General features: G+C 53.7%; 100 protein-coding genes, 6 tRNA genes and 2 pseudogenes (2 of these 108 cut by a window edge). 52 read left to right on the plus strand and 56 right to left on the minus strand.

Going from position 1 to position 115343, the window contains the following annotated elements:
- Positions 1-161, minus strand: partial view of an IS66 family insertion sequence element accessory protein TnpB gene (gene tnpB, locus ACLHV9_RS17265; RefSeq protein ID WP_003843771.1) — the 5' portion only. It extends 187 nt beyond the left edge of the window; the window shows 161 of its 348 coding nt (coding positions 1-161); it begins with the start codon at positions 159-161; the stop codon falls past the left edge of the window.
- The gene (gene tnpA / locus ACLHV9_RS17270) at positions 158-538 is read right to left on the minus strand and encodes an IS66-like element accessory protein TnpA (protein ID WP_032939119.1); all 381 of its coding nucleotides are present in this window, start codon (positions 536-538) and stop codon (positions 158-160) included. The genes tnpB and tnpA overlap by 4 nt, the downstream gene beginning before the upstream one ends.
- 87 nt (positions 539-625) lie before the next feature.
- On the opposite strand from tnpA, the pseudogene ACLHV9_RS17275 reads away from it, so the two are divergent.
- Positions 626-1560: pseudogene (locus ACLHV9_RS17275) on the plus strand (tyrosine-type recombinase/integrase); the annotation flags it as partial.
- A 15-nt stretch (positions 1561-1575) separates the two neighbouring features.
- Here ACLHV9_RS17275 and ACLHV9_RS17280 read toward each other — a convergent pair.
- A complete protein-coding gene (locus ACLHV9_RS17280; RefSeq protein ID WP_108090847.1) occupies positions 1576-3534 on the minus strand; it encodes an AAA family ATPase in 1959 nt (652 codons plus the stop codon).
- 416 nt (positions 3535-3950) lie between these two features.
- Positions 3951-4222 (minus strand): annotated as a pseudogene (locus ACLHV9_RS17285) (ogr/Delta-like zinc finger family protein).
- Positions 4223-4790: 568 nt separating this feature from the next.
- On the opposite strand from ACLHV9_RS17285, the gene ACLHV9_RS17290 reads away from it, so the two are divergent.
- Positions 4791-5288: an RNA 2'-phosphotransferase gene (locus tag ACLHV9_RS17290; protein WP_256125031.1), complete on the plus strand. Its 498-nt coding sequence runs from the start codon at positions 4791-4793 to the stop codon at positions 5286-5288.
- Between the two features lie 269 nt (positions 5289-5557).
- Here the strand turns inward: ACLHV9_RS17290 and ACLHV9_RS17295 are convergent, their stop codons facing one another.
- Positions 5558-6187: a helix-turn-helix domain-containing protein gene (locus ACLHV9_RS17295; protein ID WP_028016192.1), complete on the minus strand. Its 630-nt coding sequence runs from the start codon at positions 6185-6187 to the stop codon at positions 5558-5560.
- 331 nt (positions 6188-6518) lie between these two features.
- On the opposite strand from ACLHV9_RS17295, the gene lpxP reads away from it, so the two are divergent.
- Both lpxP and ypdK read left to right on the plus strand, forming a co-directional pair.
- Positions 6519-7439 carry a kdo(2)-lipid IV(A) palmitoleoyltransferase gene (lpxP, locus tag ACLHV9_RS17300; protein ID WP_028016191.1) on the plus strand — a complete coding sequence of 307 codons (921 nt, stop codon included), beginning with the start codon at positions 6519-6521 and terminating at the stop codon, positions 7437-7439.
- Positions 7440-7795: 356 nt separating this feature from the next.
- Entirely contained in the window at positions 7796-7867 is a 72-nt protein-coding gene (gene ypdK / locus ACLHV9_RS17305) for a membrane protein YpdK (RefSeq protein ID WP_099458937.1), read from the plus strand.
- Between the two features lie 52 nt (positions 7868-7919).
- Here the strand turns inward: ypdK and alaC are convergent, their stop codons facing one another.
- Positions 7920-9158 carry an alanine transaminase gene (gene alaC / locus ACLHV9_RS17310; RefSeq protein ID WP_049007114.1) on the minus strand — a complete coding sequence of 413 codons (1239 nt, stop codon included), beginning with the start codon at positions 9156-9158 and terminating at the stop codon, positions 7920-7922.
- Between the two features lie 386 nt (positions 9159-9544).
- On the opposite strand from alaC, the gene ACLHV9_RS17315 reads away from it, so the two are divergent.
- Positions 9545-11251 (plus strand): sensor histidine kinase, encoded by a 1707-nt coding sequence (locus ACLHV9_RS17315; RefSeq protein WP_108090849.1) that lies wholly within the window; start codon positions 9545-9547, stop codon positions 11249-11251.
- 3 nt (positions 11252-11254) lie between these two features.
- On the plus strand, positions 11255-11986 hold the full coding sequence (locus ACLHV9_RS17320; protein ID WP_028016188.1) for a LytR/AlgR family response regulator transcription factor: 732 nt from the start codon (positions 11255-11257) through the stop codon (positions 11984-11986).
- A gap of 32 nt (positions 11987-12018) precedes the next feature.
- Here ACLHV9_RS17320 and glk read toward each other — a convergent pair whose 3' ends face one another.
- Positions 12019-12984 carry a glucokinase gene (glk, locus tag ACLHV9_RS17325; RefSeq protein WP_028016187.1) on the minus strand — a complete coding sequence of 322 codons (966 nt, stop codon included), beginning with the start codon at positions 12982-12984 and terminating at the stop codon, positions 12019-12021.
- Between the two features lie 205 nt (positions 12985-13189).
- Here glk and ACLHV9_RS17330 point away from each other — a divergent pair, with 205 nt between their 5' ends.
- Positions 13190-14425 carry an ion channel protein gene (locus ACLHV9_RS17330; RefSeq protein WP_028016186.1) on the plus strand — a complete coding sequence of 412 codons (1236 nt, stop codon included), beginning with the start codon at positions 13190-13192 and terminating at the stop codon, positions 14423-14425.
- On the opposite strand, the gene ipdC is transcribed toward ACLHV9_RS17330, so the two are convergent.
- Positions 14426-16084 carry an indolepyruvate decarboxylase gene (gene ipdC / locus ACLHV9_RS17335; protein ID WP_028016185.1) on the minus strand — a complete coding sequence of 553 codons (1659 nt, stop codon included), beginning with the start codon at positions 16082-16084 and terminating at the stop codon, positions 14426-14428.
- 184 nt (positions 16085-16268) lie between these two features.
- Here ipdC and mgrA point away from each other — a divergent pair, with 184 nt between their 5' ends.
- On the plus strand, positions 16269-17267 hold the full coding sequence (mgrA, locus tag ACLHV9_RS17340) for an L-glyceraldehyde 3-phosphate reductase (protein WP_049007108.1): 999 nt from the start codon (positions 16269-16271) through the stop codon (positions 17265-17267).
- A gap of 127 nt (positions 17268-17394) precedes the next feature.
- Complete coding sequence (locus ACLHV9_RS17345; RefSeq protein WP_028016183.1) at positions 17395-17733, plus strand: DUF2502 domain-containing protein; 339 nt, start codon at positions 17395-17397, stop codon at positions 17731-17733.
- Between the two features lie 41 nt (positions 17734-17774).
- Here the strand turns inward: ACLHV9_RS17345 and ACLHV9_RS17350 are convergent, their stop codons facing one another.
- Complete coding sequence (locus ACLHV9_RS17350) at positions 17775-19013, minus strand: Nramp family divalent metal transporter (protein ID WP_028016182.1); 1239 nt, start codon at positions 19011-19013, stop codon at positions 17775-17777.
- A 351-nt stretch (positions 19014-19364) separates the two neighbouring features.
- On the opposite strand from ACLHV9_RS17350, the gene nupC reads away from it, so the two are divergent.
- Positions 19365-20552: a nucleoside permease NupC gene (nupC, locus tag ACLHV9_RS17355; RefSeq protein WP_028016181.1), complete on the plus strand. Its 1188-nt coding sequence runs from the start codon at positions 19365-19367 to the stop codon at positions 20550-20552.
- Positions 20553-20597: 45 nt separating this feature from the next.
- On the opposite strand, the gene ACLHV9_RS17360 is transcribed toward nupC, so the two are convergent.
- The 3 genes from ACLHV9_RS17360 to ACLHV9_RS17370 form a co-directional block, all read right to left on the minus strand.
- Positions 20598-22787 (minus strand): EAL domain-containing protein, encoded by a 2190-nt coding sequence (locus tag ACLHV9_RS17360; RefSeq protein WP_028016180.1) that lies wholly within the window; start codon positions 22785-22787, stop codon positions 20598-20600.
- Positions 22788-23002: 215 nt separating this feature from the next.
- Positions 23003-23078, minus strand: a tRNA-Ala gene (locus ACLHV9_RS17365).
- A 41-nt stretch (positions 23079-23119) separates the two neighbouring features.
- A tRNA-Ala gene (locus ACLHV9_RS17370) sits at positions 23120-23195 on the minus strand.
- Between the two features lie 217 nt (positions 23196-23412).
- Here ACLHV9_RS17370 and ACLHV9_RS17375 point away from each other — a divergent pair.
- Positions 23413-23775: a YfeC-like transcriptional regulator gene (locus ACLHV9_RS17375; RefSeq protein ID WP_028016179.1), complete on the plus strand. Its 363-nt coding sequence runs from the start codon at positions 23413-23415 to the stop codon at positions 23773-23775.
- 1 nt (position 23776) lies between these two features.
- Positions 23777-24169 (plus strand): YfeC-like transcriptional regulator, encoded by a 393-nt coding sequence (locus ACLHV9_RS17380; protein ID WP_032666662.1) that lies wholly within the window; start codon positions 23777-23779, stop codon positions 24167-24169.
- 45 nt (positions 24170-24214) lie between these two features.
- Here ACLHV9_RS17380 and gltX read toward each other — a convergent pair whose 3' ends face one another.
- Positions 24215-25630, minus strand: a complete 1416-nt coding sequence (gene gltX, locus ACLHV9_RS17385; protein WP_108090852.1) for a glutamate--tRNA ligase — start codon at positions 25628-25630, stop codon at positions 24215-24217.
- Positions 25631-25888: 258 nt separating this feature from the next.
- Between gltX and ACLHV9_RS17390 the strand changes: the two genes are divergently transcribed.
- The 4 genes from ACLHV9_RS17390 to ACLHV9_RS17405 all read left to right on the plus strand — a co-directional run bounded on the left by ACLHV9_RS17390 (position 25889) and on the right by ACLHV9_RS17405 (position 26267).
- Positions 25889-25964, plus strand: a tRNA-Val gene (locus ACLHV9_RS17390).
- A 42-nt stretch (positions 25965-26006) separates the two neighbouring features.
- Positions 26007-26082, plus strand: a tRNA-Val gene (locus tag ACLHV9_RS17395).
- A 29-nt stretch (positions 26083-26111) separates the two neighbouring features.
- Positions 26112-26187, plus strand: a tRNA-Val gene (locus tag ACLHV9_RS17400).
- A 4-nt stretch (positions 26188-26191) separates the two neighbouring features.
- Positions 26192-26267: transfer RNA gene (locus ACLHV9_RS17405), tRNA-Lys, on the plus strand.
- A gap of 43 nt (positions 26268-26310) precedes the next feature.
- Here ACLHV9_RS17405 and ACLHV9_RS17410 read toward each other — a convergent pair.
- From ACLHV9_RS17410 to xapA, 3 genes are all read right to left on the minus strand, one after another.
- Positions 26311-27198 (minus strand): LysR family transcriptional regulator, encoded by an 888-nt coding sequence (locus tag ACLHV9_RS17410; protein WP_028016176.1) that lies wholly within the window; start codon positions 27196-27198, stop codon positions 26311-26313.
- Between the two features lie 67 nt (positions 27199-27265).
- Positions 27266-28522, minus strand: a complete 1257-nt coding sequence (locus ACLHV9_RS17415) for a nucleoside permease (RefSeq protein ID WP_028016175.1) — start codon at positions 28520-28522, stop codon at positions 27266-27268.
- Positions 28523-28573: 51 nt separating this feature from the next.
- Positions 28574-29398, minus strand: coding sequence for a xanthosine phosphorylase (gene xapA / locus ACLHV9_RS17420; RefSeq protein WP_028016174.1), 825 nt, complete (start codon positions 29396-29398; stop codon positions 28574-28576).
- Between the two features lie 207 nt (positions 29399-29605).
- Here xapA and ACLHV9_RS17425 point away from each other — a divergent pair, with 207 nt between their 5' ends.
- Positions 29606-29947 carry a FlxA-like family protein gene (locus ACLHV9_RS17425; protein WP_028016173.1) on the plus strand — a complete coding sequence of 114 codons (342 nt, stop codon included), beginning with the start codon at positions 29606-29608 and terminating at the stop codon, positions 29945-29947.
- Here the strand turns inward: ACLHV9_RS17425 and ACLHV9_RS17430 are convergent.
- Positions 29944-30879 (minus strand): LysR family transcriptional regulator, encoded by a 936-nt coding sequence (locus ACLHV9_RS17430; protein WP_028016172.1) that lies wholly within the window; start codon positions 30877-30879, stop codon positions 29944-29946. The two genes, ACLHV9_RS17425 and ACLHV9_RS17430, sit on opposite strands and share 4 nt — an antisense overlap.
- 89 nt (positions 30880-30968) lie before the next feature.
- On the opposite strand from ACLHV9_RS17430, the gene ACLHV9_RS17435 reads away from it, so the two are divergent.
- On the plus strand, positions 30969-31964 hold the full coding sequence (locus ACLHV9_RS17435; protein ID WP_028016171.1) for a bile acid:sodium symporter family protein: 996 nt from the start codon (positions 30969-30971) through the stop codon (positions 31962-31964).
- On the opposite strand, the gene ACLHV9_RS17440 is transcribed toward ACLHV9_RS17435, so the two are convergent.
- The 3 genes from ACLHV9_RS17440 to zipA all read right to left on the minus strand — a co-directional run bounded on the left by ACLHV9_RS17440 (position 31961) and on the right by zipA (position 35231).
- Positions 31961-32176, minus strand: a complete 216-nt coding sequence (locus ACLHV9_RS17440) for a DUF3820 family protein (RefSeq protein ID WP_003861328.1) — start codon at positions 32174-32176, stop codon at positions 31961-31963. The two genes, ACLHV9_RS17435 and ACLHV9_RS17440, sit on opposite strands and share 4 nt — an antisense overlap.
- A 1-nt stretch (position 32177) precedes the next feature.
- A complete protein-coding gene (gene ligA, locus ACLHV9_RS17445) occupies positions 32178-34193 on the minus strand; it encodes an NAD-dependent DNA ligase LigA (protein WP_108090853.1) in 2016 nt (671 codons plus the stop codon).
- 69 nt (positions 34194-34262) lie between these two features.
- The gene (gene zipA, locus ACLHV9_RS17450) at positions 34263-35231 is read right to left on the minus strand and encodes a cell division protein ZipA (protein WP_028016169.1); all 969 of its coding nucleotides are present in this window, start codon (positions 35229-35231) and stop codon (positions 34263-34265) included.
- Between the two features lie 230 nt (positions 35232-35461).
- Between zipA and cysZ the strand changes: the two genes are divergently transcribed.
- The 5 genes from cysZ to crr all read left to right on the plus strand — a co-directional run bounded on the left by cysZ (position 35462) and on the right by crr (position 40255).
- Positions 35462-36223 carry a sulfate transporter CysZ gene (gene cysZ, locus ACLHV9_RS17455; RefSeq protein ID WP_028016168.1) on the plus strand — a complete coding sequence of 254 codons (762 nt, stop codon included), beginning with the start codon at positions 35462-35464 and terminating at the stop codon, positions 36221-36223.
- A 163-nt stretch (positions 36224-36386) separates the two neighbouring features.
- On the plus strand, positions 36387-37358 hold the full coding sequence (gene cysK, locus ACLHV9_RS17460; RefSeq protein ID WP_014884739.1) for a cysteine synthase A: 972 nt from the start codon (positions 36387-36389) through the stop codon (positions 37356-37358).
- A gap of 317 nt (positions 37359-37675) precedes the next feature.
- Positions 37676-37933, plus strand: a complete 258-nt coding sequence (ptsH, locus tag ACLHV9_RS17465; protein ID WP_000487600.1) for a phosphocarrier protein Hpr — start codon at positions 37676-37678, stop codon at positions 37931-37933.
- Between the two features lie 44 nt (positions 37934-37977).
- Complete coding sequence (ptsI, locus tag ACLHV9_RS17470; protein ID WP_028016167.1) at positions 37978-39705, plus strand: phosphoenolpyruvate-protein phosphotransferase PtsI; 1728 nt, start codon at positions 37978-37980, stop codon at positions 39703-39705.
- A 40-nt stretch (positions 39706-39745) separates the two neighbouring features.
- Positions 39746-40255 carry a PTS glucose transporter subunit IIA gene (gene crr / locus ACLHV9_RS17475; protein WP_003861316.1) on the plus strand — a complete coding sequence of 170 codons (510 nt, stop codon included), beginning with the start codon at positions 39746-39748 and terminating at the stop codon, positions 40253-40255.
- 44 nt (positions 40256-40299) lie between these two features.
- Here crr and pdxK read toward each other — a convergent pair whose 3' ends face one another.
- The 10 genes from pdxK to ACLHV9_RS17525 all read right to left on the minus strand — a co-directional run bounded on the left by pdxK (position 40300) and on the right by ACLHV9_RS17525 (position 48645).
- A complete protein-coding gene (gene pdxK, locus ACLHV9_RS17480; protein WP_108090854.1) occupies positions 40300-41136 on the minus strand; it encodes a pyridoxine/pyridoxal/pyridoxamine kinase in 837 nt (278 codons plus the stop codon).
- 5 nt (positions 41137-41141) lie between these two features.
- Complete coding sequence (cysM, locus tag ACLHV9_RS17485; protein WP_108090855.1) at positions 41142-42053, minus strand: cysteine synthase CysM; 912 nt, start codon at positions 42051-42053, stop codon at positions 41142-41144.
- 117 nt (positions 42054-42170) lie between these two features.
- A complete protein-coding gene (gene cysA, locus ACLHV9_RS17490) occupies positions 42171-43265 on the minus strand; it encodes a sulfate/thiosulfate ABC transporter ATP-binding protein CysA (RefSeq protein WP_028016164.1) in 1095 nt (364 codons plus the stop codon).
- A complete protein-coding gene (gene cysW / locus ACLHV9_RS17495) occupies positions 43255-44130 on the minus strand; it encodes a sulfate/thiosulfate ABC transporter permease CysW (RefSeq protein WP_028016163.1) in 876 nt (291 codons plus the stop codon). The genes cysA and cysW overlap by 11 nt, the downstream gene beginning before the upstream one ends.
- On the minus strand, positions 44130-44963 hold the full coding sequence (gene cysT / locus ACLHV9_RS17500) for a sulfate/thiosulfate ABC transporter permease CysT (RefSeq protein ID WP_028016162.1): 834 nt from the start codon (positions 44961-44963) through the stop codon (positions 44130-44132). Before cysT ends, cysW begins: the two co-directional genes overlap by 1 nt.
- Positions 44963-45976 carry a sulfate ABC transporter substrate-binding protein gene (locus ACLHV9_RS17505; RefSeq protein ID WP_108090856.1) on the minus strand — a complete coding sequence of 338 codons (1014 nt, stop codon included), beginning with the start codon at positions 45974-45976 and terminating at the stop codon, positions 44963-44965. Before ACLHV9_RS17505 ends, cysT begins: the two co-directional genes overlap by 1 nt.
- 176 nt (positions 45977-46152) lie before the next feature.
- Entirely contained in the window at positions 46153-47052 is a 900-nt protein-coding gene (locus tag ACLHV9_RS17510; protein ID WP_028016160.1) for a Dyp-type peroxidase, read from the minus strand.
- A gap of 92 nt (positions 47053-47144) precedes the next feature.
- The gene (locus ACLHV9_RS17515; RefSeq protein ID WP_108090857.1) at positions 47145-47720 is read right to left on the minus strand and encodes an RpoE-regulated lipoprotein; all 576 of its coding nucleotides are present in this window, start codon (positions 47718-47720) and stop codon (positions 47145-47147) included.
- Between the two features lie 63 nt (positions 47721-47783).
- The gene (locus ACLHV9_RS17520; RefSeq protein ID WP_028016158.1) at positions 47784-48233 is read right to left on the minus strand and encodes a DUF2919 domain-containing protein; all 450 of its coding nucleotides are present in this window, start codon (positions 48231-48233) and stop codon (positions 47784-47786) included.
- Positions 48220-48645, minus strand: a complete 426-nt coding sequence (locus tag ACLHV9_RS17525; protein WP_023308738.1) for a GNAT family acetyltransferase — start codon at positions 48643-48645, stop codon at positions 48220-48222. Before ACLHV9_RS17525 ends, ACLHV9_RS17520 begins: the two co-directional genes overlap by 14 nt.
- 212 nt (positions 48646-48857) lie before the next feature.
- On the opposite strand from ACLHV9_RS17525, the gene amiA reads away from it, so the two are divergent.
- Both amiA and hemF read left to right on the plus strand, forming a co-directional pair.
- Positions 48858-49733 carry an N-acetylmuramoyl-L-alanine amidase AmiA gene (gene amiA, locus ACLHV9_RS17530; RefSeq protein ID WP_023308739.1) on the plus strand — a complete coding sequence of 292 codons (876 nt, stop codon included), beginning with the start codon at positions 48858-48860 and terminating at the stop codon, positions 49731-49733.
- Positions 49733-50632 carry an oxygen-dependent coproporphyrinogen oxidase gene (gene hemF / locus ACLHV9_RS17535; RefSeq protein ID WP_049018208.1) on the plus strand — a complete coding sequence of 300 codons (900 nt, stop codon included), beginning with the start codon at positions 49733-49735 and terminating at the stop codon, positions 50630-50632. Before amiA ends, hemF begins: the two co-directional genes overlap by 1 nt.
- A 19-nt stretch (positions 50633-50651) precedes the next feature.
- On the opposite strand, the gene maeB is transcribed toward hemF, so the two are convergent.
- The gene (maeB, locus tag ACLHV9_RS17540; protein ID WP_407220879.1) at positions 50652-52931 is read right to left on the minus strand and encodes an NADP-dependent oxaloacetate-decarboxylating malate dehydrogenase; all 2280 of its coding nucleotides are present in this window, start codon (positions 52929-52931) and stop codon (positions 50652-50654) included.
- 289 nt (positions 52932-53220) lie between these two features.
- Between maeB and tal the strand changes: the two genes are divergently transcribed.
- Positions 53221-54171 (plus strand): transaldolase, encoded by a 951-nt coding sequence (tal, locus tag ACLHV9_RS17545; protein WP_028016155.1) that lies wholly within the window; start codon positions 53221-53223, stop codon positions 54169-54171.
- 19 nt (positions 54172-54190) lie between these two features.
- Positions 54191-56179, plus strand: coding sequence for a transketolase (tkt, locus tag ACLHV9_RS17550; protein ID WP_407220880.1), 1989 nt, complete (start codon positions 54191-54193; stop codon positions 56177-56179).
- 90 nt (positions 56180-56269) lie between these two features.
- Here the strand turns inward: tkt and ACLHV9_RS17555 are convergent, their stop codons facing one another.
- The gene (locus tag ACLHV9_RS17555) at positions 56270-56602 is read right to left on the minus strand and encodes a tRNA-binding protein (RefSeq protein ID WP_108090861.1); all 333 of its coding nucleotides are present in this window, start codon (positions 56600-56602) and stop codon (positions 56270-56272) included.
- Between the two features lie 137 nt (positions 56603-56739).
- Here ACLHV9_RS17555 and ebgR point away from each other — a divergent pair, with 137 nt between their 5' ends.
- The 6 genes from ebgR to ygjK all read left to right on the plus strand — a co-directional run bounded on the left by ebgR (position 56740) and on the right by ygjK (position 66348).
- Positions 56740-57723, plus strand: a complete 984-nt coding sequence (gene ebgR, locus ACLHV9_RS17560; RefSeq protein WP_108090862.1) for a transcriptional regulator EbgR — start codon at positions 56740-56742, stop codon at positions 57721-57723.
- 146 nt (positions 57724-57869) lie between these two features.
- Entirely contained in the window at positions 57870-60953 is a 3084-nt protein-coding gene (ebgA, locus tag ACLHV9_RS17565) for a beta-galactosidase subunit alpha (protein WP_108090863.1), read from the plus strand.
- Positions 60950-61399 (plus strand): beta-galactosidase subunit beta, encoded by a 450-nt coding sequence (locus tag ACLHV9_RS17570; protein ID WP_108090864.1) that lies wholly within the window; start codon positions 60950-60952, stop codon positions 61397-61399. The genes ebgA and ACLHV9_RS17570 overlap by 4 nt, the downstream gene beginning before the upstream one ends.
- A gap of 56 nt (positions 61400-61455) precedes the next feature.
- Complete coding sequence (locus ACLHV9_RS17575; RefSeq protein ID WP_028016149.1) at positions 61456-62892, plus strand: amino acid permease; 1437 nt, start codon at positions 61456-61458, stop codon at positions 62890-62892.
- A 38-nt stretch (positions 62893-62930) separates the two neighbouring features.
- Entirely contained in the window at positions 62931-63989 is a 1059-nt protein-coding gene (gene ygjJ, locus ACLHV9_RS17580) for a protein YgjJ (RefSeq protein WP_108090865.1), read from the plus strand.
- A 13-nt stretch (positions 63990-64002) separates the two neighbouring features.
- The gene (gene ygjK / locus ACLHV9_RS17585; RefSeq protein ID WP_108090866.1) at positions 64003-66348 is read left to right on the plus strand and encodes an alpha-glucosidase; all 2346 of its coding nucleotides are present in this window, start codon (positions 64003-64005) and stop codon (positions 66346-66348) included.
- Here ygjK and ACLHV9_RS17590 read toward each other — a convergent pair.
- From ACLHV9_RS17590 to aegA, 3 genes are all read right to left on the minus strand, one after another.
- On the minus strand, positions 66345-67388 hold the full coding sequence (locus ACLHV9_RS17590) for a DUF1176 domain-containing protein (protein ID WP_108090867.1): 1044 nt from the start codon (positions 67386-67388) through the stop codon (positions 66345-66347). The genes ygjK and ACLHV9_RS17590 overlap by 4 nt on opposite strands.
- A 101-nt stretch (positions 67389-67489) precedes the next feature.
- Positions 67490-68083, minus strand: coding sequence for a GDP-mannose pyrophosphatase NudK (gene nudK, locus ACLHV9_RS17595; RefSeq protein WP_028016145.1), 594 nt, complete (start codon positions 68081-68083; stop codon positions 67490-67492).
- A gap of 65 nt (positions 68084-68148) precedes the next feature.
- On the minus strand, positions 68149-70125 hold the full coding sequence (gene aegA / locus ACLHV9_RS17600; protein ID WP_108090868.1) for a formate-dependent uric acid utilization protein AegA: 1977 nt from the start codon (positions 70123-70125) through the stop codon (positions 68149-68151).
- Positions 70126-70277: 152 nt separating this feature from the next.
- Here aegA and narQ point away from each other — a divergent pair, with 152 nt between their 5' ends.
- Positions 70278-71972, plus strand: a complete 1695-nt coding sequence (gene narQ / locus ACLHV9_RS17605) for a nitrate/nitrite two-component system sensor histidine kinase NarQ (protein WP_108090869.1) — start codon at positions 70278-70280, stop codon at positions 71970-71972.
- Between the two features lie 142 nt (positions 71973-72114).
- A complete protein-coding gene (acrD, locus tag ACLHV9_RS17610) occupies positions 72115-75228 on the plus strand; it encodes a multidrug efflux RND transporter permease AcrD (RefSeq protein ID WP_407220881.1) in 3114 nt (1037 codons plus the stop codon).
- A gap of 109 nt (positions 75229-75337) precedes the next feature.
- Here the strand turns inward: acrD and ypfM are convergent, their stop codons facing one another.
- A complete protein-coding gene (ypfM, locus tag ACLHV9_RS17615; RefSeq protein ID WP_015572204.1) occupies positions 75338-75397 on the minus strand; it encodes a protein YpfM in 60 nt (19 codons plus the stop codon).
- A gap of 387 nt (positions 75398-75784) precedes the next feature.
- On the opposite strand from ypfM, the gene ACLHV9_RS17620 reads away from it, so the two are divergent.
- From ACLHV9_RS17620 to ACLHV9_RS17630, 3 genes are read left to right on the plus strand one after another with little or no spacing between them, the layout of a single operon-like run.
- Positions 75785-76135 (plus strand): ArsC family reductase, encoded by a 351-nt coding sequence (locus ACLHV9_RS17620; protein WP_049007813.1) that lies wholly within the window; start codon positions 75785-75787, stop codon positions 76133-76135.
- Positions 76136-76145: 10 nt separating this feature from the next.
- Complete coding sequence (gene dapE, locus ACLHV9_RS17625) at positions 76146-77273, plus strand: succinyl-diaminopimelate desuccinylase (RefSeq protein ID WP_407220882.1); 1128 nt, start codon at positions 76146-76148, stop codon at positions 77271-77273.
- A 24-nt stretch (positions 77274-77297) separates the two neighbouring features.
- Complete coding sequence (locus ACLHV9_RS17630) at positions 77298-77495, plus strand: YpfN family protein (RefSeq protein WP_014171111.1); 198 nt, start codon at positions 77298-77300, stop codon at positions 77493-77495.
- A gap of 38 nt (positions 77496-77533) precedes the next feature.
- Here the strand turns inward: ACLHV9_RS17630 and ypfH are convergent, their stop codons facing one another.
- The 6 genes from ypfH to dapA all read right to left on the minus strand — a co-directional run bounded on the left by ypfH (position 77534) and on the right by dapA (position 83991).
- Complete coding sequence (gene ypfH, locus ACLHV9_RS17635) at positions 77534-78229, minus strand: esterase (protein WP_028016139.1); 696 nt, start codon at positions 78227-78229, stop codon at positions 77534-77536.
- A 73-nt stretch (positions 78230-78302) separates the two neighbouring features.
- Positions 78303-80249, minus strand: coding sequence for a tRNA(Met) cytidine acetyltransferase TmcA (locus tag ACLHV9_RS17640; RefSeq protein WP_108090871.1), 1947 nt, complete (start codon positions 80247-80249; stop codon positions 78303-78305).
- Positions 80249-81118, minus strand: coding sequence for a neutral zinc metallopeptidase (locus ACLHV9_RS17645; RefSeq protein WP_049007811.1), 870 nt, complete (start codon positions 81116-81118; stop codon positions 80249-80251). Before ACLHV9_RS17645 ends, ACLHV9_RS17640 begins: the two co-directional genes overlap by 1 nt.
- Before the next feature lie 120 nt (positions 81119-81238).
- Positions 81239-81952, minus strand: coding sequence for a phosphoribosylaminoimidazolesuccinocarboxamide synthase (gene purC / locus ACLHV9_RS17650; protein WP_014071282.1), 714 nt, complete (start codon positions 81950-81952; stop codon positions 81239-81241).
- A gap of 109 nt (positions 81953-82061) precedes the next feature.
- Positions 82062-83096 (minus strand): outer membrane protein assembly factor BamC, encoded by a 1035-nt coding sequence (gene bamC / locus ACLHV9_RS17655; protein WP_028016136.1) that lies wholly within the window; start codon positions 83094-83096, stop codon positions 82062-82064.
- A gap of 16 nt (positions 83097-83112) precedes the next feature.
- Positions 83113-83991 (minus strand): 4-hydroxy-tetrahydrodipicolinate synthase, encoded by an 879-nt coding sequence (gene dapA / locus ACLHV9_RS17660; protein WP_049007810.1) that lies wholly within the window; start codon positions 83989-83991, stop codon positions 83113-83115.
- A gap of 145 nt (positions 83992-84136) precedes the next feature.
- On the opposite strand from dapA, the gene ACLHV9_RS17665 reads away from it, so the two are divergent.
- A complete protein-coding gene (locus ACLHV9_RS17665) occupies positions 84137-84706 on the plus strand; it encodes a glycine cleavage system transcriptional repressor (protein WP_028016134.1) in 570 nt (189 codons plus the stop codon).
- Positions 84706-85176 (plus strand): thioredoxin-dependent thiol peroxidase, encoded by a 471-nt coding sequence (gene bcp, locus ACLHV9_RS17670; RefSeq protein ID WP_407220883.1) that lies wholly within the window; start codon positions 84706-84708, stop codon positions 85174-85176. Before ACLHV9_RS17665 ends, bcp begins: the two co-directional genes overlap by 1 nt.
- Before the next feature lie 95 nt (positions 85177-85271).
- Here bcp and ACLHV9_RS17675 read toward each other — a convergent pair whose 3' ends face one another.
- Positions 85272-86336 (minus strand): AI-2E family transporter, encoded by a 1065-nt coding sequence (locus ACLHV9_RS17675; protein ID WP_108090872.1) that lies wholly within the window; start codon positions 86334-86336, stop codon positions 85272-85274.
- A gap of 220 nt (positions 86337-86556) precedes the next feature.
- Between ACLHV9_RS17675 and bepA the strand changes: the two genes are divergently transcribed.
- Both bepA and arsC read left to right on the plus strand, forming a co-directional pair.
- Positions 86557-88020 (plus strand): beta-barrel assembly-enhancing protease, encoded by a 1464-nt coding sequence (gene bepA / locus ACLHV9_RS17680; protein WP_028016132.1) that lies wholly within the window; start codon positions 86557-86559, stop codon positions 88018-88020.
- Positions 88021-88038: 18 nt separating this feature from the next.
- Positions 88039-88395, plus strand: a complete 357-nt coding sequence (gene arsC / locus ACLHV9_RS17685) for an arsenate reductase (glutaredoxin) (protein WP_108090874.1) — start codon at positions 88039-88041, stop codon at positions 88393-88395.
- Here arsC and ACLHV9_RS17690 read toward each other — a convergent pair.
- Complete coding sequence (locus ACLHV9_RS17690) at positions 88392-89216, minus strand: hypothetical protein (RefSeq protein WP_108090875.1); 825 nt, start codon at positions 89214-89216, stop codon at positions 88392-88394. The genes arsC and ACLHV9_RS17690 overlap by 4 nt on opposite strands.
- A gap of 147 nt (positions 89217-89363) precedes the next feature.
- Here ACLHV9_RS17690 and celB point away from each other — a divergent pair, with 147 nt between their 5' ends.
- From celB to ACLHV9_RS17705, 3 genes are read left to right on the plus strand one after another with little or no spacing between them, the layout of a single operon-like run.
- Positions 89364-90683, plus strand: a complete 1320-nt coding sequence (gene celB, locus ACLHV9_RS17695) for a PTS cellobiose transporter subunit IIC (protein WP_108090876.1) — start codon at positions 89364-89366, stop codon at positions 90681-90683.
- Between the two features lie 3 nt (positions 90684-90686).
- Positions 90687-91643, plus strand: a complete 957-nt coding sequence (locus ACLHV9_RS17700; RefSeq protein WP_108090877.1) for a N(4)-(beta-N-acetylglucosaminyl)-L-asparaginase — start codon at positions 90687-90689, stop codon at positions 91641-91643.
- The gene (locus tag ACLHV9_RS17705; protein ID WP_108090878.1) at positions 91643-93067 is read left to right on the plus strand and encodes a leucyl aminopeptidase family protein; all 1425 of its coding nucleotides are present in this window, start codon (positions 91643-91645) and stop codon (positions 93065-93067) included. Before ACLHV9_RS17700 ends, ACLHV9_RS17705 begins: the two co-directional genes overlap by 1 nt.
- A gap of 42 nt (positions 93068-93109) precedes the next feature.
- Here the strand turns inward: ACLHV9_RS17705 and ACLHV9_RS17710 are convergent, their stop codons facing one another.
- The 4 genes from ACLHV9_RS17710 to ACLHV9_RS17725 all read right to left on the minus strand — a co-directional run bounded on the left by ACLHV9_RS17710 (position 93110) and on the right by ACLHV9_RS17725 (position 97554).
- Positions 93110-93811 (minus strand): DnaA inactivator Hda, encoded by a 702-nt coding sequence (locus ACLHV9_RS17710; RefSeq protein ID WP_218064865.1) that lies wholly within the window; start codon positions 93809-93811, stop codon positions 93110-93112.
- Between the two features lie 95 nt (positions 93812-93906).
- Complete coding sequence (uraA, locus tag ACLHV9_RS17715) at positions 93907-95196, minus strand: uracil permease (protein WP_049007806.1); 1290 nt, start codon at positions 95194-95196, stop codon at positions 93907-93909.
- Positions 95197-95279: 83 nt separating this feature from the next.
- The gene (upp, locus tag ACLHV9_RS17720; RefSeq protein WP_008501641.1) at positions 95280-95906 is read right to left on the minus strand and encodes a uracil phosphoribosyltransferase; all 627 of its coding nucleotides are present in this window, start codon (positions 95904-95906) and stop codon (positions 95280-95282) included.
- Positions 95907-96123: 217 nt separating this feature from the next.
- The gene (locus tag ACLHV9_RS17725; RefSeq protein ID WP_108090879.1) at positions 96124-97554 is read right to left on the minus strand and encodes a 6-phospho-beta-glucosidase; all 1431 of its coding nucleotides are present in this window, start codon (positions 97552-97554) and stop codon (positions 96124-96126) included.
- A 266-nt stretch (positions 97555-97820) separates the two neighbouring features.
- Here ACLHV9_RS17725 and purM point away from each other — a divergent pair, with 266 nt between their 5' ends.
- The 4 genes from purM (at position 97821) to ppx (ending at position 103303) form a co-directional block, all read left to right on the plus strand.
- Positions 97821-98858, plus strand: coding sequence for a phosphoribosylformylglycinamidine cyclo-ligase (purM, locus tag ACLHV9_RS17730; RefSeq protein WP_028016123.1), 1038 nt, complete (start codon positions 97821-97823; stop codon positions 98856-98858).
- Positions 98855-99496, plus strand: coding sequence for a phosphoribosylglycinamide formyltransferase (gene purN, locus ACLHV9_RS17735; protein WP_108090880.1), 642 nt, complete (start codon positions 98855-98857; stop codon positions 99494-99496). Before purM ends, purN begins: the two co-directional genes overlap by 4 nt.
- A gap of 204 nt (positions 99497-99700) precedes the next feature.
- Complete coding sequence (ppk1, locus tag ACLHV9_RS17740; RefSeq protein ID WP_028016121.1) at positions 99701-101761, plus strand: polyphosphate kinase 1; 2061 nt, start codon at positions 99701-99703, stop codon at positions 101759-101761.
- Between the two features lie 3 nt (positions 101762-101764).
- Positions 101765-103303 carry an exopolyphosphatase gene (gene ppx / locus ACLHV9_RS17745; RefSeq protein WP_028016120.1) on the plus strand — a complete coding sequence of 513 codons (1539 nt, stop codon included), beginning with the start codon at positions 101765-101767 and terminating at the stop codon, positions 103301-103303.
- 4 nt (positions 103304-103307) lie between these two features.
- On the opposite strand, the gene ACLHV9_RS17750 is transcribed toward ppx, so the two are convergent.
- Positions 103308-105548, minus strand: coding sequence for an EAL domain-containing protein (locus ACLHV9_RS17750; RefSeq protein WP_108090881.1), 2241 nt, complete (start codon positions 105546-105548; stop codon positions 103308-103310).
- A 354-nt stretch (positions 105549-105902) separates the two neighbouring features.
- On the opposite strand from ACLHV9_RS17750, the gene ACLHV9_RS17755 reads away from it, so the two are divergent.
- From ACLHV9_RS17755 to ACLHV9_RS17765, 3 genes are all read left to right on the plus strand, one after another.
- Entirely contained in the window at positions 105903-106091 is a 189-nt protein-coding gene (locus tag ACLHV9_RS17755) for a YfgG family protein (RefSeq protein WP_028016118.1), read from the plus strand.
- 208 nt (positions 106092-106299) lie between these two features.
- Positions 106300-106551, plus strand: coding sequence for a DUF6130 family protein (locus ACLHV9_RS17760; protein WP_108090882.1), 252 nt, complete (start codon positions 106300-106302; stop codon positions 106549-106551).
- Positions 106552-106562: 11 nt separating this feature from the next.
- Positions 106563-107306, plus strand: coding sequence for an alpha/beta fold hydrolase (locus ACLHV9_RS17765; RefSeq protein WP_108090883.1), 744 nt, complete (start codon positions 106563-106565; stop codon positions 107304-107306).
- Between the two features lie 89 nt (positions 107307-107395).
- Here ACLHV9_RS17765 and iolB read toward each other — a convergent pair whose 3' ends face one another.
- The 7 genes in view from iolB to ACLHV9_RS17800 are tightly spaced (at most 51 nt apart) and all read right to left on the minus strand, a layout consistent with a single transcriptional unit that may run on beyond the window.
- Entirely contained in the window at positions 107396-108220 is an 825-nt protein-coding gene (gene iolB / locus ACLHV9_RS17770) for a 5-deoxy-glucuronate isomerase (RefSeq protein WP_108090884.1), read from the minus strand.
- A 9-nt stretch (positions 108221-108229) separates the two neighbouring features.
- Positions 108230-109120 carry a myo-inosose-2 dehydratase gene (iolE, locus tag ACLHV9_RS17775; RefSeq protein ID WP_108090885.1) on the minus strand — a complete coding sequence of 297 codons (891 nt, stop codon included), beginning with the start codon at positions 109118-109120 and terminating at the stop codon, positions 108230-108232.
- An 11-nt stretch (positions 109121-109131) separates the two neighbouring features.
- A complete protein-coding gene (locus tag ACLHV9_RS17780) occupies positions 109132-111036 on the minus strand; it encodes a bifunctional 5-dehydro-2-deoxygluconokinase/5-dehydro-2-deoxyphosphogluconate aldolase (protein WP_108090886.1) in 1905 nt (634 codons plus the stop codon).
- Positions 111037-111048: 12 nt separating this feature from the next.
- The gene (locus tag ACLHV9_RS17785) at positions 111049-112182 is read right to left on the minus strand and encodes a Gfo/Idh/MocA family protein (protein WP_028016113.1); all 1134 of its coding nucleotides are present in this window, start codon (positions 112180-112182) and stop codon (positions 111049-111051) included.
- Between the two features lie 8 nt (positions 112183-112190).
- Complete coding sequence (locus ACLHV9_RS17790) at positions 112191-113219, minus strand: ABC transporter permease (RefSeq protein WP_049005552.1); 1029 nt, start codon at positions 113217-113219, stop codon at positions 112191-112193.
- Positions 113220-113230: 11 nt separating this feature from the next.
- Complete coding sequence (locus ACLHV9_RS17795) at positions 113231-114778, minus strand: sugar ABC transporter ATP-binding protein (RefSeq protein WP_407220884.1); 1548 nt, start codon at positions 114776-114778, stop codon at positions 113231-113233.
- Between the two features lie 51 nt (positions 114779-114829).
- Positions 114830-115343, minus strand: the 3' portion of a protein-coding gene (locus tag ACLHV9_RS17800) for a substrate-binding domain-containing protein (protein ID WP_407220885.1). 416 nt of this gene lie beyond the right edge of the window; the window shows 514 of its 930 coding nt (coding positions 417-930); its start codon lies beyond the right edge, outside the window; its stop codon occupies positions 114830-114832.

The raw sequence follows: 115343 nt of genomic DNA on the forward strand, positions 1-115343 counted from the left end.
ACCTGGTTGCCGCTGCGACCCCGGAAGATGAAGACGTGGCCGGACATCGGATCGTCTTTCAGCGCCGTCTGTACTTTTGCGGCAAGACCGTTGAAGCCATTTCTCATATCAGTGGTACCGGCAACCAGCCAGATTTTGGTACCTGTTGGTAACGGGATCATCGCTTCAGCTCCTGTATCAGCAGAGCCAGGAACTTTTCGCTGACAGTGCCGTTGAGGCGGAGCGTCCCGTGCCGGAACGTTATCTCACAGCTGATACTGAGGGCTTCCGGGCTCTCAGTGGGCGGCTCTGGCTGTACGTCAGCGGCATCGAGAGTCACAGGAAGTAGCTGCGGGTTCTCTGAAGAAGGTAATAGCAGCTTTCCCTCGCGCCATTGTTGGCGCCATTTGAACAGCAGATTGGCGTTAATGCCATTTTCAAGCGCCAGTTTTGAGATGGATGTTCCTGGTTCGCAGGAGGCAGCAACGAGTTGTTGCTTAAACTCAGGAGAATAATTAGGGCAGCCTTTTCGCCTGCCGGGAGTCACATTTTTCTGCATATCTGACACTTTGGTTCCCACTACTTATTTGGTGGACACCACTTTGTCGGATGCTTCGGATTATGACCAGACGGTTCACGCTGTACGCTTACCCCTAGCGAGGCTAGAAAGGCAGAGAAAATCGCTTTGCAGTTTGCGCACGAGAATAGCTTTGAATCTGTAGCAAGAGAATGGCATGGCTCCAAAAAAGCCACCTGGTCTGAAGGGTACGCTAAAGAGGTTCTCAACTGCATGGAAAAGGATATTTTCCCTTTCATCGGCCAACGCCCAATCGAACAAATTGAACCGCTGGAGCTGCTCACCGTTCTGCAAAAAATAGAGAAAAGAGGTGCTTTGGAGCAAACCAGTAAGATCAGCCGCCGTTGCGGCGAAGTTTTACGTTATGCCGTCACCACCGGGCGAGCTAAATATAACTTTGCTCCTGACTTAGCTATTGCGCTCAACAAGCCTAAAACTCAACACTTCCTGTTCCTGACTGAAAGTGAATTACCTGCTTTTGTCAGCGCTCTGGAGAACTATCAAGGTAGTTTAGTCACAAAGTACGCCACACAGCTGTTGATGCTAACAGGTGTGCGTACAATCGAACTGCGAGCAGCAGAATGGGCTGAATTTGATTTAGAAAATGCAGTATAGGAAATCCCAAAGAGCGTATGAAGAAACGCCGCCCCCACCTGGTTCCGTTATCTACTCAGACGATCACCATCCTGAAAAAGCTTCAAGTCATTACCGGGAATTACAGCCTCGTGTTCCCTGGCCGCAATGACGTCAGAAAGCCAATGAGCGAAGCCAGTATCAATAAAGTGATAAAGCTACTGGGTTATCACGGTCGGTTAACTGGCCACGGCTTCAGGCATACCATGAGTACTATTTTGCATGAACATGGTTTTGAAAGCACTTGGATAGAAATGCAACTTGCGCATGTTGATAAGAATTCAATTCGTGGAACCTACAATCATGCGCAATATTTTGAAGGTAGAAAAAAAATGCTTGAATGGTATGCATTAAAAATAACAGGGCAATGAATTGCCCTGTTAAATTTAGCTCAACGCATTAAACGCATTAGTAATACATACTGGTATATGCTCTACACTTATTTGATTAGAAATAATAGCCCCCCACTCATGACTCTTATTAGGCCATAATGTAATGTCATCCACTCGGTCTAAAGCAAGTAATTTTAATCGTAACTGCGCCTTTAATCGTGAAGCGAACTTCTGGCTCTCTTGACAATCTACACCAGGTGCAACATTAGGGATAGCATCTATGACCCCTTGAACTTCATCCTCTGTAATAGATATGGAACCATCAAAAACGTCTCTCACTATTACAGGCCAAATATGAATAGGTAAGCAATCTTCTAAGTCTTGTTTACCTACTAAGAAAATCGTAGGACTTGGAACCTTCCTGGTATCAGAATCGAATATATATACAGCAAGGTCATCCATTTTAGAAAAACCATTAATTAATTGTTCTAATACATCGCTAGCCACCTCTGCATTAGTACATCCCTTTAAATTAATTAACTGTACATTGTCCTCTTTTAACGTCCTACCTTTATATTTATAATAAAGGCTAGGGATTAAAGTTTCCTCTGTATGACCCTCCACAATCAAGAATTTATTATAGAATAAAAAATCACTATTTTTTAGACCTAACGTTGCGTATATGTCTTCAACATTAGTGACTGTACCAACGTTAGTATAGTGATTGTCTATTTTGAATGTTTTAATATCCTCAACCTTGCTCGAATCTACAAATATTGTACTATGTGTACTAACTAATATTTGAAAATTCTGTCGTGATAACGTTTGTATGGCTGAGAAAAAATCTCGTTGCGCTTTCGGATGCAAATGAGTTTCGGGTTCATCAAAACACCAAAAATATCTTTTGTTACTAGCATTCTTCTCAGCAATGTTTGCTTGAAGCTTCAATAAAGCAAACCATATTTGACGCTTAATGCCTTCACCTTGATTATCGATGTGAACATCATCCTGCGCCCCAACTTTTTGTACAAAAAGATCTGTTATCTTCCTTTGAAGTTCAAATGAAACTTTTGCACTAATACCTGTGATACTAGGAACTTCATTTTGAATGCCAACACCATTCAATTGCGCATCAATTTTCCTCTGTGCTTTTTCTTTCAGAAGCCTTGAAACTCTTTCAGCACGATTTATCTCAACACCTAAGGCTTCATCTAAAATCGTTGCAGCAACTTTATTTATAGACTCTAAAGACTCTGCCCAACTCAAGTATTGATATTCTGGGAAAAATTTAAGATCTGCTTTCCATTTGGATTTTTTTGCATCATCCTTAAATTTAACTGTAGCATAGACGGTAGGGTTAGAATGAAGAATAGATCTAACCTTTTCATATATTGAGTGTTGACCTTGCCCGTTGTCGTTAACCAAATTGTTACTATCAGGATTTTTTTCTCGCAATGCTGTATTGGTTTGAGCCTGATTCAAATTAAATAGTTCATTACTCACATCACTACTAAGATACAACCCTGTGTAATAAACGTCTGAATCACCAGATTGAGCATCGAAAACTCTAACCTTCCAAAACTCATTCCCAACCCCAGTTGACTCCAAAATCCATTTAAGATGCACTGAGGACTCTCGTTCATTATCTATATCAATTTCTTCAACCTTAAACCTTGCAGCAAAGACAATATAATCCTTATCATTCTCCTCAAGAAAAGAAGGTATTTCCAAATGAGTCAGCGCCTCATTAATAAATGAAATATCCAAAGGGCTATGAGAAAGATCGCTTTTCTCCGACTTTTGATTTGGTAAATTTACTGAAGCAGAAGAATCTAATAAAAATCTAATACTGCTTAGAGTAGATGTTTTTCCACAATCATTTTCACCAATTAAAACATTGGCTTTAGCGTCATTAAATTCAACAAAAATATCTCTACAACTTTTATAGTTAAATACCCGGAGTGAGCTAAGCAGCATTTTTATCTCCTTTGCTGTGCGTGCTAATGCTGCCATCCAATGTAGCGTCCAATAAACTGAAAACACAGAATTTTTTTTAAATTGACCAAAATCGCACTACACCGCACCCGCCTGCGGTTTTCAGATCGCAAAAATTTTTCAGTTGGGATTTTTTACAAATGATAGCGCCAGACCGCGCCACAACTGGGGATTTACAGCGAGCAGGGAACTGAAAAGAATGAAAAGAATGAAAAGAATTTCAGCTTTTTTCAGTTTAACTTTACTCCATCATCGTTACCACTTGAATTAAACTATTGATAGTAAAGAGATATAAAATTTTAGGTGAGATTTTTCATGATAACTGACGGCACACTTAAAATTTAATAAACTGATTTTTATAGACATTTTCTCTTAAGCAGCTGAAATTTAGTGAACCGAAGCCGGGAAAATTTTAGTTACTCCCGGCGTGCCGTTCACTGGTTCTCTTTGGCTGCCAACAGGAGTTCTAACGCATTTTGTCGCTCCTCCGGTGGCAAGGCATCCATTAGCTCTTTAATCCGTCCCTGGCCGCTCAAAGCGCTGGGACTAATCGTGTGTGAGAAGGAAACGTTCATCACAAACGTATGCCCACATTCTACATTTGAGCAATAACAGTACACATCTGATAATTTGGGTGCTTTCGGTTTGTTTTCCTCACCGTTGCCGCAGACATACACTCCGGGCAGTAAATTTTCATCACTCGCATAACTAAACCTCTGTTGCCTGCCAGAAGAAGGGATTTTGGTTCCCTTCCTCTTGTTCTGAACGTGCAACACTGGCAACACGTATTATACCATTGATTTAATTGGATTAAACTTGTAATCTGTAGACTTAATCAAGAGATAACGAGTGGTAACATCCTGATTTTTGTTACCTCTGTTACCCGTGTTACCTCAATAAAATAAGACTCACGCGATGACTATTCAGGGTCGGCACTATCCAGCACCTGCGTATTAAGCTGGAACGTGCGTTTAAGCCCTATTTCTGGCAGGGACAATATGATTCTCCCTCAGTATGTTCAGTATTTCTCGTAACTAACTGATTTAAATTAAGAAAATTCACAACACCCACCCAACCAAGAACCATTTTTTCTAATGGGAGCTATGCATCTTTGCGTATATGCCGACATCTCTGACCTGCTCGCCAGATGCTTACGCTCTCTCAAAACGCACTGTCAGTGAAAATGTAAAAAATGTTATAGTGGACAACACCCCCCTCAAATATAGAGCCTTATGAAAAACAAGAACAAAGAGACCAGCCAGTTTTAAAGTTTTATTTTACGTCATTCTCCTGAATTCATTGGCCTGCAACTTGATTCTGAAGGGTGGGCAGTCATTGATGATTTTCTTCAGCTTGCCGCACAAAATGGAAGGCTTATTGAAAAGTCAGAACTTAGTGAAATTGTTGACACTAATGACAAAAAAAGATTTTCAATTTCTGACGACGGTTTAAAGATCAGAGCGTTACAAGGCCATTCGACTAAATCAGTCAATGTAACTTTTTCAGAAAAGACCCCTCCTGATTATTTGTATCATGGTACAGCAATTAAATTTCTTGAGTCTATTCAGCAAAAGGGCTTAATCCCTGGTTCTCGTCATTACGTCCATTTATCAGAAAATCAAAGTACAGCTGTAAAAGTTGGCTCACGCCATGGTAAACCTGTTGTGTTAAAGATAAATGCCCTGCAAATGTACGAACAGGGCTATAAATTTTATCTTTCTGAAAACAGTGTGTGGTTGGTGAATTTAGTGCCAGCTAAATTCATCGAGTGACTCTAAGTTCACTGCTCTGTTTTATACAGGGCAGAGTCCTTTTTTGCAGTACTAAATCATGTGTTAAATATACGTGGAGATTCATTTACTTCATAAGGATTATCTTTACTGCTCCCCTGACTGTTTATTAATTCGACCAATAATTGCCTCGCTTCATGTTGTTGGGATTCAACTAAAAAAGATAAGTCAGATATCAGACAAATAAGCGCTGACTTTAGTCATATTTTCAAAAATCGTTTCTCACGTATAAATATTAACTAAAGATAACTTTATGAGACGTAACGATAAACCGGTACTCGACGGGTCGTTCCCGTCAGATTTTCAAATACCCATGTTTCATCCGTTGCGATCCTCATCCCCGCTTTTCTCAGACGCGACACCTCGGCTGCAATTCGTTGGATGCCAAACCAAAAAAGCGCATCAAGCGCAGTCACGTCCAGCCCACTCAGCAACGCCCGCTTCAGACGTTCAGCTGGCAGCTTAATTTCTTTGGCAATTTGCAAAAAGGGTTCGGCCGTGTGTGTGGTCGGGCTAATCCGCCGTATGCGGGTAGACAGACGGTATTGATAATTATCAGGGACGTCATTGAGATCCGTTTTAACACTCCAGACACAACCGAAGCGTTTACCGTTAAAAATGACATTTTTCTGGCTGAGTTCCAGCTCGTTACGTATCCCGGCTATAAGCTGGGGTGTACGCACTAGCAGCAGACGAAAAGGGAGCTCGAAACTGGTCACGTAATCGACATTGAGCAAGGCAATACGTAAACGCTCTTCGGCACCGGCTTTGCTCTCCCTGCATTCGCTCAAAACATCATCCCACTGCTTTGTCAGTCGGGAAGGTTCATTCGCTTCTGTAAACCTGTACTTTTCAATCTGGTAATCGATTTGTTCAGTCACCCGGTTCTTCCTGTCAGTCACGTTTTAGCCGTTAAAACAGACTTTATCAGCACCCATAATTATGCTCCAGAAATGAAGTGATACATCTTTAATCTGTCGATAAAAACTACAAAATCAACCACCTTTCTCATTGCCGCTTTTTTAATCAAAAACGAGTAATAGCACATATCGTATAACGGTGCTACATTACGCAGCCCACCCAAATCAGCAGTGGCCAGGTAACGCCGTAAAGTTCGGTAAAGCCTGCAACCATCACCTTGAAGAACGGTCTTATCGGCACGTCGTATCGCACACTCTGCGCTACCTTTACAGGCTTCACATAGGTTTTACTATTTTGTCTCAATCCCAATTTCAACGTGCGTTTTTACACCCGCGTTACTGGTTTACATGGTTTGGTCTTGGCGTTCTTTGGCTGATGGTTCAGCTTCCCTACCCCGTACTGCGTTTGCTGGGGTCTAAACTGGGGAGTGCATCCCGCTATTTCCTGAAACGACGTGAATCCATCGCGCGTAAAAATATCGAGCTTTGCTTCCCACAGTACAATGCCGAAGAGCGCGAGAAACTCATCGCTGAAAACTTCAAATCTATCGGCATGGCACTGCTTGAAACCGGCATGGCCTGGTTCTGGCCGGATGAACGCGTCCGTAAGTGGTTTGATGTGGAAGGTCTGGATAACCTTAAACGCGCCCAGATGCAAAATCGTGGGGTGATGGTTGTCGGGGTTCACTTTATGTCGCTGGAGTTGGGTGGTCGTGTGATGGGGCTTTGCCAGCCAATGATGGCAACCTATCGTCCTCACAACAGCCCGCTGATGGAATGGGTACAGACGCGGGGTCGTATGCGTTCCAATAAGGCGATGATCAGCCGTAATAACCTGCGCGGTATGGTCGGTGCCCTGAAGAAAGGTGAAGCCGTCTGGTTTGCACCCGATCAGGATTACGGTCGTAAGGGCAGCAGCTTTGCCCCCTTCTTTGCGGTTAAAGACGTTGCGACGACCAACGGTACATTTGTCATTTCGCGTCTGTCTGGTGCAGCCATGTTGACCGTGACGATGGTAAGGAAAGCAGATAAATCAGGCTATCGTCTGCATATCTCCCCTGAAATGGCTAACTATCCGGAAAACGAATGCGAAGCGGCTGCGTTCATCAATAAAATTATCGAAACCGAAATCATGCGTGCGCCAGAGCAGTACCTCTGGATGCATCGCCGTTTCAAAACGCGTCCCCTTGGCGAAGCCTCGCTCTATATTTAAGCCCTTCATGAAGGTTAGTTTCGCCAGGAAACTAACCTTTTCAATCACCTGTAATCACTCTGGACAATTGTTTTTCTGCGCGTCGCTAAAAGTGAATTTATTGCACTCTGAAATCAAACTGTCGCCGTTCCACGACACTCGTAAGTGACGGAAATTATTTAAGAAAATCCCTCTTGCCACCCCTCATTTTTAAGCGTACATTAGCGCCGTCTGGCAACAGGAAAGCACAGAATTCTGAGCTGGAGTTGACGGCGTAACGGGAAAATCTCTTTTCCGTTTTGACCGGATTTCAGCTCTCTATAATCAGGTGGACTCTGTTTTTAATGCGTACCACAAGATACGCGGAGCGATGAAACGTGAAATATTTCTTTATGGGCATTTCGGTGATTGTTTTAGTCTGGGCCGGAACCTTTGCCCTGATGATCTAGTGAAGAACATGCAGTCAAAAAAACAGGAGCCATCGGCTCCTGTTTTTTTATGTCATGACGACGCGGGATTTTCAGCAATACTTTTTGATGAAAGCAGCCCGTCAGCACGGAACATACTCTTAATGCCCCTCACTGCCTGACGAATACGGTCGCTGTTTTCAATCAGGGCGAATCGCACATGGGTGTCGCCATAGTCGCCAAAGCCAATGCCAGGTGACACACACACCTTTGCATCCTGCAGAAGCTTTTTGGCAAACTCCAGGGAACCCATCGCCGCATACGGTTCAGGAATTTTCGCCCAGACGTACATGGACGCTTTCGGCATTTCTACCATCCAGCCCGCTTCATGTAACCCTTTCACCAGCACATCGCGACGACGTTTATATTGGGCCGCAATCTCATGAACACACTGCTGATCGCCCTCAAGAGCCGCAATAGCCGCGACCTGTAGCGGCGTAAACGTGCCGTAGTCGTGGTAACTCTTGATTCGCGCCAGTGCACTCACCAGCGTTTTGTTACCCACCATAAAGCCAATTCGCCAGCCTGCCATGTTGTAGCTTTTAGACAGGGTAAAGAACTCTACTGCCACATCGCGCGCGCCCGGAACCTGCATAATAGACGGGGCTTTCCAGCCGTCGTAGACGATGTCTGCATAGGCTAAATCATGAACCACCAGTACGTCATAACGCTTAGCCAGGGCTACAACTTTCTCGAAGAAATCAAGCTCCACGCACTGCGCCGTTGGGTTCGACGGGAAACCAAGGATCATCATCTTCGGTTTCGGGTAACTTTCGCGAATCGCACGTTCCAGTTCGTTGAAGAAATCGACACCTTCCACCAGCGGCACAGAACGTACCTGCGCCCCGGCAATCACCGCACCATAGATATGGATCGGGTAGCTTGGATTCGGAACCAGGACCGTATCACCGTGATCCAGCGTCGCCAGCATCAGGTGTGCCAGGCCCTCTTTCGAGCCAATGGTCACAATGGCTTCACTTTCAGGATCGATATCAACCTGGTAGCGATCCTGATACCAGCGCGAGATCGCGCGACGTAACCGAGGAATACCGCGAGACGTTGAGTAGCCGTGCGTATCAGGACGCTGGGCAACCGTGCAGAGTTTCTCAACAATATGCGGTGGAGTTGGGCCGTCAGGGTTCCCCATACTGAAATCAATGATGTCTTCGCCACGACGACGTGCAGCCATCTTCAGTTCAGCGGTGATATTGAAAACATAAGGGGGGAGACGATCGATGCGCGTAAAACGGCGTTCAGGACTGAATTCAGCCATAGATTCCTCAGATTAACGTTAGCGCCCGGACCGTCCGAGCGACGCTGCCACGCATGTGGCGTGCTTAGAAAATAACCTGAAAAAAATCATGCTGTCGAGAGGGAAATGAAAAAAAAGCGATCGCGCTAAAACCGGAACCCTGCTGTGTTAAAAAGCGGAAGCACCAAAGGGGAATTCGGCTGTCTGATAGCTGTTTTTTAACACAATGATATCAAAGCAGTTACCTGTCGATACGTCGATAATAAAAAATCGGGACATGTCAGCACACACCGGATAATCCCCTTTGTAAACTATGGTTTTTCCTCATTTGATAAACCTGACGGATAGCTGGTCAATACGCGCCAGGTTTTTTATCATGGTTCTTTCCCGTTACCCCAGGTCTACTCGTGCACGAAATATTCACTATGCTGTTGGCGGTTTTTGACCGGGCGGCATTAATGCTGATTTGCCTGTTCTTCCTTATTCGCATTCGCTTGTTTCGCGAGCTTTTGCATAAGTCTGCACACTCCCCCAAAGAGCTACTGGCTGTTACCGCCATCTTTTCACTGTTTGCGCTGTTCAGCACCTGGTCCGGCGTGCCGGTTGAGGGGTCGCTGGTTAACGTGCGGATTATTGCCGTCATGTCCGGCGGAATTTTGTTTGGCCCGTGGGTGGGCGTCATCACCGGCATGATTGCCGGCACCCATCGCTACCTGATTGATATTGGTGGCGTGACGGCTGTGCCGTGCTTTATCACCAGCATTATTGCCGGGGTACTTTCCGGGTGGATTAACCGCAAGATCCCGAAAAAGCAACGCTGGCGCGCCGGGATCATTGCGGGCATGGTGTGCGAAACGCTGACCATGATCCTGGTCGTGGTGTGGGCTCCCACCACCGCACTGGGGCTGGATATCGTCTCGAAAATTGGTATTCCAATGATCCTGGGCAGCGTCTGTATCGGTTTTATCGTGCTGCTGGTGCAAAGTGTCGAAGGGGAAAAGGAGGCAAGTGCTGCCCGTCAGGCCAAGCTGGCGCTCGATATTGCCAACAAAACCCTGCCGCTATTCCGCCACGTTAACGCGGAATCACTGCGTCAGGTCTGCGAGATTATCCGCCACGATATTCACGCTGATGCCGTCGCCATCACCAACATCGACCACGTGCTAGCCTACGTCGGTGTTGGGGAGCACAACTATCACGACAACGATGACACCATCAGCCCGACCACCAGACAGGCGATTAACTACGGCAAAATCATTATCAAAAACAATGATGAAGCCCACCGGACGCCGGAAATCCACTCCATGCTGGTGATCCCGTTATGGGAAAAAGGTGTCGTGACGGGCACGCTGAAAATTTATTACTGCCACGCGCATCAGATCACCTCCTCACTTCAGGAGATGGCCATCGGTCTGTCGCAAATTATCTCCACACAACTGGAAGTTTCCCGGGCGGAGCAACTGCGTGAAATGGCAAATAAGGCAGAGTTACGCGCACTGCAGAGCAAAATCAATCCCCATTTCCTGTTTAACGCGCTGAACGCGATTTCCTCGTCCATTCGTCTTAATCCGGACACCGCGCGCCAGCTGATTTTTAACCTGTCCCGCTATCTGCGCTACAACATCGAGCTGAAAGATGACGAGCAGATCGACATCAAAAAAGAGCTGTACCAGATTAAAGACTACATCGCGATTGAGCAGGCACGCTTTGGCGACAAGCTCACGGTCATTTACGATATTGATGAAGAGGTCAACTGCGTGATCCCGAGCCTGCTAATCCAGCCGCTGGTCGAAAACGCGATTGTTCACGGTATTCAGCCCTGTAAAGGCAAAGGTGTCGTCACTATCAGCGTCACCGAAAGCGGCAACCGGGTGCGCATTGCCGTACGCGATACCGGCCACGGTATTGATCCCAAAGTTATTGAGCGCGTGGAATCTAACGAGATGCCCGGGAATAAAATCGGGCTGCTGAACGTGCACCATCGGGTCAAACTGCTCTACGGCGACGGGCTGCATATTCATCGCCTTGAACCGGGTACCGAAATCGCTTTTTACGTTCCGAATGAACGTTCATCCGTTCATGCGGCAACATCCCTGTTACCCCTGGTGGAGTGACCTATGAAAGTCATCATCGTAGAAGATGAAATTCTGGCTCAACAGGAGCTAACCTGGCTTATCAAAACCCACAGCCAGATGGAGATTGTGGGTACCTTTGACGATGGTCTGGATGTGCTGAAGTTTCTGCAGCACAACCGGGTCGACGCTATTTTTCTGGATATTAATATTCCGTCGCTGGATGGCGTATTGCTGGCGCAAAACATCAATCAGTTTGCCCATAAGCCGTTCATTGTTTTCGTCACCGCCTGGAAAGAGCACGCCGTGGAGGCCTTCGAGCTGGAGGCATTTGACTATATTCTTAAGCCTTACCAGGAGTCGCGTATTATCAGCATGCTGCAAAAGCTGGAAGCCGCATGGCAGCAGCAGACTGCTCCCGCTAGCGCCACCCCCACGGTACGTGAAAATGACACCATTAATCTGGTCAAAGATGAACGTATCATTGTGACGCCAGTCAACGATATTTACTACGCCGAAGCGCATGAGAAGATGACGTTTGTTTATACACGTCGAGAATCTTATGTGATGGCGATGAACATCACCGAGTTCTGCAGCAAGCTGCCTGCGGCACACTTCTTCCGCTGCCACCGTTCGTTTTGCGTGAATTTAAATAAGATCCGCGAGATCGAACCCTGGTTTAACAACACCTACATTTTGCGTCTGAAGGATCTGGATTTTCAGGTGCCGGTGAGCCGCAGCAAGGTGAAAGAGTTTCGTCAGTTGATGCATCTGTAAAGCGCCCCCTCACGCAGGAGAGGGCAATGTCGTCAAAGGATTTGACCGAGAACCTGACGCAGATGGGCTCCCGAGCCAAGAAGACCAGGGTTATCGTGCACGATGAGGTAGACAGGGATGTCCTGCACGTAGCTTCTGAAACGCCCTTTATCTTCAAACCCACCGCGGAAACCAGAGGCTTTAAAGAAATCGAGGAAACGCGGCACGATCCCGCCCGCAATATAAACACCACCGAATGTGCCCAACGTCAGTGCCAGGTTGCCGCCGAAACGACCCATGATCACGCAGAACAGCGACAATGCACGGCGGCAGTCAATGCAGCTGTCCGCCAGCGCGCGTTCGGTGACGTCTTTCGGCTGCAGGTTTTCCGGCAGTCGACCGTCCGATTTCACAATCGCACGGTACAGGTTGACCAGCCCGGGGCCGGAAAGGACGCGCTCAGCGGAGACGTGTCCAATCTCTGCGCGCAACTCTTCAAGGATAATGCCCTCTTCTTCGCTGTTTGGCGCAAAGTCAACATGCCCCCCCTCGCCCGGCAGGCTTACCCAGCGCTGAGCAACGTGCACCAGATGCGATACCCCCAGACCGGTTCCTGCGCCATAGACGGCTATCGGTTTGCCTTCGACTGGCTCCGCACCGCCAAACTGAATCAGATGCTCGGGCTTCAGCATAGGGATTGCCATCGAAACCGCAGTGAAATCATTGATGATTTCAAGATGCGCAAAACGGAGATTTTTTTTCATCTCCGCGATGGAAAATGCCCAGGTATGGTTTGTCATCGCAACCCAGTCACCCGTTATCGGGCAGGCAATGGCAATGCAGCCATCTTCGACGCTCACCTGATGCTCTTCCAGATAGACGCGGACAACGGCCTCAAGGCTTGGGTAATCCAGCCCTGAGTAGGTTTTCGCTTGAGAAATCTCCCCCGTGTTTACATCGCAGAGAGCAAGACGTGCGTTAGTCCCACCCACATCACCTACTAAAGCATACTTTGTCATTCTTCTACTGCTCCGCTAAAGTCAGAATAAATCTTTGGGACACTGTAAATTCAAGGCTGGATAACAACAACGACCTGAAGGCAGCTACCCCAGGATTGTCGATCTTCGTCACAGAATAACTTTACCGTTTCAGCACCTTTTGCACTATTGCCATAAAGCTGATTGTGCAAAGTAACGTAATACCGTTTTGTACAAGGAAATCATCATGCTCCACCCGCGAGCCAGAACCATGCTCCTGCTGGCAATTCCGGCGTTAATTATTGGCGTTGCCTCAAGTCTGGTGCTCATTGTCGTGATGAAAGTCGCGTCGGTGCTGCAAACGATGTTATGGGCAGCGCTTCCTGCAAAGCTGGGGGTCAACGTTGATTCTCCTGCATGGGTTATTTTGATGCTGACGTTAACCGGTATTGCGGTGGGGCTGGTGATCCGTTTCAGTCCCGGACATGCCGGGCCCGACCCGGCGCAGGAACCCTTGATCGGTGCTCCGGTTCCCCCTTCGGCGCTGCCGGGGTTGATCATCGCGTTGATTCTGGGTCTGGCGGGCGGTGTCAGTCTTGGGCCGGAACATCCGATCATGGCGGTTAACATCGGACTGGCGGTTTTCCTCGGTGCACGCATTTTGCCCCGTGTTGGCGCACTGGACTGGACTATCCTTGCCTCCGCAGGCACCATCGGAGCGCTTTTTGGCACGCCCGTTGCCGCCGCACTGATCTTTTCGCAGACGCTCAGCAGCAACAACGATGTCCCGCTGTGGGATAAACTCTTTGCGCCGCTGATGGCCGCTGCTGCCGGCGCATTGACGACCAGCCTGTTTTTCCATCCCCATTTTTCACTCACCCTTCCCCACTATGGCCAGATGCAGATAGCCGATATCTTCAGCGGTGCCATCGTCGCCGCCATCGCCATTGCGCTGGGAATGGTGGCGGTATGGTGTCTTCCGCGTCTTCACCGGCTGATGCATAAGCTTAAGCACCCGGTATTCATTCTGGGAGTGGGTGGTTTCATCCTTGGTATTTTAGGGGCCATCGGCGGGGCGGTGACGTTGTTCAAAGGTCTGGATGAGATGCAGCAACTGGCCTTCAGCCAGGTGTTTAGCGTTTCAGATTATCTGCTGTTTGCGGTGATCAAACTGGCGGCGCTGGTAGTGGCTTCAGCCTGTGGTTTTCGCGGTGGGCGTATTTTCCCGGCGGTGTTTGTCGGTGTGGCGCTGGGGCTGATGCTGCACGGGCATGTGGATGCCGTCCCGGCGGCCATTACCGTATCCTGTTCGATTCTGGGGCTGGTTCTGGTGGTCACGCGCGATGCGTGGTTAAGTTTATTTATGGCGGCAGTCGTCGTGCCGGATTCGACGCTTTTCCCTCTGCTCTGCATCGTGATGTTGCCCGCCTGGCTCCTGCTGGCGGGCAAACCCATGATGATGGCATGGCGTAACGATAAGTAATCAGGCGCTATTACGCGCTTCCAGCGCTTTAGTAATGGCCCCCAGCAGCGGCGGGATGTCTGCTTTCGGCAGCATCACCTCAATCAGCGAGAGCCGCTCATGGTGGGCCACTTTTTCAAGCACGTCCACCAGCTGTTCCGCTTCACTGACCCGCCAGCACTGAGCCTGAGGATCAAGGCTCAGTGCCTGTGGTATTTGCGTCCAGTTCCACAACGCAATGTCGTTGTACCGCTGTTCCGGCCCGTGGATCGCTCGTTCAACCGTGTACCCTTCGTTGTTAAGCACAAGGATGATGGGGTGCTGTTTATCACGCAACATCGATCCAAGCTCCTGAATAGTCAGCTGAGCCGCACCATCCCCTGTCAGGACAATTACGCGCCGATTCGGACATGCCGTTTGCGCACCGAATGCTGCCGCCAGCGTATAACCAATCGACCCCCACAGCGGCTGGACGATAAAATTCACGTCTGCCGGTAGACGAAGGTCAATCGCGCCGAAGGCCGAGGTGCCCTGATCCGCAAGAATGATATCTCCCGGGCGAATGAACGTTTGCAACGTTCGCCAGAAATTATCCTGGGTAAGTGAGCCATCTGGCTGCGGGTAGGCCATTGCACCATGAGAAGACGGTACAGGCTTATCGTGCACGTGCTGTTTGCACAGCTCCACCAGCGTCTCAATCGCCTGAAGCATCGGAATACCGGTAAACCAGATATCGCCGACGCGAGCGGCATGAGGCTGGACTTCTATCGTTTGCGCCGGGGTTAACTGATGGGTGAACCCCGCCGTCAGGGTATCGGTAAAACGCGTGCCGATGCACAACACCGTGTCCGCCCCTTCAATCGCCTCTTTTACCGCGCCGGCGCTGGCTGAACCACTGTACGTGCCGTAAAAACCAGTGTGACGTTCATCGAATATGCCTTTGCCCATCAGCATGGTGGCATGCGCCATCGGTACGTCCTTCACCCATTTTTGTAATGCATGTTTAAGGCCATGACGCAGGACCAGGAAATCCGCCAGGAGTGCAGTACGCTTGCTTCTGGCCAGCTTGCTCTCTGCAGCATCGCGAAACGCCTTCAGGCACGCACTATCGGCATGAGCATGCTTTAGGGTGAGAGCGTTTACAGGGGGTGTAGCCGCTTTTTTTGCCACATCGGCAGGCAACATCAGGTAGCCGGGACGGCGTTCACGGAGCATCGTGGTCAGCACCCGGTCTATCTCATAACAGGCATTTTGTTCGGTCAGGATCGCCTGTGCGACAGTGATCGGTTCGCTCATATGGTAAAAATGACGAAACTCGCCATCACCCAATGTATGATGCAGCAACTCCCCTCTTTGCTGCGACGCCGTACCCGGCGCCCCCACAATATGTAGTACCGGCACGTGCTCAGCATAGCTGCCAGCGATACCGTTCATGGCACTTAATTCTCCAACGCCGAATGTCGTCAGCAGCGCGGCAAAACCCTTACATCGGGCGTATCCGTCAGCGGCATAAGATGCATTTAACTCGTTGGCACAGCCCACCCAACAGATATCCGGGCTGTCTATCACATGGTCGAGAAACTGCAGGTTATAGTCGCCCGGCACGCCAAACAGATGATCGGCTCCACAATCTGTAAGACGGTCCAGCAGGTAATCGGCGACGCAGTATGGGGTACGCATGACAGGTATCCTTCTTATGTTGACCTCACTTTGAGTATTAAAGAAGCGTGATGGCTGTCCAGAATTAGCAGCAAGAAGAGCATGGAAAGAATGCTTTACAAAAATGGCTGCGTTATTCTCCTTTTCTTCACGGTAGTGTAAACGCATACACTGATTTTTCTTTTCAGCGCCAGAGGTCATGAGAATGGGTTATCAGCCGGACAAAAATCGTTATCAGACAATGCAGTACCGTCGCTGTGGACAGAGCGGCCTGAAATTGCCAGCCATCTCCCTTGGGCTTTGGCATAACTTCGGTGACGCCACGCTTATCGAAAACAGCCGTCAACTTTTACAGCGTGCCTTCGATCTGGGCATCACACATTTCGACCTTGCTAATAACTATGGCCCGCCCCCGGGATCGGCTGAACGTAATTTCGGACGTATTTTGCAGGAGGAATTCCTGCCATGGCGCGACGAATTGATCATCTCAACCAAAGCGGGCTATACCATGTGGGAAGGCCCTTACGGTGACTGGGGGTCACGCAAATATCTGCTGGCAAGCCTGGATCAAAGCCTGAAACGCATGGGACTGGAGTATGTTGATATCTTCTACCATCATCGTCCTGACCCACACACGCCGCTGCAGGAAACAATGAAAGCGCTTGACCATGTCGTGCGTCAGGGAAAAGCGCTGTATGTCGGGTTATCCAACTATCCCGCTGAACTAGCTCGTAAAGCAATAGATATCCTTGAAGACCTTGGTACGCCCTGCCTGATCCACCAGCCGAAATACTCTATGTTTGAACGCGCGCCGGAAGAGGGTTTGCTGGATGTACTGCTGGAAAAAGGGGTCGGGTGTATTCCCTTCTCGCCACTGGCAGGAGGTCAACTGACCAACCGCTATCTGAATGGTATACCTGCAGACTCACGTGCGGCGAGTGGCAGTCAGTTCCTTAACCCTGACCAGATCACTGAAGAGAAGCTGGTTAAGGTCAGAAAACTGAACGCCCTGGCGGAAAGCCGCAGCCAGAAGCTGTCCCAGATGGCGCTGGCATGGATCTTACGCCATGAATCGGTGACATCTGTACTTATTGGGGCAAGCAAGGCCGCCCAGATTGATGACGCCGTGGGCATGCTGGAAAACCGCCATTTTTCAGATGAAGAACTGAACATAATTGAAGGGATCCTTGGCAGTTCAAATTAATAGCGCTTTTAGCAAAAAGTGCTCTCATTCATGAATTCGGAGTTCAGGCGATGAAACGAGGCTTTACCAACTCGTAATATTGAGTTAACAGGCCCAACGAAGGCCCCGATCGTGAAGGAGAAAGAGTATGTTCAGGTCACTGATTCTTGCAGCGGTATTACTGGCTTCGGCCCCGCTGATCGCCACTGCGGGCGAAATCACCCTGTTGCCATCCGTAAAATTACAAATTGGCGATCGTGACGATTACGGCAGATACTGGGACGGTGGCTATTGGCGCGACCGTGACTACTGGCATCGTCATTATGAGTGGCGTGGAGATCGCTGGTGGAAACATGATAACGGCAGACACCGTGGCTGGTATAAAGATAATGCCTATGAGCGCGGTTACCGTGAAGGCTGGAACGATCGTGACGACCACCGTGGCGGCTGGGGTCGCGGTAAAGGTCACGGCCATGGCCATCATTAATGCAAAAAGGAGCCTCACGGCTCCTTTTTCTTAATTAAACCTTACAGACCTAACACTGTTCCCATCAACAACCACAGGTTCAGCGCCACCACCACCACGACTATGGCCCAGCCGGTTCTTTTCACCAGCGTTGTGTTGACCAGGTCGCCCATCAGGGTTTTATTGCTGGTAAAGATCAGTAGCGGCACCAGCGCCAGCGCGATACCAAAACTCAACAAAACCTGGCTCATGACCAGGATCCTCGTTGGATCGAGCCCCATCAGAATCACGATAAATGACGGCAGCATCGTGACAGAGCGGCGCACCCACAGTGGAATATGGAAACGAACAAACCCCTGCATGACCACCTGCCCTGCCAGCGTCCCCACAACCGTAGATGAGAGACCAGCGGCCACCAGACTCAGACCAAATATCGTGGCAGCAGCATGGCTCAGTAACGGCTCCAGTGTGAGATAAGCCTGATCGAGATCGGCAATACCGGTGTGGCCGTTAAAGTGGAAAGCGGCCGCGGCAGTCGCCATCATCGCCAGATTCACAAAACCAGCAATTGTCATGGCGATAGCCACATCCCATTTGGTCGCGGAGTAACGTTCTTTACGCGTGCCGCCGTGGAGGTGCTGAGTCAGCGAAGAGTGCAGATAAATGACATGCGGCATGATGGTCGCCCCCAGCACACCGGCGGCCAGAAATACGGCTTCAGAGGTTGGCAGACTTGGGATCACCATCCCTTTACCGAGCTGAGCCAGATTGGGTTGTGAGAAAATCAGCTCGACAATATAGGCCGCAGCGACAAACAACAGCAGACCGCCAATAACTTTCTCCAGCGGTTTTTGCCCCCGACGCTGTAACATCAAAATCAGGAAGGTGGCAATCCCGGTCAGTACCGCCCCCTGCAACAGCGACACACCCAGAATCAATTTAAAGCCGATCGCCGCACCGATAAATTCAGCGAGATCGGTCGCCATGGCGATGATTTCGGCCTGAACCCAGTAGAGCCAGACCGCCGGGCGCGGGTAATGGTCACGAATTTGCTCAGCCAGGTTTTTACCCGTGGCAATCCCAAGCTTTGCGGAGAGCATCTGAATCAGCATCGCCATCAGGTTAGCCCAGACGACCACCCACAGCAGTTTATAGCCGAAGCTCGCCCCGGCCTGAATATTGGTCGCAAAATTACCCGGATCGATATAGCCAATGGCAGCAATGAACGCAGGTCCCATTAATGCGAACCGCAACTTGCGCGCTGCTCTGCCACTGCTACCCTCTACGCGACTGTTTGTCATTTCTGCCTCTGAAAATATAGCCTTTGCTATGTTTAATGCTATCAAAATGAGAATGATTATCAAGATCATTTGTGAAGTTTACAGTGATTTCTCTGATAGCTTTGGACGATAGACAGGCGGGTAAGCTGAGGGCGACCTGACAAAAACTGAAATCGCGCGCTCTTTTGTGAAGACTAGCACACAAACTTAACTTTTCACTCATTTACCTAACATAACAAAAATGTATTGTGGATCACTAATTTTGAGACTCGTCACAGGATGTAACTATAGTGTGCCCTTGATCTCGTTTTCTTTTCCTTCGTTACATAGAATGTGCAAGAAAATTAAACCTGCCTCAAATTTGGAGCAAATATGGACCGCGTCCTTCATTTTGTCCTGGCACTTGTTGTCGTTACTGCACTTGCATTGCTGGTCAGCACAGACCGCAAAAAAATTCGTATTCGTTATGTTGTCCAACTGCTGGTCATTGAAGTTTTACTCGCCTGGTTCTTCCTGAACTCCAACGTGGGGCTTGGCTTCGTAAAAGGCTTCTCCGAAATGTTCGAAAAACTGCTCGGGTTTGCCAACGAAGGGACAAACTTCGTCTTCGGTAAAATGAACGACGAAGGTCTGGCGTTCTTCTTCCTGAAGGTTCTCTGCCCTATCGTCTTCATCTCTGCGCTGATCGGTATTCTGCAGCACATCCGTGTTCTGCCGTTTATTATTCGTGGAATTGGTTTCCTGTTATCCAAAGTAAACGGTATGGGTAAGCTGGAATCATTCAACGCCGTCAGTTCCCTGATCCTTGGTCAGTCTGAGAACTTCATCGCGTATAAAGATATTCTCGGTAAGATGTCCCGCAACCGCATGTACACCATGGCGGCAACCGCAATGTCTACCGTTTCCATGTCTATCGTGGGCGCGTATATGACCATGCTGGAGCCGAAATACGTGGTTGCTGCACTGGTTCTGAACATGTTCAGCACCTTTATCGTTCTGTCACTGATCAACCCGTACCGCGTTGATGCCAGCGAAGAGAACATCCAGATGTCAAACCTGCACGAAGGTCAGAGCTTCTTCGAAATGCTGGGTGAGTACATTCTGGCAGGTTTCAAAGTGGCGATTATCGTTGCCGCCATGCTGATCGGCTTCATTGCCCTGATTTCTGGCCTGAACGCCCTGTTCGCTGCGGTTCTGGGCATCTCCTTCCAGGGTATTCTGGGCTACATCTTCTACCCTATTGCATGGGTGATGGGTGTTCCGGCTCACGAAGCACTGCAGGTGGGCAGTATTATGGCGACTAAACTGGTGTCTAACGAATTCGTTGCGATGATGGATCTGCAGAAGATTGCCAGCACCCTTTCTCCACGCGCGGAAGGCATTCTGTCCGTGTTCCTGGTTTCCTTCGCTAACTTCTCATCCATCGGTATTATCGCCGGTGCGATTAAAGGTCTGAACGAAGAACAGGGTAACGTGGTTTCTCGCTTTGGCCTGAAACTGGTTTACGGCTCTACGCTGGTAAGCGTCCTGTCTGCTTCTATCGCAGCACTGGTACTGTAAGGTTTACTGTTAAAACACAAACCGGGAGCCTGGCTCCCGGTTTTTTTATTCCCGCAATTCTTCCAGCGGTGTAGGTTTGCCTATCAGATAGCCCTGCAGGTAATCCACGCCGAAGCTTAGCAGCATCTCGCGCTGAGCTGGTGTTTCCACATATTCAGCCACCACACACAGAGATTTTGTCTTCGCCAGATTACACATCGACTGGACGATCATCGCATCCATGTCGTCAGTACAAATATCTTTTACAAAGCAGCCATCAATCTTAATGATGTCTGCCTGCAGACGTCTGAGACGCTCATAGTTCGCGTAACCCGTACCAAAGTCATCAATGGCAATCCGGAAACCGTAATCCCGCAACTGTTGGATATTGTTGATACTGCTTCCTGAATTCGAAAAGGCCTGCTCCTCAGTGATTTCGATAATGACGGCCTGAGGGGCTATACCATACCGTTCGAAGAGGGCGCAAATCTCACTGGCCACCTCTTTTTGCATCAGCGTCAACGGCATCAGATTGACAGAAAAACGGGCACCGGCATGCGTCGCAGGGTGATCGCGCAGCCACACCAGTAACTTTTCCATTACACACATATCAAACCGATGACTGAGGTTGAATTGGGCAATCAACGGAATAAAGCGATCGGGAGTAATGATCTCCCCTTCGCTTTCCATCCGCGCCAGAATTTCGTAGTACCCACTCCCGTCAGCCTTCTGGATAGGCTGCGCGTATAAATGAAACTGGCCCGCGTCCAGGGCGTGTTTAATGCGCGCTAACATCAGAACACGTTCTGTCGTTTGTCCGGATGCCGCTTCAAGACTATTCGTGAGCGCAAGAACGTTATGCGCGCCGCAGGATTGCTCTGCCAGCCAGCTCAGTTGCCCCAACGTGTGGTGTAACTTTTCGCCGTTTTCGACCATCCCCCAGGACGCGCCAAATTCAATATCCAGCCCGGTGTTGTTCCAGTAAATCTTACGACTGTTCAGCCGATCAACCATATGCTGAAGGCGCTCAGCGGTTCCCGGGCCCAGCAATACCAGTACCAGCTCGCTGCCAGGTAACTGGAAGAGGGACTCATCTTTCTGCAGAAGTGGCTGAAGCGACGTGGCGATCGTTCGTTTGCAATGGACCCGCATGAGCATCCCGTAGTGGCGGCTCAAAAATTCCAGGTTATCCATACGCAGAATGCTAACTTTTGCATCAGGATGATTCTCAAGATAATCCTCCAGCGCACGAATATTGGGCAAACCCGTCAGCGGATCGGTCAGCGCCCGGCCCTGCCAGCCCCGTTTTAACCACTCGCTGCGCTGATAAATGCGCGACATGTAAAGCAAACAGATGGCGAAAGAGATAAGCACGGAGAGGATAAAGGAGAGCGAATGGCCCGATTCAACCCCATTAAGGAAGTTATAGTTGTAGGTCAACAGCAGGAGTGCAGATACGGCCCAGAGCAAAGAGATAAGCGCATAGGTCAGGCGACTTATCGCTAACGTAAAAAGAATAAAAATCAGCGGCATCAAATAGCCCGCAATGACGGGAGATTCAAAAGGTCCACATAAAATGACGAGAATGAAACTTAAAAACATCAGCCAGACAAAAATATATAATGAATTTTTGTGAAGAAACACAGGCTTCACGCTTCGCCGCCAGAACGTGATGGCATAGCGAGGATTAATTATCATTCTTAATGGGTAATAGAACATCATGGTAAAAATCAACGCCGCGCAGATCAGACTTTGAATATCCACCACATTGTAAATTACCGTTCCTTCGCCGAAGAAGGTTGAAATTGTCACCGGGAAATCAAACAAATAGCCTGCCATATACATCGACAGCTTAATACCTATTGGCACGATAAAACCGAGCCAGAATATACGTAAACCGATGTGCTTGTTAGGGATACTGTAACGCCAACGCTTGCCCAGCATGAGGCGTAGCAGACCGCACGCCGCGAACAACGCGAAGGTCTGACAAAACAGTAAAACTGAATATTGTAGTGGCGCTAAATTAACATAAAATAAATTAGTGACAGTAAAACCTAACAAAACAGGAAGAATTGCCCTGCGTCCAAATAACAGAATTACCGCCAGCATAACGCTTAGCGGTAACCATGCTAAATAAACGTCATGACCATTAACAATTGCGCGCGGAGAGAGGAAACGGGAGAAAGGTACCGCAATCAGGCAAAGCGCCAGGGCAATCATAAATATCTTTACGTTATTGTAAGTTTTTCTATTCATTAAGCTGATGAGTATATTATCCGTTCGTATCATTGACCGGATGGATAATATGTTTATTAATTGCGCGAAGCAAGTTCAAGTCTAATTATGGACGGGTTTATTGCTTTCGATTGAGGTGAGGTACAGGAATATATCTATTTTTATAACAAAATTTAGTAGCGAGTGTTACAAGCGCATAAAAAAAGCCCTCGTCTTTTGACGAGGGCTTAATATTTTGGTGGAGCTAAGCGGGATCGAACCGCTGACCTCTTGCATGCCATGCAAGCGCTCTCCCAGCTGAGCTATAGCCCCACATGTTACTTTACTGACCGCACTCTGTTGGGTTCAGAGTTTGGTGGAGCTAAGCGGGATCGAACCGCTGACCTCTTGCATGCCATGCAAGCGCTCTCCCAGCTGAGCTATAGCCCCATCGTAAAGCTGTCATGTTGACGGGCGGCATAATATGAATTCCGCTGCGGAGTGTCAACGGCAAAATCAATGACCGCCGCTCAATCGCCGAAAAATCATGCAAATGAATCACTTTGCGAGCTTGCTCGCAGTCATGAGTTAAGCCTGTCACGTTTTCACGTAAAACGGTGCTATAAAATGAACCGTTAATTATCCCTACAAATATTCAGGAAATTGCATGATCAAGGAACGAATGACGCCAGAAGAGTTAGCCTTGCTCACTGGCTATAGCCGCCAGACCATCAATAAATGGGTACGTAAAGAGGGTTGGATTACATCACCAAAACCGGGAGTCCAGGGTGGGAAAGCGCGTCTGGTACATGTGAACGAAAAAGTACGTGACTTTATCCGCAGCGCACGCCGGGCAACTGAAACGTCTGATATACCAGAAGGTGCCAACCAGGATGGTTCGCTTCACAACCTACTCCTGACGCTGGCCAATGAAATGACACCGGAAGAGCAGAAGCAAATGACATCGCTGTTACTGCGGGAAGGGATAACCGGATTGTTGCAACGTTTAGGGATTCGCGACCAGAACTAATATGAAAAGATTACGTAGTAAAATGACCACGGAAGAGCTGGCGGAGAGTTTGGGTGTTGCCCGACAGACCATTAATCGTTGGATACGTCAACAGGGTTGGAAAACCGAAGGGCTCAATGGCGTAAAAGGCGGTCGGGCGCGGCTAATCCATATTGATGCGCGCGTGAAGGAACATATTATGAGCCTCCCGGCAATCCGTACTCGTCAGGCGGTTTACCATCTGGCAGAAGTCCCCTCATCATACAGTGCCCCCTCTTCAAACCTGCGTTCGGGCATTATCGAAACGCTGGAGAGTATGACCCAGCTAGAGCAGAAGCGTCTGGACACATTATTGAAACGTGAAGGTATTCTCGGCTTTCTTACACGCCTGGGTATTGCTGAATCAAATACATAAAAAAAACGGCAGGTTACCCTGCCGTTTCTCGTCCTGAAGACTTAATTACTGCTGATTTTCGCGTTCAGAGATAAAGTCCAGCGCCTTGTTAATACGCGCCACACTGCGCGACTTGCCGATGGCATGGACAGTCACATCCAGCGCCGGGGACTGGCCCGCACCGGTGACCGCAACGCGCAATGGCATGCCTACTTTCCCCATGCCGACTTCCAGCTCATCAGCAGTTGCCTGAATGGCGTGATGCACATTTTCCGCAGTCCATTCGGTAAGAGCCGCCAGCTTGTCACGCACCACTTCCAGCGGCTGACGAGCAACCGGGCGCAGGTGTTTCTTCGCGGCGTCCGCATCGAACTCATCAAACTCTTCATAGAAGTAACGGCAGCTTTCAGCGATCTCTTTCAGCGTTTTGCAACGCTCGCCGAGCAGTTTCACCAGGTCCACCAGCTCTGGGCCAGTGCGGGTATCAATATTTGCCTGCTCAATGTGCCACTGCAGATATGTCGCGACATATTCAGGCGGCATGGTATTGATGTAATGGTGGTTCAGCCACAGCAGCTTGTCGGTATTAAATGCACTCGCCGATTTGCTCACAGAGCTCAGAGAGAACAGATTGATCATCTCTTCGCGACTGAAGATCTCCTGGTCACCGTGAGCCCAGCCCAGACGCACCAGGTAGTTCAGCAGCGCTTCCGGCAGATAACCATCGTCACGGTACTGCATGACACTGACCGCGCCATGGCGTTTAGACAGCTTTTTACCGTCGTCGCCATTGATCATGGAGACGTGCGCATAAACAGGTACTGGTGCGTTCAGTGCCTTCAGGATGTTGATCTGACGCGGGGTGTTGTTGATATGGTCTTCACCACGAACAACGTGCGTAATTTCCATATCCCAGTCATCAACCACTACGCAGAAGTTATAGGTTGGAGAACCGTCGGTACGGCGGATGATCAGGTCGTCCAGCTCCTGATTGCTGAATTCGATCGGGCCACGGATCTGGTCGTCGAAGATCACTGAACCCTCTTGCGGGTTAGCAAAACGCACCACGCATGGCTCATCAGCAGCATGTTCGCTATGGTCATGGCGGCAACGACCGTCATAACGTGGCTTCTCACCGTTCGCCATCTGCTCTTCACGCAGCGCGTCCAGACGTTCTTTGGAGCAGTAGCACTTATACGCCGTGCCCGCGACCAGCATCTCATCAATCACAGCGTTATAGCGGTCGAAACGTTTGGTCTGGAAATACGGGCCTTCATCCCATTCCAGATTCAACCAGTTCATACCATCCATGATGGCTTCAATTGCTTCCGGCGTAGAGCGCTCAAGATCGGTATCTTCAATACGCAGGACGAACTCACCTTTGTTGTGACGAGCAAAAAGCCAGGAATAGAGAGCAGTACGAGCACCACCGACGTGCAGATAGCCTGTCGGGCTCGGCGCGAAGCGAGTTTTGATTTTCATGAAATGGCCTTACGTTATAAAGATGCCGGTATTCGGCAAATCCTGGGGAAAAAACGATGGGCAATATTCTATCACTGTGGGGGGATTCCTCAATGTTGATCCCTTTATCGTGACCGAGTTTGCTATTTTTGTTTAGAAATCATGCTCCACCGCCCATTTCGCGATCGTTTTGTTTAATTTTACGACGAACGAATAAAAACTTTAGAAAATGCGTTGACTCATTTTCAACTCTCCCTATAATGCGACTCCACACAGCGGGGGTGATTAGCTCAGTTGGTAGAGCATCTCCTTTACACGGAGGGGGTCGGCGGTTCGAGCCCGTCATCACCCACCATCTACTTCACGTAGACTCGCAGTGTAGATAAGAATTGAGATTGGGCGATTAGCTCAGTTGGTAGAGCATCTCCTTTACACGGAGGGGGTCGGCGGTTCGAGCCCGTCATCGCCCACCATTCTCACCTTATCAAAGCAGTTCCGAAATGGGCGATTAGCTCAGTTGGTAGAGCATCTCCTTTACACGGAGGGGGTCGGCGGTTCGAGCCCGTCATCGCCCACCATTTCGGGTCGTTAGCTCAGTTGGTAGAGCAGTTGACTTTTAATCAATTGGTCGCAGGTTCGAATCCTGCACGACCCACCAATGTAAAAAAGCGCCCTAAAGGCGCTTTTTTGCTATCTGCGATTTACATCATCGTTAAAGTTGCAATCAACCTTTCTATTGCGGGTGTTGCCTGCTTCGCGTCATATACCACATACAGATCAGCCGGTATGCGCTCGCGCAAAGGGCGGAAGACCACGCCTGGCCACTGCATTTGCGCGTAACTGTCAGCGGCAAGCGTAATCCCCATCCCCATACTAATCATCGCCAGTACCGTCTGTGGTTCAACAGCTTCGCGTACAATCATCGGCGAGAACCCGGCCTGCTGACATACGCGATGTAAAAATGCCCAGTCAGAATGTGCTGAAGGCATGGTGACAAAATACTCATCCTGTAACTCTGAGAGCGTAATAGATGATTCGCTGACCAGTCGGTGATCTTCCGGCATTGCAACAAGAAAAGCGGCATCACGCAATCGCACGCTGGTAAACCCGGCGGTGGGTTCAGTTGCCATTCGCCAGATCCCGACATCCAGCTCACGACGTTCAAGCAAAGCCATCTGCATGACCGGCGATTTTTCGCGAAAAACAACATCAACATTCGGATGCTCTTTCAGGAAAGCGCGCATGACCGTGCGCACCTCGCTCCACATGGCGGTACCGACAATCCCCAGCTCAATGCGCCCCGCCTCACCCCGGCCAATTTGCTCGACGCGAGCCAGCGCCTGGTTTGCACTGGCGAGCAGCCGACGGGACTCTTCCATCAGCACTTTACCGGCATGCGTCAACGCGACACTCCGCGAGTGGCGAATAAACAGTAACGTCCCCAGTTGGCTTTCCAGCTCTTTAATATGCAGGCTTAACGGCGGCTGGGACATATTAAGACGGGCCGCAGCCCGCCCAAAATGCAATTCTTCCGCCACGGCAAGAAAATAACGCAGCAGCTTGAGATCGGTCCGATAGACGCGTTCCATCAAAACATATCCTGGCGATAACGTTTAAGCGTCTACCTTAAAGCCTTTCATCGTCCACAGGAAAAATTTAGTGCGCAACTGTGCGCATCTCGCTGTTTTTACTGATGTGGTGATAGTGAAAGCTGAAATAAAACACCACCGCAAGCACCAGCGCATAGGCCGCAAACACCAGCCAGATGGTCTGCCAGTCCTTAACCCCATCCACCGAGAAGTAATCGACTGCCATACCGCTTAACACGGACCCGAAATAAGCACCAATACCGTTAACGGTGGTCATAAACAGCCCTTGCGCGCTGGCACGGATATCAGAGCTCACCTCCTGCTCAACAAACACCGAGCCGGAAATATTGAAGAAGTCGAACGCGCAGCCGTAGACAATCATTGACAGCATGAGCAACGCAAAGCCTGTTGCGGACGGATCGCCAAAGGCAAACAGCCCAAACCGCAACATCCAGGCCACCATGCTCATCAGCATGACGGTTTTAATACCAAATCGTCTGAGGAAATATGGGATAGTCAGAATGAAGAACACTTCTGACATCTGCGAGACGGAGAGCAAAATGGACGGGTATTTGACGATAAAGCTCTCCGCATACGCCGGATTCCGTGCAAAATCATGCAGAAAAGGGCTGCCAAACGTATTGGTTATCTGCAGCACGGCGCCCAGCAGCATTGCGAATAAAAAGAACACCGCCATGCGGGGTTGTTTAAACAGGATAAATGCATTGAGGCCCAGTTTACTTGCCAGAGACGGAGACGTTTTTGTCGTCGCAACCGGAGTGGCCGGTAGCGTCAGAGAGTAGATTGCCAACAGCAGGGATGCAGCAGCTGCTATATAGAGCTGCACGTTGCTGAGCTCCGCCCCCATCAGGCTGATGGCCCACATCGCGGCAATAAATCCCACGGTGCCATACACCCTCACTTGCGGAAAATGGCTTACCGTATCCAGCCCTGACTGTTCAAGGCAGGAGTAAGAAATCGTGTTCGACAACGCAATCGTGGGCATAAAGGCCATCGCATTCACCAGCATGACCCAGAACATTAACCCGGGTTCATTGACCTGCGCGGCATAACAGAGGGCAACGGCACAGACGAGGTGGCAAATCACGTATGCACGGTCTGCTCGCAGCCATTTGTCGGCAATAATCCCCACCAGAGATGGCATAACAATTGCGGCCAGCCCCTTGGAACTGTAAACCATCCCCACGTCGGAGCCGGTAAAATGTAGAGTGTTAATCATGTAAGCGCCGAGGGTAACCAGCCAACTCCCCCAGATAAAATATTGCATAAAGGACATCATCTTTAAGCGAGTCGTGATGTTCATATTCCATTCCTTATAGCAGTGTGGCCCTCACGGGCCACTTTATTGTTTTAATCAGGCAATATGGCGAAGAAAACCGCAGATAAGGTTGATGAAGTTCTGGCGGGAAAGCTCAGCAGCAGCCAGTGTTTGTTCGTGTGAGAGTTTTACCTCGCCCAGACCTTCAGCAAGATTCGTAATTGCAGAAACGGCCACCACTTTCAGGTTACAGTGACGCGCAGAGATCACTTCCGGCACTACGGACATGCCCACCACGTCGCCACCAATAATTTGCATCATGCGGATCTCCGCCGCAGTCTCGAAGTTGGGGCCAGGATAAGAGACAAACACGCCTTCATGCAGAGGGAAGCCCTCTTTCGCGGCCACAGTTTGCAAAACGGCACGATAGTTTGCGTCGTAAGCATTAGCCAGCGAGAAGAAGCGGTCACCAAAACGTTCATCGTTTAGTCCCACCATCGGCGTTCCCGGCATGGTATTGATATGGTCCCTCAACGCAACCAAGCTTCCGGGCTTAACGTCTTTACGCAATGAGCCCGCAGCATTGGTGCTAAACAGCAGCTCGCAACCCAGCAGTTTGAACGTGCGGATCGCATCGGTCATGACGGTCATCCCGCGGCCTTCATAGAAGTGACCCCGCCCTTTCATACAGGCAACAGGTACACCGGCAAGATGTCCCAGGACCAGCTCACCGGCATGACCGTGAACCGTACTCACAGGGAAACCCGGCAGCTTTTCGTAGCTCAGAGAAACGGCGTCTTCAATCTGGTCGGCTAGTGCGCCAAGGCCAGAACCGAGAATGAACGCAACGCGCGGCGTGAAATTCGGTTTAGCGGTGCGGATGATGTCAGCGCAGTACCATGGGTTATTTGAGAGGGTCATAAAGGCTCCTTGAGAATTAAGATCGCGATATCACGGATCGCATGACCTTAGTCTTATATCTGGAGCCTGCGGTTTACCTCCAATACACTTTCACAGCACCATCAATACTGATTGTGTATCAATGCAAATCCCTGCCAGATATGGCAGTTTTGCTCAAGCTAATCCCGTCGGTGCCGATACCTCTGTTTTATAGCGAGATGAAATACTATGTCGACGATTCAGGTGACTACACCCTCAGTACAAACCAGCAATAGTGGAAGTAATCATTCTGGTAACAATGATATTGCTGCGCAAATAAACCACATTAAAGAGCAGATCACCAAGCTTACTCAGCAGCTAAAAGAGCTACCAGAGAGTACTGGCAGCACGGAAGAAAAGAAAAAACAGCAGGAACTCATTCAGGCGCAGCTTAAAGTGCTGCAGGCCCAGCTTGCCGCGCTGCAGCGCCAGCAGACCGAAGAAGCCCAGAAGAAACAAGATCAAAAGCTGGGTAAAGTGGAAGGTGTGAATAGCCCGTCAGATAATCATCAGATTGATATCTACATCTAATCTTCTGATGCGTTAAACAGTGGGTCGCGTATGCGGGCCTCGGTTAATCGTTGCGCCTGGATACGCACCACTTCCCAGATGGCCTGTGCCGCCCCCGAGAGTGAACGATTTTTTCGCCGTACCAGCATCAGCTTTCGCTCGACAACAGGCACCAATCGCTTTACGGACAGCCGACTTCCCTGTGGCAGGGGAAGTGCCAGGGCGGGCAACACGCTGATACCAATGCCAGCTTCCACCATAGGAAACAGCGTTGCCGGGTGACCAATCTCCTGCACGATCGTTGCCTTTACTCCCTGAGTCACCAGCGCAGAATCAATCAGCGGACGGCTGCCCGAGGCATAATCCTGCAATACCAGGTTCGCTCCCTGAAGAGACTGCCAGCTGACTACCGGTAATACTGCCAGCGGATCGTCGTCCCGGCAGAGCAGCAAAAAGGGCTCAGAAAGTACGCTTTCGCACGCCAGATCGCTCACCTGACCGGGATCGATCACAATCCCAAAATCCACATCCCCCTGTCGGATGCTTTCCAGCACCCACTGTTGCGGTCTGTCATGTAAAACAAAATCAATATCCGGGTAGCGGTGGTTTCCCTCGGCAATGCACTGCGGGATAAGGTGGGCAGAGATCGTCTGGCTGGCAGCAACCCGCACCGTACCCGAAAGTTGCTGTCCCAATCGCCCAACATCCCTGAGCGTACTGTTCAATTCATCAAGTAACCGCTCGAGGCGCAAGGCCAGCTGCTGCCCGGCTTCAGTCAACACAACTTCGCGCGTGGTGCGGTCAAGTAACCGCACACCCGTTTGACTCTCCAGCTCTTTCACACTGTGACTCACCGCCGACTGGCTCAGGCCAATCATCTCCCCTGCCCGGCTGAAGCTACGGGCGTTTGCCACGGTGACGAATATGCGAAGCTGACGTAAGGAATAATTCATCTTTTTAATTCATAAATGGATGCAATAAATCAATTTTATTTCTCAAATGGAAAAAAGCACAATAGCGACATCTGTTTTCAGGAGTCATTATGAAACTATTTCGTATTGTTGATCCGTTTACGCTTACCCTGGTTGCTACCGTTTTACTGGCCTCGTTCTTCCCCGCTCGCGGGGGATTTGTTCCGTTTTTTGAGGGGCTAACGACGGCCGCCATCGCACTGCTGTTCTTTATGCACGGCGCAAAACTCTCCCGCGAAGCCATTATCGCTGGCGGTAGCCACTGGCGATTGCACCTCTGGGTGATGTGCAGCACGTTCATTCTGTTCCCCATTCTCGGCGTGCTGTTTGCGTGGTGGGCTCCGGTTAACGTCGACCCGGCGCTCTACACCGGTTTCCTGTATCTGTGCATTCTGCCAGCCACCGTGCAGTCCGCCATTGCCTTCACCTCGCTGGCAGGCGGTAACGTCGCGGCCGCAGTCTGTTCGGCGTCGGCATCCAGCCTGTTAGGGATTTTCGTCTCCCCATTGCTGGTGGGTTTGCTGATGAACATGCACGGCGCGGAAGGTAACCTTGAGCAGGTGGGTAAAATCTGTCTGCAGCTGCTGCTGCCGTTTGTCCTGGGGCATCTCTCGCGTCCGTGGACGGGCGCGTTTGTGGCAAAGCACAAAAAATGGATCTCAAAAACCGATCAGTCGTCAATTCTGCTGGTGGTCTATTCCGCTTTCAGTGAAGCGGTGGTAAATGGGATCTGGCATAAGGTCGGCGCAGGCTCACTGCTGTTTATCGTGGTGGTCAGCCTCGTCCTGCTGGCGATTGTAATTGCGGTTAACGTCTTTGTGGCACGCAAGTGCGGCTTCAATAAAGCGGATGAAATTACGATTGTGTTCTGCGGTTCGAAAAAGAGCCTGGCGAACGGTATCCCGATGGCCAACATTCTGTTCCCGACCTCGGTGATTGGGATGATGGTGCTGCCGCTGATGATTTTCCATCAGATCCAGCTTATGGTCTGCGCGGTGCTGGCGCGTCGTTACAAGCGCCAGACTGAAAAACTGGCGCAGGAAGAGACCCGCGCCGCAAAAGCTTAAGGGCGTTTCAGGGGCTGAACCAGCTGGGTCAGCCCCTCAGTTTTGATCAGTAACGTGATAGCCATCAACTCACCCAGCCGCCCTGCCGGGAATTCATCCTTACGGGCAAACCACAGCAGATACTCTTCCGGCAAATCGATCAGCCTGCGGCCTTTATATTTACCGAACGGCATCTCGGTGTTGGCGATCTCAACGAGTTGCTCTTTCTCCACGTTATTCTCCTAACAGACGCATCATTTCCGCTTCGTCGATCACCGCAATGCCGAGCTCCTGGGCTTTCGCCAGCTTCGAACCCGCCGCCTCTCCGGCAATCACCAAATCGGTTTTCTTCGACACGCTGCCCGCCACTTTGGCCCCCAGCGCCACCAGACGCGCTTTCGCATCATCACGTGAAAGCTGACTCAGGCTGCCGGTCAGCACCACCGTTTTACCGGCGAACGGACTGTCGATCTCTTCGGCATTAACCACCACCGGTGCGGGCCATTTGATACCCTCTTCCAGCAGCTTGCCGATGACTTCACGGTTGCTCTCTTCAGCAAAGAAGTTAAAGACGTGAGTGGCGACAACAATCCCGACATCCGGGACTTTCTGCAACTCGTCGATGCTCGCTTTTTCCAGTGCATCCAGCGTACCAAAGTACGCCGCTAGCCCCGCTGCAGTCGCTTCGCCGACTTCACGAATACCCAGCGCGTAGAGGAAGCGTGCGAAGGTCGTCTCTTTAGCGGCTTCCAGAGCATTGACGACATTCTGCGCTGACTTAGGCCCCATGCGATCAAGCCCCGTCAGTTTACCCGCAGTCAGTTTGAAAAGATCTGCTGGCGTATGGACGTACTCTTTCTCAACCAGCTGATCGATAATCTTGTCGCCCATGCCGTCAACGTCCATCGCCCTACGGGACACAAAGTGTTTCAGAGATTCTTTACGCTGCGCACCACAGATTAAGCCCCCCGTACAGCGCGCCACCGCTTCACCTTCAACACGTTCAACGTCCGAGCCGCATACCGGGCAATGGGTCGGGAAAATAATCTCGCGCGTATCATCAGGACGTTCTGACTCAACAACGTTAACCACCTGTGGAATAACATCGCCCGCGCGGCGAATGACCACTTTGTCGCCAATACGCAGACCAAGACGCTCAATTTCATCGGCGTTATGCAGCGTGGCGTTACTCACCAGCACGCCCGCCACCTGCACCGGCTCCAGACGGGCGACCGGGGTAATGGCTCCCGTACGTCCCACCTGGAACTCCACGTCGCGGACAAAGGTCATCTGCTCCTGAGCAGGAAACTTAAACGCCACCGCCCAGCGCGGAGCACGCGCAACAAAGCCCAACTGCTCCTGAAGCGCTAATGAGTTAACCTTAATGACAACGCCATCAATATCAAAGCCGAGCGTTGGACGGTCCTCTTCCACCTTGTGGTAGAAGGCCAGTACTGCTTCCGGGGAGTCGCAAAGCTGAACACGGTTGCTCACCGGCAGGCCCCACGCTTTAAACTGCAGCAGACGTCCGAGGTGCGTATCCGGTAGCTCGCCCCCCTCCAGAATCCCTACGCCGTAGCAGAAGAAAGTAAGCGGTCGCTTCGCGGTGATGCGTGGATCAAGCTGGCGCAGAGAGCCTGCCGCCGCATTACGCGGGTTAGCAAACACTTTCCCACCAGTGCGGCGCGCTTCGTCATTGATTTTCTCGAAGCCCGCCTGGGGCAGGAACACTTCACCGCGCACTTCCAGTCGCGCAGGAATGTTCTCACCCTGCAGTTTCAGCGGGATCGCGCGGATAGTGCGCACGTTGGTGGTGATGTCTTCCCCGGTGGTACCATCACCACGAGTTGCCGCACGCACCAGCACGCCGTTTTCGTAAAGAAGGCTGACCGCAAGGCCGTCCAGCTTCAGCTCACAGCACCAGGTAAGGGTATCGCTACTTTTAAGACGATCCTGCACACGCTTATTAAACGCGAGAAAACTCTCTTCATCGAAGACGTTGTCCAGCGACAGCATCGGCACTTCATGACGCACCTGGCTGAAAGCCCCCAGCGGCTCAGCGCCGACGCGTTGGGTGGGTGAATCGGGTGTGATGAGTTCCGGATGCTGCGCCTCTAATTCGCGGAGTTCGCGCATTAGACGGTCATACTCCGCATCCGGTAATTCCGGCGCGTCCATAACATGATAGAGATATTCATGATGGCGAAGCGTGGTTCGCAGTTCAGTGAGTTGTTGTTCGATTGAGTCCATATCGCACCATCAATGAGAAAAAACCCCCGACATGCGGGGGTTGAGGAGGAGTCGAAGTAAACGCGACGATTACGCGTTGGCTTCCTTAACTTCGCGGATGCGGTCCTGATACTCGCGCAGCTTCTGCGGGGTCATCATTCGACGCTGATCGTCGAGCACCACACCACCCACTTCATCAGCGATGTGCTGAGCGGATTGCAGCATCAGCTTAAAGTTCTGCAGTTCGTCACCATAGGACGGCACCTGCATAAAGATTGTGACACCCGGCGTCACGAAATCACCGGTCATTTCCGGGTCAAAGGTGCCAGGATTGACCATATTGGCCAGGCTGAACAGCGCCGGGCCGCTACCGTCTGGGCTCAGGTGGCGATGGAAAATATTCATGTCGCCAAACTTGAAGCCTGCCTGCTGAATACTGTTAAGCAGCACGTCACCGTTGAGATGGCTGCCGTGATGTGCGGCAACGTTCATGATGATCACCGCTTCTTTGCGCTGCGGTTTTTCAACAACCGGTTCTGGCTCGACGACGGGCTCTGGCTCAACATGCGGGGCCGGAGCGGGCTGCGGCGCAGGCTGCACATGCACAGGCTGCTGCGGTTGTTGTACCGGTTGCACTGGCTGTTGCACAGGTTGCTGTTGAACCGGCTGAGGTGCAGCAGGCTGCTGATGGACAGGCTGTTGCGGCGGCTGGCGCACCGGCTCTTCCACAGGCTGCGGCGCTGGCTGGCGCGGCTGTGCGGAAGCATACGGCGGTTGATACTGGTGCTGCGCAGTACGGGTCGCTTCATGCTCCCCATGAGCCGCGCCGGGGGCAGTATTGACCCGATGAACACGAACTTCACCCACGCCGTCGTCGTCGCTGCCGTCGATGTCATCTTCACTGTCATCGTCGTCACGACTGGACTTCATGCGCTTCAGTGGGCGATCGCGAAACATCGAGGAACGCTCTTTACGGCTGGTCCAGAAACCATGTACCAGTAAAGCGATTATGGCGATCGCGCCAACAATGATTAATATCAGACGCAAATCCTGCATCATTATATTCTCTGTTGTTCTAACACCTTGCCACCACGGCAAACATTTACTCACTAAGAGTATTTGCCGTTTACGTCAAGTGCAAGTGTGTGCAGAGCATTCACAGCATAAAGATGAAGGAAATCGTGCTTTTTGCTGGTTTTTCGAACATTTCCTAACTGGTCATTGGTCCGTAAGTGGATAATATAGGCGGGCAATTCCACTGGTTGTGAAAAAAGGAGTACAGCCTGGTTATGGTTTCAACATCTTCTTCCCCCCCTCGCAGCGGCGTCTGGTATTTTTCTCAGGGCTGGAAACTGGTCTCATTGCCGGGTATTCGACGCTTCGTCATCCTGCCTCTGTTGATCAACATTATTCTGATGGGCGGTGCGTTCTGGTGGCTGTTCACAAAGCTGGAAAGCTGGATCCCCTCGCTGATGAGCCATGTTCCTGAGTGGCTGCAGTGGCTGAACTACCTGCTCTGGCCGGTTGTGGTCATCTCGGTGCTGCTGGTATTCGGTTACTTCTTTTCAACGATCGCGAACTGGATAGCCGCGCCCTTTAACGGCCTGCTGGCGGAACAGCTGGAGGCACGGCTTACCGGCGCAACGCCACCGGACACGGGCGTGCTGGGGATCATGAAAGACATTCCACGCATCATGAAGCGCGAGTGGCAGAAATTTGCCTGGTACCTGCCCCGTGCGGTTGTGCTGCTTATCCTCTATTTCGTGCCCGGTATCGGTCAAACGGTGGCTCCGGTGCTGTGGTTCCTGTTCAGCGCATGGATGCTGGCGATCCAGTACTGCGACTATCCGTTCGATAACCACAAGGTGCCGTTTAAAGCGATGCGCACGGCCCTGCGCACCCAGAAGGTTGCCAATATGCAATTTGGCGCACTGACCAGCCTGTTCACGATGATCCCGTTCCTCAATCTGTTCATCATGCCCGTTGCGGTGTGTGGCGCGACGGCAATGTGGGTCGACTGCTACCGTGCTAAGCACGCGTTATGGAAGTAATGCAAAAATGTGTAAACAAGGGGTGGCTTATGCCGCCCCTTATTCCATACTGATCCCCATTATTTCCTTGCAGTATATAGATATGCGAATTCCTTACTTCCCCCTACCTGCTCAACAGGTATGCTGGGACGGTATCCCAATTTCATACAGTTAAGGACAGGCCATGAGTAAGATTTATGAAGACAACTCGCTGACTATCGGTCATACGCCCCTGGTTCGACTGAACCGTATCGGTAATGGACGCATTCTGGCGAAGGTCGAATCACGTAACCCGAGTTTCAGCGTAAAATGCCGTATTGGTGCAAACATGATTTGGGATGCTGAAAAACGTGGCGTACTGAAACCAGGCGTTGAGCTGGTGGAACCAACCAGCGGCAACACCGGTATTGCCCTGGCCTATGTTGCTGCCGCGCGTGGCTACAAACTGACGCTGACCATGCCAGAAACCATGAGTATCGAACGTCGCAAGCTGCTCAAAGCGCTGGGGGCAAACCTGGTACTGACCGAAGGCGCGAAAGGCATGAAAGGTGCCATTCAGAAAGCCGAAGAGATTGTTGCCAGCGATCCGGCGAAATATCTGCTGCTGCAGCAGTTCAGCAACCCGGCAAACCCGGAAATTCATGAAAAAACCACCGGCCCGGAAATCTGGGAAGATACCGACGGTCAGGTTGACGTGTTTATCTCCGGCGTGGGTACCGGCGGTACGCTGACTGGTGTGTCACGCTATATTAAAGGCACGAAAGGTAAAAAAGATCTGATTACTGTTGCCGTTGAACCGACCGACTCACCGGTTATCACTCAGGCACTGGCGGGTGAAGAGCTCAAGCCAGGTCCACACAAAATTCAGGGCATTGGTGCCGGCTTCATTCCGGGTAACCTGGACCTGAAGCTGATCGATAAAGTGGTCACCATCACTAACGAAGAAGCCATCTCTACCGCGCGTCGTTTGATGGATGAAGAAGGCATTCTGGCGGGTATATCTTCCGGTGCGGCTGTTGCGGCAGCGCTCAAACTTCAGGAAGACGAAGCCTTTACCAATAAGAATATTGTGGTTATCCTTCCATCCTCGGGTGAGCGTTACTTAAGCACTGCACTGTTTGCCGATCTCTTCACTGAGAAAGAACTGCAACAGTGATGCCAGCATGTTAAAAACGCGTAAAAAAGCACCTTTTCGGGTGCTTTTTTGTGGCCTGCTTCAAAGTTTTACCCCTCCTGGCATTGATTCACCCCGTTGGGTCTGGTATTTAAACCAGCAATTATTTTGATGCGTGAAATTAATCAGTGAATGAAATAGCCTTGCTGAATCGATTTTATGATTTGGTTCAAGTCTTGCTTTCGCTGCATAATGTTTAATGACGATCGAAACGTCAGCGCTAACAATACAGGCTAAAGTTCAGTCGCCAGGCTAGACTTTAGTTCCACAACACTAAACCTATAAGTTGGGGAAATACAATGTTCCAGCAAGAAGTTACCATTACCGCTCCGAACGGTCTGCACACCCGCCCTGCTGCTCAGTTTGTTAAAGAAGCGAAAGGCTTCACTTCTGAAATCACTGTGACTTCCAACGGCAAAAGCGCTAGCGCAAAAAGCCTGTTCAAACTGCAGACTCTGGGCCTGACTCAGGGCACTGTTGTCACCATCTCTGCAGAAGGTGAAGACGAGCAGAAAGCAGTTGAGCATCTGGTAAAACTGATGGCTGAGCTCGAGTAAGTTTCCGGGTTCTTTTAAATATCAGTCACAAGTAAGGTAGGGTTATGATTTCAGGCATTTTAGCATCCCCGGGTATCGCTTTCGGCAAAGCACTGCTGCTGAAAGAAGACGAGATCGTCATTGACCGGAAAAAAATTTCTGCCGACAAGGTTGATCAGGAAGTTGAACGTTTTCTGAGCGGTCGTGCCAAGGCATCTGCGCAACTGGAAGCAATCAAAACTAAAGCTGGCGAAACTTTCGGTGAAGAAAAAGAAGCCATCTTCGAAGGGCACATCATGCTGCTCGAAGATGAGGAGCTGGAGCAGGAAATCATAGCCCTGATTAAAGATAAAGGCATGACAGCCGACGCGGCTGCACATGAAGTTATCGAAGGTCAGGCGACTGCCCTGGAAGAACTGGATGACGAATACCTGAAAGAGCGTGCGGCTGACGTACGTGACATCGGTAAGCGCCTGCTGCGCAACATCCTGGGTCTGGCCATCATCGATCTGAGCGCAATTCAGGATGAAGTTATTCTGGTTGCTGCCGACCTGACCCCGTCAGAAACCGCTCAGTTGAACCTGAAAAAGGTTCTCGGTTTCATCACCGACGCAGGCGGCCGTACTTCCCACACCTCAATCATGGCGCGTTCTCTGGAACTGCCAGCCATCGTGGGCACCGGTAGCGTCACCTCTCAGGTGAAAAACGGCGACTATCTGATTCTGGATGCCGTAAACAATCTGGTTTACGTCAACCCAACGAATGAAGAGATCGAAAAACTGCGCGCGGTTCAGGAGCAAGTTGCGACTGAAAAAGCGGAACTCGCTAAGCTGAAAGACCTGCCAGCAATCACCCTGGACGGTCATCAGGTAGAAGTGTGTGCAAACATCGGTACCGTACGTGACGTTGATGGCGCTGAGCGCAACGGTGCGGAAGGTGTCGGTCTCTATCGTACAGAATTCCTGTTCATGGACCGTGACGCGCTGCCTACTGAAGAAGAGCAGTTTGCTGCATACAAAGCAGTGGCTGAAGCCTGTGGCTCTCAGGCGGTTATCGTCCGTACCATGGACATCGGTGGCGACAAAGAGCTGCCGTACATGAACTTCCCGAAAGAAGAGAACCCGTTCCTGGGCTGGCGTGCAGTACGTATCGCGATGGATCGTAAAGAGATCCTGCGCGATCAGGTTCGTGCCATCCTGCGTGCGTCTGCTTTCGGTAAACTGCGCATCATGTTCCCGATGATCATCTCTGTTGAAGAAGTGCGTGCACTGAAGAAAGAGATCGAAATCTACAAACAGGAACTGCGTGACGAAGGTAAAGCATTTGACGAGTCAATCGAGATCGGCGTGATGGTGGAAACACCGGCTGCGGCGACAATTGCGCGTCATTTAGCCAAAGAAGTTGATTTCTTTAGTATCGGTACCAATGATTTAACGCAGTACACCCTGGCAGTTGACCGTGGTAATGATATGATTTCACATCTCTACCAGCCAATGTCACCGTCCGTACTGACGCTTATTAAGCAAGTTATTGATGCTTCTCATGCAGAAGGTAAATGGACTGGCATGTGTGGTGAGCTTGCAGGCGACGAACGTGCTACACTTCTGTTGCTGGGTATGGGTCTGGACGAATTCTCTATGAGCGCCATTTCCATCCCGCGCATTAAGAAGATTATCCGTAACACGAACTTCGAAGATGCGAAGGTGTTAGCAGAGCAGGCTCTTGCTCAACCGACAACGGACGAGTTAATGACGCTGGTTAACAAGTTCATTGAAGAAAAAACAATCTGCTAATCCACGAGATGCGGCCCAATTTACTGCTTAGGAGAAGATCATGGGTTTGTTCGATAAACTGAAATCTCTGGTTTCTGATGATAAGAAAGACTCCGGAACTATTGAGATTGTTGCTCCGCTCTCCGGCGAGATCGTCAACATCGAAGACGTGCCGGATGTAGTGTTTGCTGAGAAAATCGTTGGTGATGGCATTGCTATCAAACCAACTGGCAACAAAATGGTTGCTCCAGTTGACGGCACCATCGGTAAAATTTTTGAAACCAACCATGCGTTCTCTATCGAATCTGATAGCGGTATCGAACTGTTCGTTCACTTCGGTATCGACACCGTTGAACTGAAAGGCGAAGGCTTCAAACGTATCGCGGAAGAAGGCCAGCGTGTTAAAGTTGGCGACCCAGTGATTGAATTCGATCTGCCACTGCTGGAAGAAAAAGCCAAGTCTACCCTGACTCCGGTTGTTATCTCCAACATGGACGAAATCAAAGAACTGATCAAACTGTCTGGCAGCGTCACCGTGGGTGAAACCCCGGTTATCCGCATCAAGAAGTAATTTTTGCCGCACAGAAAAATGGCGCCTTCGGGCGCCATTTTTGTTTATGCGGGCAGAATAAGCTCGTCGTAACCTTTCGACTGCGTGTAAATCATCACATCTGTCACCCGATCGCCGGCCATGCGAATGGCATCGGCAACGGTTTTGCCCTCAACAATCCCGCTTACCAGCTCTGAACAAAACAGATCGCCCGTCCCTTTCAGGTCCGTTTCAACACGCGGGTGTGCGCTGACGGTCACGCCTTCATTCGTCACCAGCACCACGTGAATGTTTTGCGGGTCGTCAGCGACCGGCGCACTGGTGATCGCCACCCATTTCAGGCTGTCGGAGAGCAATCCCTGTGCCGCCGCGATGGCGCTTTCTGGCGTACGGCACGGCTTGCCGCTTAACACTTCCAGCTCATAGACGTTTGGTGTGATCCCCTGCGCCAGCGGCAGCAGGTGCTCCCGATACGCTTGCGGGATCTCGGGCTTCACGTACATCCCGCTGTCGATATCGCCGATGACCGGGTCGACCAGCACCAGCAGGTCCGGGTGCCGTACTTTGATGACCCTGAGCCATTGTGCGAGCAATTTAATCTGGCTGGCGCTACCCATATAGCCAGTAGTCACCGCCTTCAGCTCACGAAGGATGTCGCGCTCTTCCAGCGCTTTCAGATAACCGCTGAACCACTCATCCGGGATCACGCCGCCGTAGAAGGTGTCATAGTGCGGCGTGTTGCTAAACAACACCGTCGGTACGGCGGTGACGCTCAGCTGATGGGTACGAATATTCGGTACCGCAATGCTGTTCCCCACGCTGCCGTACACCACCTGCGACTGCACCGCGACAATATCGGTTTGTTGCGCCCGGGTGTTATCCCGGAAAAGAATCATCTCCATGATGCTTAAATCCCTGCCCCCTGCGAATAACTCTCTTCACCAAAGACGCCGGTAGACAGATAACGATCGCCGCGATCGCAGATTATTGCCACGACCACTGCACCCGGATTTTCCTTTGCAACCCGAATCGCACCCGCTACCGCGCCGCCCGAACTGACGCCACAGAAGATACCTTCACGGACGGCCAGCTCGCGCATGGTATTTTCCGCCTCGCGCTGATGAATATCCAGCACCTGGTCCACAAGCTGCGCATTAAAGATCCCGGGCATGTATTCCGCAGGCCAGCGGCGAATGCCCGGAATGCTGCTCCCCTCTTCCGGCTGCAGACCAACGATAGTGACGGTTTTTTCCTGCTCTCGCAGAAAACGCGATACACCGGTAATGGTGCCCGTGGTGCCCATGCTGGAGACAAAATGGGTGATCCGTCCTTCAGTTTGCTGCCAGATTTCCGGGCCGGTGGTGGTGTAGTGCGCGTACGGGTTATCCGGGTTGTTGAACTGATCGAGCAACTTGCCTTCACCGCGTTCAGCCATCTCCAGCGCTAAGTCACGCGCCCCTTCCATCCCCTGCTCTTTGGTCACCAGAATCAGCTCCGCACCGTAAGCTCGCATGGCGGCGCGGCGTTCCTGACTCATATTGTCCGGCATCAGCAGCTTCATGCGGTAGCCTTTCAGCGCCGCAATCATTGCCAGCGCGATACCGGTGTTGCCGCTGGTCGCCTCAATCAGCACGTCACCTGGCTTAATTTCTCCGCGTTTTTCGGCCTGGACAATCATCGACAGCGCCGCGCGGTCTTTCACCGATCCCGCCGGGTTATTGCCTTCGAGTTTGACCCAGATTTCGCTGCCGTTGGCACACCCCATACGCTGAAGCTTGACCAGAGGGGTGTTGCCGATGGTGTGTTCGAGTGTATTCACGATTTTTACTCAATAAAAAAGCCGGGGGCGCGCAGCGATCCCGGCCTACAAGACACAGTGATAACTGTAGGCCCGGTCAGCACAGCGCCACCGGGCGATAAACATCCTACTAACCTATCAGGCTGACTCCGCCAGAGCAATATCCTCGCGCGTCTCAATACGTTCCTTCCCGTGATAAATACGCGCATGCTGCAGACCGACAAACAGGCGTTCTCCCCGGTGCGGTGGCTCCTCATCGCGCATGACCACGGTCAGCGGCTCGGTATACCAGCCCAGCGGTTGTACCACCAGTTGGGTGTAGTGCCCTTTAGGGCTCGCTTCCAGCACCTGCACCGGCAGCGGTGAGTCAAGGCTGGTGCGACGGCTCACATCCACTTCCCACGGACGCAGGAACAGGTCGACCGGCCCCTGATGCGCAGAGGTATATCCCAGCGGCCAGCGGTGCGCGCCCACGTGGAACTGACCGCCGCGAATGGTGCCCTGAAGACGGTTTACCTCGCCCATAAACTCCAGCACGAAGCGGGTCGCCGGTTCACGCCAGAGCTGCTCCGGCTCGTCAACCTGCTCAATATTACCCTGGCTCATGACCACCACACGGTCCGCGACTTCCATCGCCTCTTCCTGATCGTGGGTCACGAAGACGCTGGTAAATTTAAGCTCTTCATGAAGCTGACGCAGCCAGCGACGCAGCTCTTTTCGCACCTGCGCATCCAGCGCACCGAACGGCTCATCCAACAGAAGAATTTGCGGCTCAACGGCCAGCGCACGTGCCAGTGCAACGCGCTGCTTCTGACCACCGGACAGCTGGGCCGGGAAACGGTCCGCAAGATGGGCCAACTGCACCATCTCCAGCAGTTTGGTCACTTTCGCTTTAATGGTTGCCGCATCCGGGCGCTCGCGACGCGGCAGCACGGTCAGGCCAAATGCGATGTTATCGAATACGGTCATGTGGCGGAACAACGCGTAGTGCTGGAACACAAAACCTACCTTACGGTCGCGGGCGTGCAGGCGGCTCACGTCGGTACCGTGGAAGCGGATATGCCCGCTGGTCTGATGCTCAAGCCCGGCGATAATACGCAGCAGCGTGGTTTTACCCGAACCAGACGGCCCCAGCAGCGCCACCATTTGTCCGGAAGGGATATCCAGCGAGATATCATTCAGCACCTGGGTGCGACCAAAAGACTTCTTAATATTGGCAATCTCAATGCTCATGATTTCCCTCCTGATGCTGACGTTTTTCCTGATTTTCTAAACGCCACTGCACCACACTCTTCAAAAACAGGGTCAAAATAGCCATCAGCGTCAGCAACGCTGCGGCAGTAAACGAACCGATGGTGTTGTAGTCCTGCTGCAGCAGCTCAATCTGTAGCGGCAGCGACAGCGTTTCACCGCGAATAGAACCGGAGACGACGGAAACGGCGCCGAACTCACCAATCGCGCGGGCGTTGGTCAGCACCACGCCGTAAAGCAGCGCCCAGCGGATATTCGGTAGCGTCACGCGACGGAACATCTGCCAGCCTGACGCGCCCAGCAGCACCGCCGCTTCGTCTTCGTTGCTCCCCTGGCTCAACATCACCGGCACCAGTTCACGCACCACAAACGGACAGGTCACGAAGATGGTGACCAGCACCATGCCCGGCCAGGCGAACATGATCTGCAGGTTATGCTCATCCAGCCAGCCGCCCAACGGGCCGTTGGAGCCGTAAAAGAGCAGGTACACCAGACCCGCCACCACCGGCGACACGGCGAAAGGAATGTCCAGCAGGGTCAACAGCAGCTGACGTCCCGGGAAGTTAAAGCGCGTCACCAGCCACGCCAGCAGGGTACCGAACACGAGGTTCACCGGCACGGTGATCAGGGCAATCAGCACGGTCAGCCAGATGGCGTGCAGCATATCCGGGTTCGCCAGGTTTTCCAGTGCGGGCATCAGGCCCTTACTGAACGCCTGAACGAAAATATAAATCGTCGGCACGACGAGAATGAGGGCGGAAACCAGCACCCCCGCCCCAATCAGAAACCATTTACCCCAGTTGATGCGGGGTGCATCGTATCGCTTCAATTGCGTAACTTCCGCCATCAGTGACCTACCACACGTCGACCAAAGCGACTTTGCAGAGTGTTAATCGAGTACAGCAGCAGCAGCGAGGCCGCCAGGATAACCGAGGCAATAGCGCTCGCCGCCGGATAATCAAACTCCTGCAAACGGATGAAAATCATCAGCGAGGTGACTTCTGTTTTCCAGGCAATGTTCCCGGCGATAAAAATCACCGCGCCGAACTCACCGAGGCTGCGGGTAAACGACAGCGCGACACCCGCCATCAGCGCCGGAGACAGCTCCGGCAGAACCACCTTGCGGAAGCTCTGCCAGCGCGTGGCGCCCAGCGTTTCCGCCGCTTCTTCGTATTCCGGACCTAACTCTTCCAGTACCGGCTGCACGGTACGCACCACAAACGGGATGCTGGTAAAGGCCATCGCCACTGCGATACCGAGCCAGGTGTAGGTCACTTTGATGTCAAATTTCGCCAGCCACTCGCCGTACAGCCCGTTCACGGAGAAGAGCGACGCAAGGGTTAAGCCCGCCACCGCCGTCGGCAGCGCAAACGGTAAATCCATTAACGCGTCGAGCAACGTACGGCCCGGAAAACGGTAGCGGGTTAAGATCCACGCCATCAGCAGGCCAAACACGCCGTTAAAAATGGAGGCGACAAATGCCGACAGCAACGTCACTTTATAGGCCGCTACCACTTGCGGGTTGGTGACCACGTCCCAGTACTGCGCCCAGCTCATCTGAGCAAGCTGCATTACCAGCGCGCTGAGCGGTAACAGCAAAATCAGACAGACGAACAGCAGGCTGGTCCCGAGGCTTAAGGTAAAGCCAGGCAGCACACGTCTGGAGGAAACTGCAAACATTACTTACGCCCCGCCGCCAGCAATTTATCTAACTCACCGCCGCTGGCAAAATGCGTTTTCATCACATCAGGCCAGGAGCCAAAATGGTCTTCCACGCGGAACAGCTCGGTCTGCGGGAATTTGTCCTTCAGTTTGTTCATCACTTCCGGGTTATTCACACGGTAGTAATAATCAGTGATAACGGTCTGCGCCTGCGGGCTGTACAGATAGTTGAGGTAGGCTTTCGCCGCTTTCTCTGTACCGTTGGCTGCAACGTTTTTATCCACCCATGCCACCGGGAACTCGGCCAGGATGTTGGTTTTCGGGATAACAACTTCAAAGCCCTGCGCTTCGTACTGCTTACGGATGTTGTTCACTTCCGATTCAAAGCTAATCAGCACATCGCCCAGACCGCGTTCCGCGAAGGTGGTGGTCGCGCCACGACCGCCGGTATCAAACACTTCGACGTTTTTCAGGAACTGGGTCATGAACTGCTCGGTTTTGGCTTTATCGTTACCGTCAGCTTTGTCCGCTGCGCCCCACGCCGCCAGATAGGTGTAACGCGCATTGCCGGAGGTTTTCGGGTTTGGGAAAATCAGCTTCACGTCAGAACGCACCAGGTCGCTCCAGTCGTGAATATTTTTCGGGTTGCCCTTGCGCACCAGGAAGCCCATGGTGGAGTAGAACGGCGAGCTGTTGTTCGGCAAACGGCTCTGCCAGTCCGCCGGGATCAGCTTGCCCTTGTCGTGCAGGATCTGCACGTCAGTGACCTGGTTGTAGGTCACCACATCCGCTTTCAGCCCCTGGAGGATCGCCAGCGCCTGCTTGGACGAACCGGCGTGAGACTGCTTGATGGTCAGCTTATCGCCATTGTTTTCTTTCGCCCACTGCTGTTCAAACGGTGGATTAAGGGCGGCAAACAGCTCGCGGGAGACGTCATACGAACTGTTTAACAGTTCAGTCGCCTGCGCCTGTGCCACCAGCAGTAAACCTGCCAGCGCCAGAGTTCCTTTTTTCAGTACAGTAACGGCCATTGCGCACCCTTATAAATGTGATGACTATCTTATAGTCATAATATTTATAACGAGGACGAAAGGAGTAACGGTTTTATATACCGTTTGGTGATTTGGAAGCAGAAAAGGGAATAAGGGTGCGGGAGAAATTGCCGGGTGGCGCTAACGCTTACCCGGCCTACGCGTGGAGAGCGGTTTTACAGCGCCAGCAGACGCTCAACGGACGGCGCGAAGTAGTAGCCGCCGGTCACCGGTTTGGTGAAACGCAGCATGGCGTCACGCTTGCCGTCGGTATCGCCGAACATGCTCAGCAGCTGCTGTTCAATATTATGCAGGCGCGCGCAGTACGCGCAGAAGTAAAGGCCGTGTGTGCCGCTTGCCGTGCCATACGGCAGGCTCTGGCGAACAATTTTCAGACCTTTGCCATCTTCTTTGAGGTCAACGCGGGTCAGGTGAGAGGTAGCAGGACGCTCGTCGCCGTCAATCTCTTCGTTGGCTTCTTTGGTACGGCCGATCATCATCTCCTGGTCGTGCACGCTCATGCGGTTAAGCTGCTTGAGGTTGTGCTCCCAGCGCTGGACGAACACATAGCTGCCACCCGCGTCCACACCGTCTTTGATCACCGCAACGTCACGACGCGTCTCTTCACCTGCCGGATTTTCAGTACCGTCGACAAAACCGCTCAGATCGCGCTCTTCCACCCAACGGAAGCCATGAACTTCTTCCTGTACCTCAATGCTGTCGCCAAACGCCGCGACCGCCGCCTGGGCAACCGAGAAATTCACATCATGACGTAAAGAGAGAATGTGGATCAGCACGTCGTATTGTGTCGCTGGCGCAAGACCTTTGCCGTAAGGGATAAAGTCCTTCAGCTCCTCAGCCCCTTCGCCACCGCTCAACTGACGCCAGACGTTGTTGCCAAAGGCGACAACGGCACCGAGGTGGGCATCCGGGAATTTGGCCTGGAAGGTAGTCAGTTTATCGACGAATACTTTACTGGCCGCACGCAGGGCATCCACGTCCCCTTTAACATTGGCTTCAATCCAAATCGCCGCGCGGCAGTGTTCTGGCAAAATGCCACTCTGAACCTGAGACATCGCTCCTCCTGAAATAAAGATGCCACGTCAGCGTGGCATTGATGGCGGCTATTATACCCTGATTTCAGCGAGGCGGTTTGTTCCGGCGCAAATTACTGCTTCCAGAGTATTTTGCTCACTTTCCAGCTCTTCAGCGTGTCGTCAGACGGCATCAATCCTTCCGGACCGCTCCAGGTACCAGTGAAGACGTAACTGATGTGCTGGCTACCCTCAGCTTTACATTCCACAGCCACGCCATCGTCAGAAGAGGCGTTTGCACAGTTGCCGAAGGCCTGTTTATAGAGATCGCTAAACGGTGTACCGACCTTCACCCCACTTGCCGTGGGAATAGCGTCATCCAGCACCGCAATGCGGTTCACTGTGCCTTTATCACCGTTAATCACCAGCGCCAGCTTGTCACCCTTCAGCGCTTCGTAATAGCGAACAATATTGCCATTCTCCGTTTTCATGCCGCTGCGCAGGCGGTAATCGCTGCTGAGCGCATCCTGAATAGCATTCTGGTCCAGCGCCGTTGCGGCGGTAATTTTTCCTACGCCCTGCTCGGTCACTTCCGTTGATGAGCCAAACCAGTTCCACGGATACGCAGCGGACCAGTTAATGGATGAGAGCGTTGAACACCCGGTTAACGCCAGCGGTAGAGCGCATAAAAGTAAACGCAGCGATTTCATTGAAACGTCCTTACTTGTTAAATCAACGCTTGTTGGAGTGCGACATCGGCAAAAAGTGCCGTATTAATCATCCTGATGCGTAAAACAGGCGCGAAGACGCGGGTTGGTCAGCAGCCACAGCAGCGCCACAATATCGGCAACTACCAGCGCAACGCCGATACCCGTAAGCGGTTCACCGTACCACCAGAGTACCGGTTGCCAGCAGAGCAGCACGATCTGGGCAAAGATCAATAGCCAGCGAAGCGCGCGCCACAAACGAGGGAGCGTATGCCGTCGTCCGCTGCACAAAAAAGCCACTACCGCTGGTACGCCCGGCAGTAAGCCAAGCCAGAACGCATCGTGATCGGGGTAAAAAAGGTTTAGCAGCGTGTCGCCCTGCCCGCGCGACGCGCCGGCCATCACAAACAGCACCCAGGTGCGGGCCTGGAGCAGCAGAACGCACCAGAATAAAAAGGGCAACCTGACGCGACCCTGCGCGTCATAATCTGCCGGATGGATCTCAGTACTCTTCATCTTCGATCAGACGTTTTCCTAAACTCAAGACGTCAGAATGCTCATAGCCCAGACGCTCATACATGCCCAGTACGACGTCGTTATCTTCCCGCACCATGATCTGAATTTTCGGGCAACCGCGGGCAATGAGCTTTTTCTCAAGACGATTAAGCAATGCATTGGCGATGCCACGACCACGGTACTCAGGGTGCACGCCCAGATAATAGGCCGACCCGCGATGACCGTCGTAACCGCCCATTACCGTCCCCACCACCTCGCCGTTCACTTCCGCGACCAGAAACAGACTGACATCGTGATTCACCTTCCGCTCGATATCCATTTCCGGATCGTTCCACGGACGCAGCAGATCGCAGCGCTCCCAAAGGGTGATCACCTCTTCGAAATCTTCCTGGCGAAAAACGCGTATCTCCATGGTATTAACCGCCTTTTCGGGTTTAAAAACAGTGATTATGGCGTGAACCTCTCGTTTAGCCAATAACCGGGGAAAATCTCACCAAAATTTGGCATAATGTCACTTTGTCACGTATTGAAATGAAAAGTAAAACAATTGCCAATAAGGACTGTCGTAACGCTAATCACGATACGATATAACACCAGGACTCCAATTTTTACAATTCAGGCCGCATGAGCACATTCAAACCATTAAAAGCACTCACATCGCGTCGTCAGGTTCTCAAAGCGGGGCTGGCGGCCTTAACGTTAACGGGCATCGCAAAGCAGGCTCAGGCAAAAGACGAGAGCACGCTCAAAACCAGTAACGGACACAGTAAACCGAAGACCAAAAAGCCGGGCGCGAAGCGTCTGGTGATGCTTGACCCGGGCCATGGCGGGATTGATACCGGCGCCATCGGCAAAAACGGTTCGAAAGAAAAACACGTCGTGCTCGCGATTGCAAAAAATGTGCGCGCGATTTTACGCAGTAACGGCATTGACGCACGCCTGACGCGTTCCGGTGACACCTTCATTCCTCTGTATGACCGCGTGGAGATCGCCCATCAGCACGGTGCGGATCTGTTTATGTCGATTCACGCCGACGGCTTTACCAACCCTTCTGCGGCAGGCGCCTCGGTGTTTGCGCTTTCTAACCGTGGCGCCAGTAGCGCCATGGCGAAATATCTCTCCGATCGCGAAAACCGGGCAGATGAAGTCGCAGGGAAGAAAGCCACCGATAAAGACCACCTGCTACAGCAGGTGCTGTTCGACCTCGTGCAGACGGATACGATCAAAAACAGCCTGACGCTCGGCTCGCATATTCTGAAGAAGATTAAGCCGGTGCATCGTCTGCACAGTAAAGGCACCGAGCAGGCGGCGTTCGTGGTGCTGAAATCACCGTCCATCCCGTCCGTGCTGGTGGAAACCTCCTTCATTACCAACCCGGAAGAAGAGCGACTCCTCGGCACCACGGCGTTTCGTCAGAAGATCGCCAACGCCATCGCCTCCGGCATTATTAGCTACTTCAACTGGTTCGATAACCAAAAAGCGCACTCCAGGAAACGTTGATGAAACCCGATGCTCAACTGGTCAAAACCTTCCTGCTACAGCTGCAGGATGAGATTTGCCAGAAACTGGCCGCCGCAGACGGCGGTGAATTTCAGGAAGATAACTGGCAGCGCGAGGCCGGTGGCGGTGGGCGCAGTCGGGTGCTGCGTAACGGCGGCATCTTTGAACAGGCGGGCGTCAATTTCTCCCACGTTCACGGCGACGCGATGCCCGCATCTGCGACCGCACATCGTCCTGAACTGGCAGGCCGCAGTTTTGAAGCGATGGGCGTCTCACTGGTGGTGCATCCGCACAACCCGTTTGTGCCCACCAGCCACGCCAATGTGCGCTTTTTCATTGCGGAAAAACCAGGGGCCGATCCGGTCTGGTGGTTTGGCGGCGGTTTCGACCTCACGCCCTACTACGGCTTCGAAGAGGACGCCGTGCACTGGCACACCACCGCGCGAGACCTTTGTCTGCCGTTTGGCGAAGAGATCTACCCGAAATTTAAAAAGTGGTGCGATGACTACTTTTATCTGAAGCACCGCGACGAGCAGCGCGGCATTGGCGGGCTGTTCTTTGACGATCTCAATACCCCTGATTTTGATACCGCGTTCAGCTTTATGCGCGCCGTGGGCGAAGGTTATACCGACGCCTATCTGCCGATTGTCGAGCGCCGTAAAAATACCGACTATGGCGTGCGCGAACGCGAGTTCCAGCTCTATCGCCGCGGGCGCTATGTGGAATTCAACCTGGTGTGGGATCGCGGGACGCTGTTCGGCCTGCAGACCGGCGGGCGCACGGAGTCGATTCTGATGTCGATGCCGCCGCTGGTGCGCTGGGAGTACTGCTACGAACCAAAAGAAGGCAGCCCGGAGGCTGCCTTGCGTGAGTTTATTCAGGTTCGGGACTGGGTGTAACTGCCGGATGGCGCTGCGATTAAAGAGGCTGCGTCTGCGCCTCAACCACCGCCAGCGCCACCATATTCACGATACGACGCACGGAGGCAATCGGTGTTAACACATGCACCGGTTTCGCCACCCCCATCAGTACTGGCCCTACGGTCACCCCTTCAGAGCTGGAGACGCGTAGCAGGTTGTAGCTGATACGCGCCGCTTCCACGTTCGGCATAATCAATATGTTCGCCGATCCTTTCAGCGGACTGTCCGGCATACGTTCGTTACGGATGCTCTCCACCAGCGCGGCATCGCCGTGCATTTCCCCGTCAATCATCAGCTCCGGTGCACGCTCGCGCACCAGCTCCAGCGTCTGACGCATTTTGCAGGCCGCCGCAGATTTGGACGAACCAAAGTTAGAGTGCGACAGCAGTGCCACCTTCGGCTCAATACCAAAGCGACGCACGGTTTCCGCCGCCATCACGGTGATTTCCGCCAGTTCATCCGGGGTTGGGTCATCGTTAACGTAGGTGTCGGCAATAAAGGTGTTGCCGCTTGGCAGCAGCAGCGCATTCATCGCCCCGGCGGTATGAACGCCATCGCGATAGCCGAAGATCTCCTGCACCACGCTGAAGTGTTCGTGGTAGTCACCAATGGTACCGCAGATCAACGCATCGGCTTCACCACGATGGACCATGATCGCGCCGATCACCGTCGTGTTGCTGATCACCGCTTTCTGCGCCTGTTCCTGGGTGATCCCGCGACGTTTCATGATCGCGTAGTATTCGCTCCAGTACTCTTTGAAACGCGGATCGGATTCGTTGTTGACGATCTCGAAGTCGATGCCCGGCTTAATCTGCAGGCCCAGTTTCTGGATACGCATCTCGATAACGCTCGGACGACCAATCAGGATCGGCTTCGCCAGACCTAAGGTGATCAGCTCCTGGGTGGCGTGCAGCACGCGCGCCTCTTCCCCTTCCGCCAGCACCACGCGCTTCGCGTCGGCGCGCGCCTGAGAGAAGATCGGCTTCATGAACAGGTTGGTTTTGTAGACAAACTCGGTGAGTTTATCGACGTAGGCATCGAAATCCTGAATCGGGCGTGTCGCCACGCCAGAATCCATCGCCGCTTTGGCTACCGCTGGGGCAATTTTAACAATCAGACGCGGGTCAAATGGTTTTGGAATGATGTAATCCGGGCCAAAGCTCAGATCCTGGTCGCCATAGGCGGAGGCAACCACTTCACTTTGCTCGGCGTGCGCCAGCTCCGCGATAGCGTGAACGGCAGCAAGCTTCATCTCTTCGTTAATCGCCGTCGCGCCGACGTCCAGCGCCCCACGGAAGATGAACGGGAAGCAGAGCACGTTGTTCACCTGGTTAGGGTAGTCGGAACGGCCGGTACAGATAATGGCGTCTTCACGCACCGCTTTTGCCAGCGGCGGCAAAATTTCCGGTTCCGGGTTAGCCAGGGCCAGGATCATTGGCGCGCGCGCCATCTTCTTCACCATATCCTGGGTCAGCACTTTCGGGCCTGAACAGCCAAGGAAGATATCCGCACCATCAATGACATCCTCCAGAGTGCGTTTACCGTCGTCTTCAACCGCATACGCCGCTTTGGTTTCCGCCATGTTTGGCTCGCGGCCTTTGTAGATAACGCCTTTGGAATCACAGACCACAATGTTGTGCTTCTGCATACCCAGCGCCACCAGCAGGTTCATACAGGCGATGGCCGCAGCTCCCGCACCGGAAACTACCATGCGCACGTCAGAGAGATTTTTCTCCACCACGCGCAAACCGTTCAGAATCGCAGCGGTACTGATAATCGCAGTGCCGTGCTGGTCATCATGGAACACGGGAATGTTCATACGCTCGCGCAGTTTCTGCTCGATATAGAAACATTCCGGCGCTTTGATGTCTTCCAGGTTGATACCGCCGAAGGTCGGCTCCAGCGCAGCCACCACGTTGATGAATTTATCGGGATCGAGTTCATCCACCTCGATATCAAATACGTCGATACCGGCGAATTTCTTGAAAAGAACACCCTTCCCTTCCATCACGGGTTTACCCGCCAGCGCACCAATGTTGCCAAGACCTAATACCGCCGTGCCGTTAGAGATAACGGCAACAAGGTTGCCACGCGCGGTATATTTGTAGGCAGCCAGCGGATCTTTTTCGATTTCCAGACACGGTGCAGCAACGCCTGGCGAATAGGCCAGCGCCAGATCGCGCTGCGTTGCCAGTGGCTTCGTGGGGGAAACCTGGATTTTACCCGGGACAGGGAACTCGTGAAAATCGAGGGCACTCTGTTTTAACTGCTCATCCATCTTCTTTTTCCTTTCACGTATCGGTCAAAAGGGTGACGTAAGCGATCCTGTTGCACACCCTGGTGTGCCGCCTAGTATCGCCGCAGGCCGCCACATAAACTTTGAAGGCTGCCAAACTCTCACCATCACACATTAAAAATTGTTATCAATTTATAACAGCCATGTTACCCGTCTCAAAAGCAATGCCGCCCCCGTCTGCTATGCTTTTTTGTTAAGTCCATCATGATTTTTCCAGAAGTGTGAACTAACGCACTCATCTAACTCTTTTATTTTCAAGGAGTAATTATTTATGAATCAGTTAGACGGCATCAAACAATTCACCACCGTGGTTGCAGACAGCGGCGATATCGAGTCGATTCGCCACTATCAGCCGGAGGATGCGACCACTAACCCGTCGCTACTGCTTAAAGCCGCCGGGCTTGCGCATTTTAGTCATCTGATTGATGACGCCATTGCCTACGGTAAACAGCGCGGGAAAACCCAGGAGCAGCAGGTCACCGAAGCCAGCGACAAGCTGGCCGTTAATTTTGGTGCAGAAATTCTGAAAAGCATCCCCGGACGCGTCTCGACCGAAGTCGACGCCCGCCTCTCTTTCGATAAAGAAAAGAGTATTCACAAGGCTCGCCGTCTGGTTGAACTCTACCAGGAACAGGGGATCGATAAATCTCGCATCCTGATCAAACTGGCGTCGACGTGGGAAGGCATTCGTGCGGCGGAAGTGCTGGAAAAAGAGGGTATCCACTGCAACCTGACGCTGCTGTTCTCGTTTGCTCAGGCACGCGCCTGTGCCGAAGCGGGGGTGTTCCTCGTCTCGCCATTTGTCGGACGCATCTACGACTGGTATCAGGCAAAACAGCCGATGGATCCGTACGTGGTCGATGAGGATCCGGGCGTGAAATCGGTTCGTAATATCTATGATTACTTTAAACAGCACCGCTACGACACTATCGTGATGGGTGCCAGCTTCCGCCGTACCGAGCAGATCCTCGCCCTGGCAGGCTGCGACCGCCTGACCATTTCCCCTAATCTGCTCAAAGAGCTGCAGGACAAAGATGAGACGGTTATCCGCAAGCTGGTGCCCACCTCTACCGTCCTGCCAAAACCGAAAGCCATGACCGAAGCCGAGTTCCGCTGGGAACATAATCAGGACGCCATGGCCGTAGAAAAACTGGCGGAAGGTATCCGCCTGTTCGCCGTCGATCAGCGCAAACTTGAAGACCTTCTCGCCGCCAAACTTTAACCTTGCCACGGAGTGAACTATGTCCCGTAAAGAGCTAGCCAATGCCATTCGCGCCCTCAGCATGGATGCCGTGCAGAAAGCCAATTCCGGCCACCCTGGCGCGCCTATGGGCATGGCTGATATTGCCGAAGTATTGTGGAACGACTTCCTGAAGCACAACCCCAACGACCCCACCTGGTACGATCGTGACCGCTTTATTCTCTCTAACGGCCACGCCTCAATGCTGCTCTACAGCCTGCTGCATCTTTCCGGTTACGACCTGCCGATTTCCGAGCTGAAAAACTTCCGCCAGTTGCACTCCAAAACACCGGGTCACCCGGAGATTGGCTATACGCCAGGGGTGGAGACCACCACCGGACCGCTCGGTCAGGGGCTGGCGAATGCAGTCGGGCTGGCGATTGCCGAGCGTACGCTGGCCGCGCAGTTTAATCAGCCGGGGCATGACATCGTTGACCATTACACCTACGTGTTTATGGGTGACGGCTGCCTGATGGAGGGGATTTCCCACGAGGTCTGCTCCCTGGCGGGCACGCTGGGGCTCGGCAAGCTGATTGGCTTCTACGATCACAACGGCATCTCCATCGACGGGGAAACCAAAGGCTGGTTCACCGACGACACGGCGAAACGCTTCGAAGCCTACCACTGGCACGTGGTACATGAGATCGACGGGCACGATCCTGAGGCAGTGAAAAAAGCGATTCAGGAAGCGCAGAGCGTGAAGGACAAACCGTCGCTGATTATCTGCCGCACGGTTATCGGCTTCGGCTCGCCAAACAAAGCAGGTAAAGAGGAGGCGCACGGCGCGGCGCTGGGTGAAGAGGAAGTGGCGTTAACCCGACAAAACCTGGGCTGGAAATACCCGCCGTTTGAAATCCCAAAAGAGATCTACAAAGCATGGGATGCCCGAGAAACCGGTGAAAAGGCACAGCAGTCCTGGAACGAGAAGTTCTCCGCTTACAAAAAAGCGCACCCGGATCTGGCCGCCGAGTTTTCCCGCCGCATGAGCGGCGGTCTGCCGGAAGACTGGGACGATAAAACCCAGGCGCTGACTGAAAACCTGCAGGCTAACCCGGCGAAAATCGCCACCCGTAAGGCGTCTCAAAATACGCTCAATGCCATTGGGCCTATCCTGCCCGAACTGCTCGGTGGTTCAGCGGACCTGGCACCCAGTAACCTGACGATCTGGTCGGGCTCAAAATCGCTGAAAGAGGACATCGCCGGGAACTACATTCACTACGGCGTGCGCGAATTCGGAATGACCGCCATTGCCAACGGCATCGCCCATCACGGCGGCTTCGTGCCCTACACCGCCACCTTCCTGATGTTTGTCGAGTATGCCCGTAACGCGGCGCGCATGGCGGCCCTCATGAAGGCGCGACAGATTATGGTCTATACCCATGACTCAATTGGTCTGGGAGAAGACGGACCAACGCACCAGGCGGTGGAACAGCTGGCAAGCCTGCGCTTAACGCCGAACTTCAGCACCTGGCGTCCGTGCGATCAGGTGGAAGCGGCGGTCGGCTGGAAGCTGGCAGTGGAACGTCATACTGGCCCGACAGCGCTGATCCTGTCACGCCAGAACCTGGCGCAAATTGAGCGTACTCCGGAGCAGGTGAAAAACATCGCCCGCGGCGGCTACATCCTGAAAGACAGCGGCGGTAAACCGGACGTGATCCTGATTGCGACCGGTTCAGAGGTGGAAATCACGGTGAAAGCCGCCGAGAAGCTGACCGCTGAAGGTCATGCGGTGCGCGTGGTTTCATTGCCATCAACGGATATCTTTGACGCCCAGGATGAAGCGTACCGGGAATCGGTTCTGCCATCAAACGTTGCGGCTCGCGTAGCGGTAGAGGCGGGTATTGCCGACTACTGGTACAAGTACGTAGGGCTGAAAGGGGCTATTGTCGGGATGCACGGATACGGTGAATCGGCGCCTGCCGATAAGCTGTTCCCGTATTTCGGCTTTACCGTTGAGAACGTGGTTGAGAAGGCGTTGAGCGTGATCTAGTGCGGCCTGCGTGCCCGGTGGCGCTACGCTTACCGGGCCTACATGGTCCGAAACATAGGCCGGGTAAAACATAGCCGCCACCCGGCTTTTTCACACCACTCTTACCCCTGCCGCCATCGCCCGCTCCGGTGTTAGCAGCACGCTTTCGCTGGCATCGTCAGTCTCCGCACAGAGCAACATGCATTCAGACGTCTCGCCGCGCATTTTGGCTTTTGCCAGATTACACAGCACCACCACCACTTTCCCCATCAACTCCTCTTCCCGGTAATAGGGCACCAGGCTGGTGACGGTTTGCAGCGTTCTGTCGCCCACATGAATCTGCGCGATATAGAGTTTGTCTGCGTTAGCGTGGCGTTTAACGTCCACGATCGTCCCCACGCGGATCTCCAGCTTTGCAAAGTCATCGTAAGTTATCGTGTCCATGCTCTCTCCTTAGTAAAATTTTACTAAATATTAGCACGATATTTATGGGAGGCAACACGCAGGATATTTAGTAAAAACTGATGCATGTCCGAACGCATCCTTTACAATGGGTCATCACGTGGGGAATAAGGACAACTATGGCAACGCTCAAAGACATCGCGACGGAGGCTGGCGTCTCGCTGGCGACGGTATCCCGGGTTTTAAACGATGACCCAACGTTGAACGTAAAAGAAGAGACCAAACACCGCATTCTGGAGATTGCTGAAAAGCTGGAATATAAGAGCACCACGTCCCGTAAAATGCAGTCTGTCGCAGTGGGTCAGCAACATATTCTGGCACTCTACAGCTATCAGCAAGAGCTGGAGATTAATGACCCTTACTACCTTGCGATTCGCCACGGCATTGAGACACAGTGTGAAAAACTGGGTGTCGAACTGAGTAACTGTTACGCCAATACAACCCTGCCTGACATTAAAAAACTCACCGGGGTACTGATTGTCGGCAAACCTTCCACAACCATTCGCCGCACTGCGATGGCGTTGACCGACAACGTCTGTTTTATTGATTTCCATGAGCCTGGCAGCGAATTTGACTCCGTCGATATCGACCTCTCCCGCATCAGCAAACAGATCATAGACTTCTTTATTAAGCAGGATGTTAAACGCATCGGTTTTATCGGCGGAGAAGATGAACCCGGTAAAGCCGATATCCGTGAAGCGGCATTTGTGGAATATGGGCGCCTGAAAGGCGTTGTGTCAGAGCAGGATATCTGGCGAGGTGGATTTTCCAGCTCATCCGGGTATGAACTGGCGAAAAAAATGCTGGCTGAGAAGAGCTGGCCTGGCGCGCTGTTTGTGGCGTCAGACTCCATCGCCATCGGAGTATTACGCGCTATCCACGAAAAGGGGCTGGCGATCCCTGAGGATATCTCGCTCATTAGCGTGAACGATATCCCAACCGCCCGCTTCACCTTCCCGCCGCTTTCCACCGTGCGCATTCATTCCGAAATGATGGGCAGTCAGGGCGTTAACCTGCTGCTGGAAAAATCCCGTGATGGCCGGGCACTCCCCCTTCAGGTTTTCGTGCCAAGCGTCCTGAAACTGCGCGGCACGACACGCTGATTTCACCTCTTCAAACACACAGCCGGGCATGCCCGGCTTTTTTTATTTCGTGATCGAGTTAAAGCAAATCAGTTTTACTGATTTTATTTAGTAAAATTTTTACTAAAATCCTCAGCAATGATGTTTTACCCCTACAGGGAGATCACATGAATCGCTGGGAAAATATTCAACTCACGCATGAAAACCGGCTTCCGCCGCGTGCGTACTTCTTCTCTTATGACACTGTCGCCCAGGCTCTCACCTTTGCCCGCGAGGCCAGCAGCCATTTTCTGTCGCTAAGCGGCCAGTGGAACTTTCATTTTTTCCCGAACCCTCTGCTGGTACCGGAAAACTTCACCATACAGTACATGGCTGACTGGGGCCAGATTACCGTACCGGGCATGTGGCAGATGGAAGGTCACGGTCAACTGCAATACACCGATGAGGGTTTCCCCTTCCCGGTAGACGTGCCGTGGGTGCCCACCGATAACCCCACCGGGGCATATCAGCGCTGGTTCACTCTGTCAGACAACTGGCAGGGTAAACAGACAATCATCAAGTTTGACGGCGTCGAAACCTACTTCGAAGTCTACGTGAATGGCCGCTACATCGGTTTCAGTAAGGGAAGTCGACTGACTGCCGAATTTGATATCAGCAACGCGGTACATAGCGGACAAAACCTGCTGTGCGTGCGTGTGATGCAGTGGGCAGACTCCACCTACATTGAAGATCAGGACATGTGGTGGACCGCAGGGATTTTCCGCGACGTTTATCTGATCGGTAAAACGCCGACACACGTCCGCGACGTCACGATCAAAACCACGTTTGACGAGTCATACAAGGATGCGACCCTTTTCTGTCAGCTGGAACTGGAAAACCTGGCCCCTCACGCCTCTACCGTGTCGCTGGAGTACGCCCTGTTTGATGGCGAGGTCATACTTCATCAGGGCACGACCGACAGCCTGACCGTGTCCCGCAGCACTGAAACCGCCTTTAGCATTGAGGTCAAACAGCCTCAGCAGTGGTCCTCAGAATCGCCCTGTCTCTATCATCTGGTGTTGACGCTTAAAGATGAGAACGGGCAAACGCTGGAGGTTATCCCACAGCGCGTTGGTTTCCGCGACATCAAAGTGCGCGACGGTTTGTTCTACGTTAACAACCACTATCTGAAACTCCACGGTGTAAACCGTCACGACAACGATCACCTGAAAGGCCGTGCGGTAGGCATGGATCGCGTTGAGCGCGATCTGATCCTGATGAAGCAACACAACATCAACTCGGTTCGCACCGCCCACTACCCCAACGATCCGCGCTTCTATGAGTTGTGCGATATCTATGGCCTGTTCGTGATGGCGGAAACGGATGTGGAATCCCACGGTTTTGCCAACGTTGGCGACCTGAGTCGAATTACCGACGATCCGGCATGGGAGCACGTCTATGTTGAGCGCATTGAGCGCCACATTCACGCGCAAAAAAACCACCCGTCCATCATCATCTGGTCGCTCGGAAACGAATCCGGCTATGGCTGCAACATCCGCGCCATGGCACGTGCGGCAAAAGCGCTGGATGACACGCGACTGCTGCACTATGAAGAAGATCGCGATGCCGAGGTAGTGGATATCATCTCCACCATGTATACCCGCGTACCGCTGATGAATTTGTTCGGTGAGTACCCGCACGCCAAACCACGCATTATCTGTGAATACGCTCATGCGATGGGCAACGGTCCCGGCGGGTTAACCGAGTACCAGAACGTGTTCGATCGTCACGACTGCATTCAGGGCCACTACGTCTGGGAATGGTGCGACCACGGTATTCAGGCGGTTGATGCCAGCGGCAATACGTATTACGCCTACGGCGGTGATTTTGGTGACTACCCGAATAACTATAACTTCTGCCTCGACGGGCTGATTTACTCCGATCAAACCCCAGGCCCGGGGTTGCGTGAGTACAAGCAGGTAATTGCTCCGGTGAAACTACGCTGGCAGGACGGCAAACTCTGCGTAGAAAACCGATTCTGGTTCACAAACCTGGATGATTACACCCTGCACGTCGAGGTACGGGCGGAAGGTGAAACCCTGCACAGCCAGCTACTGACGATGACAGGAGTAGCCCCCAACAGCGAAAGCAGCATAAGCCTGAATTTACCTGAACTGGATGAGCGGGAAGCGTTCCTGACCGTGCGCATCAGCAAAAATAGCCGTACGCGCTACAGCGAAGCCGGGCACGGTATCGCTGTGTACCAGTTCCCGTTAAAAGCACGCACAAACCACGCCACACCGCTTATCAATACCAACGCGACGCCACTTCATCTGGAAGAGGATCGCCTGAGCTGCACCGTGACCGGACACAACTTCCGCGCGAGCTTCTCTAAAGTGACGGGAAAACTCAGCGCCTGGCAGGTAAACGGCGAAGAGAACATCACTCGTGAGCCGAAGATTAACTTCTTCAAGCCGATGATTGATAACCACAAGCAAGAGTATGAAGGGCTGTGGCAACCCAACCACCTGCAGATCATGCAGGAGCACCTGCGCGGTTTCGAGGTTGAGCAACGTGACGACGCGATCATTATCACAACCCGTACGCTGATTGCCCCGCCGGTGTTTGATTTTGGCATGCGCTGCACCTACCGCTGGCGCATCGCCGCCGATGGGCAAATCAACGTTGAACTGAGCGGTGAGCGCTACGGCGAGTATCCACACATCATTCCGTGCATCGGCTTTACGCTCGGCATCAACGGCGAATTTGACCAGGTGAGCTATTACGGACGCGGACCGGGGGAAAACTATCCGGACAGCCAACAGGCCAGCACCATCGATCTGTGGCACACCACGGTAGATGAGATGTTTGAAAACTATCCGTTCCCGCAGAACAACGGCAACCGCCAGCAGGTACGTTGGGCCACGCTTGCCAACCGTCACGGCAGCGGCCTGCTGGTGGTGCCTGAGCAACCCATCCATTTCAGCGCATGGCACTACACGGCAGAAAACATCCACGCAGCACAACACTGCAACGAACTGCGTCGCTGCGATGACATCACCCTCAACCTTGACCATCAGGTACTGGGTTTAGGCTCTAACTCCTGGGGAAGCGAAGTGCTGGACTCCTGGCGCGTCCGGTTCAGACCGTTCCGCTACGGCTTCACGCTGCTCCCGCTTGAAGGTGGGCAAACTGCCGCGCAGGCGCTGGCGAACCATCAGTTTGGCACCGGTTTCTTCTCCATGAATTCACACAGCGAGGCAGACCAATGATCGTTATCGACAGTCTGGAACAGTTCCAGAAACTTTACCGTGCGGGGCGTAAATGGCAGCGCTGTTCTGAAGCGATTAACAATATCGACAACATCCAACCCGGTGTAGCCCACTCGATCGGTGATTCGCTGGCCTACCGCGTCTCCTGCGATGCCAGTACCGACGCGCTATTTGTCGGTCATCGGCGCTATTTCGAAGTGCATTACTACCTGCAGGGCACGCAGAAAATTGAATACGCCGCGAAAGCATCCCTGCAGGCTGTGGAGTGCTATCGCGATGAAACCGACCGCGAATACCTGAAAGGTGTGGGTCACACCGCTCAGGTCCACGAGGGACAAGTTGTGATTTGTGAGAATCACGAGGCGTATCGCTTCATCAGCGACATGCCGACAAAAAAAGTCGTCCTCTATGTCACCATCGAAGACGGTTATTTCCATAACAAATAAAAATGTGAGCGGTGCCAATGAAGCACCGCTATCCTCCCTGTACCCGGAGAAACGTTATGTCTGAAACCATCAAACGCAATACCATCGGCAAATTCGGCCTGCTGTCGCTGACATTTGCCGCCGTGTTTAGTTTTAACAACGTTATCAATAACAATATTGAGCTGGGGCTCGCCTCCGCGCCCATGTTCTTTTTAGCCACCCTGTTCTATTTCATTCCGTTCTGCTTAATTATCGCTGAATTTGTCTCACTGAATAAAAACTCCGAAGCCGGGGTTTACGCCTGGGTGAAAAGTTCGCTGGGCGGACGCTGGGCATTTATTACCGCCTATACCTACTGGTTCGTGAATCTGTTCTTCTTCACCTCGCTATTACCGCGCGTCATCGCCTACGCTTCATATGCTTTTTTAGGCTATGAGTACATTCTTACGCCGTTTGCTACCACGGTACTGAGTATGGTGCTGTTCGCGTTCTCAACCTGGGTCTCCACCAACGGGGCGAAAATGCTGGGGCCGATCACCTCAGTGACCTCCACACTGATGCTGCTGCTCACTCTCTCCTATATCCTGCTGGCCGGCGCTGCGCTGGTGGGTGGCGTGCAGCCAGCCGACCCGATAACCGTTGACGCAATGATCCCGAACTTCAACTGGGCCTTCCTCGGCATCACCACCTGGATATTTATGGCTGCCGGTGGCGCGGAATCCGTTGCGGTCTATGTCAACGACGTTAAAGGTGGCTCTAAATCCTTCGTGAAGGTCATTATTCTGGCGGGGATTTTCATCGGCGTGCTGTACTCCATCTCCTCGGTGTTGATTAACGTCTTTATCAGCAGTAAAGAACTGAAATTTACCGGCGGTTCGGTTCAGGTGTTCCACGGTCTGGCGGTGTGGTTTGGGCTGCCGGAAGTCCTGATGAACCGCTTTGTCGGCCTGGTTTCCTTTACTGCGATGTTCGGTTCTCTGCTGATGTGGACCGCAACTCCGGTAAAAATCTTCTTCTCTGAGATCCCAACCGGAATTTTTGGCCCAAAAACCGTGGCGCTGAACGAAAATGGCGTACCGGCCCGTGCGGCGTGGATCCAGTATCTCATTGTGATCCCGTTGATGATTATTCCCACAATGGGTTCAAATACCGCTCAGGAGCTGATGAACACCGTCATCAATATGACCGCCGCCGCCTCCATGCTGCCGCCGCTGTTCATTATGCTGGCCTACCTGAACCTGCGTCGTAAGCTCGACCACCTGCCGCGCGATTTCAAAATGGGCTCACGCACCATGGGTATGGTGGTGGTGTCAATGCTGATTGTGATTTTTGCTATCGGCTTTGTGGCCTCAACCTTCCCCACCGGTGGCAATATTCTGACGATTATTTTCTATAACGTCGGAGGGATCGTTTTATTCCTCGGATTTGCCTGGTGGAAATACAGCAAATACGTCAAAGGATTATCAAAAGAACAACAACAAATTGAAGCCTCACCTGCCTCAAATATTCATTAACACCGAAAGCATGGATATTCTTTCTTTGGGATGAGTGCATGAAAATTAAAGAGAAAACAATTGGAGCACTCGCTGCCCTCTCTTTCTGCTGCCCCACATTTGCCGCAGAAGAAGCCCGACCCGCTGAACACGACGATACCAAAACACCGGAACTCACCACCTCTTCATTTCGCTTTTATGGTGAACTGGGTATCGGCGGATATATGGATCTGGAGGGTAAGAATAAACATAAATACAGTGACGGCACCTATATTGAGGGTGGTCTGGAGATGAAGCACGGGAACTGGTTCGGCCTGATTTATGGCGAAGGCTGGACCGTTCAGGCCGATAGTCAAGGTAAAGCCTGGGTACCAGACCACAGCTGGGGTGGTTTCGAAGGGGGGCTTAACCGTGTTTACGGCGGCTACAAAACCGCTAACAGCACCGAAATTATGCTGAGCCTGCGCCAGGACTCTTCTCTGGATGACCTGCAGTGGTGGGGAGATTTCACCCCGGATCTGGGCTACGTGATCCCTAACACCCGCGACATAATGTATGCCCTTAAGGTGCAGAATCTCTCCGGCGATCTGCGCTATAGCATCACCGCAACGCCTGCGGGGCATCATGATGAGAGCAAGGCCTGGCTGCATTTCGGCAAATACGATCGCTACGACGACAAGTATACCTATCCGGCGATGGTGAACGGCTATCTCCAGTATGACATCGCGAAAGATGTCACCTGGATGAACGGTCTGGAAATCACCGACGGTACCGGACAACTCTTTTTAACCGGGATGTTGTCGCCGAACCTGGCCGCACGCGCCTGGCACCACACGGGACGCGCCAGGGGTAAAGATGTACCAGGGACAGAAACGGGCTATATGGTCAGCGCCATGGTGGAAGCGCTAAAAGGCGTCTACCTTTCTACCGCCTACAGCTATGCCAAACACCGTCCGGACAATGGCGGGGACGAAACGACGTCCTTTATGCAGTTCGGTATCTGGTACGAGTACGGCGGAGGGCGCTTTGCCACCGCAGCGGACAGCCGCTTCTATATGAAAAATGCCTCAGGCGACCCAAGCGATCGGGTCTTCCTGATGCAATACTTCTACTGGTAAAAGGATCTTCCCCATGAAATTCTGTCTTACGCCGCTGGCCTGCGCGCTGGTATTGAGTTTTTCAGCCCACGCCACCACGGCAAATGACTTTAAAAACGTGATTAACCGCACCGGTGCGCCGCAGTATATGCAAGATTTCGACGCTGACGACCACCAGCGTTTTAACCCTTTTTTCGATTTGGGTGCCTGGCATGGGCATCTGCTGCCTGACGGACCGCAAACCCAGGGAGGATTTCCTGGCGTAGCGCTGCTCACCGAAGAGTACATCAACTTTATGGCGACGAATTTTGATCGCCTGAGCGTGTACCAAAACGGTAAAAAAGTGGATTTCACCCTTGAGGCTTTCAGTCTTCCCGGCGCGTTGGTGCAAAAGCTGAGCGCGAAAGATGTGCAAATCGAAATGACGCTACGTTTCGCAACCGCGCGCACCTCATTGCTAGAAACGCAGATTACGAGCAAGACGCCACTGGACCTGGTATGGGATGGCGAGCTGCTGGAAAAACTTGAGGCCAAAGAGGGCAAACCGCTTTCGGATAAGACCGTAGACGGCGCGTATCCCGATTATCAGCGCAAAATGGTTCCCACCCGTGACGGCCTGAAGGTGACGTTTGGTAAAGTGCGATCCACTTGGGATCTCCTCACCTCCGGCAGTTCCGAATATCAGGTGCATAAATCAATCCCGATCGATACCACCGTCGACGGTCATCGCTTTATCAGTCGGGCACACATTTCCGGCAGCACCACGCTGTACACCACCTACTCCCATCTGTTGAATGCTGACGACGTTGCGCACGAGCAGCCGAAAATTCGCGATATTCTGGCGCGGCCCGCCTGGTTCATGAGCGCCTCGCAAACACGCTGGGAGGGATATTTACAAAAGGGACTCACCAACCCGAATGCGACACCAGAGCAAACTCGTGTCGCGGTGAAGGCCATCGAGACGCTGAACGGTAACTGGCGTTCACCGGGTGGTGCAGTACGTTTTAACACGGTGACGCCCTCCGTGACCGGACGCTGGTTCTCTGGCAACCAGACCTGGCCATGGGACACCTGGAAACAGGCATTTGCCATGTCGCATTTCAACCCGGACATCGCCAAAGAGAACATTCGCGCGGTGTTCTCCTGGCAGATTAAACCCGACGATCCGGTGCGCCCTCAGGATGCCGGATTTGTGCCTGATCTTATCGCCTGGAACCTGAGCCCGGAACGCGGCGGTGACGGAGGCAACTGGAACGAACGAAACACCAAACCGAGCCTGGCGGCATGGTCGGTGATGGAGGTATACAACACCACACATGACAAGGCCTGGCTGGCAGAGATGTACCCTAAACTGGTGGCCTACCATGACTGGTGGCTCCGTAACCGTGACCATAATGGTAACGGTGTGCCGGAGTACGGTGCGACGCGTGACAAAGCCCATAACACCGCCAGCGGTGACATGCTGTTTACGGTGAAAAAAGGCGATAAGGAGGAACCGCTTTCCGGACTGAATAACTACGCCCGGGTAATCGAAAAAGGGCATTACGACAGTCTGGAGATCCCGGCGCAGGTTGCCGCCTCGTGGGAGTCCGGACGTGATGACGCCGCCGTGTTCGGATTTATAGATAAAACGCAGCTGGATAACTATGTCGCAAAAGGCGGAAAACGCAGCGACTGGATAGTAAAGTTTGCCGAAAACCGAAGTAAAGAAGGCGATCTGCTGGGTTACTCATTACTCCAGGAGTCCGTCGACCAGGCGAGTTATATGTACAGCGATAATCACTATCTGGCACAAATGGCGAGCCTGCTGGGTAAAGAGCAGGATGCCAGCCACTATCGTCAGTTGGCGGATAAACTCGCGACCTACATCAATACCTGTATGTTCGATACGAACAGCGGTTTTTACTATGACATTCGCATTGAGGATAAACCGCTTGAGAATGGCTGTGCGGGCAAACCTATCACCGAGCGCGGTAAAGGGCCGGAAGGCTGGTCACCTCTGTTTAATGGTGCAGCAACCCAGGAACATGCTGATGCCGTGGTGAAGGTGATGCTGGATCCGAAAGAGTTCAACACGTATGTGCCGCTCGGGACTGCCGCACTAACCAACCCGGCATTTGGTCCGGATATCTACTGGCGCGGTCGCGTCTGGGTCGACCAGTTCTGGTTTGGACTCAAAGGGATGGAACGCTACGGCTATCGGGAACAGGCACGAACGCTGGCAGATAACTTCTTTAAACACGCGAAGGGGTTAACGTCTGATGGTCCAATTCAGGAAAACTACAACCCGCTGACCGGGGCACAGCAAGGCGCACCCAACTTCTCGTGGAGCGCGGCACATCTGTACATGCTGTATAACGACTTTTTCCGGAGAAACTAACGGGTGATCCACAACGTGGGCCAGGCGTCGGGTCGATTCCAGTTATCGCAACTGGGCTCCTCGGCATAGCGCACCAGGCGAAAACGCTGGCCGTCAAAACGCCAGCGCGTCTGGACACCACAATCTCCCAAACCACGACCCAGCGCGAGCGTTGTCAGCTCGCGCGTCTTCTCATCGAAGCTGGCATTCATCAATTCCATTTCGCTGTCGTCACTTGATGGCGTAAAGGGCAGACGCAGCCTGACGCTGCGGGCGGTGAACGGTTTTTTACGTGAGACCAGCCACGCCAGATCGACGGTATTATAAGCCCCCGCCTCGCAGCTGACGATCAGCAGCGCTTTGTCATCGGTTAACGCGGTGACGCGCACTTCCCGGCGGTTAGGATCCAGCGAACACTGGTTGCTGTTCATCCGTCCGGTACCATAGTCCAGCAGGTCGTTCAGTTCGGCGTGGGAGAGCGGCGTCGGCGTCGGGTTGACGACCGACACCTTTTTTAAAGCTGGAGCGGGTGGAACGCTTAACGGCGGGTCGTCACCTTTCTTGATCCACGCGGTTTCGCTCCCGACGCGCTTTTGCTGCGCATCAATGAACAGCAACGCCGCTTTCAGACCGCTCAGGGAAATCACCTGCTTGCCGTCGCGCAGGGTCAGGGATTTCCCTTCCTGGATGTTTTTCAAAAAGGAGGTAACGGTGGCGGCATCGTCCGTTTTCAGATGCCATGGCGTGAGCTGCCAGTGCTGTTTGTCCAGCTTAAGGGGAACGTTATCCAGCAGTAACCGGGGAGCAATATCTGGCTCTTTAAAAGAGGGGGCGTCAAGACCGCCGAGATCGATGCGCAGCGTTGCATCCGTTTTCGCCCCGGCGCTTCGGGTGAGCGTCATAACCAGACCACGGTGTTCACCCGTATTGCGTGCCAGACAGAAATTCTGGTTATTGCAGGTCACCTGCCAGTCAGAAAATGCCTGCTGAGCAGGCGCAGCCCGCACCAGCGGAGCGAAGAGCACGCAGAAGAGGGAGAATAAAAAAACACTGTAGCGCATGAATGACACAATCCCGGAACGAAAACGCTTAACTGGGCAGTATCTTCGTGTTACCACCGGGGTTGCTCAATCGGATTTATCAGATATACCCGAAAAATCATCTACATCCGTTCGAAAGCAGTGTCCATCAGCCCGGTTGTTTGTAAATACTGCAGTAATATCACAGCCTTGCCATCCCTGATTTCGCCTGAACGCATCATCTCCAGCGCACGGGAAAAGGGGAGCTCCAGCACTTCGATATCTTCATCTTCGACACCACCGCCCCGGTGAGTCCGCTGCGCATCGCTGTATTCCGCAATGAAGAAATGCACAATTTCCGTTACGCCGCCTGGGGACATAAACAGCTCGAAGACCTTTTTGACCTCACCCACTTCAAAACCGGTCTCTTCTACGGCCTCTTTGCGGATACACACTTCCGGCTCGTCATCATCAAGCAGGCCGGCACAGGTTTCAATCAAACGACCATCAGGGTTGCCATTAACCCATGTTGCAACCCGGAACTGACGGATCAGCACCACGCTCTGCTTTTCACGGTTATAGAGCAAAATGGTTGCCCCATTACCGCGGTCATAGACCTCGCGTTTGTGGCGGATCACTTCACCGTTGTTACGTGTAAGATCATAGGTGATGTTACGCAGGACAAAGTAGTTTTCAGAGAGAATTTTGTCTTTGATAACGTCAATTTTCAGGGTCATACGGGCTCCACGGCACAATGAGTCGTCCTATACTACGCCGTGGCTCCCGCTTTGTCGCCCGCCGGTTAATGATGTTTCGACGCCCCAACCCCAAGCCAGTCGAGTATTCCTTGGGCCGCATGACGCCCTTCCGCCATCGCGGTCACCACCAGATCCGCCCCACGCACCGCATCGCCACCCGCGAAGATTTTCGGGTTGGTCGTCTGGTAACGATAATGACTCTCTACCGAGGCCACAATTCGCCCCCAGTCATCCATTTCGACACCCTGCGCCTGCAGCCACGGCATCGCGTGTGGGTTAAAACCAAACGCCATGATCGCTGCATCAGCAGGCATCACAAACTCGCTGCCCGCCACCGGAACAGGTCGACGCCGTCCCTGCGCATCCGGTTCGCCGAGTTCGGTACGCAGCATCCGGATGCCATTGACCTTGCCGCATGGATCACGCGTCAACTCAACCGGCTGGACGTTAAATTCAAACGCCGCGCCCTCTTCTTTGGCATTCTTCACCTCCTTCTTCGAGCCCGGCATATTGGCCTCATCCCGACGATAGGCGCAGGTGACTTTCGCCGCGCCGTGGCGTAACGCAGTACGGACGCAGTCCATCGCCGTGTCTCCTCCCCCAAGCACCACGACGTTTAACCCGTGAGTATCAATAAACGGTTCACTGGCCGTCGCCTCCAGCCCCATAACATGGCGCGTGTTGCCCACAAGGAAAGGCAATGCGTCATAGACGCCTGGCGCGTCTTCATGCGGGATCCCCGCTTTCATGGAGCGATAGGTTCCCACGCCAATAAACAGCGCATCAAAGTCGTCCTGCAACTGAGACATCGACACATCCTGACCCACCTCGCAGTTCAGCTCGAAGCGGATCCCCATCGCGGTAAATATCTCTCTGCGTCGCGCGAGCAGTGATTTGTCGAGCTTGAATGCCGGGATACCAAAGGTCAGCAAACCGCCAATTTCCGGATGCCTGTCATAAACCGTCACGCTGACACCATTACGCACCAGCACATCGGCGCAGGCCAGCCCGGCAGGCCCTGCCCCGATAATCGCAACCCGCTTGTCCACCGGAGTAACGCCGCTCATATCCGGTCTCCAGCCCATCGCCAGCGCCTGGTCAGAAATATAGCGCTCAATATTCCCTATGGTGACTGAACCCGCGCTATCGTGCAGCGTGCAGGCCCCTTCACATAATCGGTCCTGCGGACAGACGCGACCGGTAATTTCGGGTAAACAGTTGGTCTGATGAGAAAGCTCAACGGCACCCGCAATATCCCCCGCATTGACGCGCTCAATCCACTGCGGGATGTGGTTGTGCAGCGGACAGGTCCACTCGCAGATGCTGTGCTCTCCGCACTTCAGGCATCGCGATGCCTCGCGACTGGCCTGTGCAGCCCGGAACGGCAGGTAAATTTCGTTAAAATGGTTAACGCGTTCTGCGGCAGTAAGCTTGTCAGGTTCACCGCGTGGCGGGGTCGTTTGCATCCGCTGCAGTTTGGTTTGCGAAATAACCTCTCTGACAGCCTCCGCATGCCAGGGCTGCGCCTCCAGACTGGCAGTGCGCTGTCGGCGCGATTTGGCCAGATTATCCAGCACGGCAGACGTCGCCAGCGAAAGGACATCTGCCGGGCAATTTTCAATACAGGCCGGGCCTTGCGAGCGCGTCAGGCAGAGATCGCACTTATTCGCCGATGCCTTCACGCTGCCGTTTTCAAGCGGGGTGACGATAATGTCCATCGTGCCAAACGGGCAAGCCACCACGCAGGCTTTACAACCAATGCATTTTTGTTGATTCACCTGTACGCTGTCATCGCATTTGCTGATGGCGCCGTTCGGGCAACTTTGCGCGCAAGGTGCAGCTTCACAGTGATGGCAGGTAACGGGGCTTCTCGTCTCGCCAGATTTCAGGACCGTGATACGAGGATGAAAATGGCGCTCGCTCAGGACATGCTGCTCGCCGTTGTGCGCCATCACGCAGGCCACTTCGCAGGCCCGACACCCAATGCATTGCTGGCCGTTAGCCATAATAAAACGATTCATAACCACACCTGTTTTTGGTTCAATAACCTTATTCTTTGTATGAATAGGGTATTTACGCATTACGGCGCGATCGGGCAATGTTCAAATGCCCAGGACGCCAAACTATTTCAAGTGAACCTGTGGCAGATCAATTTTATTCAGAGGGCCGTTCTGTGACCGTTAAACGACCTGTTTCCGGCAGCCTTGCCTGGGCTTTCGTTTCGATTATTGCGTTATCCATTCTGACAAGCAGCGCTGCGCTGCTGACGCTGGCCAGTAGCCAGCGAGATGCCGAAGCCATCAACATCGCAGGTTCACTGCGCATGCAGAGCTACCGCCTGGGCTATGAGATGCAGGGAAACAGCCCGTCTCTGGCGGCGCACCGCGAGAACTGGCAGAAGACATTAAGCGCCCCGGCATTAGAAAAGTTGAACCGCTGGTATGTACCGGACAACGTCAAACAGCGCTATCAGCAACTGCATGTCGCCTGGCTGGAGATGGATACGCGCATCGCGCGCGGCGACATCGCGTGGTATCAAAGCCACATTGAAGTTTTTGTCGGCCGTATTGATGCCTTTGTGCTCGCCCTCCAGCACTACACCGAACATAAAATCCAGACGGTGACCCTGCTCTCTCTGGCTGGCGCGCTTGGGATCCTGCTCCTGACGCTGTTTACCCTGCGACGCATCCGTCGTCAGGTAGTGCTGCCGCTTAACAATCTTGTCGCGGCAAGCGAGCGGATTGAGCGAGGGGAATTTGAGACCCCTGCCCCGGATACCGCACTGCCGAATGAACTGGGCCAACTCTCCCGCGCCTTCAACCATATGTCAGCCGAGTTACATACTCTCTATCGTTCGCTTGAAGCCTCGGTGGCGGAAAAGACGCGACATTTGCATGAAGCCCATCAGCAGCTCGAAATGCTGTTCAAATGCTCTCAGGCGCTGAACACCGGCCAGATTGACAGCCTGTGTTTCCGGCATATCCTGCAGATCGTCCATGACTATACGCAGATGAATTATCTGGAACTACGCACCAGCGATGACTGGCGGCTGTGTGAAGGAACAGAAACGAGCGGTATTCCACTGCAAAACCTGCCGGTGCTGATGCAGGATACGCTGTATGGTGAGCTGCGCTGGCAAAGTAAGACGGACTGCGTTCCTCTCCCGCTGATGAGAAGTGTGGCGACGATGCTCGGACGCGGGCTGTACTTTAACGAGGCGCAAAAACATTACCAGCAGCTGCTGCTGATGGAAGAGCGCGCAACCATCGCCCGTGAACTCCATGATTCGCTGGCGCAGGTGCTGTCGTATCTGCGGATCCAGCTTACGCTGCTTAAACATGCGGTGCCGCAGGACAATGCCCCGGCACAGACCATCATCACCGACTTTTCCCGCGAGCTGAACAACGCCTGGCATCAACTGCGCGAGCTGCTCACCACCTTCCGCCTGACGCTCAACCACGCAAATTTACCTGCGGCACTCCAGGAGTCTCTCGACGTTCTGCAGAGCCAGACGCAGGCAAAGCTGCATCTTGACTGTCGTCTCTCCTCGCTGGCGCTTGATGCGCAAAAGCAGGTGCATCTGTTACAGATCGTGCGTGAGGCGGTGCTGAATGCGATTAAACATGCACAAGCCAGTGAAATTACCGTCAGTTGCGTGACCTCCGTGGATGGCACGCACAGCGTCAGCATTCGTGACAACGGCATCGGGATTGGCGAAGCCAGCGAACCAGCTGGACACTACGGGTTGAATATTATGCGTGAACGCGCGCAACGGCTCGGAGGAATGCTGCACTTTTCGCAGCCGCAAAACGGCGGCACGCTGGTCAGCGTGACGTTCCCGGTTCCCACGCCGTTAACAGGTAAATAACGGTAAAGGGGGAAGCGCAGGAAAAAGCGCATGATAATTTACATTATCTCCTTTATTTCTCCACGTTTGGTCTTCGTCTTGCCGCTAAAGTGATGCAGGCAATAAACAATAATGACGTGCAGCAAAACGAGGTTACTTTTTCATGGCGAATTTTTTCATCGATCGCCCCATTTTTGCCTGGGTACTGGCCATTCTGTTATGTCTGACAGGTGTCCTGGCGATTACGTCACTTCCTGTCGAGCAATACCCCGATCTGGCACCACCTAACGTACGCGTCACCGCCAACTATCCAGGAGCATCCGCACAGACGCTGGAAAATACCGTGACACAGGTTATCGAACAGAACATGACGGGTCTGGATAACCTGATGTACATGTCCTCGCAAAGCAGCGCGACAGGTCAGGCGACGGTCACGCTGAGCTTCACTGCCGGCACCAATCCTGATGAAGCCGTCCAGCAGGTGCAAAACCAGCTGCAGTCGGCCATGCGTAAGCTGCCTCAGGCGGTGCAGAACCAGGGTGTGACCGTGCGTAAAACCGGTGATACCAACATTTTGACCATCGCGTTTGTCTCCACTGATGGTTCCATGGATAAGCAGGATATTGCGGACTACGTCGCCAGTAATATCCAGGACCCCATCAGCCGAATTAACGGCGTAGGCGATATCGACGCTTACGGTTCACAATACTCAATGCGCATCTGGCTCGATCCCAACAAGCTCAACAGCTACCAGATGACCGCAACCGACGTAACGAATGCCATCAAAGCCCAGAACGCGCAGATTGCCGTGGGGCAGCTAGGGGGGACGCCATCCGTCGATAAACAAGCCCTGAATGCCACCATTAATTCGCAGTCACTTCTTCAAACCCCGGAGCAGTTCCGCGACATTACCCTGCGCGTGAATCAGGATGGTTCGGAGGTGCGTCTGGGTGATGTCGCCACGGTGGAAATGGGTGCAGAGAAGTATGACTACCTGAGCCGCTTTAACGGCAATCAGGCCTCTGGCCTTGGGATTAAACTGGCCTCCGGCGCCAATGAAATGGCCACAGCGAAACTGGTTTTAGATCGGCTGGATGAGCTTTCACAGTATTTCCCGCACGGGCTGGAATATAAAGTTGCCTATGAAACCACCTCCTTCGTCAAAGCCTCCATTGAAGATGTGGTGAAGACCCTGCTGGAAGCGATCGCGCTGGTGTTCCTGGTCATGTACCTGTTCCTGCAAAACTTCCGCGCAACGCTAATCCCAACCATCGCCGTCCCTGTTGTCCTGCTGGGAACCTTTGCGGTGCTTTACGCGTTTGGGTACAGCATTAACACCCTGACGATGTTTGCAATGGTGCTGGCGATTGGCCTTCTGGTGGATGATGCCATTGTGGTGGTCGAAAACGTCGAGCGAATTATGAGCGAGGAAGGACTCTCCCCGCGCCAGGCCACGCGCAAATCCATGGGTCAAATTCAGGGGGCGTTAGTCGGTATTGCGATGGTGCTGTCGGCGGTCTTTATCCCGATGGCCTTCTTTGGCGGCACCACCGGTGCGATCTACCGCCAGTTCTCGATAACCATCGTCTCGGCAATGGTGCTCTCCGTGCTGGTCGCATTGATCCTCACCCCCGCGCTCTGCGCCACAATCCTGAAGCCGCTGCACAAAGGGGAGCATCACGGCCAAAAAGGGTTCTTCGGCTGGTTTAACCGGATGTTCAACCACAATGCCGCGCGATATGAATCTGCCGTCGGGCGAGTGCTTCACCGCAGCCTGCGCTGGATGATGATTTATGTGGTGTTGCTGGGCGGCATGGTCTGGCTGTTCCTCCATCTGCCGACCTCATTCCTGCCGATGGAAGACCGGGGTATGTTCACCACCTCGGTGCAGCTCCCGAGTGGCGCAACACAGCAGCAGACGCTAAAAGTGGTTCAGAAAGTGGAGCAGTATTTCTTCACGAAAGAGAAGGATAACGTTGTATCGGTCTTCTCCACCGTCGGTTCCGGCCCTGGCGGAAACGGGCAGAACGTCGCCCGTATGTTTGTTCGCCTGAAAGACTGGGACGAGCGCGACACGAAAACGGGAACCTCCTTTGCCATTATTGAGCGCGCGACGAAAGCCTTTGCACATATCAAAGAAGCGCGCGTCTTTGCCAGCAGTCCACCGGCGATTAGCGGTCTGGGCAGCTCCGCCGGGTTTGATATGGAGTTGCAGGATCACGCCGGAGCGGGTCACACAGCGCTGATGGCGGCACGCGATAAGCTCTTAGAGCTGGCGGGGAAGGATGCCGGTCTGACACGCGTTCGTCACAACGGTCTTGATGACAGCCCGCAGCTCCAGGTGGATATCGACCAGCGTAAAGCGCAGGCGCTGGGCGTCTCAATCAACGACATCAACGACACCCTGCAAACGGCGTGGGGCTCAAGCTATGTGAATGACTTTATGGATCGCGGCCGCGTGAAAAAAGTGTATGTCCAGTCCGCCGCGCCGTTCCGCATGTTGCCGGATGACATTAATCGCTGGTTTGTGCGAAATAATACCGGCGGCATGGTGCCGTTCTCCGCCTTTGCCACCTCGCACTGGGAGAGTGGTTCACCACGTCTGGAACGCTATAACGGCTATTCTGCGGTTGAGATCGTCGGGGAAGCCGCGCCGGGCGTCAGTACCGGTACCGCCATGGATACCATGGAAAAACTGGTGCAACAGCTACCTGCAGGTTTTGGTCTGGAGTGGACGGCCATGTCATACCAGGAGCGGCTCTCCGGGGCGCAGGCTCCCGCGCTTTATGCGCTTTCGCTGCTAGTGGTTTTCCTCTGTCTTGCCGCACTGTATGAAAGCTGGTCAGTTCCGTTCTCCGTCATGCTGGTGGTTCCCCTTGGGGTCATCGGCGCGCTGCTGGCAACCTGGATGCGCGGCCTGGAGAACGATGTTTACTTCCAGGTGGGGCTACTCACCGTTATCGGTTTGTCGGCGAAAAACGCCATTCTGATCGTTGAGTTCGCTAACGAGATGAATGCTAAAGGCCACGAACTGATGGCTGCCACGCTGCACGCCTGTCGCCAACGCTTACGCCCGATCCTGATGACGTCACTGGCTTTTGTTTTCGGCGTACTGCCGATGGCAACCAGCACCGGCGCAGGCTCCAGCAGCCAGCATGCGGTAGGGACCGGGGTTATGGGCGGCATGATTTCAGCCACTATCCTGGCCATTTATTTCGTTCCGCTGTTCTTTGTGCTGGTGCGTCGCCGCTTCCCGCTAAAGGAACGCCCGGAGTAAGTGATTGAAATAAAAAAAGGCGGCTTTATCGGCCGCCTTTTTATTGTGTGATTAATTCACACTATGATTATTTTACTTATTTAAGTGCTCTTGCAATTCTTACTGAATGTCATTTACGAAGCATGCCTTCGATAAAATCTTTCCAGTTCCCCAGTTCACGTTCAATCATAACAACCTCTCTTATTATTATGCGCATTCTACGAAAACGTATCATCATTGTGAAGACTATTTAACCAATTGCTGTGATTATACCCCGCCACTGTCAGAGAATTATGATAAATATGAACGGAGAACCTTAAATTTTTTGTGACGGCAAGCAATATTTAGAAATAACCATACGAGCAGGTGAGTTTTATTTTACTTACTGAGTTTATTGGCAATTTAAACCTTATGGACATCTATGCTTAAATGTTGAAAGAATATTCAGCGTACAAGTGTGAGTTGAATTTAGATGATGAGTAAATTAAGACAATTCTTGAATGTGTTATATTCTGCTTAAGGATATATCTTCGAATTTATTGAACATTTTATCACCACAGGAACAAAAGGATTCACCATGGTTGTGATGTACGGCATTAAAAACTGTGACACCATCAAAAAAGCCCGCCGCTGGCTGGACGCGAACAACGTGGAGTACCGCTTCCATGATTACCGCGCCGATGGGCTTGATGCAGAATTTCTGCATAACGCCATCAAAGAACTGGGATGGGAAGCCCTGCTGAATACACGCGGCACCACCTGGCGTAAACTGGATGAATCTCTGCGCGCCAGCATCAATAACGCCGACAGCGCGGCAAAACTGATGCTCGAGATGCCGGCAATTATCAAACGCCCATTGCTCTGCGCGCCCGGGCAGCCTATGCTGCTGGGTTTCAGTGAAACCCTTTATTCCGACTTTTTTCGTTGAGGTGTAGTTTATGTCATGCCCGGTCATTGAGCTGACTCAGCAGCTTATTCGCCGTCCTTCCCTTAGCCCGGACGACGCAGGTTGTCAGGCATTAATGATTGAGCGCCTGCGTGCCATCGGTTTTACCGTCGAACGCATGGATTTTGGCGATACCCAGAACTTCTGGGCGTGGCGTGGTCAGGGCGAAACTCTGGCCTTTGCCGGGCATACTGATGTCGTTCCCGCAGGTGATGCGGATCGCTGGATTAACCCGCCGTTTGAACCGACCATCCGCGATGGCATGCTGTTTGGTCGCGGTGCGGCAGACATGAAAGGCTCTCTGGCGGCGATGGTCGTGGCAGCAGAGCGTTTTGTTGCCCAGCATCCGAACCATAAAAACCGTCTCGCATTTTTAATCACCTCAGATGAAGAGGCCAGTGCCCATAACGGTACCGTGAAGGTTGTTGAAGCACTGATGGCGCGAAACGAGCGTCTCGACTACTGTCTGGTCGGAGAGCCGTCCAGTACTGAAGTGGTGGGTGATGTCGTCAAAAATGGTCGCCGTGGCTCGCTGACCTGTAACCTGACCATTCACGGGGTTCAGGGGCATGTTGCATATCCGCATCTGGCCGATAACCCGGTCCATCGCGCTGCGCCGATGCTGAACGAACTGGTGGCGATTGAGTGGGACAAAGGCAATGAGTTCTTCCCACCGACCAGTATGCAGATTGCAAATGTCAAAGCCGGGACCGGCAGCAACAACGTGATCCCGGGTGATTTCTTCGTCCAGTTTAACTTCCGCTTCAGCACTGAACTGACCGATGAGATGATCAAAGCGCGTGTTGTCGCCCTGCTTGAGAAATATAACCTGCGCTACACCGTGGACTGGTGGCTTTCCGGTCAGCCGTTCCTGACGCAGCGTGGCAAACTGGTGGATGCGGTAGTGAACGCCATCGAGCACTATAATGAAATTAAGCCACAGCTGCTGACGACGGGTGGCACCTCTGACGGACGCTTTATCGCCCGCATGGGCGCCCAGGTTGTCGAACTGGGGCCAGTGAACACGACCATTCATAAAATCAATGAGTGTGTGAATGCCGCAGATTTGCAACTGCTGGCCCGTATGTATCAACGCATTATGGAGCAACTCGTCGCCTGACGAACGCTCTGAGAGGAATAGCGAATGGATTGGCTTTCAAAATACTGGTGGATTCTGGTGTTAGTTTTTCTGGTTGGCGTGTTGCTTAACGTGATTAAAGATCTTAAGCGCGTTGACCATAAAAAATTTCTCGCTAACAAGCCGGATCTGCCACCACACCGTGATTTTAACGACAAGTGGGACGATGACGACGACTGGCCGAAGAAGGACCAGAAGAAGTAATCAGTCTGGCTCCCCTCTCCTGAGGAGAGGGGATAACCTCACATAAACTCTACAATATCATTGTCATCCGGCTTACCGCCGCTGAGCGCTTCATCAAAATAGTGCTTCGGTACGGTATAGCGCAGATGGTCGAGCGCAAACTGTATACTGCGATCGTCAATGGCATGCCCCAAATCGTCAACGATATCCAGCGTCACATCCCCACCTTCGCGAATCAACGCTTCCTGGGCGGCAACTGCATGCGAGAGCTCAATCACGCGGTCTTCACCACCGTGGATCAGGTGGATCGTCGTCTGCGTGGTGGCGATCGTCGGTAACGTCGCAAAACGACCGTTAAATGCAATGACGCGTGACACCAGACCCGGTTGTGCTTTTACGCTTTCCAGCGACATGATTGATCCCTGCGAGAAGCCAATCAACGCGGTGGCGTCAGCCCCCACGCCGCTCTGCTGCTGCCAGTAGCGCACGATATCAATAAACGCTGGCATGACGGCGTCAATACGAGCCTGACGATTCTCTTCCGTCACGCCCTGCACAGAGAACCACTGCCGACCGTTCGGGCCACATGGCTCTATGCCACCGATGCTGATAATCAAGGCATCCGGAAAAACAGGCGCAAACCAGCTGCCAATCTGGCCCATGTTGACGGCATTATCACCAACACCATGAAACAGCAGCAGTAACTGTTTAGCCGGTTTGTCAGGGCTTTGAACAACAAAATGGTCGTGTTTCATGGTGATCTCCTTAATAGATGACCTGGATTCTACGCCTCCCGGCGGGAATGACCATGCCACTTTACTGAAGAAGTCATTGAAAAAATTGCCATTGCAAAATAGCGTTTTTCAGCTGCTGACAGCGCGCTTTATCCAGACTTTCAAGCGCTTGCGCTGTTTCGCTGCGGAGCTTTGCCAGCAACGCTTTTCGCCCGAGGTCATCCGCTTTCCCTGCCATCTTATCGCGCAGTGCCGGGAGAGGCGTGTCCACACTCAGCAGCAGACGCGTTAGCGCAGCGACGGAGGTTGAAAATGCCCGGTGCGCAAAGGCAAACCCGGCCAGCTCCAGCCAGTCGTCATTATTAAGGGTAGCTTCCCAGCCATCGTCCACCGGGATCTTTTCACCGTTCCAGGCCGATAACACCCGCGCATCGCGCTTCAGACGCAGTTGCGCCTGCTCACACAACTGATGCCCCGCCTTGCTCACCGGCAGCAACGCCATTGCGGTAAAACAGCCACTGCTGGCTTCACGATGGCTACCCATCCGCACCAGCACAAAACCGCATTGCTGCCAGAAATGCCAAAGCTCATCGGTATAGCCAAAACTCACCGACAGATAATCCTCACCGCTGGCGTTGCGAATCAGCGCCTGACCGATACCCTCCCGCTGACGATAAGGGTGTACAGCAATACGAGTCACCCGTCTGCCTTTGAGCATCGCCGCCAGTGGCGATCCGCCATGGGCTGCCAGAGACTGTGCCACCAGGTTCCCACGAGGACGCCGATACCCCGCCCAGACGGCGCGGCTAAGCTCGGGTGATAACCCGCCCTCATCCACCAGCCAGAGCGCTCCGGCGATATCTGAGTCTGTCTGGGCGACGGCAAAATGCTGCCCGGGAGCGTCCATCATGCGGCGTAAATCAAGCGGTGAGGTGCGATAGTGAGCCGCACAGAGTAGCTCGTAAACGCCTGTCGTAAGTGCCGGTTGGCGTTCCCACGCCTCCGGTTCCAGAGAGGTCAAACACACCTCGCCTTCCGGGCGGCGATCGAGAAGCGTATCGTCAAAAAGCAGTGCGCTGGCGACGACCCGCTCAAGCGGGCAGCCCGCAGCCCAGCGAATCGGTACCGATAAGCTGAAGCGCTGCAATCCGGTAAACCGGGCACAGAATTTTAATAAGAACCCTCTCCCCGTCCCCTCATAACCCTGAACCGTCGTGGTCAACAACACGCGAGGAAAACGCAGAACCAACTTTTCAAGTAGCGGGCCGGGGATCGCGGCGGCTTCATCGACAATTAGCCAGTCAGCCTGCAACGAAGAGGCCAGCAGCGCATCCGGGGCCATAAAATTGAAATGCTCTCCTGCAAAACGGGCGATAACATCCGTCGCCCCCTTCGCTGGGGCGGTGACCACTGCGCTGCCCGCAATGCGATTCAGCAACATTCCCGCCAGGGCTGACTTTCCGCGCCCGCGCGCGGCGGTGACGGCCACGATGCCAGGCGACATCCCCTCAAGCACATTGAGGATCTCAGCCTGCTCGCGTTGCGGTCCCCCGCTGGCAGGCAGCCAGTCGGGGGCATCGGGAAAAGAAGGAAGCGATAAAGGATGCCCCTGAAGCCACACAATCGCATCGGGATCGGCGGCAACGGTCCGGCAAAAATGGCGGACAAAATGCGGAGTGGCTATCGCTTCGGCGCTATCGCTCCAGCGCAGGGAATCCTGATCGGGATGTTCAGCCCAGTGCGCGAGCGGCGGAACACGCAGCACCAGAAGACTTCCGGCGCTCAGCGTTCCGCTCAGGGCGGCAAACGCGGCGACATCAAACCCGGCGCTGGCGTCAAAGACAGCGTGCCGGAACTCGCGTCCCAGCAGGCTACTGATGGCTTTTGATGGCTGTTCGTCCAGCCACACCCAGTCTCCTGGTAACGTCTCTCGCAGAGCCGCAGCCTGCGATAACGTCCATTGCTCATCACCGCTCAGCACCACCAGCCGACGTTGACCAGTGCGCTCAAGCTCGCCGATCAGCTGTTCAAACGACGCCATTACATCGCTTTGCCGAAGGTATTACATTGCGCCGGATCGCCGCTGTCGAAACCGCGTTTAAACCAGCTGTAACGTTGTTGCGATGTACCGTGAGTGAAACTGTCCGGCACCACGCGCCCCTGGCTCTGTTGCTGAAGACGGTCATCGCCGATAGCCTGCGCGGCGTTCAGCGCCTCTTCAAGATCGCCGGACTCCAGAACACCCTGCTGCTGCATGCTGTGGCCCCAGACGCCGGCAAAGCAGTCCGCCTGAAGCTCCATTTTTACCGAAAGGCGGTTAACTTCAGCCTGCGAAGCATTTTGCTGAAGCTGACGCACTTTTGGCTCAATCCCCAGCAGCTTTTGCACATGATGGCCGACTTCATGCGCAATCACGTAGCCCTGGGCAAAATCACCGTCAGCGCCAAGCTTGCGTTTCATGTCATCGTAAAAAGAGAGATCGATATAAACTGTGCCATCTGCCGGGCAGTAGAACGGCCCCATCACAGATTGACCGGTACCGCATCCGGTGCGGGTTGCACCGCGGTACATCACCAGCTTCGGCTGCTGGTAGGAACGCCCCATCTTCTCGAACAACTGACCCCAGGTGTCTTCTGTTGTGGCGAGGATAACGGAGGTAAATTTGGCCGCTTCATCTTCATTTGGGCTGATGGAGCGCTGGGAATGTTGCTGCTGTTGCAACGGCTGACCGGTCATCAAACCGGTGAGATCGACCCCGTAATACCCCGCGACCAGCACCACAATCAGCAGAATGATCCCACCCTTCCCGCTGGGTAACCGGAAGCCGGGCCCGCCCATGGAAGGACCGCCACCGCCATCACTGCGTCTGTCTTCTACATTGTCACTTTCACGACGCCCTTGCCAGCGCATAACCACCTCGAACTATTCCATTAATAATAGCTATGATCGTAGGCGGTTAACGGCAAGATTACCATAGGAAACAAAGGTAAGACGCCAAAGGATGCGAACATCCTTTGGCAACTGAGGGAGTTAGTCGAGCTTAACGCCTAAACGGTGAGCAACGGCTTCGTACGCTTCAATCAGGCCACCCAGGCTCTGACGGAAACGGTCTTTGTCCATTTTATCCAGGGTTTCTTTATCCCACAGGCGGCTGCCGTCTGGTGAGAATTCGTCTCCCAGCACCACTTCACCTTTGAACAGGCCAAACTCCAGCTTGAAGTCGACGAGGATCAGGCCCGCGTCATCAAACAGTTTTTTCAGCACGTCGTTGGCTTTATAGGTCAGCTCTTTCATACGCGCCAGGTTCTCTTTATTCACCCAGCCGAAGGTTTCGCAGTAGGAATCATTGACCATCGGATCGTGCATGGCATCGTTTTTCAGGAACAGGTCGAACAGCGGTGGATTCAGCTCGATACCTTCTTCAATGCCCAGACGCTTCACCAGGGAGCCCGCGGCACGGTTACGAACGACGCACTCAACCGGAACCATATCCAGCTTTTTCACCAGACATTCCGTATCGGACAGCAACGCTTCCATCTGAGTCGGGATACCCGCTTCGGCCAGCTTAGTCATAATGAAGTGGTTGAACTTGTTGTTCACCATGCCTTTACGATCGAACTGCTCAATGCGTGCGCCATCCCCTGCTGACGTATCATTGCGGAACTCGAGCACCAACAGATCCGGGTTTTCCGTGCTGTATACGGTCTTCGCTTTGCCACGATACAACTCAGCTTGCTTCTGCATCTTCATTACTCCTGGTGTGATGATTTGTGTTCAAAACTGGGGATATTATGCCACGCACACGTTTGCGTAGCACTAAAATAAAAAGGGCTGGATTAACCAGCCCTCATATTTATTTGCTGAATGCCGCCTGGAAGACAGCGACCAGCGCATCGTTCTGCGACTGGGTCAGCGTGTGACCTTTCGGATCGATAAACTGCAGACTACTGCGGTTATCAAGGTCGCCTACCTGAATCTTGTAGTCACCGGAGGCAAGCTGAGGATCTTTAGCGCCCAGTTCCTGCCACGCGCTGTCAGACAGCGGCTTATACGTTGCCGTGATGCTGCCGGTTGAACGCGTGCTGTCGGTCACTTTCATGCCCACTTTTTCCAGCGTCGCTGGCAGGCGCTGCCAGGTCTGGTTAAACGGTGCACGAACGACCAGCATTGGCAGACCGGTATCATCCGCACCGCTCTGAACGTCGAACGTCACGCCGTTGCGGCTCTGCGCTGCGTTGGCGGCATCAGTCGCGGTCTTATCCAGACCCGCAGCAATCACGTTCAGCATTTCGGTGCTGTAACGCTGCAGGGAGGATGCATCTGCAACCGGTTTGCCCGCCTGTTCCAGGTTCAACAGCTTAACGTTAACCGCCTGCTGATAACCTTGTGGTTTAACGGAGACTTGATAGCGACCACGGTACTGCTGATCTTCATCCAGACGGTTCCATTCGATCCAGTCGGTGGTTAACGTCTGGCTGGCGTCATCACGTTTATCAATGGTGTAGTTCTTCGACTGAATGACGCTCACCACCTGCGGCCACAGGGTGCTACCGCGCGCGCTCTCAACCATCAGAGACGCCGTATCACCCGTGAACTGAGTACGCGCCCCGTTTACCAGCGCCAGAGGCTGTGCTGGTGGACGAATATCAAGCGCTTTACCGACCAGTCCGCTGCCGTTGGTCACGGGGATATTATAATCGCCGTTTTGAATCGGCAGGATCATACCAGCCGGTGCGTGAAGTTCAGCAAGCGGGGTCGCATCCAGATAGGATTCATCACCGCTCACCTGGCGCTTGTAGCGCGAGTCTGAACTACAGGCAGCGAGCAGCATAACAAGCGAAACACTCGCAACCTTCGCCAGGCGCGACTTCTGTACTGAATAAGCCATCAAATCTCCCTAAACTTTACAGCAAACCGGCATGCTTCAGCGCTGCCTTAACGATTTCACGACCGTGGTCGGTAATCGGTGTCATTGGCAGACGCAGCGTATCGGTTGCTACAAGTCCCAACTCCTTACATGCCCATTTCACAGGGATCGGATTGGGTTCGACAAATAATTTATTGTGCAACGGCATCAGACGCTGATTAATGACACGCGCTTCATCAAAGTGACCCGCTGCTGCCAGTTTGCACATTTCAGCCATATCGCGCGCCGCAACGTTTGCCGTTACGGAGATCACGCCATGACCACCGAGCTGCATAAAGTCCAGCGCGGTCGCATCATCACCACTCAACAGGATAAAGTCGTCTGAAACCAGCTCTTTGATCTGATGAACGCGGCTTAAGTTCCCTGTCGCCTCTTTAATACCGATAATATTTTTTACTTCCGCGAGACGACCGACGGTTTCCGGCAGCATATCGCAGCCAGTACGGGACGGCACATTATACAGAATTTGTGGCAAGTCAGTATGTTCAGCGATGGCTTTGAAGTGCTGGAACAAACCTTCCTGAGTAGGACGGTTGTAGTAAGGGGTTACCGTCAGACAGCCCACAATGCCGCTGTCATTAAAACGTTTGGTCAGACTGATAGCTTCTGCGGTTGCATTAGCTCCTGTCCCCGCGATGACAGGAATACGTCCGTCAGCCAGCTCCAGTGTCAGCATGACCACATCGCCGTGCTCTTCGTGGCTCAGCGTTGCAGATTCACCGGTAGTCCCTACCGAAACGATCGCCGAGGTTCCATTGGCGACATGGTAATCAATCAGCTTCTTCATGCTTGACCGGCAGACATTACCTTTTTCATCCATCGGTGTTACAAGCGCGACAATACTTCCCGTGAACATGAGCCATCCTCTGTGCGAACAAGAGTCTCAATGGTACGTTTGGAACTGTAATAAAAGCAAGCGACCTGAGGCCCTCAGGCGGTTGTATGCATGTTTTTTTTATGCTTTCCTTAGGAAGACTTAACCATGCAAAGGAAGAACAGGTTTGACAACCTCATCACAACATTACCTGGTTATCACTGCGCTGGGTGCCGACAGGCCGGGTATCGTGAACACCATCACCCGTCACGTGAGCAGTTGCGGCTGTAATATCGAAGACAGCCGCCTGGCGATGCTGGGCGAAGAGTTCACGTTTATTATGCTGCTGTCCGGAACATGGAATGCGATTACGCTTATCGAATCTACCCTGCCACTGAAAGGTGCGGAGCTGGATTTGCTGATCGTGATGAAACGTACCACCGCGCGCCCGCGTCCGGCCATGCCGGCGACCGTATGGGTGCAGGTTGAAGTCCCTGATTCCCCCCATCTGATTGAGCGCTTTACCGCGCTGTTTGACAGCCATCAGATGAACATCGCTGAGCTCGTTTCCCGTACACAACCGGGCGACGAGAGCGCCGTTCCCACGCTCTTTATTCAAATTACCGCACACAGCCCTGCCTCACAGGATGCGTCAAATATCGAGCAAGCGTTCAAAGCCCTCTGTACAGAATTAAACGCGCAGGGCAGTATAAGCGTCGTCAATTATTCGCAGCACGAACAGGATGGAGTTGAGTAATGAATCCACTGAAAGCCGGTGATATCGCACCGAAATTTAGCTTACCGGATCAAGACGGCGAGCAAGTAAATTTGACCGACTTCCAGGGACAGCGTGTTCTGGTCTATTTCTACCCGAAAGCCATGACCCCCGGCTGCACCGTACAGGCCTGCGGCTTACGCGACAACATGGACGAGTTGAAAAAAGTCGGCGTGGAAGTGCTGGGCATCAGCACCGATAAACCAGAAAAACTGTCACGATTTGCCGAGAAAGAGCTGCTGAACTTCACGCTGCTTTCTGACGAAGACCATCAGGTGTGCGAGCAGTTCGGCGTCTGGGGCGAGAAGACATTTATGGGTAAAACCTACGACGGCATTCACCGCATCAGCTTCCTGATTGACGCTGACGGTAAAGTTGAACATGTGTTTGATGACTTCAAAACCAGCAATCACCACGATGCGGTATTGAACTGGCTGAAACAAAGTGCCTGATAAACAGCAAAACGGCAACCCAGGTTGCCGTTTTTAGTGTTTACGCCCTCTCCCGTGGGAGAGGGTCGGGGTGAGGCCATCAGGCCGCACAAAAACTACTTGTCTTCTACCGCCGGCACATCCGGCCAGGCGTGAACCACGGCCTTAATCAGTGTTGCCAGCGGAATGGCAAAGAACACGCCCCAGAATCCCCACAACCCACCAAAAATCACCACGGATAAGATAATCACCAGCGGATGCAGGTTCACCGCCTCTGAGAACAGTACCGGCACCAGCAGATTACCGTCCAGCCCCTGAATAATCAGATACACCGCGAAGCAGCTCCAGAACTCAGTTCCGAGGCCAAACTGGAACAGCGCGACGCCCACAACCGGAATGGTCACCACAAACGCACCGATATACGGAATAAGGACTGAGAAGCCCACCAGCACCGCCAGCAGCAGCGAGTAGTTCAGGCCGAAGATCAGGAAACCAATCCACGTCGCGACCCCGACCACAATCATCTCCAGCACTTTGCCGCGAATGTAGTTGGTGATCTGCTGGTTCATCTCTTCCCAGACCTGCCCTGCCAGCCCGCGATTACGCGGCAAAATGCGCCTGACGGCGTTCAGCATCTGCTCTTTATCTTTGACCAGGAAGAACACCATTAGCGGGACGAGCACGAGGTAAACCGCCAGCGTCAGCAGCCCGACCAGGGAGGCCAGCGAGTATTTCACCACCGAATCGCCCATGGTCATGATGCGGGCGCGCATATTTTCGGCCATCGCGTCGATAATCCCGGCATCCATCAGGGCTGGATAGCGACGCGGCAGCGTGGCGGCAAAATCAGAGAGTTTATTCAACATTCCCGGCATATCGCGGATCAGGTTAATTCCCTGCTGCCAGGCAACCGGCATGACAACAAACGCCATCAGCAGCAGAATGCCGACAAACAACACCAGTACGATACTGGTCGCCCAGCGACGGGAACAGCCGATATGTTCCAGCCGTGCCGTTGGCCATTCCAGCAGATACGCCAGCACAATCGCCACCAGCAGGGGGGCGAGAAGACCGCTGAAGAAGAACAGAATGCCAAATCCGGCGACCAGAATAACCAACAAAGCAATGGCTTCCGGGTCGCTGAACCGACGCCGATACCACTGCATTAACATTTCGAGCATACAACCCTTACCTGAATCGAATGGCGGGAGTGAGATGTGAATTGTATCTAACTGTCACAAAAAAGACTTTCGCTTTTTGTCTCTCTGTCACGAATCGCAAAAGCCTGATGAATGGGATTTTCTTCATGCTGCAACACGGCTACACTCGCAAGGCAACAGAGATGAACGATATGCCGGTTCATCGGTCAAATTAGCACAACCAACATACAGGACCGTGGTTATGTTCAGGCAGTTGAAAAAAACACTGGTTGCGACACTGATTGCCGCACTGACGGTCGGTCAGGTGTTGCCCGCTTTTGCCGACTCGTCCGATTCATTGCCGGACATGGGCACCACAGCAGGAAGCACGCTCTCCATTGGGCAAGAGATGCAAATGGGCGATTACTACGTTCGCCAGTTGCGCGGTAGCGCCCCCCTCATCAATGACCCGTTACTTGTTCAGTACATCAACGGTCTGGGGATGCGTCTGGTTGCGCATGCCGACTCGGTAAAAACGCCCTTTCACTTCTACTTAATCAATAATGACGAAATCAACGCCTTCGCCTTCTTTGGCGGCAACGTGGTGCTGCATTCGGCATTATTCCGTTACTCTGATAACGAAAGCCAACTGGCTTCCGTTATGGCGCACGAAATTTCGCACGTCACCCAGCGCCACCTGGCGCGAGCGATGGAAGACCAGAAACGTAACGCCCCGCTGACCTGGGTTGGAGCGCTGGGTTCTATTTTGCTGGCAATGGCCAGCCCGCAGGCCGGGATGGCGGCATTAACCGGTACTCTGGCGGGAACGCGGCAGGGGATGATCAGCTTTACGCAACAAAACGAACAGGAAGCGGACCGCATCGGGATTCAGGTGCTGCAACGTTCTGGCTTTGACCCTCAGGCCATGCCGAGCTTCCTGGAAAAACTGCTCGATCAGGCGCGTTATTCTTCCCGTCCACCAGAAATTCTGCTCACCCACCCCTTACCGGAAAGTCGCCTGTCGGATGCGCGTAACCGTGCCAACCAGATGCGCCCGGTCGTGGTCCAGTCGTCGCAAGATTTCTACATGGCGAAAGTGAGAACGCTGGGGATGTACAATTCCGGGCGCAACCAGCTCACCAGCGATCTGCTGGACTCCCTGGCGAAAGGCAACGTGCGAGAAAAGAATGCCGCGCAGTATGGTCAGGCGTTACAAGCGATGGAAGCCAGCAAATACGACGAGGCGCGTAAAGCGCTGCAACCCCTTCTGGCCGCCGACCCGAATAATCCGTGGTATCTCGATCTCTCGACGGATATCGATCTGGGGCAGAAGAAAACCACCGATGCCATTAATCGCCTGAAAGGGGCGAAGGACGTCCGTACCAACCCGGTGCTGCAGCTTAACCTGGCGAACGCTTACTTACAGGGTGGTCAACCTGCTGAAGCGGCGACCATTCTGAACCGCTACACCTTTAATAATAAAGACGACCAAAACGGCTGGGATCTGCTCGCTCAGGCGGAAGCCCAACTGGGCAACCGCGATCAGGAGCTGGCGGCGCGTGCCGAAGGCTTTGCCCTGGTGGGGCGCCTCGACCAGGCTATTTCCGCGCTCAGCAGCGCCAGCGCGCAGGTCAAACTCGGCAGCCTCCAGCAGGCCCGTTACGACGCGCGTATCGATCAGCTTCGCGGCCTGCAACAGCGCTTCAAGCCGTACGAGAAGATGTAATAAAGGAGAATTCACGTCATGACAGACGCCGTAAAAATTTACCACAATCCGCGCTGCTCCAAGAGCCGCGATACCCTGAGCCTGCTGAAGTCTAACGGTATTGACCCGGAAGTGGTGCTCTATCTCGAGACACCACCGGACGCACAGACGATCCGCCAGCTGTTGCACATGCTGGGCATGGGAAGTGCAAGAGAGCTGATGCGCCAGAAAGAAGACCTCTATAAGTCGCTCAATCTGGATGACACCCGTCTCACTGAGGCCGAGCTTGTGCAGGCTATGGTTGAAAATCCTAAGCTGATCGAGCGCCCGATAGTCGTGGCAAACGGCCACGCACGCATTGGACGCCCGCCGGAAGACGTACTCGATATCCTCTAATCCCCCCGCCGCAGCGCGTTCAAAAACGCCTGCGGCGTGCTGTCTCCCAGCTTTTTCTGCGCTTTACCCTGGTTATAAAATTCGCACAGCTGAATAAGCAACTCTCCGGCAGGTTCACTTTTCACGCGCGGGATAATGTCCTGTAAAGGTGCTGCAACCTGTACGGCGCTGTATTTTTGCGCATGCACTTTTACGGCGATATCTTGCCCCGGCAGCGTTATGTCAAAACCAAAAGTCTCAATAGATTGTATAAGCGCCGGACACGCTTCAAGTAACGCCTGAACCCAGCGGGTCAGGAGCTGAGGTGATACGCCCGCGTAAAGCCGGGCAAAACACCAGCCGCTCACCGGCTCACGTGCCCACAGCAGGTGTTGCTCCCCACCATCGTCCATATGCAGCGACAAAGGCAGATGATGTAACTCCAGCTGATGCGGCACGATGCCTGCTTTCAGCGCCTTTTTACCCTGCAACGGTGCCCCCTTCTGTGTTGCCGAGGCGGGCTTCAGATAACGGTTCAGGGTCGCTCTGGAAACGGGGATCCCCAGAACGTCATTCACCAGAAGCAGCAACTCATCCAGCGGTGCGCCCAGTATGTCACGCAGCGTATTGACCAGAGCCATCTGCTCTTGTCTCATCGCTTTGTGTATCACTTTTGGCGTCGTATGGTTATCTGAAACCTGTTCGCGATTGCGCCAGCGCCTGACGGTTGTCACCGAGATCCCAAGCTCAACCGCAAGCTCTCTGTCGCTTTTATCAGACTGCTGGAGGTAGCGACGAATGCGTGGTGTCGTCGTGGCATTGGCGTGCAGTTTAATTTCCATCACAAAGCTCCATAAAACCAATCTCATAAGACTTATATAACATCAACGAATGCTTTGTGACCGATTTCACCTTTCGTTCGCCACGCTTCACTGATAATCCACACACATAACATAAACAACACCACTCAATCTTGTACGGAGTTCACAATGAACAATGTTCTGGGATTTCTTGAAGCAAAACTGATGCCGCTGGCAGCCAAAACGGCTCAGCAGCGTCATCTGGGTGCGATTCGCGGTGCCTACGTTTCATTCATGCCATTTATCATCGTCGGCTCTATTCTGCTGGTGATCTCGTCGTTCCCGAATCAAACCTACCAGCAGTTTATGTCTCAGGCCTTTGGTGAAAGCTGGAGTGCCATTATCGAGATCCCGTTTAATGCGGTGTTCTCGACCATGTCGCTGTTCATCAGCTTCCTGGTGGCGTTTCGCCTGGCCGAGCACTACGGTGAAGATCGCATCTCCTGCGGTATTCTGTCGCTGGTCGCTTTCCTGATCCTGACGCCCTTTATCAAAGTGGCTGAAAACGGCGGCATCACCGTGATACCCGTTGAGTGGATTGGCAGTAAAGGGCTGTTTGTTGCGATGATTGGTTCGCTGCTGTGGACGGAGCTGTTCTGCTGGCTGAAGCGCAAAAATCTGGTCATCAAAATGCCAGATGGCGTACCGCCAGCGGTGCAGGAGTCGTTCGCAGCGCTGATCCCGGCGCTGCTGGTGATGATTCTGGTGCTGATTATTCGCATCGTCTTTGAAAATACCCACTACAACACCATTCACCAGTTCATTTATGAAGTCGTTGCTACACCGGTGCGTCACTACGGCACCTCTTACTTTGGCGCGCTGATGACCGTCTTCAGCATCACTATTCTGTGGTCAGTGGGCATTAACTCAGGCTCGATGATCAACGGCATTATTCGCCCGCTGTGGATGGAGAACCAGACCGACAACATCGCTGCTATCCAGGCCGGCACAACCCCGCCGCACATCATCACTGAGCAATTTTTTGACATGATCTGGATGGGCGGCGCAGGGGCAACGCTGTCGCTGGTGATTGCGATGCTCATTTTTGCCCGCAGTAAAAATATGCGCGAAGTCGCACGACTGGGCGCGGGAGCATCGGTGTTCAACATCAACGAGCCAATATTGTTTGGCCTGCCGGTGATCATGAACCCCATAATGCTCATTCCCTTCAATCTTGTCCCACTGGTGCTGGTCACCGTGCAGTATGTGGCAATGAAAATTGGCGCGGTTGCCGTCACTACCGGGGTGTTTATCCCCTGGACGCTGCCTCCCGTCATCAGCGGTTTTATCGTCACCGGACACCTCAGCGGTAGCGTCATGCAGCTTATCAACCTACTGATTGGCGCCATGCTGTATCTACCTTTCATGCGTATCGTGGACAAACAGTACCGCGCGGCGGAAATTGCCACCGTTACGCAATCCGACACCACCCTTGCAAAACAGGAGTAAAGCATGTGGGGAATTATCGCAACCTGGCGAATGGCGCTTGAAGGAGTAACAGAGTCTGCGTCGGCGCTGGCTGCGGGGAAACCGGTCGCTGCGGCGGTGGTGGATGCCGTAGCGACCGTCGAAGACTTTCCGCTTTATAAATCTGTCGGTTACGGCGGGCTGCCAACGGAGAACGGTGAAGTTGAGCTGGATGCTGCTTATATGGATGGCGACACGCTGGCCTTTGGCGCAGTCGGTAACCTGGTGGATATCGCCAACCCGGTACGCGTGGCCCACGCGCTGAGTCGCCAGCGCTATAACAGCCTTCTGGTTGGCCAGGGTGCTCGGGAATGGGCGCTAAGCCAGGGTTTTGCCAACAAAACCATGCTCACCGACCGGGCAATGCAGCATTACCGCAAACGCTGCCGGGAGACGCTGGACAAGGGCCTGAGTCCCTATGATGGCCACGATACCGTCGGCATTATCGGCCTCGATAAACAAGGTTCGATGAGCGTCGCGACCTCCACCAGCGGGCTGTTTATGAAAAAGCGGGGGCGGATTGGTGATTCACCAATAATTGGCTCCGGGTTTTACTGCGACAGTGAAACCGGTGCAGCCACCGCCACGGGCGTCGGTGAAGATCTGATGAAAGGCTGTACCAGCTATGAAATCGTTCGTCGTATGGCGCAGGGAATGTCGCCGCAGCTGGCTGCCGACTCGGTCGTCTTTGAGCTGGAGGACAGACTTATGTCGCGCTTCGGTCGTGTGGGCGATCTTTCCGTCGTTTGCATGAACAACAAGGGCGAATTTGGCGCTGCGACCAACATCAAAACGTTCTCGTTCGTGGTTGCTACCGCTCGCCAGCCTCTTACTGTGTTTCGCACCGAGCGTCTGCATGAGAAGACACATTATCAGGCCGTGGATGAGGAATGGATGCAGGCTTACGCCGCGCGGATCCGCGCGCCGATTGAGGAACAATGATGATTACATATCAGCTTATTACCGCGCTTTCTGATGCGAAGCCGCAGAGCCATTTAATCGCCCGTACCACCTGTAACCTGCTGCCGAAGACAGCGCTTATCGCCGAGATGCGTGACCCGGATTGCATCACGGACACCCGCTTTGGCTGTGCGCCTTTTGCCCGAATCACCCTACTGCCGGATGCGCTCTGGCACGATAGCCTGACCGAAGAATTACTCACGGCGCTGCGCCCACTCCTGGCCTCACCCGCCAGTCCTGATGTGGTACTGGACGTCACGGATATCAACGATGTTGTGCTGGCGCAAGTACTGCGTTTTCTCTTTAATCAGGCACACAGGCTCAGCGACTTAAAGCTAAAGAAAACCAACGAATCAGCGGTACGTCTACAGCATATAACCGCTCTTTGTTTGCCGGAGCAGCAGGACAGACTCGAGGCTATCTTCCACCAGCAGCAGGCCATTGCCCATGGCATGGTGGCCGCACGGCGTCTGGCGGATATGCCATCCGATCGCTGCACGCCTGAGTATGTAGTGGAAGAGGCACAAAAACGGTGTGCCAACTTCCCCGCCCTGCGATGTGAAGTACTCGATGAAACACAAATCATTGAACAAGGTCTGGGGCTGTTGCACGCCGTGGGTAAAGGGGCATCCTGTCCGCCACGTCTGCTGGCCATCCACTATGACGGAGTCACTGAGGGCCCGGTGCGCTGCTACGTGGGTAAAGGCATTACGTTTGATACCGGTGGCTTGTGGCTGAAAGAAGGCGCGGGCATGTATACCATGAAGTATGACATGTGCGGGGCGGCAAACGTGCTGGGGCTGATGCTGACCGTCGCAGAACTGGCGCTGCCCGTACGCATCATGGGCGTGCTGGCGCTGGCGGAAAATGCCATCGGTCCCGATGCCATGCAGCCCGGTACGGTCGCACGCGCCTGCAACGGCACTACGGTTGAAATCAACAATACCGATGCCGAAGGTCGGCTGGTACTGGCAGATGCGATTGCCTGGGCCAGTAAGCGGCATCCGCAGGCGCGCTATATTATTGATATGGCCACACTCACTGGCGCGGTGGTCAAAGCGCTGGGGTATGAACTGAGCGGATTGATGACGCAGGATGAGCCCCTGCGTCAGGCACTGACCCGCGCGGGTAAACAGAGCGGCGATGAAGTCTGGTCGCTACCGCTGGACACGCGGCTGAAAAAGCAGACCGACAGCGCCATCGCCGATCTCTGCAATACACCAGGCAATAACGCGGCAATCAGCGCCTCGGCGGCGTGGCTGCTACATCACTTTTGTCCACCAACGATCCCGTGGGCGCATCTGGATATCAGCGGTACGGCGCTGTGGCGTGAGAGCGGGCGAAGCGTGGCATCGGGGAGACCAGTTCCGCTGCTGGTAGAGCATTTGTTGAGGGATTGCGTCTGATTGTTTTGCCCGGTAAGGCGCAGCCGCCACCGGGCAAAAAACTCAAAGCTTGAGAATATCTTTCACAAACGGAATCGTCAGCTTGCGCTGGGCGGTAATGGAGGCGCGATCGAGCTGATCGAGCGTATCAAACAGCGTACGCATTTCACGATCCAGACGCTTGAGCAGAAAACGGCCCACGTCTTCCGGCAGCTCAAACCCACGCTGCTTTGCGCGCAGCTGTAACGCCTGGAGCTTGTCTTCATCCGACAGCGGCTGGAGCTTATAGATTTGTCCCCAGTCCAGACGAGATGCCAGATCCGGCAGCCCCAGATTGAGCTGGCGTGGCGGACGATCGCCGGTGATCAGTAGCCGGGTTTTACCCGACTCCAGAATGCGGTTGTAGAGGTTAAAAATCGCCATTTCCCACGGCTCATCCCCCGCCACGCATTCGATATTATCAATGCAGACCAGTGAGAGATGTTCCATTCCCTCCATAACTTCAGGTACAAACCAGGTACGTTTATCCAGCGGCACATAACCTACCGCATCACCACGCGCAGAAAGTTCCGCACAGGCGGCATGCAGCAGGTGGCTGCGCCCCGCGCCTTCGCGTGACCAGATATAGATGTATCCGCTGTGTTCCTGACGCAGCACGTTTTGCAGTGCAGCCAGTAAAGAGGGGTTATCACCCGGCCAGAAACTCGCGAAAGTTTCGTCGTCAGGGAGATAAAGTGGCAGAGAGAGCTGTGCCGGTCCGTTCAGAAGTACCTCAACCAGATCTTACATAAAATCGGAACGGAGTTTAACACGGAACCTGCAAGGAGAGAACCGGGCGGATCGCCCGCCCGGTTTTACGATCAATGTGACGCTTTTTCGCTTTCGTCGGCGTCCAGCACCACCTCTTCCGGGCGGATCACGGAAATCAGCTTGAAAATCAAGCTCAGGCCCACGCCAACGATGGTCGCCAGCGCCATGCCTTTCAGCTCGGCCGCACCGATGTGTACCTTGGCACCGCTCACGCCGATGATCAGGATCACGGAGGTAAGGATCAGGTTCTGCGCTTTGCTGTAATCCACTTTGGATTCAATCAGCACACGAATACCAGACGCTCCGATTACCCCATAAAGCAGTAGAGAAACACCGCCCATCACCGGTACCGGGATGATCTGGATCGCCGCCGCCAGTTTGCCCACACAAGACAACAAGATAGCAATGATGGCCGCACCGCCGATAACCCAGGTACTGTAGACACGGGTAATGGCCATCACCCCGATGTTCTCACCGTAAGTGGTGTTTGGCGTAGAGCCGAAGAAACCGGAGATAATGGTAGAGAAGCCGTTAGCAAACATAGAACGGTGCAGACCCGGGTCGCGGATCAGATCGCGTTTCACGATATTTGCCGTCACCACCAGGTGACCCACGTGCTCAGCAATCACCACCAACGCCGCAGGCAAAATGGTGAAGATAGCAAACCATTCAAAGCGTGGTGTATAGAAAGTTGGCAGGGCAAACCAGTGCGCCTGGGCAATTGGCGTGGTATCGACAACACCCATCATAAAGGAGAGCGCATAACCCGCCAGCACCCCGATCAGGATCGGGATAATCGCCATGAAACCACGGAACAGCACGGAGCCAAACACCGTTACGCCCAGCGTCACCAGAGAAATGATAATGGTTTTGGAATCCGGTGACTGACCGTCAGCAGGCAGTAAACCAGCCATATTCGCCGCCACACCGGCCAGTTCCAGACCGATAACGGCAACGATTGCGCCCATCGCCGCAGGCGGGAACATCACGTCCAGCCAGCCAGTACCGGCTTTCTTCACAATGAAGGACACCACGCAGAACAGCACGCCACACATGATAAAGCCGCCCAGCGCCACTTCGTACCCAAGCGGTAGCAGCAACAGGACCGGAGAAATAAAGGCGAAGCTCGACCCCAGATACGCCGGGATTTTGCCTTTACAGATAAAGAGGTACAACAGCGTCCCGATACCGTTGAACAGCAGTACGGTAGCCGGGTTAATGTGAAACAGGATTGGCACCAGCACGGTTGCGCCAAACATAGCGAACAGGTGCTGCAAACTAAGCGGGATAGTCTGTAAAAGCGGCGGTCTTTCACTCACCCCGATAGCACGGCGCGTCATAGTGTTTTCCTCTGAGTAGTATTGTTGGTGTTTTATTCAAAAAAAAGCCGACTATCAAAGTCGGCTTAATTATCGTTATTCGATTACTTAGTACCAAAAATCTTATCGCCGGCATCGCCAAGCCCCGGGATGATGTACCCGTGCTCATTCAGCCCCTGGTCGATAGATGCGGTATACAGTTCAACGTCCGGGTGCGCTTTTTCCAGCGCCGCGATACCTTCCGGTGCCGCAACCAGCACCAGCACTTTAATGCTGCTGCAGCCCGCTTTTTTCAGCAGGTCAATGGTGGCAATCATAGAACCGCCGGTCGCCAGCATCGGGTCAACCACCAGCGCCATACGCTCGTCGATATTAGACACCAGCTTCTGGAAGTAAGGAACCGGCTCCAGCGTCTCTTCATTACGGTAGATACCGACGACGCTGATACGCGCGCTTGGCACGTGCTCCAGCACACCTTCCATCATGCCAAGACCGGCACGCAGAATAGGCACAACGGTAATTTTCTTACCTTTGATCTGTTCAACCTGCACCGGGCCGTTCCAGCCTTCGATGGTGACTTTTTCTGTTTCCAGATCGGAGGTTGCTTCGTAGGTCAGCAGGCTGCCCACTTCAGAAGCCAGTTCGCGAAAACGCTTCGTGCTGATGTCATGCTCACGCATCAGGCCCAACTTGTGTTTAACGAGTGGGTGTTTCACTTCCACAATCTTCATTCTCTTTCTCCTCTGAGGTGGCATCCGCAAAAAAATCGCGGGATTATACCGCTTTTTTCGGATTAGGCCATACCCATCTTGCTTGACAGCGATCAAGCAAAGATAAAAAAACCGGAGGTATATCTCCGGCTTGAGTGCGAGGTTCTGCCCGGTGGCGCTACGCTTACGCGGGCCTACGGAAAGTGTAGGTCGGGTAAGCGTTAGCGCCACCCGACAATTACAGGTTATCGCCGTTGCTCGCAATCACCTGCTTATACCAGTCGAAAGACTTCTTCTTGCTGCGGTTCAGCGTGCCGTTGCCTTCGTTATCTTTGTCGACAAAGATAAAGCCGTAGCGTTTTTTCATTTCGCCGGTACCGGCAGACACCAGGTCAATACAGCCCCACGGGGTATACCCCATCAGGTCAACGCCATCTTCAACCACTGCTTTTTTCATTTCACGGATGTGTGCGGCAAGGTAGTCAATGCGGTACTGGTCGTTCACCGTGCCGTCGCTCTCCTGCACGTCGATAGCACCAAAACCGTTCTCAACGATGAACAGCGGCAACTGGTAGTGATCCCAGAACCAGTTCAGGGAGTAACGCAGCCCCACCGGGTCAATCTGCCAGCCCCAGTCGGATTTCTGCACATATGGGTTGGAGACCAGGCTCTTGCTCTCATCGTAATCCAGCTGCGGGTTGTCCGCCGTCGCTTTGGTGGCGAAGGACATGTAATAGCTGAATCCGATGTAATCCACGCAACCTTGTTTTAACGCGGCTTTATCTTCGGCGGTAATATCCAGCGCAAAGCCACGACGCTCAAAGTAGTTGAGCAGGTGCTGTGGATACTTGCCGCGAACGTGAACGTCGGTAAACCAGTAACGACGGTGCATCGCATTCATCGCCATCATCATGTCGTCTGGCGCGCAGGTCAGCGGATAAATCGGGCACATGGCAATCATGCAGCCGATTTGCAGCGACGGGTTAATCTCACGCCCCGCTTTTACCGCCAGTGCACTGGCTACAAGCTCATAGTGCGCGGCCTGGAACATCACCGGCTCACGGTCTTCGCCCGGCTCATACTTCAACCCGGAGTTGGTAAACGGCGCAAAGTCTTCGTGGAAGTTCGCCTGGTTGTTGATCTCGTTAAAGGTCATCCAGTACTTCACTTTGTGCTGATAACGCTGGAAAACCACTTTTGAGAAACGGACAAAGAAATCGATCAGTTTACGGTTACGCCAGCCTCCGTATTCGGTGACCAGATGGAAAGGCATCTCGAAGTGAGAGAGCGTGATGACCGGCTCGATGCCGTGCTTCAGGCACTCGTCGAACAGATCGTCATAGAATTTCAGGCCAGCCTCGTTAGGCTCCAGCTCATCCCCTTTCGGGAAGATCCGCGTCCAGGCTATCGAAGTGCGGAAGCATTTGAACCCCATCTCGGCAAAGAGTTTGATGTCTTCTTTATAACGATGGTAGAAGTCGATGGCTTCATGGTTAGGGTAATTTTTCCCCTGCAACACGCCGTTGGTGATTTCACGCGGCACGCCATGCGCGCCCGCGGTCATGACATCGGCAACGCTAACGCCTTTTCCACCCTCTTTCCAGCCCCCTTCCAGCTGATGCGCCGCAACCGCACCACCCCACAGAAAACCTTCTTTAAATCCTGACATTCTCTTTCCCTCATTCTGCGTTATTTTCTGCAAAAACAATTACAGAAACCGGTTTCATCTGAATGATGTGCAAAGGTGATTCCTGTTGCAAGGAGAAAACCGAAACCGGTTTCATTTTCGTGAACAGACTCAAGTTTGGGCACATTGGCAAGCCGCACAGAAAAAAAAATCGTCTCACCGAGAATAGGCTCGCAAACGTTTGCCTGGACTGTTAGAATTGCGCCGATTTTTCTTACTAGCTATGCAATCGCGTGGGGACTTGAGCCGTGACCAACAAAACTTCTCTCAGCTACAAAGATGCCGGTGTTGATATTGACGCAGGTAATGCGCTGGTTGACCGAATCAAAGGTGTGGTGAAAAAAACCCGCCGCCCGGAAGTGATGGGTGGTCTGGGTGGATTCGGCGCACTGTGCGCGCTGCCGCAAAAATATCGTGAACCTGTTCTGGTCTCGGGTACTGATGGTGTAGGTACAAAACTGCGCCTGGCGATGGATTTAAAACGTCATGACACGATCGGTATCGATCTGGTCGCGATGTGTGTGAATGACCTGGTCGTTCAGGGTGCTGAACCGCTGTTCTTCCTCGATTATTACGCGACCGGTAAACTGGACGTGGATACCGCAGCCAGCGTGATTAACGGTATTGCCGAAGGGTGTCTGCAGTCAGGCTGCGCGCTGGTCGGCGGTGAAACCGCAGAAATGCCAGGCATGTATCACGGCGAAGATTATGACGTCGCTGGTTTCTGCGTCGGCGTGGTAGAAAAATCAGAAATTATCGACGGCAGCAAAGTGGCTGATGGTGATGTCCTGATCGCACTGGCATCCAGCGGCCCGCACTCTAACGGCTACTCTCTGGTACGTAAAATCATCGAAGTCAGCGGTTGCGACCCACAGACCACTGAACTGGATGGCAAACCGCTTGCCGATCACCTGCTGGCTCCAACCCGCATTTACGTGAAAAACGTGCTGGAACTGATCGAGAACGTCGACGTTCATGCGATTGCCCACCTGACCGGCGGCGGCTTCTGGGAAAATATCCCGCGCGTTCTGCCGGACAACACCCAGGCCGTGATCGACGAATCCTCCTGGCAGTGGCCGTCCGTGTTTAACTGGCTGCAAACCGCAGGCAACGTCAGTTCTCACGAAATGTACCGCACCTTTAACTGCGGTGTAGGTATGGTGATAGCCCTGCCCGCGAGCGAAGCGGATAAAGCGGTTAAACTGCTGACAGAGAAAGGTGAAAACGCGTGGAAAATCGGTACTATTAAAGCTTCCGATTCCGAACAACGTGTGGTCATTGAATGAAAAACATCGTGGTGCTCATTTCCGGTAACGGAAGCAATTTGCAGGCAATAATTGACGCCTGCAAACAGAAGAAGATCAATGGCACCATTCGGGCAGTATTCAGCAACAAGGCCGACGCGTTCGGCCTTGAGCGTGCCCGGGAAGCGAGTATTCCCGCGCACGCGCTGGAAGCCAGCCAGTTCGCAGGGCGTGAAGCCTTTGACCGCGAGCTGGTTCAGGAAATAGATGCCTACGCGCCTGATGTCGTGGTGCTGGCGGGCTATATGCGTATCCTGAGCCCGGCTTTTGTTGAGCATTATGCCGGACGCCTGCTGAATATCCACCCATCTTTGCTGCCGAAGTATCCTGGCTTGCACACCCATCGTCAGGTTCTGGAAAACGGCGATGAAGAGCATGGTACCTCCGTGCATTTCGTTACCGACGAACTGGATGGTGGCCCGGTGATCCTGCAGGCGAAAGTGCCGGTCTTTGAAGGCGATAACGAAGAAGACGTGACCGAACGCGTACAGGTCCAGGAACACGCCATTTATCCGCTGGTGGTAAGCTGGTTTGTCGACGGGCGTCTGGAGATGCGTGACGGCGCTGCCTGGCTCGACGACGTGAAGTTACCCCCGCAGGGTTATGCGGCCGAAGAGTAGTGTGTTATGTCGGGTGGCGCTACGCTTACCCGACCTGCAAATTGCATTACCCGATATTCCCTTCTCCAACCCTCTAAAATTCCCAACAAAAAAAATAACTGTCATACTTTTCTGGCACTGTTGGACATATCGTGGAAATGCTCGCCATAATAAGGACGAGACGGATTTACCACGTCCTGTGATTGAACTGGAGTGTGAGCTGTAATGGGTCAGGAAAAGTTATATATCGAGAAAGAGCTAAGCTGGTTAGCATTCAACGAACGTGTACTCCAGGAAGCGGCTGACAAAAGTAACCCGCTGATCGAGCGCATGCGTTTTTTGGGCATTTATTCCAACAACCTGGATGAGTTCTACAAGGTTCGTTTTGCCGAGCTAAAACGGCGAATCATCATCAGCGAAGAACAGGGCTTAAACTCTCACTCGCGGCATCTGTTGGGCAAAATCCAGTCCCGCGTGTTGAAAGCCGATCAGGAATTTGACGGCCTGTATAACGAACTGCTGCTGGAAATGGCACGCAATCAAATCTTCCTGATTAACGAACGACAGCTTTCCGTTAACCAACAAAACTGGCTGCGCCATTACTTCAAACAGTATCTGCGTCAGCACATCACCCCGATTCTGATCAACCGCGAAACCGACCTGGTGCAGTTCCTGAAAGATGACTACACCTACCTGGCGGTGGAAATTATCCGCGGTGATTCGATCCGCTACGCGCTGCTTGAGATCCCGTCCGACAAGGTGCCGCGCTTTGTGAACCTGCCGCCGGAAACCCCGCGCAGACGCAAACCGATGATCCTGCTGGATAACATCCTGCGCTACTGTCTGGACGACATCTTCAAAGGCTTCTTCGATTATGATGCGTTAAACGCCTATTCCATGAAGATGACCCGTGACGCCGAATATGACCTGGTGCACGAGATGGAAGCCAGCCTGATGGAGCTGATGTCGTCCAGCCTGAAACAGCGCCTGACGGCCGAGCCGGTGCGCTTTGTTTATCAGCGCGATATGCCGGACGCCATGGTGGAGATGCTGCGCGAGAAGCTGACCATCTCGCGCTATGACTCCATCGTGCCGGGTGGCCGTTACCACAACTTTAAAGACTTTATTGGCTTCCCGAACGTCGGCAAAGCCAATCTGGTGAACAAGCCGCTGCCGCGCCTGCGCCATCTGTGGTTCGACAAATTCCGCAACGGATTCGACGCGATTCGCGAACGTGACGTCCTGCTCTACTATCCGTATCACACGTTTGAACACGTGCTGGAACTGCTGCGTCAGGCCTCCTTCGACCCGAGCGTGCTGGCAATCAAAATCAACATCTACCGCGTGGCAAAAGATTCCCGCATCATCGACGCGATGATCCATGCGGCGCATAACGCCAAGAAAGTCACGGTGGTGGTTGAGCTGCAGGCGCGCTTCGACGAAGAGGCGAACATTCACTGGGCGCGCCGTCTGACGGAAGCCGGTGTGCACGTCATCTTCTCCGCGCCGGGGCTGAAAATTCACGCCAAGCTGTTCCTGATCTCCCGTAAAGAGGGCGACGAGGTGGTGCGTTATGCCCACATCGGTACCGGGAACTTCAACGAGAAAACCGCACGAATTTATACGGACTACTCGCTGTTGACCGCTGATGCCCGCATCACTAACGAGGTACGCCGGGTATTTAACTTTATTGAAAACCCGTACCGCCCGGTGAATTTCGATTATCTGCTGGTGTCACCGCAGAACTCGCGCCGTCTGCTGTACGATATGATCGATAAAGAGATCGCTAATGCGCAGAAAGGGTTGTCATCCGGCATCACGCTGAAGCTCAACAATCTGGTCGACAAAGGGCTGGTTGACCGCCTGTACGCGGCGTCCAGTTCCGGCGTGCCGGTTAACCTGCTGATCCGCGGCATGTGCTCGCTGATCCCTGAACTGGAAGGCATCAGCGACAATATTCGCGTCATCAGCATTGTTGACCGTTACCTGGAACACGATCGCGTCTATATTTTCGATAATGCGGGTGACAAACAGGTTTACCTCTCTTCTGCAGACTGGATGACACGCAATATTGACTATCGAATTGAAGTCGCAGCACCGCTGCTGGATCCGCGACTGAAGCAGCAGATCCTCGACATCATCGAGATTCTGTTCAGCGATACGGTGAAAGCACGCTATATCGACAAAGAACTCAGTAACCGCTATGTACCGCGCGGCAACCGCCGTAAAGTGCGGTCGCAACTGGCGATTTACGACTATATCAAATCACTCGAGCAACCCGATTAACCTATGCCGATAAATGATAAGACCCCACGCCCGCAGGAATTCGCCGCGGTCGATCTTGGCTCTAACAGTTTCCACATGGTCATCGCCCGTGAGGTGGATGGCGCGCTGCAGATCATCGGTCGTCTGAAGCAGCGTGTACACCTGGCGGACGGTCTTGATGAACGCAGCATGCTTAGCGAAGAGGCAATGGAGCGCGGCCTGAACTGCCTGTCGCTGTTTGCCGAACGTCTGCAGGGCTTCTCGCCTTCCAGCGTCTGCATCGTGGGCACCCACACCCTGCGCCAGGCGCTGAACGCGCCTGAATTTCTCAAGCGGGCCGAAAAAGTGATCCCCTACCCGATTGAGATCATCTCCGGTAACGAGGAAGCGCGTCTGATTTTCATGGGGGTTGAGCACACCCAGCCGGAAAAAGGGCGCAAGCTGGTGATCGACATTGGCGGCGGTTCAACTGAGCTGGTGATCGGCGAAGACTTTGAGCCGCGTCTGGTGGAAAGTCGTCGTATGGGCTGCGTCAGCTTCGCGCAGATGTATTTCCCGGGTGGCACCATCACCCGTGAAAACTTCCAGCGGGCGCGTATGGCCGCCATCCAGAAACTGGAAAACCTCGCCTGGCAGTACCGTATTCAGGGCTGGAATGTGGCGCTGGGCGCATCGGGTACCATCAAAGCGGCCCATGAAGTGCTGCTGGCGATGGGCGAGAAAGACGGGTTTATCACGCCTGAACGCCTGATATTGCTGACTGAAGAAGTGCTAAAGCATAAAAGTTTTGACGCCTTGAGCCTGCCGGGTCTTTCCGACGAGCGTAAAGCGGTGTTTGTGCCGGGTCTGGCTATCCTCTGCGGCGTATTTGATGCGCTGGCCATCAAGGAGCTGCGTCTTTCTGACGGCGCCCTGCGTGAAGGTGTGCTGTATGAGATGGAAGGCCGTTTCCGCCATCAGGATATTCGCAGCCGCACTGCACAAAGCCTGGCAAACCAGTACAACATCGATCGTGAGCAGGCAAAGCGCGTGCTGGAAACGACCGTTCAGATGTACGACCAATGGCAGGAACAAAATCCTAAGCTGGCGCATCCGCAGCTTGCCGCCCTGCTGAAATGGGCAGCAATGCTGCATGAAGTGGGACTGAACATTAACCACAGCGGGATGCATCGCCACTCAGCTTACATTCTGCAAAACAGCGATTTACCAGGCTTCAACCAGGAGCAGCAGACCATGATGGCCACGCTGGTGCGTTATCACCGCAAAGCCATCAAGCTCGACGATCTGCCCCGCTTCACGCTGTTCAAGAAAAAGCAGTTCCTGCCGCTTATTCAGCTGCTGCGCCTTGGCGTGCTGCTCAATAATCAGCGTCAGGCCACCACCACGCCGCCCACGCTGAAGCTGAAAACCGACGACCACCACTGGACGCTGAGCTTCCCGCACGACTGGTTTAGCCAGAACGCACTGGTCCTGCTGGATCTGGAAAAAGAGCAGCAGTACTGGGAAGCGGTCACCGGCTGGCTACTCAAAATCGAAGAAGAGAGTGCCGACGTCGCCGCGTAACGGCTCAGGCGTCCGCACAGGACGCCTCTGCCTCCAGCAGTGATTCCAGTGCGACCGGTCTGCCAATCAGGTATCCCTGCACATAATCAATACCTAGCGCGTGAACCGCGCTACGTATCTCTTCAGTTTCGACATATTCTGCCACCACCAGCATTTTCTTCATTCGCGCCAGATGGCAGATTGACGCCACTATCTGATAATCCAGACTGTTGTTAACGATGTTCTGCACAAAACTGCCGTCGATTTTGAGAATATCAGCGTCCACGCTTTTCAGCCGGGCATAGCTCGCATAGCCGGTACCAAAATCATCAATGGCAATGCGTACCCCCATCTTCTGCAACTGACCGAGGATCTGTTGTGCCTGCTCAGCACTGCCGAACGTGCTGCACTCCGTCACCTCAAAGATCAGTTGCCACGGTTCGATGGCGTATTTCGTCAGCAAACGACTTACCTCAAGCGGGAACTGCACTCTGCAAACGGTTGAAGGGGCCAGATTAATGGCAAACCGCTGGCCGGGCAGCCTTTCGCGATGTGTTGCCAGAAAGCGTAACGTGTGGTCCAGTACCCATAAATCCACCCGCGACGACAACCCAAACTCCTGTGCAACAGGCAGGAATTGGTCGGGGGAGATTAATACTCCATTTGCATCCTGCATTCGCAGCAAGACTTCGTGGTAGCGATCGCCACGCTGGCCGCAAACAGGCTGAACGAAAAGCGTAAATGCGTTGTTATCGAGAGCCCTTTGCAGACTGCTCATCATTGCGACTTTATCCTTCAGGCTACGCTGCAAATGGACAGCACCACGCTGCTGAAGATTTTCAGGATGGTTGGAGGAGAGCGACAAGTCCGCAACCATACCCAGCTCACCCAGGACCAGATAGAGATGGTTCACTGGTGACCGCACATAACAGTAGCTCACACCCACCTGAGGCTGCAGCGGCATGCCATCCCAGACAAAGCGGAACTGTTTGATATGCTCATCCAGGGTTTCAATCCGCTGCTGGTGGGATTCCGCGTTGAGTCGAATCGCCAGATCGCACCCGGTCAGGTGGTAGACCTTCTCATTAGGCTGGAGTGTGTCATTAATCCATTGCGCCAGCTGCTGTTTGTACAAAATGCGCAGCAACACGCCGTAATTTCGCCCCAAAATTTCAAGCTCAGGAATACGCAGTAAACAAAGCGCCGACCACGGGTTTTTAGCCAGATCGTGTAATAACGAGCGCAGATTAGGCATATGTACGACAGGGTCGAGTAGCGCCAGTCTGCGGGAGCGTTGATTCACGGTTCGCTGGTGAGTCGCCAGCATCGACATGTAAATCACCACGAACGAGAAGACCAGATAGCTGGAAGAGGTGATCGCCAGTTGAATGTCATAACCCTGATGCAACGGGATATAGCGGTAAAAATAGTGAATGGACACCAGCAAGACTGGCGTCCAGATCAGCGACACCAGCTTATAGCCAAAGCGCATCGCGGCCCAGAGCATCACCGGCATCAATAACGACAGGGTGTAGTTGGTAGAAAAAATTGAGCTGTTTTCATTCATGGGGAGCAACAGCAGCGAAAGCAGTCCGCCGAGGGCAAACACCCAAATCAAAAACTCAGTGACCGTCACCTTTTTCTCTATCTGCATACGGATCTGTGAGATGAGGCTTTTGATGTAACGTGGATGGCGAATCAGGCGGATCAGCAGATAGCTCAGAGGTACCCCCGTCAGCCCGCTGACCAGCAGTGTCTGATAATTAATGAGCGTACGAATATTCAGGGGGGATAATCCCGCAAGGCTCTGGCGACTCTCGTACACACCCAGATAAACCGCAAACTGAAACAGCACCAGAAATAGCGTCGCGGGGCAGAAAACCTGCCAGAAAATGCGCTGCGCCATCAGCCGTGTGTCCCCGTACGCCGTCATATTGCGTCCGGGAGCAAACACCCGGTACCCCCCCCAACTGAGCACTATCGGGACGATAAAATGGAGCATAGTGGCGACGGTTTCAAACATCCCACCCGACGGGTAATAGCGGATAAACAGCGACAACGCGATCCCGGGAAGCGCTTCCAGGCCAAAGAACATCATCAGCGAGAGCAAAAATGAGAGGGGTAAATAATAGAGCGCGACAATACCTTCGCCCAGTTGCGTGAACGTATTCGCGACGCTCAGCAGGGGAAGTAAAACCACAGGTAAAATAAGCGGCAATGCCCACCAGCGGTCTTCATTGTTTTTCAGGAAAGCAATAATGTTCATAGATGCCCGGTTAAACCCCTTTCTCTCCAGAGGGAAAATAAAGACAGGCATCCGACCTGACGTGCGTGCCGCCCGGCAATGTTTAGGGCGAACAGTGTGGAGGGAGGATTTTAAATATCAGGACAGGGAATCCGTTGACTTAAATCAAACTACTTTATGCAAATAATCTTTTTCACCGACTTTTTTGCAAAAACTTCCTTCATATTATCATATATGGTAAATGCATTAATTATTTTCAATAACATTAATTAATGTAACTGTTGACGGTTATTTACACATTGCAGAATTGACCCCCTCTTCCCGCTGTGCCTTAATATCCTTATCGCCCAGAAGGGCATGTCCAGGAAAAACACAGTGAGTCAGGCCACGCGTATGCGCAAACGACATCGATTTAACACCCGAATGACCCGCATCATACTGTTAATCAGCTTCCTGTTTTTCTTTGGCCGCTTCGTTTACTCTTCGATTGGCGCCTGGTATCACCATCAGGATAAAACCCAGTCACAGCAATCCAGCCTGACCGTCGACACCGCTGACCGCTAGGCCGCCGGAGGGTTTTGCACTCTTTGAATAATGCCTGCAATCCCTTTGCTGAGGATCTTATCCTGCAGCCCGGCAAACTGTATCGCACTGTATCCACAGCGCCACGCTGACAAACGGGTACAAAACGCCGCCTCCGGCAAATATCTCTGATACATAAAAATGGTTTTCTTTCCCTGTCGTCATTCAGAACCGATGAGGAGAGACACCGATGATTCGTCGATACACACTTTTCCCCCTGCTCGCCCTGGCATCCGTCGCATATGTCCAGGCCGCCCCTCTGGACAACCTCAGCGCCACTGACGTTAACGGTCCCGCCGCCGTTGCGCCGCTGGAACACCCACAACCGCCCGCCGGCAAACACAAGGTGACCATTATTCTGGCCGACCCAACGCATAAGCCTCTTGACCATAAAACTCTTGAATTCACCGTGCCAGCGCATGCGCCGGTCCACCATTTCTGAGGAGCCTGAAGATGAAAGCATTATCGTTACTGACAGCGGGTTTGCTGGCGATTTCGGCCAGTGCTTTGGCGGAGAGTAAAACCAGCGTGGTGCTGGTGCATGGCGCGTTTGCCGACGGCAGCAGCTGGAATAAGGTGATTACTCTTTTGCAAAAACAACACACCGAGGTTATAGCCGTCCAGTTACCGCTTACATCGCTAAAAGATGACGTAGCGGCCACGCAGCGAGCCATCGCCCGTGCACACGGGAATGTGGTGCTGGTGGGCCACTCCTGGGGAGGCACCGTGATTAGCGAAGCAGGCAACGATGCGCGGGTTAAATCGCTGGTGTACGTGGCGGCGTTCGCGCCGGATTCCGGTCAGTCGACGGCGGATCTGGCAGGAAGCTATCCTGCCCCGCCGGGCAGTGCGGGCATTGCTAAAACGGCGGACGGCTATTTATACCTGCCGACAGAAGCCGTCAGGAAGGACTTCGCGCCTGACGTGAAGCCAGCCATTCAAGATACGATTGCAGCCACGCAGGGGCCAATTAAGGTCGAGGCGTTTGGTGAAAAGGTTGCCCACGCGGCGTGGCACGAGAAACCGAGCTGGTTTGTGGTCAGCAAGAATGACCGAATGATCAACCCCGCTCTTGAGCGCGCGATGGCGAAGACGATCCATGCGAAAACCGTCGAGGTGACGGCAAGCCACGTGTCGATGGTGAGCCAGCCGGAGGCTATCGCCCGGACGATTGAGCAGGCAAGGCGGATGCACTGAGAAAAATTCGCCCGGCGGCGCTACGCTTGCACGGGCCTACGATTTCGTAGGTCGGGTAAGCGCAGCGCCACCCGACAAGAAAGGCCGTCTCAGTCCCCCCTCTCTGCGGGATAATCCCGATTAATCCACGCGTGGTCCTCTTCCCAGGTGAACATCCATTTGCGCACCGGCCCGGCCATCACGTTGAGGTAGTAGCTGTCATACCCGGCCATTGTCGCCACCGGGTGATAGCCCTTCGGCACCATGACCACATCCCGGTTGTAGACCGCCATACACTCATCCAGCGTTCTGTCGTCGGTGTAAACACGCTGCATGCAGAATCCCTGTCCCGGGTTGAGGCGATGGTAATAGGTCTCCTCCAGATAGGTCTCCTGCGGCGGGTTGTCCGTGTCGTGCTTATGGCTCGGGTACGAGCTGGTACAGCCTTCGTTGGTCCAGACCTCCACCACCAGCAGGCTGTCGGCGGGTTTGTTTTCCGGCAGGATGTTATGCACGTAGCGCTGGTTGTGGCCCTTACCACGCGCTTCGCCGTCAATATCCTGCGGGGCTATCAGCCGCGTCGGGTACGTCCCTTTGCCGGGCGCGGCGCAGACCGCCAGCTCTACTTTCGTTAGCGCCTTCACCTGCACCGTCTCCTGTGAGGTGACGTAAACGGCCCAGGGTTTGATGCGCTCGAACGGGCTCATCCGCTCGCCGATGTCAGTAAACAGTGCAGAAGGCGTGCTGATGGAAGCGCGCCCGGCCACCAGCACCAGACAGCGCTCTTCGCTGACGGCGGGCAGCGTCAGCGTCTGCCCCTCCTGCAGCTCATACGCCTCAAAGCCGACATACCCCCAACCGGCGCTTTCCGGCGTGACGGACTGAGTCCGCCCCTCAACGTTCGGCTGTTGCCAGCGTGATAACAGACGTGACATGTCCCCTCCTCAAATCAGTCCGGCGTCGCGGGCCAGACGGCTCAGGTTGTTATACCCCAGACGGGCGTAGGTCAGCGGATGGGCGATCGCCGGGTCCTGCTCGGCCTCCACCACCAGCCAGCCGTGATAGTCCTGCGCTTTCAGCAGTTGCATGATCGGCGGGTAGTTCACGCAGCCGTCGCCCGGCACGGTAAACACGCCGCTCAGCACCGCATCAAGGAAGCTGGTTTTGCGGTTTTTGACGTCCGCCAGCACGTCGGCACGCACGTCTTTGCAGTGAACATGGTTGATGCGCGACGCCCAGCGCTGCGCCACCGCCAGCGGATCGGCCCCGGCAAAGGTCAGGTGGCCGGTATCCAACAGTAACCCCACCGCATCGCCAGTGTGGATCATCAGGTTGTCCACGTCTTCAGCGGACTCAATCACCGTGCCCATATGATGATGGTAGGCAATCTGCACTCCCTGCTGCTGCGTATAGCGGGCAAATTCGGTGAGCTTCTCGCCATACTCTTTCCAGCGCTCCTGCGGGAAACGCGGGCGCAGATGCACCGGGGTCTGCTGCTCGCCGTGAATGCAGCCGCTCACTTCCGCAAAAACCAGCACCTTCGCCCCCAGCTCGCGCAGCAGCGTCAGGTGGGACTGCACGGCAGCAATCTCGTCTTCAACACTGCGTTCCAGCAAGCGGCCGGAATACCAGCCGGAGACCAGCTGCAGGTCGTGACGCTGCAGGATGGGGCCGAGCAGGCGCGCTTCACGTGGGAATTTATTGCCCAGTTCGAACCCCGCGAATCCGGCCTCTTTCCCTTCGCTCAGGCAGGTCTCCAGAGATGTCTCTGCGCCCAGTGAAGGCAGATCGTCGTTCGTCCACGTCAGCGGGTTGATGCCCAGTTGTACACTCATTGTCGTCTCCATTATGCGTGTCCGCGCTCGCGCCACCAGGCGATAAGCTGCAGGTAGTTGTCCCGAATGCGCGCCACCAGCTGCGCATCGTCAATATCGTGTTTCAGCCATGCGCGGGAGGCATCGCCAAACAGCGTGCGTCCCACGGCGAAGCCTTTCACCAGCGCCTGCCCCGATGCGGCTTTGAAGTCGGCACGCAGCTGTTCTGCCGGAGCATCCAGACCCAGGATCACCACGCCGCGACAGTGCGGGTCCCGGCGCGCGATAATCTCGCTCAGCGCCGTCCAGCCTTCGACGGAGAGCGGCGGCAGTTTCCACCAGTCGGGGTAGATGCCCAGGTTGTAGAAACGGGAAATGGCACGCAGGTAGAGCTCGTCGCTGCGCGGCATGCTGGCGGGCAATATCACCTCCAGCAGCAGTTCATGTCCGGACTGACAGCAGGCGTGGTAAACCTCAGCGATTTTCTGCTCCTGCTCCAGACGCAGGCCGTGGGCGTCTTCCGGATGGAAAAAGACCAGGCACTTCACCACGTGCTCCTGCGGCCAGCTGATAAGCTGGGTACCAATGTTGCCGTGCTCCATCTCCAGCGGACGCGAGCCCGGCAGCTCAATAGGACGACCGATCCACCACCCTTCCCCGGTAATGGCGTTCAGCGCATCCTGACCAAACGTGCCATCGCACAGCAGACCGGCTTTGCCCTCCAGTCCGGCAGAGCTTGCCGCCTCGCGGCTGGCCTGCAGGATCAGTTGCTTCAGCGCCGGAATACGTTTGAGCGACGCGCCGCACTGCAGCGCCATATCCTCAAGCTGGCTGCGGTGATCGAAGGCCATCACGCACAGCTCCGGCCATTCGCGACGACGGGTGGTCACCCGGTGCAGATGGTTTAGACGCGGGTCGAGATCCGGGCGTGGAACGAGCGCGGCGCGGGAGAGGTAATCATCCAGCTCGATTTTGCTCGGCATCGCCGGCGCACAGCCGTGCCGCGAGACCACCAGCGCACCACAGGCGTTGGCGTAGCGGCATGCCTGCTCCCAGCCCTCGTCGTTCAGATAACCGCGCAGCAGGCCGGACATAAACGCATCCCCCGCGCCGAGGACGTTCAGCACCTCCACGCGCACGCCGGTCACCGTCAGGCCGTCGTCCAGCCGAGGGGGAATGGCATCGGTATACACCGAGCAGCCTAGCGCACCGCGCTTGCAAACCAGTGTCGCCTTGCTGACGTGGCGCACCTGCGCCAGCGCCTGCAACGTGTCGGTGCTGCCCCCCGCAATATGAAACTCCTCTTCGGTGCCGACAATGACGTCGAAGAGGTGCAGCACTTCCTGCAGCTCGCGGGTGACCTGATCGGCGGCGATAAAGCGCGTTTCGCCGTCGCCTAAGGAGGTTAGCCCCCACAGCACCGGACGGTAGTCGATGTCCAGCACCGTGCGCACGCCGTGACGGCGGGCGTAATTCAGCGCCGTCAGCACCGCCTCGCGGGTCTGCGGGTGAGAAAGGTGAGTCCCGGTGATAGCAAGACACCGTGCGGAGGCAATGTAGCTTTCGTCCACATCGCTGGCGGTAATCGCCATATCCGCGCAGTTATCGCGATAAAAAATCAGAGGAAAGGTGTCCCGGTCTTTAATGCCGAGCAGCACCAGCGCCGTGAGGCGGTCTTTATCGGTGATCAGATGGCTGGTATCGCAACCCACCTGGTTTAACTCTTCCCGCAGGAAGCGTCCCATATGCTCATCGCCGACGCGCGCCAGCATTGACGAGCGTAGGCCCTGACGCGCGGTGCCGTACGCCACGTTGCCGGACGAGCCGCCGAGATATTTGGCGAAGCTCGACACATCCTCCAGACGGGCACCAATCTGCTGGCTGTAGAGGTCTACCGCCACGCGGCCCATGCATATCACATCAAACTGCTTTTCCACGTTGAACCCTCTTCAGACAATGTCATTCACGTTCAGCCAGCGGCCTTGCTGGTGTGAGAGTGCGATGGCGTCCAGCACGCGCGAGACCTTCCAGCCCTCTTCGAAGTCCGGCCACATCGGTGCGTCGGCGGCGATGCCGTCTACCAGGTCACGCACTTCCACCGTTTTTTGATCGTTAAAGCCAATACCGTGGCCTGCGCCCATGCAAAACGCGCCGTAGTCAGGGTGTGCCGGGCCGACCAGCAGCGTGCGGAACCCCTGACGGTTCACCGGATCGTCATGCAGATAAAGCTTCAGCTCCGCCATCCGCTCCTGGGTGAAGCTGATGGCACCTTTCGTCCCGGTGATCACATACGAAAGCCCCATCTTGCGGCCGCAGGCGACGCGGGAAGTTTCAATGACGCCCTGCGCCCCACCCGCGAAGCGCACCATCGCGTGGGCCTGATCTTCATTTTCCACGGCGACCATTTCCGACGATCCGGCCTTCGCCGGACGTGCCGGGACCACAATCTTCAGATCGCCGCAAACCTGCTCAATCTCCCCCACCAGGTACTGGGCCATGTTGACGATATGCGCCGCCAGGTCACCCAGCGCGCCCAGTCCGGCGGTTTCTTTAAAACAGTGCCAGTGAATGGGGGAAAGCGGGTCGGCCATATAGTCCTCGTTGTGGGTGCCGTAGAAGTGGATCACCTCTCCAATTTCGCCGCGCGCAATAATCTCTTTCGCCAGCTGCGCCGTCGGGTTTTTCATGTAGTTGAACCCCACCAGCGTTTTCACCCCTGCCCGCTTCGCGGCGTCGACCATCTCGCGCGCGTCGTGGGCATTCAGCGCCAGCGGCTTCTCCGAGTAAACATGCTTGCCGTGACGGATCGCCTCCAGCGCCATCTCTTTATGCAGATGGTTGGGGGAGCAAATATCCACCACATCAATGGCCGGGTCGGCCACCAGCGCCCGCCAGTCACCGGTTGAGCGATTGAAGCCAAACGCCTGCGCGCGCTCTGCCGCCAGCGTCGGGTTCACCTCCGCCACCATCTCACGCACCAGTTTGCCGCGCAGGTTGAACACCGTCGGGGCCTGGGCATAGGCAATGGCATGCGCCTTGCCGATATACCCGGTGCCAATCAATCCAATACGAACCTCTTTCATCGTGATCCTCACAGTGCGCCGCGACGGCTCTTGGCATAGGTGTCGAATGCCACCGCCAGAACGATAATTAATCCGGTGATAATTTGCTGGTAGTAGGCCGAGACGTTCATCAGTACCAGGCCGTTAATCAGAATGCCCATGATGATGGAGCCGATAATCGTGCCACCGATGCGTCCGTAGCCGCCCATCAACGACGTGCCGCCAATGACTACTGAAGCAATAACGCGCAGCTCAAAGGAGATCCCGGCCACCGCCTCAGCGCTCCCCAGACGGGCGCTCAGGATGAAGCCCGCCAGCCCAGCCAGACAGCCAATCAGCACATAGACGCTGACCAGCACGCGCTTCACGTTCACCCCAGCCAGACGTGCCGCCTCCGGGTTGCCACCAATGGCGTAGACAAAGCGCCCCCAGCGGGTTTTATGCAGCGCCAGATAACCGCCGATGGCGACGATGGCAAAGATCCAGATCGGAATGGAGATGCCGAGCAGCTCCCCGCGCCCCCACCAGCGGTAGCCCTGATCGAAACCGGCGATCGGCGCGCCATCGTTAATCACCAGCGTGAGACCGCGCCAGATGGTCATCCCGCCGAGGGTGACGATGAACGGCGGCAGGCGCAGGCGGGTGACGCCCAGACCGTGCAGGAAACCAATCGCCGTGCCCATGGCCAGACAGATCCCCAGCCCAATCAGCCAGCTCATGCCGCCCCAGGCGTTCGGGTCAACGGTGGTGAAGTTATCGCCCTTGATTACGTAGGCCGCGGTCATGGCGCACACCGCCAGAATGGAGCCCACGGAGAGGTCAATCCCGGCAGTCAGGATGACAAAGGTCATCCCCACGGCCATGATCCCGTAGATGGAGACTTCGGTCAGGATGTTGAAAATATTGCGTTCAGAGAAAAAGTTGCTGTTCTGCGACTGGAAGAAGATCAGCAGCAGGATCATGAAAATCAGCACCCCGAAGCGCTCGAAGAAGGCGATGGGATCGATGCGTCCGGCGCGTTTGACCGGGGCCTGCGTTTTAGAAATCATCTGCGTCATGAGAAACTCCGTTATGCCGCGTTCAGGGCGTTGTGGTTGATGGCCATCATCGTCATCAGCCGTTCTTCGTTAGCGTCGTCACCGTGGATCTCGCCGGTTACTCGGCCTTCACTGAGCGTGATGATCCGGTCAGACACCGCCATCACTTCAGGCAGATCGGAGGAGATCACAATCACCGCCACGCCCTTTTTCGCCATATCAAACAGCACCTGGTGCACTTCCGATTTGGTCCCGACGTCGATGCCACGTGTCGGCTCATCGACAATCAGCACCCGCGGGTTGAGCGCCATGCAGCGCGCGAGGATCACTTTCTGCTGGTTGCCGCCTGAGAGCTTGCGCACCTCCTGCGCGCTGTTGACCATTTTGATCTGCAGAGCCTGGCGGTAGGACTCAATCAGGTCGTCCTCTTTGCGGGTATTCACGAACCAGCGCCACTGCAGCAACGAGGAGAGGCAGGAGAGCGACAGGTTGTCGCGAATCGACAGCCCCAGCACCGCCCCCTCTTTCTTACGGTCTTCCGGTACCAGCGCCACTCCCTGATCGAGGGCATAAAGCGGGTCGCGCGGCTGGTACGGCACGCCGTCCAGCTCAAAGCTGCCCGAAGTAAAGGCGTCAGCGCCAAACAGGCAACGCGCCACCTCGGTACGGCCTGCCCCCACCAGCCCGGCAATCCCTAAGACTTCCCCGGCGTGGACGTGGAAACTGATGTCATGCAGAGCGATACCGTGTGGATCCAGTGGCGGTTTTTCCCGGCTTAACCCCTTCACCGACAAACGGACAGGTTTGTCTTGATGATGGGTTTCGCTGGCAGGGCGGCGGTTAAAGGCCACGTCACGCCCTACCATCAGGCGGATCAACTGCTCTACGTTGGTCTCCGCTACCGCGCCGGTGCCGGTGAAACGGCCATCCTGGAAAACGGTGAAACGATCGCAAAGCTGGAAAACTTCGTGCAGGCGGTGGGTGACATAGATAATGCTCACGCCACGGTTTTTAAGCTCCCGCACCACGCGGTGCAGGCTTTCCACCTCGCTGTCACTCAGGGCGGCGGAGGGTTCATCCATGATGATCAGCCTGGCATTGAGGGTCAGCGCCCGGGCGATCTCCACCATTTGCTGCTGGGCCACGCTCAGACGAGCGACGGGCGTGGTCGGTGCGACATTCAGTTGCAGATAATCGAGAATCACCTGCGCTTCCTGATTGACCGCTTTTTCGTCGACGATCAGGTTACGTTTGCGCGGTTCGCGTCCGAGAAACATGTTTTCCGCGACGGTCATGTTGGGCAGCAGGTTGAATTCCTGATAGATGGTAATAATGCCCTTGTTCTGCCGTTCTACCGGGGAGTCGTCCACCGGCAGCGCTTCACCGTTGAACCAGATCTCCCCGCGCGTTTGCGGCTGTGCGCCCGCGAGTGCCTTCAACAGCGTGGATTTCCCGGCGCCGTTCTCACCCAGCAAAGCGTGGATTTCACCCATGCCGACGGTGAGCTGGGCGCTGCTCAGCGCCCATACGCCGGAAAAGCTTTTTGCCAGGTCGGTTACTTTCAGTAAGGGTTGCGACATCAGCCTGCTCCTTATTTATGGGGAGCCGCCCGTACGGCGGCTCCGGACAAATCAGTTACCGGCCTCAGCAATACGCTCAGCCTGCTGCAGGTTCTCTTTGGTGATCAGCGTCGGCGGATAGTCCGCCCCGGTGATGGCTTTTTTCTCACGTACGTTAGCCACCAGCTGGCTCATCGCCGTGGTCACCGCAAAGCCCGGGCGCTGATCCGCCGTGACCGCCAGCAAGCCGTCGCGCACGCGGGCCAGCGCTTCCGGTACCGCATCAAAGCCGGTCACCAGAATTTCGCCCGGCTTCACACCCTGGCTCTGCAGCGCTTCAATCGCCCCCAGCGCCATATCGTCGTTGGCGGAGAGGATCACCTGCGGACGTTTCGGCAGCGACGGCAGAACGCTTTCAACGATACGCATCCCTTCAGAACGCATCCAGTTGCCGGTCTGATCGGCGACGATCTTGTACTTATCCCCACCCGCCTTCAGGCTGTCGCGGATCCCTTTGGTGCGTTCAATGTTGGAGGAGGAGCCCGGCTGGCCGGTCAACAGAATGATGTCTGCGCCGTTGGGGAAT

The organism is Enterobacter sp. CPE_E890, assembly GCF_046521475.1.
Classification (GTDB): domain Bacteria; phylum Pseudomonadota; class Gammaproteobacteria; order Enterobacterales; family Enterobacteriaceae; genus Enterobacter; species Enterobacter adelaidei.

Bases quoted from the DNA above. Each gene is read 5' to 3' on its own strand.
- tnpA (WP_032939119.1), bottom strand. From the start codon at position 538: ATGCAGAAAAATGTGACTCCCGGCAGGCGAAAAGGCTGCCCTAATTAT.
- ACLHV9_RS17280 (WP_108090847.1), bottom strand. From the start codon at position 3,534: ATGGCAGCATTAGCACGCACAGCAAAGGAGATAAAAATGCTGCTTAGC.
- alaC (WP_049007114.1), bottom strand. From the start codon at position 9,158: ATGGCTGAATTCAGTCCTGAACGCCGTTTTACGCGCATCGATCGTCTC.
- ACLHV9_RS17320 (WP_028016188.1), top strand. From the start codon at position 11,255: ATGAAAGTCATCATCGTAGAAGATGAAATTCTGGCTCAACAGGAGCTA.
- glk (WP_028016187.1), bottom strand. From the start codon at position 12,984: ATGACAAAGTATGCTTTAGTAGGTGATGTGGGTGGGACTAACGCACGT.
- ACLHV9_RS17330 (WP_028016186.1), top strand. From the start codon at position 13,190: ATGCTCCACCCGCGAGCCAGAACCATGCTCCTGCTGGCAATTCCGGCG.
- ipdC (WP_028016185.1), bottom strand. From the start codon at position 16,084: ATGCGTACCCCATACTGCGTCGCCGATTACCTGCTGGACCGTCTTACA.
- mgrA (WP_049007108.1), top strand. From the start codon at position 16,269: ATGGGTTATCAGCCGGACAAAAATCGTTATCAGACAATGCAGTACCGT.
- ACLHV9_RS17345 (WP_028016183.1), top strand. From the start codon at position 17,395: ATGTTCAGGTCACTGATTCTTGCAGCGGTATTACTGGCTTCGGCCCCG.
- ACLHV9_RS17350 (WP_028016182.1), bottom strand. From the start codon at position 19,013: ATGACAAACAGTCGCGTAGAGGGTAGCAGTGGCAGAGCAGCGCGCAAG.
- nupC (WP_028016181.1), top strand. From the start codon at position 19,365: ATGGACCGCGTCCTTCATTTTGTCCTGGCACTTGTTGTCGTTACTGCA.
- ACLHV9_RS17360 (WP_028016180.1), bottom strand. From the start codon at position 22,787: ATGAATAGAAAAACTTACAATAACGTAAAGATATTTATGATTGCCCTG.
- ACLHV9_RS17375 (WP_028016179.1), top strand. From the start codon at position 23,413: ATGATCAAGGAACGAATGACGCCAGAAGAGTTAGCCTTGCTCACTGGC.
- ACLHV9_RS17380 (WP_032666662.1), top strand. From the start codon at position 23,777: ATGAAAAGATTACGTAGTAAAATGACCACGGAAGAGCTGGCGGAGAGT.
- gltX (WP_108090852.1), bottom strand. From the start codon at position 25,630: ATGAAAATCAAAACTCGCTTCGCGCCGAGCCCGACAGGCTATCTGCAC.
- ACLHV9_RS17410 (WP_028016176.1), bottom strand. From the start codon at position 27,198: ATGGAACGCGTCTATCGGACCGATCTCAAGCTGCTGCGTTATTTTCTT.
- ACLHV9_RS17415 (WP_028016175.1), bottom strand. From the start codon at position 28,522: ATGAACATCACGACTCGCTTAAAGATGATGTCCTTTATGCAATATTTT.
- xapA (WP_028016174.1), bottom strand. From the start codon at position 29,398: ATGACCCTCTCAAATAACCCATGGTACTGCGCTGACATCATCCGCACC.
- ACLHV9_RS17425 (WP_028016173.1), top strand. From the start codon at position 29,606: ATGTCGACGATTCAGGTGACTACACCCTCAGTACAAACCAGCAATAGT.
- ACLHV9_RS17430 (WP_028016172.1), bottom strand. From the start codon at position 30,879: ATGAATTATTCCTTACGTCAGCTTCGCATATTCGTCACCGTGGCAAAC.
- ACLHV9_RS17435 (WP_028016171.1), top strand. From the start codon at position 30,969: ATGAAACTATTTCGTATTGTTGATCCGTTTACGCTTACCCTGGTTGCT.
- ligA (WP_108090853.1), bottom strand. From the start codon at position 34,193: ATGGACTCAATCGAACAACAACTCACTGAACTGCGAACCACGCTTCGC.
- zipA (WP_028016169.1), bottom strand. From the start codon at position 35,231: ATGATGCAGGATTTGCGTCTGATATTAATCATTGTTGGCGCGATCGCC.
- cysZ (WP_028016168.1), top strand. From the start codon at position 35,462: ATGGTTTCAACATCTTCTTCCCCCCCTCGCAGCGGCGTCTGGTATTTT.
- cysK (WP_014884739.1), top strand. From the start codon at position 36,387: ATGAGTAAGATTTATGAAGACAACTCGCTGACTATCGGTCATACGCCC.
- ptsH (WP_000487600.1), top strand. From the start codon at position 37,676: ATGTTCCAGCAAGAAGTTACCATTACCGCTCCGAACGGTCTGCACACC.
- ptsI (WP_028016167.1), top strand. From the start codon at position 37,978: ATGATTTCAGGCATTTTAGCATCCCCGGGTATCGCTTTCGGCAAAGCA.
- crr (WP_003861316.1), top strand. From the start codon at position 39,746: ATGGGTTTGTTCGATAAACTGAAATCTCTGGTTTCTGATGATAAGAAA.
- pdxK (WP_108090854.1), bottom strand. From the start codon at position 41,136: ATGGAGATGATTCTTTTCCGGGATAACACCCGGGCGCAACAAACCGAT.
- cysA (WP_028016164.1), bottom strand. From the start codon at position 43,265: ATGAGCATTGAGATTGCCAATATTAAGAAGTCTTTTGGTCGCACCCAG.
- cysW (WP_028016163.1), bottom strand. From the start codon at position 44,130: ATGGCGGAAGTTACGCAATTGAAGCGATACGATGCACCCCGCATCAAC.
- cysT (WP_028016162.1), bottom strand. From the start codon at position 44,963: ATGTTTGCAGTTTCCTCCAGACGTGTGCTGCCTGGCTTTACCTTAAGC.
- ACLHV9_RS17505 (WP_108090856.1), bottom strand. From the start codon at position 45,976: ATGGCCGTTACTGTACTGAAAAAAGGAACTCTGGCGCTGGCAGGTTTA.
- ACLHV9_RS17510 (WP_028016160.1), bottom strand. From the start codon at position 47,052: ATGTCTCAGGTTCAGAGTGGCATTTTGCCAGAACACTGCCGCGCGGCG.
- ACLHV9_RS17515 (WP_108090857.1), bottom strand. From the start codon at position 47,720: ATGAAATCGCTGCGTTTACTTTTATGCGCTCTACCGCTGGCGTTAACC.
- ACLHV9_RS17520 (WP_028016158.1), bottom strand. From the start codon at position 48,233: ATGAAGAGTACTGAGATCCATCCGGCAGATTATGACGCGCAGGGTCGC.
- ACLHV9_RS17525 (WP_023308738.1), bottom strand. From the start codon at position 48,645: ATGGAGATACGCGTTTTTCGCCAGGAAGATTTCGAAGAGGTGATCACC.
- amiA (WP_023308739.1), top strand. From the start codon at position 48,858: ATGAGCACATTCAAACCATTAAAAGCACTCACATCGCGTCGTCAGGTT.
- hemF (WP_049018208.1), top strand. From the start codon at position 49,733: ATGAAACCCGATGCTCAACTGGTCAAAACCTTCCTGCTACAGCTGCAG.
- maeB (WP_407220879.1), bottom strand. From the start codon at position 52,931: ATGGATGAGCAGTTAAAACAGAGTGCCCTCGATTTTCACGAGTTCCCT.
- tal (WP_028016155.1), top strand. From the start codon at position 53,221: ATGAATCAGTTAGACGGCATCAAACAATTCACCACCGTGGTTGCAGAC.
- tkt (WP_407220880.1), top strand. From the start codon at position 54,191: ATGTCCCGTAAAGAGCTAGCCAATGCCATTCGCGCCCTCAGCATGGAT.
- ACLHV9_RS17555 (WP_108090861.1), bottom strand. From the start codon at position 56,602: ATGGACACGATAACTTACGATGACTTTGCAAAGCTGGAGATCCGCGTG.
- ebgR (WP_108090862.1), top strand. From the start codon at position 56,740: ATGGCAACGCTCAAAGACATCGCGACGGAGGCTGGCGTCTCGCTGGCG.
- ebgA (WP_108090863.1), top strand. From the start codon at position 57,870: ATGAATCGCTGGGAAAATATTCAACTCACGCATGAAAACCGGCTTCCG.
- ACLHV9_RS17570 (WP_108090864.1), top strand. From the start codon at position 60,950: ATGATCGTTATCGACAGTCTGGAACAGTTCCAGAAACTTTACCGTGCG.
- ACLHV9_RS17575 (WP_028016149.1), top strand. From the start codon at position 61,456: ATGTCTGAAACCATCAAACGCAATACCATCGGCAAATTCGGCCTGCTG.
- ygjJ (WP_108090865.1), top strand. From the start codon at position 62,931: ATGAAAATTAAAGAGAAAACAATTGGAGCACTCGCTGCCCTCTCTTTC.
- ygjK (WP_108090866.1), top strand. From the start codon at position 64,003: ATGAAATTCTGTCTTACGCCGCTGGCCTGCGCGCTGGTATTGAGTTTT.
- ACLHV9_RS17590 (WP_108090867.1), bottom strand. From the start codon at position 67,388: ATGCGCTACAGTGTTTTTTTATTCTCCCTCTTCTGCGTGCTCTTCGCT.
- nudK (WP_028016145.1), bottom strand. From the start codon at position 68,083: ATGACCCTGAAAATTGACGTTATCAAAGACAAAATTCTCTCTGAAAAC.
- aegA (WP_108090868.1), bottom strand. From the start codon at position 70,125: ATGAATCGTTTTATTATGGCTAACGGCCAGCAATGCATTGGGTGTCGG.
- acrD (WP_407220881.1), top strand. From the start codon at position 72,115: ATGGCGAATTTTTTCATCGATCGCCCCATTTTTGCCTGGGTACTGGCC.
- ACLHV9_RS17620 (WP_049007813.1), top strand. From the start codon at position 75,785: ATGGTTGTGATGTACGGCATTAAAAACTGTGACACCATCAAAAAAGCC.
- dapE (WP_407220882.1), top strand. From the start codon at position 76,146: ATGTCATGCCCGGTCATTGAGCTGACTCAGCAGCTTATTCGCCGTCCT.
- ACLHV9_RS17630 (WP_014171111.1), top strand. From the start codon at position 77,298: ATGGATTGGCTTTCAAAATACTGGTGGATTCTGGTGTTAGTTTTTCTG.
- ypfH (WP_028016139.1), bottom strand. From the start codon at position 78,229: ATGAAACACGACCATTTTGTTGTTCAAAGCCCTGACAAACCGGCTAAA.
- ACLHV9_RS17640 (WP_108090871.1), bottom strand. From the start codon at position 80,249: ATGGCGTCGTTTGAACAGCTGATCGGCGAGCTTGAGCGCACTGGTCAA.
- ACLHV9_RS17645 (WP_049007811.1), bottom strand. From the start codon at position 81,118: ATGCGCTGGCAAGGGCGTCGTGAAAGTGACAATGTAGAAGACAGACGC.
- purC (WP_014071282.1), bottom strand. From the start codon at position 81,952: ATGCAGAAGCAAGCTGAGTTGTATCGTGGCAAAGCGAAGACCGTATAC.
- bamC (WP_028016136.1), bottom strand. From the start codon at position 83,096: ATGGCTTATTCAGTACAGAAGTCGCGCCTGGCGAAGGTTGCGAGTGTT.
- dapA (WP_049007810.1), bottom strand. From the start codon at position 83,991: ATGTTCACGGGAAGTATTGTCGCGCTTGTAACACCGATGGATGAAAAA.
- bcp (WP_407220883.1), top strand. From the start codon at position 84,706: ATGAATCCACTGAAAGCCGGTGATATCGCACCGAAATTTAGCTTACCG.
- ACLHV9_RS17675 (WP_108090872.1), bottom strand. From the start codon at position 86,336: ATGCTCGAAATGTTAATGCAGTGGTATCGGCGTCGGTTCAGCGACCCG.
- bepA (WP_028016132.1), top strand. From the start codon at position 86,557: ATGTTCAGGCAGTTGAAAAAAACACTGGTTGCGACACTGATTGCCGCA.
- arsC (WP_108090874.1), top strand. From the start codon at position 88,039: ATGACAGACGCCGTAAAAATTTACCACAATCCGCGCTGCTCCAAGAGC.
- ACLHV9_RS17690 (WP_108090875.1), bottom strand. From the start codon at position 89,216: ATGGAAATTAAACTGCACGCCAATGCCACGACGACACCACGCATTCGT.
- celB (WP_108090876.1), top strand. From the start codon at position 89,364: ATGAACAATGTTCTGGGATTTCTTGAAGCAAAACTGATGCCGCTGGCA.
- ACLHV9_RS17700 (WP_108090877.1), top strand. From the start codon at position 90,687: ATGTGGGGAATTATCGCAACCTGGCGAATGGCGCTTGAAGGAGTAACA.
- ACLHV9_RS17705 (WP_108090878.1), top strand. From the start codon at position 91,643: ATGATTACATATCAGCTTATTACCGCGCTTTCTGATGCGAAGCCGCAG.
- uraA (WP_049007806.1), bottom strand. From the start codon at position 95,196: ATGACGCGCCGTGCTATCGGGGTGAGTGAAAGACCGCCGCTTTTACAG.
- upp (WP_008501641.1), bottom strand. From the start codon at position 95,906: ATGAAGATTGTGGAAGTGAAACACCCACTCGTTAAACACAAGTTGGGC.
- ACLHV9_RS17725 (WP_108090879.1), bottom strand. From the start codon at position 97,554: ATGTCAGGATTTAAAGAAGGTTTTCTGTGGGGTGGTGCGGTTGCGGCG.
- purN (WP_108090880.1), top strand. From the start codon at position 98,855: ATGAAAAACATCGTGGTGCTCATTTCCGGTAACGGAAGCAATTTGCAG.
- ppk1 (WP_028016121.1), top strand. From the start codon at position 99,701: ATGGGTCAGGAAAAGTTATATATCGAGAAAGAGCTAAGCTGGTTAGCA.
- ppx (WP_028016120.1), top strand. From the start codon at position 101,765: ATGCCGATAAATGATAAGACCCCACGCCCGCAGGAATTCGCCGCGGTC.
- ACLHV9_RS17750 (WP_108090881.1), bottom strand. From the start codon at position 105,548: ATGAACATTATTGCTTTCCTGAAAAACAATGAAGACCGCTGGTGGGCA.
- ACLHV9_RS17760 (WP_108090882.1), top strand. From the start codon at position 106,300: ATGATTCGTCGATACACACTTTTCCCCCTGCTCGCCCTGGCATCCGTC.
- ACLHV9_RS17765 (WP_108090883.1), top strand. From the start codon at position 106,563: ATGAAAGCATTATCGTTACTGACAGCGGGTTTGCTGGCGATTTCGGCC.
- iolB (WP_108090884.1), bottom strand. From the start codon at position 108,220: ATGTCACGTCTGTTATCACGCTGGCAACAGCCGAACGTTGAGGGGCGG.
- iolE (WP_108090885.1), bottom strand. From the start codon at position 109,120: ATGAGTGTACAACTGGGCATCAACCCGCTGACGTGGACGAACGACGAT.
- ACLHV9_RS17785 (WP_028016113.1), bottom strand. From the start codon at position 112,182: ATGAAAGAGGTTCGTATTGGATTGATTGGCACCGGGTATATCGGCAAG.
- ACLHV9_RS17790 (WP_049005552.1), bottom strand. From the start codon at position 113,219: ATGACGCAGATGATTTCTAAAACGCAGGCCCCGGTCAAACGCGCCGGA.
- ACLHV9_RS17795 (WP_407220884.1), bottom strand. From the start codon at position 114,778: ATGTCGCAACCCTTACTGAAAGTAACCGACCTGGCAAAAAGCTTTTCC.